Here is a 111,802-nt window from a genome sequence, read left to right as displayed (position 1 = left end):
GGCCTCGACGTTCTCGTACGGCGAGTAGGACTTCATGTACTCGTAGACATCCTTGTCCGCCAACGGATTACCCCACTCGTCCCACTCGATGACGGTGAGCGGGAGCGAGGGGTCGAGGATCGAGGTGAGCGGGTCGACGAACGGCACGTTCGCGAGGATGCCGCGGAACAGCTCCGGCGCCAGGTTCGCCACCGCGCCGACCAGCAGCCCGCCCGCGCTGCCGCCGTCGGCGATCATCCGATCGGCGGCGGTCACGCCGGTGTCGATCAAGTGCCGCGCGGAGGCAACGAAGTCGGTGAAGGTGTTCTTCTTGGTGAGCGTCTTGCCGTTCTCGTACCAGAGCCTGCCCATTTCGCCGCCGCCGCGCACGTGCGCGACCGCGAACACCATGCCGCGATCGAGCAGCGACAGCCGCGCCACCGAGAAGGACGGATCCATGCTGGCCTCGTAGGAGCCGTAGCCGTAGAGCAGCAGCGGCTTCGGCTCGCCCTCGGCCACCGCGCCCTTCTTCCACACCAGCGAGATCGGGATTCGGGTGCCGTCCGCGGCGACCGCCCAATCCCGGTGCTGCTCATAGTCGTTCGCGTCGTAGCCGCCGAGCACCGGCTGCTCCTTGCGCAGCAGCAACGCGCCGGTGGCCGGCACGTAGTCGAACACCTGCATCGGGGTGATGAACGAGGTCAGGCCGATGCGCAGGGTCGGCTGCGCCCACTCCGGGTTGGCGCCGGCGCCGACCGCGAAGAGCTCCAGATCGAATTCGAGTTCGCGCCGCTCGCCGTAGCCGGACGCGGTGAGCGGCCAGACCGCCACTCTGGTCAGTGCCTCGCGCCGGTAGCTCAGCACCAGGTGGTCCGCGAAGGCGTCGACATCCTCGAGCCGCACGTCGTCGCGGTGGCCGATGAGCAGCGTCAGGTTCGACGGGTCGTCGACCGGCGCCTCGGCGAGCACGAAGTTCTCCGCCTTGACGCCGTCCACCACGTCGTTGTGCAGGATGAGGAAGCGGTCGTCGCCGCCGATCACGGCGTGCTCGGCCGAGTACTCGACGCCCTCGCGCCGCGGCATGAGAATCCGGAATTCGCCCTCGGGGTTGTCGGATTCGAGCACCCAGCCCTCGGTGGTGATCTTGGAGCCGACCCAGATCATCAGGTACTTCTCCGAGCGGGTCGAGCCGATGCTGACCCAGTACCGCTCGTCGGGCTCGTGGAAGACCTGCACATCGGACTCGGTCGCGCCGAGCCGGTGCCGCCACACGGTGTCGGGCCGCCACGACTCGTCCACCGTCTGATAGAAGACGTGGCTTCCGTCCAGCGACCAGGTCGCGCCCGGCGCGGTGCCCGCGATCTCGTCGGCGAGCGGCTCACCGCTGCGCAGGTCCTTGAAACGCAGGGTGTAGCGCTCGTCGCCGACAGTGTCGACCGAGTAGGCGAGCAGATTGCCGTCGTGGCTCACCGAGAACGCGCCCAGCGCGAAGTAGGCGTGACCCGCGGCCAGCTCGTTGCTGTCCAGCAGCACCTGTTCGCCCGGGATCTCGCTGTCGGCCTCGAGCCGCGGTGGCGTCCACGCGTCGATGCCGTCGGCTTGCGCGTCGATCGGGCAGCGGCAGTGCACGCCGTACTGTTTGCCCTCGTAGCTGCGCGAGTAATACCAGAAATCGCCCATCCTGGTCGGCACGGAGAGGTCGGTCTCCTGGGTGCGCGACTTGATCTCCTCGAAGATCTTCTCGCGCAGGCCCTGCAGGTGAGCGGTCTGCGCCTCGGTGTAGGCGTTCTCCGCCTGGAGGTGGGAGATGACCTCGGGATCCTCCTTGTCCCGCAGCCACTCGTACTCGTCGACGAAGACGTCGCCGTGATGCACCCGCTCGGTCGGCACCGTCTTGGCGATCGGCGCCGCCACCACACTTTCGACAGACATGCGAACCACCCTACTTGCGGGTCGCCGAATCCTCGGCTCGATGGAACTCCGGCGGCGGCGCCTCGCCGCCCGCGGCGCGGATGACGCCGTCGAGCACCTCGCAGGTGCTGTGCAGATCACGCAGCGCCCGGTCGATCCTGGCCCGCTCCTCGGTGAGCTTCCGCACCAGGAACGGGGTGGCCGCGGCGCTCGGCGTGCCGTCCGTGTCGTGGATGCACGGGAGCAGTTCGGCGATGGTGTCGCTGGTCAGCCCGGCCGCGAACATCTCCTGGATCCGGTTGACCCGGTCGACGGCCGCCTCCGGGTATTCGCGCTGCCCGCCGGAGCTCCGTGTCGCGGCGAGCATGCCCTTGTCCTCGTAGTACCGCAGCGACCGGACGCTGACGCCGGTCCGATCGGCCAGTTCCCCGATGCGCATGTTCGACTCCTCGCGCCAACCGCTCTTGACCTGACATTGATGTCAGGTCCTAGCGTACGCGTCATGCAGCTTTTGACGCCCTACCGCAACCACGAACTGGCCCTGCCGAACCGGATCGTCATGTCACCGATGACCCGGTTGCGCTCGCTGCCGGACGGCTCCCCCACCGCCGACGTAGTCGACTACTACGCCCAGCGCGCCGCCGCCGGACTGATCATCACCGAAGGAATCTGGCCGCATTCGACCGGCCAGAGTGAGGCGTGGACGCCCGGCTTGCAGACCGAAGCCCACGTCGGCGCCTGGCGCCGGGTCACCGCCGCGGTGCACGCCAACGGCGGACGGATCTTCGCGCAGCTGATGCACGGCGGCCGCAAGAACCATCCGCTCGGCCGCATCGACGGGTCATGGCCCGCGGGCCCTTCCGCGGTGATCGATCCGGATCGCGTGCACCTGATCGAGGGTGGCAAGGCCGATCCGATCACGCCAGGGGAGCTGAGCCGGGACGACATCACCGCGATCATCGGCCAGTACGCCGCGGCCGCCCGCAATGCCGTGGCCGCGGGCTTCGACGGCGTCGAAATCCACGGCGCAAACAGCTATTTGGTGCACCAGTTCCTCGCCGACAACACCAATTTGCGCACGGACGAATACGGCGGTTCGATCGACAACCGGATGCGGGCGCCGCTGGCCATCGTGGACGCGGTGGCCGAGGCGATCGGCTCGCGCCGCACCGCCGTCCGGCTCTCGCCCGGCAACCCGCAATTCAATATGCGCGAGGACGATCCGGCGCCGCTGTACCGAAAGCTGGTGGCCGAACTGGATCGTCGCGAGCTCGCTTATCTGCACCTCACCGACAACGACGACTATCCCGCGCTGAAGGACCTGCGACCGCGCTGGCGCGGCACGCTGATCGCGAACATCGGCGAGAACCGCGAGCCGACCGCTGCCGAGGGCGCGGAAGCGGTGCTGCGGGACGGCGTCGCCGATCTCGTCTCGTTCGGGCGGGCCTTCATCGCCAATCCTGATCTGGTGGAACGGATCTCGCGCAACCTGCCGCTTGCCCCTGCCCGCGAGGAAGGGTTGTACGGGCGAGACGCCGAGGGCTACACCGACTATCCGGCGTGGTCCGACAGCGAACTGTCCCGGCTGTGAACGCGCGACGCCCGGCGCGATCGGATTCGCGCCGGGCGGTTCATGCGCCGATGGCCGCGGCCAGGGTGGGCCACGATGCGTGCAGCGTGTCCTGCCAGTAGGACCAGGAGTGGGTGCCGACCGGGCTGTAATCGATGCGCGCCGGAATGGCCATGCCGCGCAGCCGCCGCTCGAAGGCGATCACGCAGGCGTTGATACCGACCTCCACCGGACCGCCGAGAAAGATGTTCTCGGCCAGCTGCGGCTTGAGCTCGGCCTCGTGCGGGCCAGGCACGCCGGTGCCGGTGGAGAGGTAGATCGTCTTGCCGCGCAGGCGATCCGCCATCAGCGCGGGATCATGCTCGGCCCAGGCCGGGCCGCCGGGGGCGCCCCACATGTTGACCGGATCGCCGCCGCGGTTGGCGATGGAGAACATCACGCCTCCGGTCGCGAGGCCGGTGTCGGGGCAGGCGCTGTAGCCCGCGATCGCGCGGTACAGCTGCGGATGGCGGGCGGCCAGGACGAAGGCCGCTGTGCCGCCCATGGAGAGGCCGCCGATGGCGTTCACGCCGTTGCCGTCGAAATTCTCGTCGATCAGCGGCGGCAGTTCCTGGGTGAGGAAGGTCTCCCATTTGTAGCGGCCGAAGTGCGGGTCGTCCCGCTGCCAGTCCGTGTAGTAGCTGGCCTGGCCGCCGACAGGCAACACCACGTTGACTTGCTTGCCGCGGAAGAAGGACTCGGCGTCGGTCGCGTTGGTCCAGGTGCTCTGGCCGACGCCCGGGTCGAGGCCGTCCAGCAGGTAGTAGGCGGGCCTGGCGTCGCCGTCCGCCGGGTGCAGCACGTCGACTTGGACCGTTCGGCCCATCGCGGGGGAATCGATGAACACCGAGGACCGGGTCGGGCTGCGGTCGGCGATTCGGACGATCTGGGCGGCCGAGGCGGACGCCGGTTCGACCGCCACCGGCCCGAGCATCGCCATCGCGCAGGAGAGCACTGCAACAGCAACTTTGGTACGCCGCATGTCCCACCGTCCAACACCGCATGACAACGGCATCCAACGTAACTCACTCGATGGAATTGCGGGAGAGATTCGCGATCTCGGCGCTTCCGCAGCAAACTGCCCAGTACGTAACGGCTTTCATGCCTTTCACCGACCCTCGGCGGCCTCCGTCCGCGCCAGCGCCCCACGGATGGATCCGGCCAGATAATCCAGGTCTGCGCGGTGCGGGCTGGTCGGCCGCCCGCGCAATCCGAACCCGTCGCCGGGGGTACGCGGAATGACGTGCAGGTGCACGTGGAACACCTCCTGCCCCGCCGTCACGCCGTCGGCGAGAAAAAAGTTGACCCCGTCACACCCCACTTCGCTCTCCCGCAACGCCCCCGCCAGCCGCTGCCCCACCTGAAACAGCTTCCCCCCGACCACCGGATCCAACTCGGCGAGACATCTGGCCGCCACCCGCGGCACCACCAGCAAATGCCCCGGCGTCATCGGCCGGATATCCATGAACGCGACCACGTCGTCGTCCTCGTACACCTTGGAAGCAGGCGCCCGCCCGGCAATGATGTCAGCGAAAATCGTGTACGGATCCACACCGCACCCTAACCGGCGCGGCCGGAGCGAAGACACGACAACCGCGCGAAACCTGCCGCGCCCTAGAGGATTGGGGAGGGGGTGTAGCGGGCGGCTTCGGGGTAGGCGTCGACGAGTTTTTGGACCTGGGCGACGACGTCGGCGGCCTGGGCGCCGGCGGCGCCGATGAAGGCGGACTTGTCGGCGAGGGCGGCGTCGAGGGCGGCGCGGTCGAGGGGGAGGCGGTGGTCGGCGGCGAGACGGTCGAGCAAGTCGGGCTCGCGGCCCTGTTCGCGCATGGCGAGGGCGACGGCGACGGCGTGCTCCTTGATGACCTCGTGCGCGGTCTCCCGGCCGACGCCGGCGCGGACCGCGGCCATCAGGATGCGGGTGGTGGCGAGGAACGGCAGGTAGCGGTCGAGTTCGCGGGAGATCACGGCCGGGTAGGCGCCGAACTCGGCGAGCACGGTGAGGAAGGTCTCCATCATGCCGTCGATGGCGAAGAACGCGTCCGGCAGCGCGACGCGGCGCACCACGGAACAGAACACGTCGCCCTCGTTCCACTGCGCTCCCGCGAGCTCGGCGGCCATCGAGGCGTAACCGCGCAGCACCACCTGCAGGCCGTTGACCCGCTCGCACGAGCGCGTGTTCATCTTGTGCGGCATGGCCGAACTGCCGACCTGCCCGGGCTGGAAGCCCTCGGTGACCAGCTCGTGGCCGGCCATCAGCCGGATGGTGTGCGCGAAGGAAGACGGGCCGGCACCCACCTGCACCAGCGCGGAAAGCACGTCGTGGTCGAGCGAGCGCGGGTAGACCTGGCCCACGCTGGTGAACACGGTCGCGAACCCGAGGTGCCCGGCCACCTGCTGTTCCAGCGTGGCCAGCTTGGCCGGGTCGCCGTCGAGCAGGTCGAGCATGTCCTGCGCGGTGCCCATCGGGCCCTTGATGCCGCGCAGCGGATAACGGTCGATGAGCTCACGCAGGCGGGTCAGCGCGATCAGCAGCTCGTCGGCGGCCGAGGCGAAGCGCTTGCCGAGGGTGGTGGCCTGCGCCGCCACGTTGTGCGAGCGGCCCGCCATGACCACGGTCTGGTACTCGGCCGCGCGCTCGGCGAGCCGCGCCGCGATGGCGACGCCGTGCGCGTGCACGTGCACGAGCGAAAGCCGGATCTGCAGCTGCTCGACGTTCTCGGTGAGGTCGCGGCTGGTCATGCCCTTGTGCACGTGCTCGTGCCCGGCCAGCGCGTTGAATTCCTCGATGCGCGCCTTCACGTCGTGCCGGGTGACCCGCTCGCGCTCGGCGATGGACGCGAGGTCGACGCGGTCGATGACCCGCTCGTAGTCGGCGATCACCCCGGCCGGGATGTCGATGCCGAGCTCCGACTGTGCCCGCAGCACCTCCAGCCACAGCCGCCGCTCCAGCACGATCTTGTGCTCGGGCGACCACAGGTGCACCAGTTCGGGGCTGGCGTAACGGGTGGCGAGGACATTCGGGACGAGACTCACGTCTGGTCAGTCTAGTGCTCGGAACCTGTCGGCTTGCTGCGGCGTCGCCGGGGCGACGATATCGATGACTTCGAGCAGTGCGCCGCGCGCCATTCGCCGGGGTTCCGGGTTGCTCTCGCTGAGTGCCGCGACCACCGCGCCGTCCACCACCGCGACCACCCTGCGTAGCTGCTCGGGCCGCACCATCCGGTCCGAGCGCCGCAGCACGTCGGCGAGCAGCTCGTCGAGCTGGGCCCGTAGCCGTAGCTGGACCTCGCGTAGCTCCGGGTGTCGCGCCGAGGCCACCGAGCGCTCGTAGCGGGCGATCAGCTGACCGCGCGTCCCCTCGTCCTGCCCGTCGGCGCCGACCAATAGGTCGAGCACGAGCTCGACGGTCGCCTCGGCGCCGCGGCGGCGGTGACTCACCTCGCCGACCCTGCGGCGCATCGCGTCCAGCTCCGCGTTCCCGCTGAACTCGACCGCGCGGGCGATCAGGTCTTCCAGGGATTCGAAGTAGTACGTGGTCGACGCGAGAGGTAGGTCCGCGCGCGTGGCAACCGAGCGATGCCGCACCGCATCGAATCCGCCTTCGAGTAACAACTCGGCGGCGGCCGCTACCAGGGCCTGGCGACGCCGTTCGCCTTTCGGGGTCGTCGCGGTTATCACTGTGCCATCGTGCCAGTCGTCATCAGTTCATCCGTGCGAAATCGATTGTCGAAACCCAGCCAACGTTGTTTTACCTCATCTGGGCGTTCCCGGTGCCGAACTGTGGAAACTTGTTGTCGGACATGGAGATCAGGCGCGCAGATAGTACCCGAGGCGGAGCAGCGCCGCTTCGATGTCCGCGGTGGCTCCAGCGAACGAGAAGCGTACGGTGCGGTGCCCGGCCACGGTGTCGAAGTCGATGCCGGGCGCCAAGGCGACCCCGGTGTGCTCGAGCACCTCTGCGCACCACACGCGCGAATCGTCGGTGAGATGGCCGATGTCGGCGTAGGCGTAGAACGCGCCGTCCGCGGGCGCGAGATCGGTGATCCCGAGTTTCGGCAGCCCGTCGAGCAGCAGCCGCCGGTTCACCGCGTAACGCCGGACGTGGCCGTCGAGCTCGGTCTTGGCCTCCGCTCCGAACGCGTGCAGCGCCGCGTACTGGGAGACGGCGGGCGGGCACACCGTCATGTTGGAGGCCAGCCGTTGCAGCGCGGGCCGCAGCCTGCTCGGCGCGAGCATCCAGCCGAGCCGCCAGCCGGTCATCGAGAAGTACTTGGAGACCGAGCCGATGACCACCGATTCGCGGGAGGTCTCCCACGCGGAAGAGGTCTGCGCGTCCGAGCCCGCGGTCTCGTAGGTGATCCCGTGATAGATCTCGTCGGAGATCAACAGCGTCCCGTGCGCGTCGCACCACTCGGCCAGCGCGGCGAGCTCGGCCGGGGCGATCATGGTTCCGGTCGGATTGGCCGGGCTGGCGACCACCAGTCCCGCGGGCGGCTCGGGCAACGCGTCGAGCATCGCCACGGTCGGCTGGAACCGGGTCTCGGGGCCGCAGTCCAGTTCGACCACACGACAGCCGAGCGCGGTGAGGGTGTTGCGGTAGGCCGGATAACCGGGCCGGGCGACGACCACGGTGTCACCCGCGTCGAAGGCGGCGAGGAATATGAGCGTGAACGCGCCCGACGAGCCGGTCGTCACCACCACCTCGTCGGGGTCGACGTGGTAACCGTAACTGTCCCTGTGGTGTTCGGCGATCGCCTCGCGCAGCTGAAGAATGCCGAAAGTCTCTGTGTAGCCGAGCAATTCGGAGTCGATGGCGGATTTGGTCGCGCGCAGCACCGGGACAGGGGCAGGCGTCGATGGCTGACCGGCCGCGAGCACGAGCACATCGCCGTGGGTTCGGGCGCGCTCCGCGGCGGCTTTCCAGACATCCATCACGTAGAAAGGTGGAATGGTCGACCGGCGAGATTCTCCAGACACCCGACAGACGGTAGACCTTCCCGAACCACGGCATGTCGGCAACGCTCGGCTTTCGCCGAAGAGCTTTTCGGGCCGACATCTGCCCGCATCCGCGCTTGCGGCCCGCGCGCACCGCTAAGGTCGGCGTAATGCTTGACAAGGCTCGCCGCGCGGGGCTCGATCGGGTACGCGGAGTGGGTGGCATCGGCGTCATTCCGCCGGATTGGCGTGCCGAAAAGCGGAAGCGGTCCGGCCGCCGCCCGCGTGAGCTGCTGCGGCGCACTCGCAAGAAGTTCGATGAACTACGCCGCCGTCCCCGCCCGGATCTGCGTGCGCTTTCGTCGGATTTGCGGGAGCGGTGGTCCGATTTGCGGGAGCAGTGGTCCGATCTGCGCGAGCTACGGCCCGATCCGCGAGAGCTATGGACCGAGCAGAAGCGGCGGGACTATCGCGCTTTGCTGCGCAAGCACCGGGTGCTCATCGCCGGGCTGATCGCGACGCTGCTCCTGGCAGGCGCCGACACACCGTTCGACTGGGGCGTCAGCGAACGCACCCCCGGCTCGAACGAGGCGCTGCGCGTCTTCTTCGCCCACCCGCAGCAAATGCAGTCCACCCCACCCTCGGCGCGCCGCTACCTCAACGCCATCGCCGACGGTGAGCGCCGCCGCGAGCAGGCCGTGGTCGCGGCCGCCGCGCGGGCGACATTGGAACGCGCGAAGGCCGAGGCCGCCGCGGCGGCAGCGGGCGAATGGCAGCCGTGGATGGGTGGCACCGCTCCGCTGCCGCCCGGCTCGATCCTGCCCGGAATCGAGGGCTTCGTGCTGCCGGCCCGGGGCACGTTCACCTCCGGATTCGGTTCCCGCTGGGGCACTTTCCACAACGGCATCGACATCGCGGGCCCCATCGGCACCCCGATCTACGCGGTCGCCAACGGCACCGTGATCGACGCGGGCCCCGCCCAGGGTTTCGGCCTGTGGGTCCGCATCCGCCACGACGACGGTTCCATCACCGTCTACGGGCACATGTACGACTTCTTCGTCTCCGTCGGCGAGCGGGTGCCCGCGGGAATGCAGATCGCCCGCATGGGCAACCGCGGCGACTCCACCGGCCCGCACCTGCACTTCGAAGTGATCGTCGGCGGACAGCACGTCGACCCACGCGCCTGGCTCGCCCTGCACGGCCTAACCTTCTGACCCGCGGGGCGCGAACCTCGCAGACCGTTCGCACGCTTCGCACTGGTTACAGCCTCTGCGAAGCGTGTGGTCGCCCTGCGAAGCGTCCGAGGGTTACTGGGTGGGGACGGCGATGCGGTGCTCGACGGCGGCGAGGCCGATGTCGGTGCGGTAGTGGCTGCCGGGGAGTTTGATCGAGGCGATGCGGTCGTAGGCCTTGGCGCGGGCCTCGGACAGGTCGGCGCCGACGCCGACGACGCTCAGCACTCGGCCGCCCGAGGAGACCAGCGCGCCGTCGTCGCGCAGCGACGTACCGGCGTGCAGCACGGCGGCGTCGTCCTGCGCGGCCTCGCTCGCGCCGGTGATCACGTCACCGAGCCGCGGGCGGCCCGGGTAGTTCTCGGCCGCGATCACCACGGTGATGGCCGAACCGTCCCGCCAGCGCGGCGGGGCGACTTCGGCGAGAGTGCCGGTGGCGGTGGCTTTCAGCAGTTCGCCGAGCGGGCTGTCCAGCAGGGCCAGCACCGCCTGTGTCTCGGGATCGCCGAAGCGGCAATTGAATTCGACCACCGCGGGGCCCGCGGCGCCGACCGCGAGACCGGCGTAGAGAAGCCCGGAGAACGGGCAACCGCGGCGCACCATCTCGGCCGCGACCGGCTTCACCACGTCCTCGACGATCGCGGTGACGGTCTCCTCCGGCAGCCAAGGCAGCGGCGTGTACGCGCCCATGCCACCGGTGTTGGGACCGGTGTCGCCGTCGCCGACGCGCTTGTGGTCCTGCGCGGGCAGCAGCGGCACCACAGTCTCACCGTCGACCAGGCAGAACAGCGAGACCTCCGGACCGTCGAGGAACGACTCCAGCAGCACCGGGTGGCCCTGCTCGAGCAGTTCGGCCCCGTGATCGCGGGCCGCGTGGCGGTCGGCGGTGACAACGACGCCCTTGCCCGCGGCGAGGCCGTCGTCCTTCACGACCCAGGTGGGACCGAAGCGATCCAGCGCGGCGTCCAGCTCGGCGGGGTTGTCGACGATCTCGCTGTGCGCGGTGCGCACACCGGCCGCCGCCATCACATCCTTGGCGAATGCCTTCGAGCCCTCGATCCTGGCGGCCGCGGCCGACGGGCCGAAACAGGCGATGCCCGCGGAGCGCACCGCGTCGGCGACGCCGAGCACCAGCGGCACCTCGGGACCGATGACGACCAGGTCAGCCGACAATTCGGTGGCCAGAGCGACGACGGCCTCTGCCGAGGACGGGTCGACAGGACGCACGTGCGCGTGCTGCGCGATGCCCGCGTTGCCCGGCGCCGCGTAAAGGGCGCTCACCGCGGGGTCGCGGCGCAGGCTGAGGACGAGGGCATGTTCACGGGCTCCGGAACCGATGACGAGTACGCGCACGGGCAACAGCTTAGGTGAAGCGACTACCGGCCTTTCCTGGCATCGGTCTTCTGGACGCCCGGCGTTCGGCGACCGTTCGCCCATCGTTCGACCAGCGATCGCCGGCCGATCGCGAATTCGATTGGCGCCTTTCATCCCTCGCGGCCGCGGCCCGTGGATCATGGGTGGAGAGGGTTCGGACGATCCGCCGAACCGTCTCCAGCCACCGCGAAGGACGTACAGATCATGGGTCTGATCGACGGACTGATGGGCAATGCCGGGCGCATCGATCCCGGCCAGGCGCAGCAGGAGTACGCGAAGCTGCTCGGCAACGGCGAGCAGATCTATTCCGCCTACCTCCTGGTGCGCGACGCCATCCTCTTCACCAACCGCCGCCTGATCCTGGTGGACAAGCAGGGCCTGTCCGGCAGGAAGGTGAGTTATCACAGCATCCCCTACCGCTCGATCACGCATTTCGCGGTGGAGACGGCGGGTACCTTCGATCTGGACGCCGAACTCGTGATCTGGATCGCGGGCACACACGAGCCGCTGCAGAAGCGGTTCAACCGGCAGGTCGACATCTACGAGGTGCAGGGCCTGCTGTCGCACTTCGTGGCGGTGTAGCGCGCGATCGTCCGCGGACTACGCTGCGGATATGGCTTCCGTCTTCAGTGCGATCATCGCCGGTCAGATCCCTGGTCGATTCGTCTGGCAGGACGACGAATTCGTCGCCTTCCTGACCATCGCGCCGGTCACGCAGGGGCACACGCTCGTGGTGCCGCGCAAGGAAATCGACCAGTGGCAGGACATCGATGCCGACACCTTCGCGCGCCTCAACGGCGTCGCGCAGCAGATCGGCAAGGCCGTGCGGGCCGCGTTCGACGCGCCCCGCGCCGGTCTGCTCATCGCCGGGCTCGAGGTGCCGCACCTGCACGTGCACGTCTTCCCCGCCTACAGCCTCGGGAACTTCGACATCTCCGGCGCCGACCCCAACCCGTCGCCCGAGTCGCTCGACGAAGCGCAGGCCAAGATCAAGCAGGCGCTGCGGGATCTCGGCCACGGCGCCAACGTGCCGGACTGAACGAGTCGCGCGACGCCGGCTCGTCCGTTCCCCAAAGCCGAAGGGCGCTCGGTTGCGAACCGAGCGCCCTTTTTCGTTCAGTGGACCCGACACGGATCGCACCGGCTTTCACGACTGTTCGATGAAGGCCCTTGTCCAGCGCTCGCGCTGCTCTACACTTTTATCAGTTAGCGGTGCCGTTGCGCGAAGACGGCTTTCAGACGTTGAAGCTCCGCACGAAACGAGTGGTGTCATGGTTGATAGCCACGTTCATTTCCCTTCTCTGGCAACAGCATCGAAGGATCGAGCGCCGTTGTCGAAGAACCAAGCACCGCTGCTGAGACCGCTGCTCCCCGATCATCAGGGTTGCCTCGCCGCCGACCGGCTACTCACTGTCGGCGAAGCGCGCACTGCCTGATCGTGCTCGACCGGACGGATCACGTCGGGTGAATCGACGTGAACTCCGGTGGCACTTGGGTATACCGCGCTGTTGGAAGTTCTCGACGGCGACGCCGTCACCACCCTGCGGATCTCGGCCGCGATGTGGCCGCCCCCAGGCTATTCGGCGTCGCCGGTCCGGGCTCGGCCGTGGTGAACGGCTGAGGGAATCGGCACCAACGAAACGAAGGGGCAACGATGGTCACAGCAGTGGATTACTCGGCACGGCAGATCGATCCGCAAGCCATCAGGGACGCCGGGCACATCGCGGTGCTCGCCTACGTCTCGACATCGCGGCCTGGCTCGAACTTCGGGGCCAAACCGCTCACGCGCGAGTACGCCGACCGCATTCGCGCGGCGGGCCTGGACATCGTCTCGATCTGGCAGTACGGCAAAACCGGCAATGCGAGCGCTCCTTCGGATTACACCCTCGGCTACGACGGCGGCGCACGAATGGGGCAGGAGGCGAAGCAGCGCCACTTCGCCGCGGGCGGGCCCGGCTACTGCCCGATCTACTTCGCCGTCGACGAGGACATCGACGAGGAAACCTGGAACACCAAGGCCGTGCACTTCTTCCGCGGCGTGAACAACGCGATCGGCCAGGAGTGGACCGGCGTCTACGGCCACGACGAAGTGTGCCTGTGGGCCATCAGGGACGGCGTCGTAGGCCGGTCGACCACGCCGGGCAGGCACTGGGCCTGGCAGACCAAGGCGTGGTCGGAAGGCGATATCGCCGAAGGCATTTCGCTGTATCAGCGGATCGTCGACACAGCGGCCAACCCAGGCCCGGTCATCGACGGCACGTCCGTCGACGTGAACGACGTCTACGCCGCGGACTACGGGCAGTGGTCGCTCGACCGCGCGCCGCGGCCCGTGACCCAACCCGAGTACGTCGAGCTCGACCGGATGGGCAATTCACGCAGCAGCCGCCACGGCGCGCGCGTCACCAACTTCCTGCTGCACACCCAGGAGGGCAATGGCACCGCCGAGTCGCTGGCGAACTATCTGAACAACCCCGACAACGGCGTCTCCTATCACTACACGCTGCGCGACGGGATCGTCTGCGACGTGGTCGATACCGACTACGCCAGCTGGAGCGTCCTCGACGCGAACCCCTTCACCATCAACCTGTGCTTCGCGGGCTCCCGCGCCGGGTGGAGCCGGGCGCAGTGGCTCGAGCGTGAGGACGATGTCCGGATCGCGGCCTGGCTGGCGGTCCAGGACGCGCACAAATACGGCTTCGAGCCGGTCGTCATCCCGCCGCCCTACTGGCGCGGGGAAGGCATCTCGGACCACAAGTACGTCACCGAGGAGCTGGGGATCGGCACGCACACCGACGTCGGCTACAACTTCATCTGGGATCGGCTGGAGACGTTCGTCAACGAGTACGCGGGTGGCGAACCGCCTCCCGGGCAAGGCAATGCCATCGATGACGCCGCCGCTGCCGCGCCGTGGCTCGGCCGCAGGCTCACCGAGGGCGAGATCCCGACTCCGGACGGCGTCGGCCGCCGTGCGGAGTTCGAGAACGGCCAGGTGTACTGGCATCCGGATACCGGCGCGCACGCCATTTCCAACGAGTTGTTCGGCAAGTTCGCCGAACTCGGCTGGGAGGCGGGCCCGCTCGGCTGGCCGATCACCGACCGAACCGTGTTGACCGACGCGAACGGCGTGCGGCTCGGCGAGGTGCAGGGATTCCAGGGCGGCGCGCTGTACCTGCGCTACGGGGCGGGCCGTCCGCCGGTGTGGGTGCACGGCGCGATCCGCGATCGCTGGAATCGCTCCGGTTTCGAGAGCGGCGATCTCGGCTGGCCCATCGCCGACGAACAAGAGTTCGACGGCGGCGCGTATCAGCGCTTCGAGCACGGGACCATCTACTGGCCCGGGCGTCGCGACACAGTCGCCCTGCTCGGCAACGATGGACCGGACACGCCTCTTCCGGATCGCGACTGAACACCTTTCGCTCAGCGCCTCTACCACTGAGCTCATCCGCGAAGCGTATGCAAAAGGGCGCCCAGCTCCAGGAACCGAGCGCCCTCTGTCGAACGAGCCCCCTGTCAGGATTGAACCGACGACCTTTCGCTTACAAAAACGACAGAGCCTCCACCCCTGAGCTCATCCGCGAAGCGGATGCAAAAGGGCGCCCGGCTCCAGGAACCGAGCGCCCTCTGTCGAACGAGCCCCCTGTCAGGATTGAACCGACGACCTTTCGCTTACAAAAACGACAGAGCCTCCACCCCTGAGCTCATCCGCGAAGCGGATGCAAAAGGGCACCCGGCTCCAGGAACCGAGCGCCCTCTGTCGAACGAGCCCCCTGTCAGGATTGAACTGACGACCTTTCGCTTACAAGGCGAGTGCTCTACCACTGAGCTAAGGAGGCGAGAAGCGTTGCAATCATAGCCGGGCTCGCCCGCCGCGTGACACCGGCTTTACGGTGCCACGCGGTGGCGGCTCATCGAGAGTTCCCGGCGCAGTATCGAATACCGCGGTTCAGGACTGGGCGCCCTGTCGGGCCGCGTCGTCGGCGGCCATCGCGTCACGCAGACTCTTCGGACGCATGTCGGTCCAGTTCTTCTCGACGTACTCGACGCAGGCAGCGCGGCTGTCCTCACCGAACACGACACGCCAACCGGCCGGGACCTCGGCGAAGGCGGGCCACAGGGAATGCTGTTCCTCGTCGTTGACCAGGACGAAGAAGCGGCCGTCTTCGTCGTCGAAGGGGTTGGTGCTCAATTTCACCTCACTGGATACTGGCGCTATGTACGGGATCGGCTCCAGGGTCTGTCCGACGCGGCGCCCGTGCGAATCACGGGCCGTCCGCCGGAAGACTCCCCGAGCGTTGTGTCGACCCTAGCAAGGGAGACGTTACGCGTAGGCGGTTACCTCAGGCGGCGAAGAAATCCAGGAGGATCTTGTTGACCGCCTCGGGGCGCTCCAGGTAACCGAAATGTCCGGCGTCGGGGATCTCCTGGTAGCGGGCACCGGGGATCGCCTCGGCCACCTCCCTGGTGAGGTACGGGGGGATCATCCGGTCGTCGGCGAATCCGACGGCGAGGCAGGGCACCGAGATCGCGCGGTAGGCCTGCACACGGTCGAAATCGTGGTCCATCTTGCGCTGGGCGCGGATGCCGGGGGTGACCGGACCGCCGGTGAATTCGAACAGGTCCAGCCAGTCGCGTGCGGCGTTGGTCTGGGCCATGGTGGCGGGCGACAGGTTCATCACCGCGGTCACCGCGGCCTCGTACTTCGGCGGCAGCTTGACGCCGCTCGCGTCCAGGTCGTGCTCGCCGAGCGAGAGGGTCTTCTGGAACTGGTCCAGCCGCCCGTGCCCGGCCATGAACACGGCCTTGCGCACCAGGTCGGGCCGGGCCAGCGCGAGTTCCTGGGCGACCCGCGCGCCCATCGAGGTGCCGACCACCAGCGCGGGACCCTCGCCGAGCAGTTCGATGAGCCCGGCGGTGTCGGCGACCAAGTCGTCGATGGTCATGCCGGAGGCCGCCTCGAAGGAGGGCGCGATGCCGCGGTTGTCGAAGGTGCAGACCCGGTATCCGGCGGCGAGCAGCGCGGGCACTTGGTGCAGCTCCCAGACTCGGCCGGGGCTTCCAGTGCCCATGATCATCACGACGAGCGGCCCGCCGCCCTTGACGTCGGTGCCCTTCGCCCGGTCGCCCTTGACCTGGTAGTTGAGGGAGATTCCGTTCACCGTCGCCAGCGGCATTGTCGACCCTTTCGTGGAGTTGATGCTGCGCCACCACGGTATAGGCCCGTGGGTGCGGGTGCACCAGGCACTCTGGATTCGCGGGATACTGGTGCTGCGACACCGATTCGATACCGTGAACAAGCTACGAAGCCTTGGGGGCGGCGGCGAGCGCCTGGAGACAAGCAGGCGAGGACGTCGCTTACCATTGACTATTCGCACGTAAGAGCGTATTCAGCCGGGAGGACGAGAAGATGGCCGCGAAGGGCAGCGCGAACGATATCGCGGACGACGAACTGGAACCACTCGCCGACGAGACCGCACGTCAGGCGCAGCGGGTCGTTGCGGCCTACGCCGAGGACGCCGACGAATGCCGGATGCTGCTCTCGATGCTCGGCATCGGACCGAACAGCCGCGGCGAGTAGACGCCCGCCCCCCTCGCTCGACGACAACGGCGCCGTCGACTCGACAGACCAACTCCAACGCCGAATCAGCGACGCGTGACCGACGCGTGAGCGACGGGCCAGGCGACAGCAGCCCCACGTGACCGCGAAGGACACCGCGAGCGCCGCCAACCAAATAAGGATGCGTGAGTGGACCAGATGACCGAACAGCTGTCCGACGACTCCGAGCACGCCCAGTCCGAACTACCCGAACCCGACCCGTCGGAGCCCGGCGCCCTGCGCGCCGGATCGATCGCTCCGGAAGGCGCGGGTTCGGGTTTCGTCGTCGTGGCCAACCGACTGCCTGTCGATCTGGAGAAACTGCCCGACGGCAGCACCCGCTGGAAGCGCAGTCCCGGTGGCCTGGTGACCGCTTTGGAGCCGGTACTGCGCAACAACAAGGGCGCGTGGGTCGGCTGGGCGGGGGTGCCCGACGTCGAGGTCGAACCGATCATCGAGGACGGCCTCGAGCTGCATCCGGTGCCGCTGTCGGCGAAGGAGGTCACCGACTACTACGAGGGCTTTTCCAACGGCACGCTGTGGCCGCTGTACCACGACGTGATCGTCCGGCCGATCTACGACCGGAGGTGGTGGGCCGCCTACGTCAACGTGAATCGCAGGTTCGCCGAGGAGACCGCGAAGGTGGCCGCCGAGGGCGCGACGGTGTGGGTGCAGGACTACCAGCTCCAGTTGGTGCCCAAGATGCTGCGCATGCTGCGGCCGGACCTGACCATCGGCTTCTTCCTGCACATCCCGTTCCCGCCGGTCGAGCTGTTCATGCAGATGCCGTGGCGGACCGAGATCATCGAGGGTCTGCTCGGCGCCGACCTGATCGGTTTCCACCTGCCGGGCGGCGCGCAGAACTTCCTGTACCTGGCGCGGCGACTGGCCGGACAGCCGACCTCACGCGGCACCGTGGGTGTGCGTTCCAAGCTCGGCGTGGTGCAGGTGGGTTTCCGCACCGTGCGAGTCGGCGCGTTCCCGATTTCGATCGCCTCGGCCGAGCTCGACGAGCATTCGCGGCGTCGCTCGATCCGAGAGCGGGCCGCCAAGATCCGCGCCGAGCTGGGCAATCCGAAGAACATCCTGCTCGGCGTCGACCGGCTCGACTACACCAAAGGCATCGACATCCGGCTCAACGCGCTGGAGGAACTGCTGATCGACGGCCGCGTCGACCCCGCCGAGACCGTCATGGTGCAGCTGGCCACCCCGAGCCGCGAGCGCGTCGAGAGCTACATCCAGATGCGCGGCGACATCGAACGCCAGGTCGGCCGGATCAACGGCGAGTTCGCCAGGGTCGGCTACCCGGTGGTGCATTACCTGCATCGCCCCATTCCGCGCGACGAGCTGCTCGCCTTCTTCGTCGCCGCCGACGTCATGCTGGTGACCCCGCTGCGCGACGGCATGAATCTGGTGGCCAAGGAGTACGTCGCCTGTCACAGCGGTCTCAACGGAGCCCTGGTGCTCAGCGAGTTCACCGGCGCCGCCGCCGAGCTTCGCCAGGCCTACCTGTGCAACCCGCACGACCTGGACAGCGTGAAGGACGCCATCGTCTCCGCCCTGGAAGACAACCGCGATACCAAACGCCGCCGCATGCGCGCCCTGCGCCGCCAGGTCCTCGCCCACGACGTGGACCGCTGGGCCCGCGCCTTCCTCGACGCACTCGCCCAGGACCAGGTAGCAGGCAGCGCCCTACTGACCGATGAAGACGTCTACCCGGAGTCCGAAAACCCCACCCGCTGACACAAGCGTTTACCCCAACCAAGGTCAAAGGCAGCTTCCGCGCTCTCCCAACCACCCCCAGGGCGAGTCTTACGAGCCCGTTCGCGCGCGCCAGCGCGCCAACCAACACAGCAAGCTCCCAGAAAAGGTCCAGCAGCTTCGCAGGTATCGGGCGCACCATGGAGTCATGACTGGTGCGCCCGCGGAGCAGTCCCCCGAAGCCAGAGTGCTGGTGGTGGACGACGAGCCGATGATCCTCGAGCTGCTCTCGGTGAGCCTGCGCTACCAGGGCTTCGAGGTGGAGACCGCGAGCGACGGCGCGCGGGCGCTCGACCGGGCCCGCAGCTTCCGGCCGCAGGCCTTGATCGTCGACGTGATGATGCCCGGCATCGATGGCTTCGGCCTGCTGCCGAGGCTGCGCGCCGACGGCATCGACGCGCCCGTGCTGTTCCTGACCGCACGCGACGACGTGCAGGACAAGGTGGCGGGCCTGACCTTGGGCGCCGACGACTACATCACCAAGCCGTTCAGCTTGGAGGAGGTGGTGGCCCGGCTGCGGGTGGTGCTGCGCCGCGCGGGGCCGGGCGAATCGGCGAAGGAGAGTTCGCGGATTCGCTTCGAAGACATCGAACTCGACGACGACACCCACGAGGTGTGGAAGGCGGGCGAGCCGGTCACCCTCTCCCCCACAGAGTTCACCCTGCTGCGGTATTTCATGGTCAACGCGGGCACCGTGCTGAGCAAGCCGCGCATCTTGGACCACGTGTGGCGCTACGACTTCGGCGGTGAGGTCGGCGTGGTGGAGACCTATGTGTCGTATCTGCGCAAGAAAGTGGACACCGGCGAGCAACGACTCATCCACACCTTGCGCGGCGTCGGCTACGTGATGCGGACGCCGCAGCGCGGCCGCCCGGCGAGCCCGTGAGCCTGGATTCGGTGCGCGCCGAGGCCGATCGGAAAACCCCCGCCCCCAAGCGAATCCGCCCCTCGGAACAGCGCCGCTCCGCCCGCGAGGCAGGCCGGGCCCGCCGGGCAAGGGAGGCGCTCGCCCGGCGGCTCGGCGCGATCCCGCTGCGGGTGACGCTGGTATTGGCCCTGGTGGCGTTGGCCGGGCTCGGTCTGCTGGCTTCCGGCATGGCGGTCACCTCGTCGCTGGAGATGTCCCTGCTCAACCGCACCGATCAGCAGCTCCACGATGCCGCGATGACCCGTGCGAGGACGACACGCCCGCCGTTGCCGCCGCCGACTCCGCCGCTGGATCAGCGCACCGCGCCGAGCCCGTTCTACATCGTCACCGAGAACAAGAACGGCACCGGTTCTTTCGTACTGCAGCCGTACAACGTCGACGCCACGCCCGACTTGCCGAATCCGCCGTCTCTCGAACCGGTGACGGTGGGTTCGGTCGGTGATTCCGACGTCCAATGGCGCGTGGTGACCGTGCATCACCAGGACACGATCACCACCGTCGCGTTGCCGCTGACGCACAATCAGCAGACCGTCCAGCGGCTGGTGATGCTCCAGCTGGTGATCGGCCTCGCCGTGCTGGCCGCGCTGGCGCTGGCCGCCTATTTCGTGATCCGGACCAGCCTGCGCCCGCTGCGCCGGGTGGAGAACATCGCGGCGGCCATCGCCAAGGGTGATCTGCACCGCCGGGTGCCGGTGCGCGGCACCGATACCGAGGTGGACCGGCTGTCCCGATCGCTGAACGGCATGCTGGCGCAGATCCAATCCGCGTTCGCCGCGACCGAGGCCTCGGAAGCGGCGGCGAAGCGCTCCGAGGCGAAGATGCGCCGCTTCGTCGCCGACGCGAGCCACGAATTGCGCACCCCGATCACCACCATTCGCGGTTTCGCCGAGCTGTACCGGCAGGGCGCGGCCACCGATCCCGGCATGTTCATGGACCGGATCGAACGCGAGGCGCAGCGGATGGGTCTGCTGGTGGAGGATCTGCTGATGCTGGCCAGGCTGGACGCGCAGCGTCCGTTGGAGAGCGGCACGGTGGATCTGCTAGCGGTGGCCAGCGACGCGGTGCACAACGCCCGCGCGGTCGCGGCGGCCGCCGATCCGGACGGTCCGCGCCGCCCGATCGCCCTCGAAGTGTGTTCCGGTTCGGGGACTTTGGAGATCACCGGCGACGAGGCCAGATTGCGCCAGGTGCTGGCGAATCTGCTGAACAACGCGCTCACGCACACGCCGCCGGACGCCTCGGTGACGGTTCGCCTCACGCCCGACGACGACCACGTGCTGCTCGAGGTGGCCGACACCGGTCCCGGTCTGCCGCCCGAGGAAGCCGAGCGGATCTTCGAACGCTTCTACCGCACCGACACCTCACGCGCCCGCGCCAGCGGCGGCACCGGCCTCGGTCTTTCCATCGTGCAGGCGCTGGTCACCGCGCACGGTGGCAGCGTGCGGGTCGCCAGCACTCCCGGCACAGGCGCCACCTTCACGGTGCGACTGCCCCGCGATTCCTAGATCGGCGTCACCGAATCGACGAGCCAGCGGTCGTCGGTCTTGTCCAGCGTGACCCGCACCCTGCTGCCGGTGGTTGTGCCCTGCGGCGACTCCTTGCTTGTCGTCACCTGGTTCAGGTACAGCAGCACCACCGCGTGGTCGCGATCGGCGGAGACCACGCCGCTCGCCTGGGTGGTGGCCTTCACGGTGAGTTGCTTCTCCTTGGCGCCCGGCGCGATGGCCTGGCTGATCAGCTTCAGGTAGTCCTCGCGGAAATCGGCGGACAGGTTGTCCGCCGCCTTCGGCAGCTCGGTGTCGACGCTGCCGTAGTCGTAGCTGAACATGGCCGAGACCGCCCGGTCGGCCGCGGTGACCGCGTCCTGCCTTGCCCGCTCTTCCTGCCGGTCCGACCAGTACCCGAATCCGTTGATGGCCAAGACGATCACCGCTGCCAGCGCCACCGCGCCCGCGGCGCCCGCCGCGATCAGGCCCCGTGTTCCGTTCATGCCACGAACTCCACATTCGAGGCGGACAGGCCGGAGTCGGTGCGGGTCACGGTGACCCGGAACCGGTAGAACCGCGTCTGCGGCTCGGCCTGGCCCGCGTTGGTCAGGGTCTGTTTGGCGGCGACGAGCACCTTCGCGGAATCGTCGGCGTCGCTTTCCAGTGCCGCCTCGACGATCTCGCCGTTGGAGACGACCTTGGCCTGCTGCACGATGCTCAGGAACGGGTCGACCCGGCCGTCGAACTCGGTCTTGAACTGTCCGGAGGCCATGGAGAGGATCCGGTCGATGTCTTCTTTGGCGGAGTCGGCCCTGATGGTGGTCAGATTCAGGATCGCCTGCCGCGCGGTCTGCACGTAGGCGGTGCGGCGCTCATCGCGCTCGGCGGCAGACCGCGCGACGAAGACCGAGGCGATCGCGCCACCGACGAGGGCGAGGACGAGGACCGCCGCGACGGCCAGCACCACGATGCGTTCGACGCCGAGACGGTCGCTGCGCGAGCCTGCGCCGGTGTCGTCGGAGTCGGTGGAACCGGAGGTCTCGTCCGAGGTCGTCTCGGCCCCGGCTTTGCCTAGGTCTACGGACGGCGCATCGCCGGATTCCACGCCTGCCGAGGCATTCACCAGGTCGGCAGCGTCGCCGTCCTTCGGCTCATCCTTGGTCAGAGCGAGGGTGTCGGCTTTTTCCACAGCCTCGGCGCTGCCAGCATCTTTCGCCTCCCCGGAGCTGTCGGCAGGTTTCGCCTTCCTCGCGCTGTCGGTGCCTTTCGCTTGCACGGAGCTTGCGGCATCCTTCGCCCGCCCGGCGGTCTCCTCGCCGCCGAGCCGGGCGGCATCCACCGCCATCTCCGTTACCGCGTCGGCACCCTCCACCGGCGGGCCCGCCGAGCGAACGGCCCGCCTGCGCGCGCGATGTGCATCTCCGCGGATTTCACTCATCGTTGCTGCTCCTCGAGCATCGCCTGCCAGCTCGACGGTACCGTGCCGGAACCGCCGGGGCCGACATCACCTTGTCGGTAAGTGCGACCGTCGGTGCCGATGTACACGCCGGTGGCCGGATCGTAGGACTTGGCGGCCGCGGGCGTACTGAACGACGCGGGCGCGGTCTGGGTGTCCTCGGGCGCGGGACCGCTCGCGGGCGCCACCGGCCGCGGCGGACCGAACGGCGGGTTGTCGCCGACTGGGACGTAACCGGTGCGGCACAGCTCCGGCGTCGGCGCGCGCACGCCCGGGTACTCCATGCACGGCGTGTTCCGGATGCCGCGCACCTCGATGGGCGAGTCCTGCGGGATCTTGCAGTAGAGACCCGGCGGGGTCGGCACGGAGTTCAATTCGCTCGGCGAGCGGCGCTCGTCTTCGGGGAGGAAGCCGGTGGTGCAGGCGGGCGGATCGTTGACGGTCAGCATGAAGTCGACGAGCACGCCGTACTCGACCGGTCCGCGCACCGCTGTCATCAGCGCGGCGACCAGCGGCGGGTACACGACCAGGATCTGCTCGAGACCCGCGTGGTAGATCGTGGTCACCTGACCCACGCTGACCAGATTCGAAAGCAACAGCGGCAGAGTCGGTTTCAGGTCCTGGAACTGCGTGGAAACGCGCTCGAGCGCGGCCGGGCCCTCGCGCAGGATGTTCGTCAGCGCCGGATCGTGCGCCCGCAGCTGATCGGTCACCGTGGCCAGGTCGGCGGTCCACGACCGGATCGCCGCGTCCGAGCGGATCTGGGTGTCCAGCAGCGGGCCGATCTGCTCGATCAGTTTCTTGGTCGGCTCGCTGCTGTTCTGCGCTTCCTGCACCAGCAGCGAGGCGGAGTCGATGAAGCGCTGCAGGTCGGGGCCGGCGCCGTTGAACGCGCGGAAGGCCTCGTCGATCACCTGCCGCAGCCGGGTGTCGGCGACGCTCGACAGCAGCCGGTCGGTCTGGTCGAGCAGCGTGCCCACGTCCTGCGGCAGCTTGGTGCGCTCCTGCGGGATCACCGCGCCATCCGCGAGATTGCCGCCCTTGGGGTTCTCGGCCGGAATCAGGTCGACGTACTGCTCGCCGATCGCCGAGACGCTGCGCACCCAGGCGTCGACGTCGGAGGGGATCTTGTAGTCGCTGTCGATGGTCAGCTTCGCCTCGACGCCCTCCGGCGTGAGCAGGACCTCCTGCACCTTGCCGACATTGGTGCCGCGATAGGCCACGTTGGCGTGCGGGTAGAGGCCGCCGGTCGCGGTCAGCTGCACGGTGACGTCGTAGCGCCCGATGCCGAACATGGCGGGTAACTGCACGTAGGTGCCCGCCATGATGGTCAGGCCGATGACGGTCAGCACGGCGAAGATGCCGAGCTGAACGCGGACGAATCGGGTGAGCTTCATCGGCCCGGACTCCCTTGCGGCGCAGTGTCTCCCGCTCCCGGCAGCGGCACGGTCAGGCCGGGAATGGCGGGCAGACCGGGGATCGGCGGCAGACCGGGAATGGTCGGCGCGGGCTGCTGGCCCTGGGCGGGCGGCTGCAACGGACCGGTCGCCGGATTGCCGCTGTCGCTGGCGGTGGGCGGTGCGAAGCTGCCGACCACGCCCTCGACGCCGCCGAAGCGTCCGCCGAGCGGCGTGCCGGTGAGCCAGTTCGAGTCGAGGCGCTTGCCCGTCATGTCCACCGTCATGAACAGATTCAGGTAGTCGCCCTTGATCGCCTTGTCGATGTTCTCCATCGGGAACGGGAAGGTGAGCAGGATCTTCAGCGACTCGATGAGGTTGTTGCCGGTGTCGGACAGCTGCCGCAGCACCGGCTCCAGGCTGGCCAGGTTCGCCTTCAGGTTCTCGCCGCTGGCGCTGATCACCCGTTGCGTCACGTCGCTGAGTTCACCGAGCGCGGTGAGGGCGTTGGTGACGTTCGCCCGCCGGTCGGCGAGCACGGTCAGCGCCGGGTGAATGCGCTCGATCGCCGAGCCGAGCACGGCGCGCTGCTGGGACAGCTGGCCGCCGAGCCGGTCGAGCCCGTTCAGCGCGGCGATGATGTCGCCGGTCTGCGCCTCCAGGTTGGTGGTGAGTTCGTTCAGCTGCGGCAGCAGGTCGCGGATCGCGTCCTCGCGCCCGCTCAGCGCGGCATTCAGTTCGCGGGTAATGGTTTCCAGCTGCGCGACGCCGCCGCCGTTGAGCACCACCGACAGCGAGGAGAGCACCTGCTCGGTGGTGGGGTACGCCCCGGCGCGATCCAGCGGGATGACGTCGCCCGCCTTCAGCTCGCCTTCCGGCGGCACGTCCGTCGGCGGGGCGAGCTCGATGTGGTTGCTGCCCAGCAGACTGGTCTGACCGATCTTGGCGGTCGCGTTGGCGGGCAGCTTCACCTTGCCGTCCAGCGATACGGTCACCACCGCGTGCCAGTCCTGCACCTCGATGCCGGTCACCGTGCCCACCGGCACGTCATCGACCCGCACTGGCGAATTCTGGGTCAGCGTGGTGACGTTCGGCATCTGAATGCTGATCTTGTACGAGCCTTCGCCGGTGCCCTCGGCGCCCGGCATCGGCAACGAGTTCAGTCCGTCCCACTGGCAACCGGTGGCGCCGAGGGTCAGCGCGACGCCCATCGCGAGGACGGCCGTCTTACGCATCGGTCGCATCATCGACCTCCTCCCGGAATGGCCAGGCCGGCGAGCCCGTTCGGCACGGTGATCGGCGCGGGCTGCGGCGTCTGCGCCGGCGCGCGCTCCTCCAGGCTGGGCGGGCTGTAGACGATCTGGTTGGGGAAGGCGTGCACGCCGGTGGCCGGATTCAGCATGATCGGCGCGTAGTTCATGGCCAGCGAGTCGATCACCGGCGCGAGGTAGGTGGCGCACAGGTCGGCGGAGCGATCCGAATCGTTCTCCTCCAGCGCGCGCACCGAACCGCACAGGAAGCTCAGCGGGTCGGCCGTGTTGTTCAGCGCGACCGCGCCGGTGATGGTGCCCTGGGCCGGCTTGTAGAGCTGGTAGAAGTTCACCAGCGCCGTCGGGCCCGAGTGCAGCACCCGTTCCAGCTCGGGGCGCTTGTCCACCAGTATCTGGGTGACCTCGGCCAGTCGCTGCACGCCCTCGGTGAGCTCAGCACCGCTGCCATCCAGGAAACGCTTGACGTCGGCCATCGCGAGGTCCAGATTGTCCAGTCCCGCGCCGAGATCCGCCGAGACGCCGGCCAGCACCGAGGACACCGAGGCGAGCCTGCCGCCGAACTGCACGATCTGCTCGTTGCTCGCCGAGAGCACCTCGACGAACTGCTGCAGGTTGCGGATGGTGCCGAACAGATCGGTGCGGCCGTCGGAGAGGGTGTTCAGTGTGGCGGAGAGCTCGCGCAGGGTCTCACGCATCCGGTCGCCGTTGCCCTCCAGGTTGCTCGCGGCGGTGTCGACGAAGCGCCCGAACGAGCCCTGTTCGTCGTCGCCCACCGGGCCCAGAGTCGTTGCCAGCTTGGACAACTCGGCCTTGATGTCGTCCCACTCGACCGGGACGGCGGTGCGCTCGATCGGAATGGTCGCGCCGTCGGCCAGCTTGGGGCCGCCGGTGTAAGCCGGGGCCAGCTGGATGAAGCGGGCCGAGACCAGCGAGGGCGAGATGATCACCGCGCGCGCGTCGGCGGGGATGTCGACGCCGCGGCGAATGGTGAACTCGACCCGCACCTGGTCGCGACCCGGCTCGACCTTGTCGATCTCGCCGACGTCGACGCCGAGCACCCGCACGTCGTCGCCGACGTAGAGGCCAGTCGTCGACGGGAAGAACGCGGTGACCGTGGTGGTCCCGATCTTGGTGATGCCGCGATACGCGCCGACCGCCACCAGTGCGGCGACCAGCACGCCCGCGACCACCCACGCCCAGCGCGGGCCTTTCTGAACAACCTTCGGCATTTTCATCGCGGCGGCTCCTGGACCGCAGGCCCGATCGACGGTGGCGGGTTCAAGAAGAAGTTGCGCAGGTCGTCGGGCAGGTGCTGCGGCCACACCAGCGCGTCGACCAGCGGCTGCAGACCGACGGACGTCGCGTTCACCACGTAGGCGTTGAACCACGGGCCGTTGCCGACCTGCTCGCCGAGCGCGGCGGCGAACGGGCCGAGCCCGTCGAGGGCCTCGGTGAGGTTGTCGCGGTTGCGCTGAAGCAGCGCGAGCACCGAATTGAGCCTGTCCAGCGCGGGTTTCAGCTGCGCCTCGTTGTCGGCGACAAGTCCGGACAGCTGCTGGGCGAGCCCGTTCACGTACACGATCAGCTGCCCGATCGCGGTGCGGCGGCGGTCGAGTTCGCCGAGCAGTTGGTTGCCGTCGAGCAGCAGCGCGTTGATCTGGGCGCTGCGGTCGGACAGGATCTTGGTGACGTTCTGCGCCCGCCGCAGCAATTCGGAGAGCGCCTCGTCGCGCGCGTTGATGCTGCGCGAGAGCTGGGTGACGCCGTCGAGCGCCGCGCGCAGCGGGGCCGGGGTGTCTGCGAAGGTCTCCGAGAGCGCGTCCAGCGTCTCGTCGACCTTCACCATGTCCAGGCCATGCACCGTGCCCGCCAGATCGCCGAGCGCTTCGTTGAGCGAGTACGGCGAGGTGGTGCGCTCCAGTGGAATGGTGTCGTCGCGGCGCAGGGCCCCCTGGCCCTGCGGCAGCAGCTCCAACGACTTGCGGCCGAGCACCGTGTTGGTCTTGATGGCCGCGGAAGTCTTGTCGCCCAGGACGATCGACTCGTCGAGGGTGAACTTCACCAGCACCTTGGCTCCTGCCAGTTCGACGGCGTCGACCCGGCCCGAGCGCACGCCGGCGACCTGCACGGCGTCGCCGGGCACCAGCCCGCCCGCGTCGGCGAAGTAGGCGGTGAAGTTCGCGCCGCTGCGGATGAACGGCAGCCGGTCGAACTGCAAGGCCGAGAGCGCCACCGCGATCGCGACGACGATACCGACGACGCCGATCGTCACGGCCGGTGATCGCTGGTCTTTCATTCCGGAGCGCACCTTCCCGTCTCCTGCCCGCCGGGCATATTGATGTGCAGCGGTTGTCCGTTCGGTCCGTCGACGATGAAGTTCGTGCTGCATATGTAGAGCGCGAGGAAGGAGCCGTAGGAACCGATGCGGATCAGCTTCCGGTAGGTCTCCGGCAGCCGCTCGAGCACCCACTGGACGGTGTCCGAGCCGTCGTCCAGGTTGGTGGCCAGCCGTCCGGTCTGCTCGATCGTGCCGCGCAGATCGGGACGGGCCTGGGCGAGCAGGTCGGTGAGATCGCCGGTGGCGCCTGCGATCCTCGGCAAGGCGTCGCCGATCGGATCACGGTCGGCGGCGAGGCCGCTGACCAGCCGCTGCAATTCGGTGAGGGTGGTGTCGAACTGTTCGCCACGTTCGTCGATGGTCGCGAGCACGGCGTTGAGATTGTCGATGACGCTGCCGATCAGCGCGTCGCGCTCGCCGAGCGTCTTGGCGAACGAGCCGCTGCTGTTGAGCAGCGAGACCAGCGTGCCGCCCTGGCCCTGGAAGATCTGCAGCAACGCGTTGGTCAGGTCGTTCACCTGACCCGGATCCAGTCCGCGCAGCAGCGGTTTGAAGCCGCCGAGCAGCATGTCCAGGTCGAGCGCGGGCGCGGTCTTGTCGGTCCCGATGGTGCCGCCCTGACGCAGCTTCTCGGCCGAGCCCGCCCCCTCGAGCAGCTCCATGTACCGGTCGCCGACCAGGTTCTCGTATCTGATGGTCGCGCGGGTGCTGGTGAGCAGCTGGTACTTGCGGTCGACGTCGAACTCGACGTGCGCGAGGTTGTCCTTGCCCACCTTCACCGAGGTGACCGAGCCGACCGGCACGCCCGCGATGCGCACCTTGGCTCCTGGCAGCATGCCCGAGGAGCTGGTGAACACGGCGTGGTACCCGTATTCCTTGGCGAAGCGCATCTGGCTGAACACGATGGCCAGTCCGGCGAAGATCAGTGTCATCACCAGGGTGAAGATGGCCAGCTTCACCGTCGTCGCGGTGTTCTTCACGGCGCGGTCACCCCCGGAAGCCCGGCGAACAGCAGCTGGAACACCTTGGGGCCGTTGAATTCGAGCTTCATCGACGGCACGTAAGGCGCGCCCTCGTTGGTGTCGGTGACGATGTAGTTCGCGTGGCTGCCCGGCACCCGATTGTCCAGCCCCTCACAGCGCGGGCCGCCGGTCGCGTTCACCTTCGGCAGATCCTCCGGATACTTGTACGGCTCGGCGCCGAACATGAAGTTGGTGTTCATCGTGACGCCCGGCTGCAGACCGCCGAACATCATGTTGGCGATCGGCATCAACCGCCCGATCGCGTTGATCATGCAGTTGAGGCCGGGCGCGTACTCCTCGAGCAGGCCCGTGGTCGGGCGCAGCAGATCGAGCGCGGTGCCCAGGTTGTTCTCGTTCTCGCGCAGCACCGAACCCGTGGTGTCGGCCAGGCCGACCAGGTTCGCGAGCACATCGTCGAGGCCCTGCTGTTCATCGACAAGGGTCTGGCTGGTGGTGACCGCGTTGTCCACGGTCCGCAGCAAATCACCAACGGTGTCCGCGTACAGGTTCGACACGTCGGCGGTGGCCGCGAAATCCTGTCGCAGGGTCGGCAGCGTCGGGTTCATCTCGCGCAGGTAGACGTCCAGGTTCACCAGCAGCTGGCCGAGCGTCTCGCCGCGGCCCTGCAGCGCGGTGCCGAGCGCGGAGAGCGTCGCGTTGAGCTTCTCCGGCTCCAGCTTGGCCAGCACGTCGGACAGGTGCTGGAACAGCGTGTTGAACTCGACGGTCACCTGCTCGGCGACCACGGTCGCGCCCGGTTGCAGCGACTTCGGCGAAGCATCCTCCGGCACAGTGAAGTTGACGTACTTGGCACCGAAAACGGTGGTCGACCTGATGTCGACGCCCGCATTGGCGGGCACCATCTTCAACAGCTCCGGGTCGATCGCCAGCTTCAGCTCGGCGCCGTCGTCCTGCTGGTTCACCTCGGCGACCCGGCCGATTTCGACACCGCGGACCTTCACCTTGGCGTCGGGGTCGAGCACGAGGCCGCTGCGCGGCGCCTCGACCAGCACCGTCGCGGTCTTGGTGAACCCGCCGACGAACATGGTCAGCGCGACCGCGACCACCGCGACGAGCACGAGCACCATTCCCAGGCCGGCGAGTTTGTATTTGATCTTCTCCATACCCGCCCTACCCGGAAAGATGGAAGTTGCCGGAGGTGCCGTAGATGGCCAGCGAGATCAGCAGGGTCACCGTGACCACCGCGACCAGCGAGGCACGCACCGCGTTGCCGACAGCCACACCGACGCCGACCGGTCCGCCCGCGGCGAAATAGCCGTAATAGGTGTGGATCATCATCACCGCGAGTGCCATGAAGATCGCCTGGGCGAAGGACCAGAGAATGTCGCTGGGAATCAGGAACGTCGAAAAGTAGTGGTCGTAGACGCCCGCCGACTGCCCGTAGATCACCACGGTGGCGAACCGCGCCGCCACGAACGAGGCGATCACGGCCAGCGCGTAGAGCGGCACGATCGCGATCATCCCGGCCAGCACCCTGGTGCCGACAAGGAACGGCACCGGGCGGATCGCCATGGTCTCGAGCGCGTCGATCTCTTCCGAGACCCGCATGGCGCCGAGCTGCGCGGTGGAGCCCGCGCCGATGGTGGCCGCGAGTCCGATGCCCGAGATCACCGGCGCCGCGATGCGCACGTTGATGAACGCGGAGAAGAAGCCGGTCAGCGCCTCGACGCCGATATTGCCGAGCGAGCTGTAGCCCTGCACCGCGATGGTGCCGCCCGCGAACAGCGTCAGGAAGCCGACGATCACCACCGTGCCGCCGATGACCGCGAGCGCGCCGGTGCCCATGCTGATCTCGGCGATCAGCCGGATGGTCTCGGTTCGGTAGTGGACGAGGGCGCGCGGCATCGAGGCCAGCGCCTGCGCGTAGAACACGGCGTGCTTGCCCACCGAGTCCAGGGAGTCCGACATCCGGCGCGCCCGCCGCACCGTGCGGGGGAACCGGGACTGGATCACGAAGGCCATCGCGTCACCGCACCGTGAACTTGATGCCGACGGCGGTGACCACCACGTTCACCACGAACAGGGCCATGAAGGCGAAGACGACGGTCTGATTCACCGCATCACCGACACTCTTTGGACCGCCTTTGACGTTCAGGCCGAGGTAACAGGCCACCAGTCCGGCGATCAGCCCGAACAAACCGGCCTTCACTTCGGAGATGATCAGCTCGGGCAGTTTGGTGAGCAGCGTGATGCCGTTGACGAACGCGCCGGGGTTCACGTCCTGCAGATAGACGGAGAACAAGAAGCCGCCGACGATGCCGATCGTCGACACCAGCGCGTTGAGCAAGAGCGCGACGAACATCGAGGCCAGCACCCTGGGCACCACCAGCCGCTGGACCGGGTCGATGCCGAGAACGCGCATCGCGTCGATCTCTTCCCTGATGGTTCGAGCGCCGAGATCCGCGCAGATCGCGGTGGCGCCTGCGCCCGCCACGATGAGCACGGTGACGATCGGCCCCACCTGGGTGACCGTGCCGAACGCGGCGCCCGCCCCGCTGAGGTCGGCCGCGCCGATCTCGCGCAAAAGAATATTCAGCGTGAAGCTCACCAGAACGGTGAACGGGATCGCGACCAGCAGGGTCGGCACGATGGACACGCGCGCGATGAACCAGGCTTGATCGATGAACTCACGCGCTTGAAAGGGCCTGCGGACACTCGCGCGGGCCACCTCCGCGGCGAGTTCGAAGAACCCTCCGACGGCCCGTAACGGGACAGCAAGGACCTCGTTCATTCGCGATCCTCCTTGCTCAACTGCACGTACTGCTCATGGCGCGACTCGGCACCATGGCCGCGTCGCCGGATTGATTAGAACATGTTCACATGGTCGCCGTGCTGTTTTCTTCACATTTGAACTGCACGTTTTCTAGATAGCCGACCTCGAACTTGGAACGTGTGTCATACGGAAGCGGTGACGCCTTTGTGAGGCGTCACACACTTACCGGTCACCCATGTCTACCAAGTGCCGGACTCATGATCAACAGCTGGACAGTTGATCAGTTGATACTCGACGACGACCAGGGCGGTCGCCCGGCGATCAGCCGAGTTCGGTCAGCGAGGAAGCCGAGAAGGTCTGGCCCGCCGGTCGCTCGGCGAAGTAGCCGGAGAGTGTGGTCGCCAGGTCGGCGGAGTCCCATGCCGCACCCGCGGCGTCGAAGCGCCGCTCGACGACGGGCGCTGCCATCAGCGCCACCATCGGTCCGTAGACCACGAACAATTGCCCATTGACCGAATCGGCCGCCGGGGAGGCGAGGTAGGCGACCAGGCGCGCCACGTGCTCGGGAGAGAGCGGATCGACTCCGGTGTCGGGAGCCGCGCTGAACACCGCCTCGGTCATCGCCGTTCGCGCGCGGGGCGCGATCGCGTTGGCCCGCACGCCGTAGCGCGACAACGCGCGCGCGGCGGACAGGGTGAGGGCGGTGATGCCCGCCTTGGCCGCGCCGTAGTTGGCCTGACCCTCGGGACCGAGCAGGCCCGCCTCGGAGGAGGTGTTGATGAGGCGGCCGTAGACCGGCGTGCCCGCTTCCTTCGACTTCGCGCGCCAGTAGGCGGCGGCATTGCGGGACACAAGGAAATGCCCGCGCAGATGGACCGCGAGCACCGCGTCGAAGTCCTCGTCGGACATGTTGAACAGCATCCGGTCGCGGGTGATGCCCGCGTTGTTGACCACGATGTCCACGCTGCCGAACGCCTCGTTCGCGGTGCGAATCAGCGCGTCGGCCGTGGCGCGCTCCGCGATGCTGCCCGCGACGAACTCCGCCTTGGCGCCCAGCGCCCGGATCTCGGCCAGCGTCTCGGCGACCGCGTCGGATTCCGCGAGGTCGTTGACCACCACGGAGGCGCCCGCGCCCGCCAGGGCGAGCGCCTCGGCCTTCCCGAGTCCCGCGCCCGCGCCGGTCACGATCGCCACACGGCCCGCCAAGCTCAGATCAGTTTCGTTCACCGGCCCGACTTTAGAACGTGTTCCAACCTACTGGCAAGAAACTTTCAGAGAAGCTTCAGCGCGGCTTTCGGGCACTGCGCCACCGCATCCTCGACGTCGCCGAGACGGTCGTCGGGCACCTCGGCGGTAAGGATGTGCAGCTGGTCCTCGTCATCGAGTTCGAACACGTCGGGGGCGATTCCGACACAGATTCCGTTCGCCTCGCACAGATCCCGATCGACACTGACCTTCATGGAAACTCCTTAACTGAGACTCATACCGAAGCCTACAAGCCCGCACGGACACGCGCGCCGCCATCGGCCGGATTCCCGAGCAATACTGGAACATGTTTCAGTCGATATGCAATCATCGGGACAAGCGAATCGAACGACATGAGGTTTTGCCATGCGCATTGCGTACACGCCGCAGCAAGAAGAGCTCCGCGCCGAGTTGCGCGACTACTTCGCGCGGCTGATCACACCGGAGCGCCGGGCCGCGCTGAGCGCGACGACAGGTGAGTACGGGCACGGCAATGTCTACCGCGAGGTCGTCCAAGAGATGGGCCGTGACGGCTGGCTGACGCTGGCCTGGCCCAAGGAGTACGGCGGCCAGGACCGGCCGACCATGGACCAGCTGATCTTCACCGACGAGGCCGCCATCGCCGGCGCGCCCGTACCGTTCCTGACCATCAACTCGGTGGCGCCGACCATCATGCACTACGGCAGCGAGGAACAGAAGAAGTTCTTCCTGCCCAAGATCGCCGCGGGCGAGTTGCACTTCTCCATCGGCTACTCCGAGCCGGGCGCGGGCACCGACCTGGCCAGCCTGCGCACCTCCGCGGTGCGCGACGGCGACGAATACGTCATCAACGGTCAGAAGATGTGGACCAGCCTGATCGCCTACGCCGACTACGTCTGGCTCGCGGTGCGCACCGATCCGAGCGCCAAGAAGCACAAGGGCATCAGCATGCTCATCGTGCCGACCACCGCCGAGGGCTTCTCCTGGACGCCGGTGCACACCATGGCCGGGCCGGACACCAGCGCCACCTATTACCAGGACGTGCGCGTGCCGGTGAGCTCGCTGGTCGGTCAGGAGAACGGCGGCTGGGCGCTGATCACCAACCAGCTCAACCACGAACGCGTCGCGCTCACCTCGGCGGGCCCGCTGACGGTCGCGCTGAACCAGACCGTCGAGTGGGCGCGCACCACCAAGGCGGGCGACGGCTCGCGCGTCATCGACAAGGAATGGGTGCAGCTGAACCTGGCCAAGGTGCACGCCAAGGTCGAATACCTGAAGCTGCTGAACTGGGAGATCGCCAGCCGCGCCGACGCGGGCGGCGACGCGGCGCCGCGCCCGTGGGACGCCTCGACCTGCAAGGTCTACGGCACCGAGCTGGCCACCGAGGCGTACCGGCTGCTGATGGAAGTGCTCGGCCCGCAGGCCTATCTGCGCCAGGACTCCCCCGGCGCGGAACTGCGCGGACGCCTGGAGCGCTTCCACCGGGCCGCGCTGATCCTGACCTTCGGCGGCGGCACCAACGAGGTGCAGCGCGACATCATCGCCATGACCGCCCTCCGCCAGCCTGCCGCGGCGCGCTGAGCAGAAAGCAGAGACACCACCATGGATTTCACCCCCACCGAAGCCCAGCTCGACCTGGCCCGCCTGACCGGCGAGGTGTGCGGCAAGCTCGTCACCGCCGACCGGTTGCGCGCACTCGATGTGGCGGGCCGGTTCGACGAGCCGCTGTGGAAGTCGTTGGCCGAGACCGGCATTCTGGCCGCGGCGCTGCCGGAGAACGTCGGCGGCAGCGGGCTCGGCGCGCTCGAGCAGACCGCGGTGCTGCGCGAACTCGGCAAGTCGGTCGCCGCGGTGCCGTACCTGTGGTCGATCGTGGTCGGCGCGGGCGCGCTGGCGCGGTTCGGTTCCGAGGACCAGCGCGCACTGGCGACTCAGGCGGGCGAGGGCGGCGCGATTCTCACCGCGGCGCTGGCCGAGGAGCACAACTACGAACCCGCCAAGCCGACCACCGCCGCCCGCGAGGTCGACGGCGCGTGGCGGCTGACCGGGGCCAAGACCACGGTGCCCTACGCCGACCGCGCCACCCGAATCCTGGTGCCCGCCACGGTCTCCGGCGTGCCCGCGGTCTTCCTCGTCGACCCCGCCGACGCGTCGGTGCGGGTCACGGCGCAGCAGGTGGTGGACTTCAGCGCGGAGTTCGGCGTCGAATTCACCGACGCCCCGGCCGAATTGGTCGGCACGGTGGCGGACGGCGCGGAACTGCTGGACTGGATCCTCACCCGCGCCTGGCTCGGGCTCAGCGCCCAGCAGCTCGGCACCGTCGAGAAGGCGCTCGACCTGGTGGCCGACTACGCGCGCGAGCGCGAGCAGTTCGGCAAGGCCGTCGGCAGCTTCCAGGCCGTCGCCCAGCGCCTCGCCGACGCCTACATCGACGTGCAGGGCCTGCGCCTCGCGGTCACCCAGGCCGCCTGGCGACTGGCCGAAAACCTGCCCGCCGCCGAGGCCGTGCACACCGCCAAGTTCTGGGCCGCCGACGCGGGCCATCGCGTCGCTCACACCGTCGTGCACGTGCACGGCGGCGTCGGCATCGACCGCGACCACATCGTGCACAACTACTTCACCGCCGCCAAACACAACGAGTTCGCGCTCGGCGCGGGCACCGACCACCTCCGCGCCCTCGGCGCCCTGCTCGCCAACCCCGCCTGAACCCCAGCGGCACAACCGCTCCCAGACATCGGCCCGTCGGCACAACCGACGGGCCGATCGTCGTTCGGGGACCTGCGGCCGCGAGCCGTCCGTGCTCAGCGCGCGAACTTCGTCAGCATCTCGGCGATCGCGGGCACATCGAGCAATCCCTGGCAGACATCGAGCACGAATCGTTCAGCGGCGTCCACGTCGAATTCGCCGTCCAGCGGGTGGCCGTTCATGTGCAGGAAGACCCACGTCGCATACCAGGCCAGGCGCTTGTTGCCATCGATCAAGCCGTGATTACGTGCGATCGACTCCATCAATGCGGCGGCTTTCTGCCACACATCCGGATAGGCGTCCTGCCCGAACACGCTGGACTGCGGCCGCGCCAGCGCGGAGTCGAGCAAACCGAAGTCGCGCACCTCCGGAGTACCCAGACGCTCAGCGAGCCTCAGCAACTCGGGCAGCGTCAGATACTCCATCAGGCGAGCCTCCGGTTCAGCTCCTCACTCACCCGTAGAACATGATCAGCTGCCTCGTTGAACAACCGCGAGTGCTCGTTGATCGCCCTCGCGACCGCATTGCGCACGAACTGCTGCATGCTCGTCCCCTCCGCCTCCGCGCGCTCACGCAGGGCGTTGAGTTCATCCTCCGTAAACCGAACATTGAGGCCCGCCATATCTTCGACGGTACCACGCGGTACCACGCTTGCACCCGCAGGTCGGGCAGGCCTCGGCCTACGCCGCGGGTGGGGCGGAGGTCAGGTAGCGCTGGAGGGTGGGGGCGATGTCGGCGATGAGTTGGGGTGGGGTCATGGCGACGACCGGGGGGAGCCGGAGGACGTAGCGGCACAGGGCCAAGCCGAGGAGCTGGGTGACGATGAGGCCGCCGCGGCGGGGGGCGTCGGAGGGGTCGCCGAAGCGCAGGACCGCGGGCAGCACCTGTTCGGCGAAGATCTCGCGGATGCGGTCGGAGACTGCGTCGTCGGTGATGGACGAGCGCAGCAGGATCAGCAGGACGGTGCTCTGCCGGTCCTCCCAGATCGCGAGAAAGCGGCGGATCAGCAACTCGCCCATGGTGTCCGGCTCGGCGGCGGCCAGGTCGGGCAGCGCCAGGTCGATGTCGACGGCCGCCGCGAATAGGCCGTTCTTGCTGCCGAAATAGCGCATCACCATGGACGGATCGATCGCGGCGTCAGCGGCGATGGCACGGATGGTGGCCTTGCGGAAGCCTTCGGCGGCGAACCTCGCCCGCGCCGCTTCCAGGATTGCGGCGCGGGTCGCGTCGGAGCGGCGCGCGGGGGTGTGATCAGACGACTCTGTCATGCCAACAATTGTAGGCCAACAACTGTTGACTTCCATTCGCGGACAAGCTTATGGTTATGCCAACAAGCGTTGGCCTACAGATGTTGACCTAGGAGCCACCATGAACGCCCCGCTCCCCCGCACCACCTCGGTACTCGTCGTCGGCGCCGGACCCGCCGGCCTCACCGCCGCCATCACCCTCGCCGACGCGGGCGTCGACGTCGTCGTGCTCGACCGGCTCGCCGAGGGCGCCAACACTTCCCGCGCCGCCGTCGTGCACGCGCGCACGCTGGAGGTGCTCGCCGAACTCGGCATCGCCGAGGAACTGATCCTGCGCGGCATCCAGGTTCCGCGTTTCACCTTGCACGACGGCGCACGAACCCTCGCGACCGTAGAGTTCGGCAACCTCCCGACCCCGTACCCGTACACCCTGATGACCCCCCAGGACACGACCGAGGCGGTCCTGCTCGAGCGCCTGCACAAGGCGGGTGGAAAGGTGCACCGGCCGTACGTCGTAACCCGGATCGCACCGGAAAGCGACGGCGTCACCGTCGAATACACCGACGCCGCCGGCGCCACGGGCACCATCCGCGCCGACTACGTGATCGGCGCCGACGGCATGCACAGCACCGTGCGCGAGCAGGCGGGCATCGGGTTCACCGGCGACACCTACCCGGCCTCGTTCGTCCTCGCCGACGTGCGGATGGCCTGGCCGATCGCCAGAGACGAGGTGGCGCTGCACCTTTCGCCGGAGGGCGTCACGGTGGTCGCGCCGCTGCCCGACGACGCCGAACCCGATCGCTACCGGGTGGTCGCCACCGTGGCCGAAGCGCCCGAACACCCCACCGCCGAGGACATTCAGGCGATCCTCGATGCCCGCGGCCCCGGCGGCGACGTGCGAGTGCGGGAAGTGCTCTGGAGCTCGCGATTCCGTGTGCACCACCGGGTGGCCGACCGCTACCGCGCGGGTCGCGTCCTGCTGGCGGGCGACGCCGCACACGTGCACAGCCCGGCGGGCGGACAGGGCATGAACACCGGCATCCAGGACGCGGCCTTCCTCGGCCCGTTGCTCGCACGGGTGCTGGCAGGCGAGCCGCAGACGCTCCTGGACGAGTACGAAGCCACCCGCCGCCCCGTCGCCGTCGGGGTGGTGGCGTTCACCGACCGCATGACGAAGATGGCTACTCTCCGCCCGCGCATCGCGCGGATCGCCCGCAACACCGCGCTCTCGACCCTGAGCCGAATCCCCGCGATCCGCACCCGCCTCGCCTTCCGCTTGGCGGAACTGACGACCCGCTGATCGAAAGACACGGCTGAGCACCGACATTCGGCTGTGCCGTCGCACCGTGGCGACGTATCCGACTCGGCAACAATAGAATCCGCAGTTGGAGCGCTCACCGCCTAGAGCCCGGCACGGTTCCGCTGACAACGAAGGGCTGCCGAGCTCGACGCGGCGAGCATCGGCGCAATCGGAAACTACGCTTGGCCCGTGCTCGGCACACGACGAAGGGCCGCCGCAATTCCGCGGCGGCCCTTCACGTTTCCAGGTACTACTTGACGCTCGCCTCGGCGTGCTCGTCCGCAGGACGCTCCTCGGTCTGAGCCTTCGCCCAGCGGTAGTCCGGCTTGCCCGCGGGCGAACGCTTGATCTCCTCGACGAACCACAGGCTGCGCGGCAGCTTGTACGGCGCGATCTCCTTGGTCAGCACCGGACGCAGGTCCTCCAGGGTGGGACGATTCTCGCCGCGACACTGCACCACCGCGACGACGCGCTGACCCCAGCGCTCGTCGTCGACACCGACCACCAGCGCGTCGAAGATCTCCGGGTGCGATTTGAGCGCGCCCTCGACCTCCTCGGGGAAGATCTTCTCGCCGCCACTGTTGATGCTGACCGAACCGCGGCCGAGCATGGTGACGGTGCCGTCCTCCTCGACCCGCGCGTAATCGCCGGGGATCGAGTAGCGAGTTCCGTTGAACTCCTTGAAGGTCGCGGCCGTCTTGGCCTCGTCCTTGTAGTAGCCCAGCGGAATGTGACCCTTGCGCGCGAGAATGCCGATCTGACCGGATCCTGGCACCACCGGATTGCCCGCCTCGTCGAGCACCTCGGTGGAGGCGTCGATCTTGACCCGCGGACCGCCGGTGTGCGCCTCGCCCTTGGCGACCATGCTGAGTCCGCCGAAACCGGTCTCGGAGGACCCAATCGAGTCGGTGATCATCCGGTTCGGCAGCAGATCCAGCAGCTTTTCCTTGATGGCGGGTGAGAACAGCGCCGCACTGCTGGCGATCGCGAACAGCGTCGAGAGATCATAGGGCGCACCGGTTTCCGGGTTGCCCTCGATCAGCGCGTCCAGCATCGGCCTCGCCATGGCGTCGCCGGTGATGAAGATGAGGTTGATGCCGTGGCGGTCGATGTGCTGCCACACGCCGTGCCCGCTGAACTCGGGGATCATTACGGTCTTGCCGCCGCCGAACAGGCTCTGGAAGGTGGCCCACTGGGAGCCGCCGTGGATCATCGGCGGGATCGGGAACCGGGTCATCGGCGGGTTGGCCGCGCCGAGCTTGGCCAGATCCCATTCGTCGGCGACGTATTCGCCGGTGAGGAAGTTGATGCCGCCGCCGAGCACGCGCCACACGTCCTCCTGCCGCCACATCACGCCCTTGGGCATGCCGGTGGTGCCGCCGGTGTAGAGCATGTACAGGTCGTCCGGGGAGCGTTCGCCGAAGTCGCGCGCGCCGGAGGACTGCGCGAGGACCGCTTCGTATTCCACCGAATCCGCTGCGGTGGGAATGGCGCCGGTCGTATCGTCGTCCACAACGATGACGGTGCGCAGCTTCGAGTTCGCGGGCCGGACCTCGGCCACCTTGTCGCTGTAGCGGCGCTCGTGAATCAGCGCGACCATGTCCGAATTGTCGAAGATGTATTGCAACTCGTTCTCGACGTATCGGTAGTTCACGTTGATCATCACGGCGCGCGCCTTGAACACCGCGACCATGGCCTCGACGGCCTCGATGGTGTTGCGCGAGTAGATGCCGACCTTGTCGCCCGGCTGGACGCCTTGTTCCAGCAGGTAGTGAGCCAATTTGTTGGCTCGCTCCTCCAGCTGCGCGTAGGTCACCTCACGGCTGTCGTCGGCCAGCGCGACGCGATCGGGCATGAGGTCGATGGCATGTTCGACGAGGTCGGCTATGTTGTGGCTCACACGCTAAAAATAGAACGTGTTACTGTTCTTGACAAGGCTCGGAAGTCAGGAGATCAGCAATGCCGCACTGCCTCGTCGAGAAGCGCGATCACGTTCTCATCGTCACCATGAACCGGCCGGAGGCCCGCAACGCGCTGTCGGCCGAAATGATGGCGATCATGCGCGACGCCTGGGACCAGGTGGACAGCGATCCGGACATCCGGGTGGCGATTCTGACCGGCGCTGGCGGCGCTTTCTGCGCGGGCGCCGACCTCAAGGCGATGACCACCCAGCACCCGGGTGACTCGTTCAAGGGCGGCGGCTGGGACCTGTCCAAGATCGAGGCGCTGCTCAAGGGCCGCAGGCTCACCAAGCCGCTGATCGCGGCGGTCGAGGGCCCGGCCATCGCGGGCGGCACCGAGATTCTGCAAGGCACCGACATCCGCGTGGCAGGCGAGAGCGCGAAGTTCGGTGTGTCCGAGGCGCGCTGGGGCCTGTTCCCGCTCGGCGGTTCCGCCGTGCGCCTGGTGCGCCAGATTCCCTACACCGTCGCCGCCGACATCCTGCTCACCGGCAGGCACATCACCGCGCCCGAGGCCAAGGAGATCGGCCTGATCGGGCATGTCGTCCCGGACGGCACCGCGCTGGACAAGGCGCTCGAACTGGCCGGCCTGATCGCGGCCAACGGACCGCTGGCGGTGCAGGCGATTCTGCGCACCATCCGCGACACCGAGGCCATGCACGAGGAAGAGGCCTTCAAGATCGACGCGCAGCTCGGCGCCGAGGTCTTCAAGTCGGCCGACGCCAAGGAAGGGCCCAAGGCTTTCGCGGAGAAGCGCAAGCCCACTTTCACCGGTCAGTGACCGAATACCGCTCGGCCCCCTGCGCGTTCGCGCACGGGGGCCGCGTCGCGCTCGGGCCTCAGTTGGCGCCGGGGTAGTCCATCCAGAACGGCTCCCACTGGTGGCCGTCGGGGTCGATGAAGGTGCGGCCGTGCATACCGACCTGAGCCTCCTGGGCGCGCTTTTCCTCGTTGACCTCCTCGGTCGCGCCCGCGGCCACCGCGGCCTCGGTCAGCTGATCGACCTCCTGCGCACTGGACAGCGAGAGGGCGTAGCCGGCGGCCGTGGCCGACCTGGTGTCGGCGATCGGGCGCGTGCTGAAGGTCTTGAAGTATTCCCTGGTCAGCAGCATCAGGCAGATGTTGTCGTCGATGACGATGCAGGACGCGTTCTCGTCGGTGAAGTCCTGGTTCACCTTCCACCCCAATGCCTCGTAGAAGGCCTTCGACCGGTCCAGATCGGTGACCGGAAGGTTGATGAAGATCATCTTGCTGCTCATGTTCTCGTCCTCTCGGGGCGCATCGGCGTGTTCACCCATAGAGACGGACCCGGCGGCGGGAACTAATCGCAGCCGCACCCTGTGATCGTCGTCACGAGGATTTCACCGATCTTGGTCCGCCCGCGACCTGGTTTTCGGACCTGTTTTGTGTCAGTGGGCTGTGGCATGGTGGCACCCATGAGCGACTCGTCCAGCCCGTCGACCACTCTCTCCCCCGACGTCCTCGCGTCGTTCGAGAGCCACCGGCGGGAACTGTGCGCCTACGCGTACCGCATGCTCGGCTCCTCCTTCGAGGCCGAGGACGCGGTGCAGGAGACCTTCACCAGGGCGTGGAAGTCCTACGGCTCCTTCGAGGGCAGAGCCAGCCTGCGTTCCTGGCTCTACCGCATCGCCACCAACGTCTGCCTGGACATGCTCGACGGTCCGCAGCGCAGGGCAAGGCCGATGGATCTGTCCGGCCCCGGCACGCCGGATTCGCCGCTGCCCGCGCCGCAGCCCGACTACGTCTGGATCGAGCCGATCCCGAATGCCCTTGCCTTCGGCGCGGATCCGGCCGAACACGCGGCCACCAAGGACACCCTGCGCCTCGCCTTCGTCGCGGCATGTCAGCATCTGCCCGCGACCCAGCGCGCCATCCTGATCATGCGCGAGGTGCTGCGCTTCTCGGCGAACGAGACGGCCGAGGCGCTGACCATGTCGCCCGCGTCGGTGAACAGCGCGTTGCAGCGTGCGAGGGCCACCATGTCCAAGGTGCAGCCAACCAGTACCGACGGCTACGACGAATCCGACGAGAGCCAGCGCAAACTGGTCGACGACTTCGTCGCCGCCTTCGAGGCATACGACATGGATACGCTGACCACCCTGCTCAAAGCCGATGTCGCACTGTCCATGCCGCCCTTCGAGCTGTGGATCTCCGGCCCGGAGAACGTGGCCGCGTTCATGCTCGGCACCGGCAGCGCCTGCGCGGGGTCCAGGATGGTCCGGCTGGAAGGCGCGAACGGGTTGCCCGCCTTCGGCCACTACAAGCCGACCGAGGAGCCGGGTGTGTTCACGCCGTGGTCGATCACCGTGCTGGAGCTCGATGGCGACACCATCGCGGGGCTCAACTTCTTCCTGGACACCGAGCGGTTGTTCCCGATGTTCGGGTTGCCGATGGAGTTGCGCGAAGCTGTTGCGTGAAGGGTTGCGCGCGCGAGATCGGGCCCGGGCGACCTGACGACGCGCGCCGAGAACCCTACGACGCAGGCACGTACCGGTCGCGCAACTTCCGCTTGTACAGCTTCCCGTTCGGGTCACGCGGCAGTTCGGGCAGGTAGTCGATCGAGCGCGGCATCTTGTACTTCGCCAATTGCGTTGCGGCGAAAGCGAGTATGTCGGCGGTGAGCGCTTCGCTCGGCTCGACGCCTGCCGTGGTCTGGACCACCGCCTTCACCTCCTGCCCCCAATCCGGGTGCGGGATACCGAAGACCGCTACGTCGGCGACCTTCGGGTGAGTGACGAGGACGCCCTCGATCTCGGCGGGGTAGATGTTCACCCCGCCGGAGAGGATGAGGTCCGAGCGGCGGTCGCACAGATAGAGGTAGCCGTCCTCGTCGAGATAGCCGATGTCACCGACGGTGAACAGGTCGCCGACCCTGGCGTCCTCGGTTTTGGCCTTGTCGTGGTGGTATTCGAAGCTGGACGCGCCCATCTTCATGTACACCAGGCCGGTCTCGCCCGCGGGGACCTCGCTGCCGTCCTCCTCGCTGAGCACCTTGATCACCGACCACGGCCAGGATTTGCCGACCGAGCCGGGCTTGCGCAGCCAGTCCGCACCGTTGATCACCGTGCCGCCGCCCTCGGTCGCCGCGTAGTACTCGGTGACCGTCGGACCCCACCACTCCAGCATCTGGCGCTTGGTCTCCTGCGGGCACGGCGCCGCACCGTGCACCATGCTGCGCAGCGAGGACACGTCGTACTTCGCGCGCACCGCCTCCGGCAGCGCGAGCAGCCGGTGGAACTGGGTGGGCACCATGTGACTGTGGGTGACCCGGTGCTTGTCGATCAGGCGCAGCATCTCCTCGGCTTCCCACTTGTCCATGAGAACGAGCTTGTGCCCCAACTGGATCGAGATGGTCGCGAAGTTCAGGACCGCGGTGTGATACAGCGGCGACCCGCAGATGTGCACATGATCGTCGTAGGGCGCCAGCTCGAACAAGCCGAAGAACGCGGTGGTGTGCGGCGGCACCACGTCGGGGTCGGCGCCGGTCAGCGGACGCCGAACTCCCTTGGGGCGCCCCGTGGTACCCGAGGTGTAGAGCATCGGCGCGCCCGTGCTCCGCTCGGCCGGACGACCGGTGTCGGCCGCCCCGAGCCAGGCCACCGACTTGAAGCCCTCGATCTCCCCGACCGAAAAGCAGGCCGTGACAGGCAGACCCGCTTCGTCGGCGGCGGCCTTCGCCACGGCGGCGAACCGGTCGCTCGCGAAGAACGCCTTCGCCTCGCTGTCCCGCAGAATGTAGGCCACCTCGGGGCCGGTGAGATGCCAGTTCACCGCCACGATGTAGAGCCCCGACTGGTAGGCCGCGAAGTAGGCGGCGACCGCCTCGAGGCAGTTGTGCACCATGCTCACCAGCACGTCGCCCGTCCGGAGGCCGAGGGCGCGCAGCCCGGTGGCGTAGCGGTCGGCGAGCGTGGCCAGTTCTCGATAGGTCACCTCCCGGCCCGCGGGATCGACCATGGCGATCCGATCCGGTTCGGCGTTCGCGATGTTCCACAGGCCGAGAATTGGCAGGACCGACGGGGCGGGTGAGGCAGTCACCCCATTGAATTTAGAACGCGTTCTACCGATCGACAAGGGGTGCGAGCCGGTGCAATTGCTCGATGTCGGGAACCGACACGAGCATCATGCTGACGCCCGCGGCCTCCCAGACCTTCAATTGCTCACGCACGTGTTCCTCGTCGCCGATGATGGCGGTGTCCAGGATCAGCTCGTCCGGGACAACCGCAGCCGCCTCTGCCTTCTTGCCCGCCTGGAACAGTCTGCCGATCTCGTCCACCTCGCGCTCGTAACCCATCCGCCGGTAGACCTGGGCATGGAAGTTCAGCTCCGGCGCGCCCATGCCGCCGATGTAGAGCGCCATGATCCAGCGCATCCGCTCCAGCTCGGTGGCAGGGTCGTCGGTGATGATCACCTGGCAGCTGGCCGCGATCTCGAAGTCGTCGCGCGATCGGCGCGCGCCCGCCCTGGCGAACCCTTCGTCGAGCCAATCGTTGTACATGTTCGCCAGCCGAGGCGCGTAGTAGATCGCCAGCCAGCCGTCCGCGATCTCGGCGGTGAGCGCCACGTTCTTCGGCCCTTCCGCGCCGAGCCAGATCGGCAAATCCGCACGTAGCGGGTGCACGATCGACTTCAGCGGCTTACCGAGCCCGATCGAGCCCGGCCCCGTGTACGGCAGCGGGTAGTGCGGCCCGTCGCTGGTCACCGGCGCCTCGCGCGCGAGGATGCGGCGGATGATGCCGACGTACTCGCGGGTGCGCTGCAAGGGTTTGGCGAACGGCTGCCCGTACCAGCCCTCCACCACCTGCGGGCCGGACACCCCGAGCCCGAGGATCGCGCGACCGCCGCTGAGGTGATCGAGGGTCAGCGCGTGCATCGCGGTCGCGGCCGGCGTGCGCGCCGACATCTGCACCACCGATGTCCCCAGCCGGACCCGCTCGGTCGACGAACCCCACCAGGTGAGCGGACCGAAGGCGTCCGAGCCCCACGATTCGGCGGCGAAGACGGCGTCGAAGCCCGCTTTCTCGGCCGCGACGACCAACTCTCCCGCGTTCTGCGGCGGCTGCGCCATCCAATACCCGAGTTGCAATCCGAACTTCATGGTCGTCCCTTTCCCGAGCTGCTTCTTGCCACCAGAATAAGAACCTGTTCTACTCGATAGCGTGACTAAGGGGAATACCGCGTCCGGCGTGTTCCCGGGTGGGGGCCCGACGAGATGAGCGCCGCCGCGAGCTGGGCGGGACGAACCCGACCGGTCATGCGGCGCGAGGACGGCCGCCGGAACAGCGGCGGGTGAGAAGAGCTGAGAGAGGGTCGGAATTGGACACCAGCACGGCACCCGATGTGCTGAGCGCCCCGCTGCGGGCGCGATTCGACTACACACGGTCGGTGGGACCGACCATCGGCAGATTCCTGACCGGTCTGCGGAGCCGCAAGGTGGTCGGCGTGCGCGGGTCGGACGGCCGGGTTCTGGTGCCGCCGCCCGAATACGATCCGGTGACCAGCCTGCCGCTGACCGAGTTCGTCGACGTCGCGGACACCGGCGTCGTCGCCTCCTGGACTTGGGTGCACGAGCCGCTGCCCGGCCAACCCTTCGACCGCCCCTTCGCCTGGGCGCTGATCCAGCTGGACGGCTCGGACACCAGCATGCTGCACGCCGTCGACGTCGCCGCGCCGGATCAGATGCGGACGGGACTGCGGGTGCGGGCGCGCTGGGCCGAACAGACCGAGGGCAGCATCAAGGACATCGTCTGCTTCGAGCCGGGCGAGCAGTCCACCGCCGAGCCCGCGGCCGAAAACGGCGAGCCGGTCACGATGATCGTCACGCCGGTCGATCTGTCCTACAAACACACCGCGTCCCCGCAGGAGACCGTCTACCTGCGCGGACTCGCCGAGGGCAAACTGATCGGCGCGCGCACCGACGCCGCGGGCAAGGTGTATTTCCCACCGCGAGGGGCCAATCCGACCGACGGCAGGCCGACCGACGACTACATCGAGCTTTCCGATCACGGCACGATCACCACCTTCTGCATTGTGAACGTCCCGTTCCTCGGGCAGCGCATCAAACCGCCGTACGTCGCGGCCTATGTGCTGCTGGACGGCGCGGACATCCCGGTCCTGCACCTCGTGCTCGGTTGCGAGGCAAGCGAAGTGCGGATGGGTATGCGCGTGAAGGCGGTGTGGAAGCCGCGCGAGGAGTGGGGTCACGGCCTGGAGAACGTCGACCACTTCGAGCCGAGCGGCGAGCCGGACGCCGACTACGAGACCTACAAGCACCACCTGTGAGAGGCGCTTACGTTGACTGACAACGCCACCGACATCGCGGTCGTGGGCTTCGCCCACGCACCGCACGTGCCGGAGACTTTCGGCACCACCAACGGTGTCGAGATGCTGGTGCCCTGCTTCCAGCAGCTCTACTCCGATCTGGGCATCACCAAATCCGATATCGACTTCTGGTGCTCCGGCTCCTCCGATTACCTTGCCGGACGCGCCTTCTCGTTCATCTCCGCGGTCGACGCCATCGGCGCGGTGCCGCCCATCAACGAGTCGCACGTCGAGATGGACGCCGCATGGGCGCTGTACGAGGCGTTCGTGAAGCTGAAGTCCGGGCAGGCCCGCACCGCGCTGGTCTACGGCTTCGGCAAGTCGTCGGCGGGCACGCTGCGCCAGGTGCTCACCCTGCAGCTCGATCCGTACCTGGTGGCTCCGCTGTGGCCGGACGCGCTGTCCATCGCGGGCCTTCAGGCTCGGGCCGGTCTCGATGCGGGCCGCTGGACCGAGCGTGACATGGCCGCGGTCGCCGCGGGCGACTCGGGTGACGTCGAAAGCCTGCTCGCCACACCGTATGTGGCGGATCCGCTGCGTGCGCACGACTGCGCGCCGATCACCGATGGCGCGGCCGCCATCGTGCTCGCGGTCGGCGATCGCGCCCGCGAACTGTGCGAGCGCCCCGCTTGGATCACCGGCATGGCTCACCGCATCGACACCCCCGTGCTCGGCGCTCGCGACCTCACCGTCTCCCCGTCGACTTCGGCTGCGGCGCAGGCGCTTACCGGCGGCGATCTGAGCGGCTTCGATCTCGCCGAACTGCACGCGCCGTTCAGTCACCAGCAGCTGATCCTCACCGAGGCCATCGGGCTGAAGCCGGAGACGAAAGTCAACCTCTCAGGTGGCGCACTGGCCGCCAACCCGATGTTCGCGGCGGGTTTGGAACGCATCGGTTTCGCGGCCGAAGCCATCATGGCGGGCACCGCGAACCGCGCGCTCGCCCACGCCACCAGCGGCCCCGCGCTGCAACAGAATCTTGTGACCGTTTTGGAGGCGCTGGCATGAGTATCCCGGCCGCGGTGCTCGGCACCGGACAAACCCATCACGTGACGAAACGAACCGACGTCTCGATGTCGGGCATGTGCCGCGAAGCAATCGATCGCGCGCTCGCCGACGCCGGGCTCACCATCGCCGATATCGACGCGGTGGTGGTCGGTAAGGCGCCGGACCTGTTCGAGGGCGTCATGATGCCCGAACTGCATATGGCCGACGCCCTCGGCGCGACAGGAAAGCCGCTGCTGCGCGTGCACACCGCCGGTTCGGTCGGCGGTTCCACCGGCGTGGTGGCGGCCAACCTGGTGCAGGCGGGCGTGCACAAGCGGGTGCTCGCGGTGGCCTGGGAGAAGCAGTCGGAGTCGAATGCCATGTGGGCGTTGTCGATTCCGGTGCCGTTCACCATGCCGGTCGGCGCGGGCGCGGGCGGCTACTTCGCCCCGCACGTGCGTTCCTACATCCGCAGGTCGAACGCGCCGACGCACATCGGGGCGATGGTCGCGGTGAAGGATCGGCGCAACGGCGCCAAGAACCCGCTCGCCCACCTCAGGCAGCCCGACATCACGCTGGAATCGGTGCTCGCCTCGCAGATGCTGTGGGATCCGATCCGCTTCGACGAGACCTGCCCCTCCTCGGACGGCGCATGCGCGATCGTCATCGGCGACGCCGAGGCGGCCGCGGCGGTGGAGGCCGAGGGCAAGAAGGTGGCGTGGGTGCACGGCACCGCGATGCGCACCGAGCCGACCACCTTCGCCGGGCGCGATCAGGTCAACCCGCAGGCAGGCCGGGACGCGGCGGCCGCGCTCTGGAAGGCGGCGGGCATCACCGATCCGCTCGAGGAGATCGATGCCGCCGAGATCTACGTGCCGTTCTCCTGGTTCGAGCCGATGTGGCTGGAGAACCTCGGTTTCGCGGCGCCCGGCGACGGCTGGAAGCTCACCGAGAAGGGCGAGACCGAGATCGGCGGACGCATCCCGGTCAACCCGTCGGGCGGCGTTTTGTCCTCCAACCCGATCGGGGCGTCCGGCCTCATTCGGTTCGCGGAGGCGGCCAAGCAGGTGATGGGACGGGCGGGCGACTACCAGGTCGACGGCGCGCGCAAGGCCATGGGCCACGCCTACGGCGGTGGGTCCCAGTACTTCTCCATGTGGGTTGTAGGTGTGGAAAAGCCTCGCTGACGCTCGGCTTTTGCCACGCCTACCGACGTTGGAGGTCGATCGGGGGCGCTTCGCTTCCCCGATCGACGAGTACCCGCCATCAGATACGGAGCTCCTATGACCACCGCCGCTACCTCGACCGAGCACCCCGCCCGCCTCGCCGGGCTCGCCTCGCAAGCCGCCGTGCGGGCACGGGACAAAGACGCGTGGCTGGATTTGTTCGCCGCCGACGGGATCGTCGAAGATCCCATCGGCCCTTCGGGTTTCGATCCCGAGGGCAAGGGTCACCGCGGCCGGGACGCCATCGCGGCGTTCTGGGACAAGGCGATCGCGCAGACCGAATCCATCGAGTTCCTCTTCGGCGATTCCTTCGCCTGCGGCAAGGAGGTGGCCTTCACCGGCACCATCCGCACGCGTATCGGCGGACATCGGATCGATGCCGAGGGTGTGTTCACCTACAAGGTCGACGACGCGGGCAAGATCGCCGCTCTGCGCGCGTTCTGGGAGGTCGACCGGGCTATCGCGACCACCCGGTCCGTCGACTGATACCGGCTGCCCCCTTCCCCTTCGGGCAGCAAGCGAAAGGGCCCTCGAACCGGCTGGATACTCCGGTTCGAGGGCCCTTTTCGTACGGTCAGTGCGCGACCGGGCAGCCGCCCTTGTAGTCGACCGGGAATTCCTTGATTCCGTTCAGCCAGCCGGACCGCAGGCGCTTCGGGTCGCCGATCTTGGTGATGTCGGGCAGGTGGTCGGCGATGGCGTTGAAGATCAGGTCGATTTCCAGGCGGGCCAAGTTCGCGCCGATGCAGAAGTGCGCGCCGGTACCGCCGAAGGACAGATGCTGGTTGTCCTTGCGGGTGATGTCGAACTTCTCCGGGTTCTCGAAGACGTCCTCGTCGAAGTTGGCCGACCGGTACAGCATCACCAGCCGCTGGCCCTTCTTGATCTGCACGCCGCCGAGTTCGGTGTCCTCCAGCGCGGTGCGCTGGAAGGAGGTGACCGGGGTGGCCCAGCGGATGATCTCGTCGGCGGCGGTGGCCGGGCGCTCCTTCTTGAACAGCTCCCACTGGTCGGGGTTGTCCAGGAAGGCCATCATGCCGTGGGTGATGGCGTTGCGGGTGGTCTCGTTGCCCGCGACCGCCAGCATGATGACGAAGAAGCCGAACTCTTCCTCGCTGAGCTTGTCGCCGTCGATATCGGCCTCGATCAGCGTGGTCACGATGTCGTCGGCGGGGCATGCCTTGCGGGCGGCGGCCATCTGGTAGGCGTAGCCGAGGATCTCCGCGGAGGCGGCCACCGGGTCGGCGTCGTTGTCCGGGTCGTCGTAGCCGGTCATCTGGTTGGACCAGGTGAAGACCTTCATCCGGTCTTCCTGCGGAACGCCGATCAGCTCGGCGATCGCCTGTAGCGGCAGCTCGCACGCCACCTGGGTGACGAAATCACCCGCCCCCGACTCGGCCGCGCTCTTCACGATCTCCTCGGCCCGCGCCGAGAGCTCGGCGCGCAGGCCGTTGATGGCACGGGGGGTGAAGCCGCGCGAGATGATCTTGCGGAGCTTGGTGTGCTCTGGCGCGTCCATGTTGAGCAACACGATGCGCTGCAGCTCGATCTGCTCGCGGGTGATGTCGTCGTTGAAACGCGGGATCGCGGTGTTCTCGAAGCTGGAGAACACGTCGCTGCGCCGCGACACCTCCTTGACGTCGGCGTGCTTGCTCACCACCCAGAAACCCTCGTCATGGAAGCCACCGGTCTCGGGCGACTGCGGGTTCCACCAGATCGGCGCGGTGCGCCGCAGTTCGGCGAATTCTTCGACCGGAACTCGCTCGGCGTAGATGTCCGGGTCCGTGACGTCGAACCCTTCCGGCAGATTCGGGCGGGCGTTCCGAGTCTCAACCACCAGATGTCTCCTTCGACAAACTGAAACACGTTCTACAATCAATTGCAGCACAGCCGGAAGGACTAGTAAAGAAGCGCGGGCCATCCGGCTGGCACACGTTTCAGTTTTGCTCCCAAGAGGAAGGTTCAAGATGGGCACACCCGTCATCGTCGAGGCCGCTCGCACACCGATCGGCAAGCGCGGCGGCTGGCTTTCCGGCCTGCACGCCGCCGAACTCCTCGGCCTCGCCCAGCGCGGACTGCTCGAGCGCGCCCACCTGGACCCAGCCCAGGTCGAGCAGGTCATCGGCGGCTGCGTCACCCAGGCGGGCGAGCAGTCCAACAACGTCACCCGGGTCGCGTGGCTGCACGCCGGACTGCCGTGGCAGGTCGGCGCGACCACGATCGACGCACAGTGCGGTTCCGCGCAGCAAGCCAACCATCTGGTGGCCGGCCTCATCGCCGCCGGCGCGATCGATGTCGGCATGGCCTGCGGCGTCGAGGCGATGAGCCGAGTTCCGTTGGGCGCCAACGTCGGCGAGCACGCCGGTTCGCGCAGGCCCGCGTCGTGGAACATCGACCTGCCCAACCAGTTCGAGGCCGCGGAGCGGATTGCCAAGCGGCGCGGCATCTCTCGCGCCGACGTCGACGAGTTCGGCGCGCGCTCGCAGCGGCTCGCCGGGCAGGCTTGGGCCGAGGGACGTTTCGATCGCGAGGTGCTGACCGTCACCGCGCCCGCGGTGGACAAGGAAGGCAATCCCACCGGCGAGAAGCTAGACGTCAGCCGGGATCAGGGTCTGCGCGAGACCACGGCGGAGGGCCTGGCCAAGCTGAAGCCGGTCCTGGAGGGCGGCGTGCACACCGCGGGCAGCTCGTCGCAGATCTCCGACGGCGCGGCCGCGGTGCTGCTGATGGACGAAAAGGCCGCGCAGCGAGCGGGTTTGCGTCCGCGCGCGCGGATCGTGACCCAGGCGCTGGTCGGCGCCGAGCCGGAATTCCACCTCGACGGGCCGGTGCAGGCGTGCACCCGGCTGCTCGAGCGCTCGGGCATGAATATCGGCGACATCGACCTTTTCGAGATCAATGAGGCATTCGCTTCGGTCGCACTTTCATGGGCTTCTGTACATCAGCCGGACATGGACCGGGTGAATGTAAACGGCGGCGCCATCGCCCTCGGCCATCCAGTCGGGTCCACCGGATCCCGGCTCATCACAACGGCTTTGCACGAACTGGAGCGCACGGGCGGCAGTACCGCAATGGTGCTCATGTGTGCCGGTGGCGCACTGGCGACAGGTACGATCATCGAGAGGTTGTAGCAACTTCAACCAATTCTCCGCCTTATTGTTGAACGTTCATCCCAGAGCGGGCAAAACGTGTCGTACGCCACACAATGGCCGGTACGCTCGACTAGATGAGATGTCAGCTATCTTCTCGCTAACATCACCCCGATCGGGAAGACCCCCGCGACGGGCCAGAACCGGGTCGTACAGCGTCTCCACTAGAGACGTTGGCGCGACCCGCAAACGCAACCGTCCCAGTGACTTCGCCAGCCGCCCACCTAGAAGCTTCAAGGAAATCCTGAATCAGGCGTAGGTTTTCAGTTACTGAGCCGCTAATATCAATGATACGTATCCGAGATAACGACTGTTAGTACAGCGAAGGGAATTGGGCGGCTCACAATGGCTGATTTCGCGGCGCGGCTGAACAAGCTGTTCGAAACCGTGCATCCCCCGGGGCGCAAGCCGCACACCAACGCGGAGGTTGCGGCTGCGCTGACGGCCTCCGGGCATCCGATCTCGAAACCGTATCTCTCGCAGTTGCGGTCGGGCCAACGGACCAACCCGTCGGACGAAACGGTGGCTGCACTGGCCAAGTTCTTCAAGGTCAAGCCGGACTACTTCTTCAACGACATCTATGCCGCCAAGATCGATCACGATCTAGAGCTGCTGTCCCAGCTGCAGGGCTACGGACTGCGTCGGCTGTCGAGTAGGGCGTTCGATCTTTCCGAAGAATCACAGAACCTTCTCACCTCCATGGCGGAGAAGTTGCGGGCGAGCGAGGGCTTGCCCGAAATTCCTCCGGACGGAACCGAATAGGGTTCTCCCACAGCGCAGCACAGTGCGGCCATCGGTCGCACTGTGCTGCGTTGTGCGCGAACCAGCTTCCCGAGGAGGGACGGGACCACCGCAACAGAAAGCTACCTGCCGAAACCAATTCGGCGTTGTGCGCGCATTCTGTCGTGCCCGCGGATTGCGCACCGATTCGGATTCCGCTCTGTGCAAGAACGTTTGAAAGTTCACCTATCGAGCGATCCCATGCGGGTTGCGATCGCCATTGTGCAAACGCATGCCACACGGCGGAAGACCGCGCGAGCAAGTTCCGCCTTCGGTTGGGAGCCCCGATTTCCAGGGGTCATTACATTACGCTGATGGACGCGGGTCCAACTTCTAACCCGCGCCGCTGCCGTCACGGTGACGATGCCCTCACCGGCATGCGGTGTGCGCTGTGAGCTGTGAGCTGACATAAGCACCCTCGAGTCGACGTCATCGATGCAGACCGGCAACACTCGGCGCCGAGAAACGTGGTGCGTCACGGGGAACGGCGGATGTCATCGCTTGCCCAAGCGATACCGATTCGGCGCGGCGTGTGGTCGCCGCACGGCAGGTCATCGCGAAACCGTCTGCTCCGAATGCGCGCCCGCAGTGGACTCGTAGGCGCGCGCGATCGCTTGCACCCAGCCGCGCGGGCTGACGCCCTCCGGTGGTGCGATCCAACGGGCGTCTATCACTATGTCGCCCAACGGATTTCGTGCCCAACGCGCCACTCGGTCCGCGTGCTCGGGGATGGCGGCGGGCGGTGTTCCCGTGGCCGCCAGCTCGACGCCGCCGCCGGATTGCAGATAGAGGGCGTCCATGATCTGGGCGACCTGGTCCGATGCTCGCAGCTGCGTCGAGGTTGCGGTCTGGTCGTGCGCCACCACTTCGGGGAACCGGCCGACCATCAGGCGATGCAGCGACCGAATCCGGCTCAGCAGCACCCTTGCTCGCACCCACAGCTCCACCACGATCCACACCGCGCCGAAAGCGACCAGCAGCGCGGCGATTTCCCACGCCTGCCAGCCCCACGTCGGCTCTCCGGCAGGCGTGCGTGGCTCGCCGGCAAGCGAGCGCCGCAGCTGAAGCATCGCGAGCACGCCGACCAGCGCGGTTCCCAAGGTGTAGATGGCGATCCCGCGGCCGAGCGTCGTCCAGTCGAGATTGCGCAGTCCGGTCACCACGATGAAGATCGCGCCGAGCGCGACGAGCAGCCAGCCGAACGAGTACGACCAAGACAGTGCGATGGCCACCGCGGTCGTACCTCCCGCATAGATCACCGTGGCGATCTGGCGCAGATTGCGCCGCGAGACCACCGGCCATGCCGCGGCGGCCACCACCGAGGTGGCCGTGACGAACGCGAGCCATGCCGACGCCACGATGCCGTCGGAGAGCAGCCCCGAGCGCAGGCCGTGCGGGCGCAGATTGTCTATGGCGAGGGCGATTTCGGGCACCGCGACCGTCGCGCCGAGCGCCACCGCTGCCACCGCGACGACGATCGCCACGCGCGCAGTCGTCGCGGGTTTCACCAGCACGCGCCCCACGCGCGCGCCCGCGGCCACCCAGACCAGCATGGCCGTCGACCAGAACGTCATCCGAGTGCCTCATCGAATCGAAGGACCGAGACGCCGGCGCCTCGGCTGTTGAAGACGCGCAGCCGGGTCATCAGCATGGCGGCGAAGGTCTCGGCCTCCCATTCGGCGAGTTCGTCGGCGCCGTCGTCGACGATCTGCTGATGGGCACGCTGGCTGAGCATGTAGGCGATCAGATCGTCGCTCGCCTCCAGCGTCACCTCCGGCGCGGGCGCGCCTTCGTGGTCGAAGACGATGTGGCCGAGCTCGTGGGCCAGCGTGTGGTCGCGGCTCGGCAATGCGGTGGCCAGCACGATGACGTCCCGGTCGGGATAGAACCTGCGCTGCCCGCAGACGCCGGGACCCAGCTGGGCGCTGGCGATCTCGATATCCCGCTCTCGCTCGTAGGCGACCGCGGCGACCACCTCGTCCAGCGTGGTCGCGTCGTAGTCGGCGGCCACGGCGCACACCGCGTCGACCGCGGCCGCCACCCGCCGGTAGGACCGGGAGCTGCTCTGCGCTCTGCTCTCACTCATCGCCGACCCCTCACGACCTCGGGCCGAAGAACTGGGCGCGGGCGGCGTCCACCCTGGCCTGCGCGGCGGAGGCGCTCTGGAAACTGACCGCGCCGGAACCGGTTCCGGCGAGCGCTAGCGCGATGAGGCCACCGACGACCGAGAGCACGTTCGGTGCGGGCAGTCCGTCGTCGGCGCTCGTCGGGCGCACGTTGGGGTTCGGATTCACCGGCGCTTGCGGTAAGACGGGAGCGGGCGGCGACTGCTCCGGAACCGCGTCCGAGGCGGGCGGCGCGGCGACCGGGACGGGTGCGAGCCGTGGAGCGGAGTCGTCGGGGGCGGGCGGAATGACCAGGGGCGCAGTGGGAATCGCCGGGGCCGACGGTGGCAACGGGATCAGCAGGAGCAACAGCGGCGACGCGGAGCCGACCGCGGCCGAACCGAGGGCGGCCGTACCGACGGCGGCGGAACCCACGCCAGCGGAACCAACGGCCGCCGAACCGACACCAGCGGAACCAACAGCCGCCGAACCGACACCAGCGGAACCAACAGCCGCCGAACCAACTCCGGCAGAGCCGACCGCTGCCGAACCGACACCGGCAGAGCCGACCGCTGCCGAACCGACACCGGCACCGGCACCGGCACCGGCGGAGCCGACCGCTGCCGAACCAACTCCGGCAGAGCCGACAGCCGCCGAACCGACACCGGCAGAGCCGACCGCTGCCGAACCGACTCCGGCACCGGCGGAGCCGACCGCTGCCGAACCGACACCGGCAGAGCCGACAGCCGCTGAACCGACCACCGCTGCCGAACCGGTACCGAGTAGCGCCCCGACTCCGGCAGACCCGGTACCGAGTACAGCGCCCAACCCGACAGACCCGGTACCGAGTAGCACCCCAAGTCCCGCCGATCCGGTGCCCAGCGCAGCGCCCAACCCGGCGGAACCGAGTCCGGCCGCACCCAATCCGGCGGAACCTGCGACGCCTGCTGAACCGAGTCCGGCCGACCCCGCGCCACCGGCGGAACCAAGTCCCGTCGATCCCGCGCCACCCGCGGAACCAAGTCCGGCCGCATCCAATCCGGCGGAACCTGCGACGCCTGCTGAACCGAGTCCGGCGGAACCCCCGGCACCAGTGGAACCAAGTCCGGCGGAACCCCCGGCGCCTGCCGAGCCCGCGCCCGACAGACCGATGTCCTCGGCGGCGGGCTCGGAAGTCATTGGCACCAGCGGCAATCCGCGGCCTGTGGTGGAGGCGCGAGACTCGGGGACGCGCGGCTGTCCCGGCTCTTCGAGCGGTATGCCACCGGGTTGCGCGAGGGCGGCAGCGGAACCGACTAGCGTGAAACCGGTCACAGCTCCGGCTAGTGCCACCGCACGGAACGTGCGACCAACGGCCATGCGCCAGCCTTCCCCTCTTCGTACAGCGCAGATCTAATGCCCGGTCGCAACACCTTCATCCGGGACTTTTCGACGGACGGGTGCTCATAGTAAACCCCCGCCCTGAACCGCGCAGGAGAAGGATGGCAGCACGAAGCGACGCCCGGAGGGGTCGGGCGTCGCCTCACATGCCGTTAGCTCGGATTTCACTGGTCGGGCTCATGGCCCGCCCAGCAAACGAATCGATCAGGCTCCGTACACCGGCTCCGGTGGCGCGGACTTCGCGATGAGGTCCGCGACGACCGGACCGAGTTCGGCGGGCTCCCAACGGGCACCGCGATCCACCGCGACACCGTGCCGCCAGCCGTCGGCCAGCGCGACCTTGCCGCCCTCCACCTCGAACATGCGGCCGGTGACACCGGCGGACTGCGGGCTGCCGAGCCAGACGACCAGCGGCGAGATGTTCTCCGGCGCCATCGCGTCGAACCCGTTCTCCGGCTTGGCCATCGTCTCGGCGAAGACGGTCTCGGTCATTCTGGTGCGCGCGGCGGGCGCGATGGCGTTGACGGTCACGCCGTACCGGGCGAACTCGGCGGCGGCGGTCAGGGTCAGACCGGCGATGCCCGCCTTCGCGGCGCCGTAGTTGCCTTGGCCGACGCTGCCCTGCAAGCCCGCGCCCGAGCTGGTGTTGATGATGCGCGCGTCGACACGGCGGCCCGCCTTGCTCTCACCGCGCCAGTATTCGATGGCGTGGCGCATGGTGGCGAAATGGCCCTTGAGGTGCACCCGCACCACCGCGTCCCACTCGTCCTCGCCCAGGTTGACCAGCATCCGGTCACGCACGAAGCCCGCGTTGTTGACCAGCACGTCGAGGCCGCCGAACGCGTCGACGGCCTGGTGAATCAGGTTGCGCGCGCCCGCCCAGTCCGCGACGTCGTCACCGTTGGCCACGGCCTGGCCGCCCATCGCCTCGATTTCGGCGACCACCTGCTGAGCAGGCGTTTCGGCGGTGGACGCACCGTCGAGGGCGGAGCCGAGGTCGTTGACCACCACGCGCGCGCCCGCGGCCGCGAAGGCCAGCGCGTGCGCCCGGCCGATGCCGCGGCCCGCGCCGGTGACGATGACGGTGCGCCCGGCGCAGATCTGCTCGCTGCTCATTACCTGTTGTCCTCTTTCGTTCCGTTCGGGATCAGGCCCGCTGCTGGTCGTGCTCCGCGGTGGACGCGGCAAGGAAGGCGGGGCGCTCGCCGCCGCCGTGCACCGGCAGCGAAGCGCCGCTGACGTAGGCGGCGAGGGGCGAGGCAAGGAAGGCGGCGGCGCGGCCGATGTCCTCGGGGCGGGCCATCCTGCCGAGCGGAACCGTCGCGGCGACGGCATCGATGCCGTCGCGGTCGCCGTAGTGCATTTCGCTGAGCTCGGTCTCGACCAGGCCGACCACCAGCGAGTTCACCCGGACCTTCGGGGCCCACTCGACGGCGAGCGATTGGGTCAGGTTGTCGATGCCCGCCTTGGCCGCGCCGTAGGCCGCTGTGCCCGGCGAGGCCCGGTGGCCGCTGACGCTGGAGATCATCACGATCGATCCGCCGTCGGGCTGTTGCTGCATCACGGCGTTGGCGGCTTGCGAAACCAGCAGCGGGGCGAGGAGATTCAGCTCCACGATCTTGGCGTGGAAATTCTTGCTCGCGGTGGCGGCGAGCGCGAAGGGGGCGCCGCCCGCGTTGTTCACCAGGTGGTCGAGCCGCCCGTGGCGCGCGATCACGGTGTCGATCATGCCCTGGACCGCGTCGCCGTCACGGACGTCGCAGGGCAGGTACTCGATCTCCTTGCCGTCGTGGACCACCGGCTCGTCGGCCGGGCGCCGGGCGCACGCGACCACCGTCGCGCCCGCGGCCAGAAATGTCCTGCTGATCCCCGCGCCGACACCACGAACGCCGCCGGTGACCAGAACGACGCGATCGGTCAGATCGATTTCGAGTCCCACCGTGCTAACCTACCAAGCAACTGCTTGCTTTGCCAATGCCGACGACATCCGGCCCGCACCACGAGCTCAGAAACGAAGGACATGCGATGGGGATCAACCGTCACTCCGAATCAACCGGCATCACCGTGGTCACGGTCGACTACCCGCCGGTCAACGCCATCCCGACCGACGGCTGGTTCGCCATCGCCGACGCCGTCCGCGCGGCCGGGCGCGACCCCGAGACCAAGGTCGTGGTGCTGCGCGCCGAGAACCGCGGCTTCAACGCGGGCGTCGACATCAAGGAGATCCAGAGCAAGCCGGGCCACCAGGCGCTGATCGACGCCAACCACGGCTGCTTCGAGGCGTTCGCCGCGGTGTACGACTGCCCGGTGCCGGTCATCGCGGTGGTGCAGGGCTTCTGCCTCGGCGGCGGCATCGGCCTCGTCGGCAACGCCGACGTCGTCATCGCCTCCGACGACGCCACCTTCGGCCTGCCCGAGGTGGACCGCGGCGCGCTCGGCGCGGCCACCCACCTCTCCCGGCTGGTCCCCCAGCATCTGATGCGCGCGCTGTTCTACACCGCGAGCACCATCACCGCCCAGCAGTTGCACCACTACGGCTCGGTGTACCAGGTGGTGCCGCGCGCCGAACTCGACGCCGCCGCGATGGAAGTCGCCAAGAACATCGCGGCCAAGGACGGCCGGGTGATCCGTGCGGCCAAGCGTGCGCTCAACGGCATCGACGTGCAGGACGTGCACCGCAGCTACCGCTACGAGCAGGGCTTCACCTTCGAGCTGAACCTGGCGGGCGTCGCCGACGAGATCCGCGCCAGGTTCGAAGACGACCTCGCGGCGCGCAAGGCCGGCGAGTAGCCCGCCCACCGGATACAGGAGAACACATGCGGGACAAGCGAATGTCGCTCGACGACGTGGTCGGCGAGCTGCGCAGCGGAATGACCATCGGCATCGGCGGCTGGGGTTCCCGGCGCAAGCCGATGGCGCTGGTGCGGGCCATCCTGCGCTCGGATCTCACCGATCTGACCGTGGTCAGCTACGGCGGCCCCGACCTGGGGCTGCTCTGCTCGGCAGGCAAGGTGCGCAAGGCGTACTACGGTTTCGTGTCGCTGGATTCGGCGCCCTTCTACGATCCGTGGTTCGCCAAGGCGCGCACCGAGGGCGCAATCACGGTCCGCGAAATGGACGAGGGCATGATCAAGTGCGGTCTGCAGGCCGCGGCGGCCCGGCTGCCTTTCCTGCCGATCCGCGCCGGGCTCGGCTCCGCGGTCATGGATTTCTGGGAGGGCGAGCTGAAGACCGTCGCCTCCCCCTACCCGGCCGCCGACGGACGGACCGAAACGCTCGTCGCGATGCCCGCGCTGAATCTCGATGCGGCGCTGGTTCATCTCGATCTCGGCGACAAGCACGGCAATGCCGCCTACACCGGCGTCGACCCCTACTTCGACGATCTGTACTGCCTGTCCGCCGAGCGCCGCTACCTGTCGGTCGATCGGCTGGTCGAGACCGAGGAGCTGGTGAAAGCCGTTCCCCAGCAAGCGATCATCCTCAACCGCATGATGGTCGACGGCGTGGTCGAGGCACCGGGCGGCGCGCACTTCACCTTCTCCGGCAGCTACGGCCGGGACGAGAAATTCCAGCGTCACTACGTGGACGCCGCCAAGACGCCCGAGTCGTGGGCCGAGTTCAAGGCCACCTACCTCGACGTCTCCGAGGCCGAATACCAGGCGGCCGTCCGCGCTTTCGCCACGCAGGAGGGCTGACCCGATGACCGATACCACCACTAGCACCCGCGCCGAAGTGTGCGTCGTCGCCTGCGCGGAGATCTTCCGCGGCGCGGGCGAGATCATGGCGAGCCCGATGTCACCGGTCACCACGATCGGCGCCCGGCTGGCCCGCCTCACCTTCGAGCCGGATCTGCTGCTCTCCGACGGCGAGGCGCTGTACCTGGCCGAAACCCCGGCGCTCGGCGCGAAAGCCCCCATCGAGGGCTGGATTCCGTTCTCCAAGGTCTTCGATGTGGTCGCCTCCGGGCGGCGGCACGTGGTCATGGGCGCCAACCAGATCGACCGGTACGGCAACCAGAACCTGTCCGCCTTCGGCCCGCTTCAGCGGCCGACCAGGCAGATGTTCGGCGTCCGTGGCGCTCCTGGCAACACCATCAACCACGCCACCAGCTACTGGGTGCCCAAGCACAACAAGCGGGTCTTCTGCGAGCAGGTCGACATCGTATCCGGCATCGGCTACGACAAGATCGACCAGGAGAACCCGGCTTTCCGCTTCCACCACCTGCACCGGGTCGTGAGCAATCTGGGCGTCTTCGACTTCGGCGGGCCCGGCAACACGATGCGCGCCCTCTCGCTGCACCCCGGGGTGAGCGCGGACGAGGTCGCCGAGAACACCTCGTTCGAGATCGCCGAGCTCGGCGACGCGGGCCAGACGCGGCTGCCGAGCGAGGAAGAGCTCCGGATCATCAGGACGGTGCTGGATCCCAAGGGAATTCGCGACAAGGAGGTGGCCTGATGACCGGACGCTTGCACACCCCGCTGACCGAACTGGTCGGCGTCGAGCATCCCGTCGTGCAAACCGGCATGGGTTGGGTGGCAGGACCGAGCCTGGTCTCGGCCACCGCCAACGCGGGCGGGCTCGGCATTCTCGCCTCGGCGACCATGACGTTCGCGGAGCTGGAAGCGGCGATCGCGAAGACCAAGGCGCACACCGACAAACCGTTCGGCGTGAACATCCGCGCCGACGCCACCGACGCCGGCGAACGCATCGACCTGCTGATCAGGGAGAAAGTCGCGGTCGCGTCGTTCGCGCTCGCGCCGAAGAAGGATCTCATCGCGAAGCTGAAAGACAACGGCGTCGTGGTGATTCCGTCGATCGGCGCGGCCAAGCACGCGGTGAAGGTGGCCTCGTGGGGCGCCGACGCGGTGATCGTGCAGGGCGGCGAGGGCGGCGGGCACACCGGTCCGGTGGCGACCACGCTGCTGCTGCCCTCGGTGCTCGACGCGGTCGACATCCCGGTCGTCGCGGCGGGCGGCTTCTTCGACGGGCGCGGCCTGGCGGCGGCGCTGGCCTACGGCGCGGCGGGCGTCGCGATGGGCACCCGCTTCCTGCTGACCCAAGAGAGCTCCGTGCCCGACGCGGTGAAGCAGGAATACCTGCGCAGGCAGTTGCAGGACACCGTGGTCTCGCTCAAGGTCGACGGCATGCCGCATCGCGTGCTGAACACCGAACTGGTTCAGCGGCTGGAGCATTCGGGCCGCTGGCGGGGGCTGGCCGCGGCGGTGTCGAACGCGGCGCGGTTCAAGAGCATGACCGGCATGAAGTGGTCGACCATGGTCAAGGACGGCCTGGCCATGCGGAAGACCAAGGACCTGAGCTGGTCCCAGGTGGTCATGGCCGCCAATACCCCGATGCTGTTGCGCGCCGGGCTCGTCGAGGGCAATACCCAGGCGGGCGTGCTCGCGGCGGGTCAGGTCACCGGCATCATCGATGACCTGCCGACCTGTAGGGAGCTCATCGATCACGTGGTGACCGACGCGCTGGCGCGCATCGAGGCGGTGTCGGCGCTCGCCGGTCAGACGGCTGCTCACTGATTCCGATCAGCGTCGACCTACAAGGCCGCTCGATCCCCGGATCGAGCGGCCTTTGTCATGCTCTAGCCGGTAATCAGGCCGGACCTCGCAGGCGTTTCGCACGGTTCGCAGCGCATACAGACCCTGCGAGGCGTGCGAAGCATCTGCGAGGTGCGCCCATGGGGCCACGCCCGGTTCGATCCGCGGACATGGCGGGGCGTGGACATTGATCCTCGCGCCGAGCGGGATGAGGGCGGCGGGCGGGCACTTGCGAAGGGCGAAAACCGCGCCGGGTGAAGGACATTCACCCGGCGCGGATCGCGATCGGTAGTTACAGGCGCTCGATGATGGTCACATTGGCGGTGCCGCCGCCCTCGCAGATGGTCAGCAGGCCGTAGCGGCCGTTGCGGCGTTCCAGCTCGTTGAGCAGGGTGGCGAAGAGCTTGGCTCCGGTGGCGCCGAGCGGGTGGCCGAGCGCGATGGCGCCGCCGTTGACGTTGACCTTCTCCGGGTCGGCGCCGGTCTCCTTCAGCCAGGCCAGCACGACGGATGCGAACGCTTCGTTGATCTCGACCACGTCGATGTCGTCCATGGTGAGGCCGGTCTTGGCCAGCGCCCACTTGGTGGCCGGGATCGGCGCGGTGAGCATGAAGATCGGGTCAGCGCCGCGCGCGCTGACATGGTGGATGCGGGCGCGCGGCTTCAGGCCGTACTCCTGCACCGCCCACTCGGAGGCGAGCAGGGTGGCGCTGGCGCCGTCGGAGATCTGGCTGGCCACCGCGGCGGTGAGCGGGCTGCCCTCGGCGAGCGCGGGCAGCGAGGCCATCTTCTCCAGCGAGGTCTCGCGCGGGCCCTGGTCGATCCAGAAATCGCCGACCGGGACGATCTCGTTGTCGAACTTGCCTTCCTTGATGGCCTGGCGGGCACGCTCGTGGCTGCGCAGCGCCCACTGCTCCATGTCCTGGCGGCTGATGCCCCACTTCTCGGCGATCTGCTGCGCGCCGCGGAACTGGGAGACCTCGTCGGTGCCGTACCGGTGGTCCCAGCCCTGCGCGCCGACGAACGGCGACTCGAAGCCGTACTCCTTGCCCGCGAGCATGGCCGCCGAGATCGGGATGGCGCTCATGTTCTGCACGCCGCCGGCGACGATCACCTCGGCGGTGCCGCTCATGATGGCCTGCGCGCCGAAATTGATGGCCTGCTGGGAAGATCCGCACTGCCGGTCGACGGTGACGCCGGGGACTTCCTCCGGGTAGCCCGCGGCCAGCCACATGGTGCGGCCGATGTTGCCCGCCTGCGGACCGATGTTGTCGACGCAGCCGACGATCACGTCGTCGACGTTGATCGGGTCGATCGAGCTGCGGTCGATCAGTCCGCGCAGCGCGGCCGCACCCAGATCGGCCGGGTGCACACCGGCCAGCGCGCCACCGCGCTTGCCGACCGGGGTGCGCACCGCGTCGATCACGTAAGCGTCCCGTAGGGGGGTGTACGGGCGGCGGGCGGAAGGTGCAGACATTGGGTCTCCTAGTCGGTGTGCCGCGAGACGGTCAGCCCGTCGAGCACGATGGTGAGGTACTGCTTGGCGAGGTTTTCGACGGTGATGGCGCCGCCCGGCTGGTACCAGCGCACGGCGACCCAGACGGTGTCGCGCAGGAAGCGATAGGCCAGTTCGACGTCGAGCTCGGGACGGAAGCTGCCGTCCTCGACACCGTTGATCAGCACCCGGTGCCAGAGCTCGCGGAACTCCCGGTTGTACTCCTCGATGTAGGCGAAACGCTCCGCGTCGCGCAGGCGTTTGGCCTCGGCCTGGTAGATCGCGACCGCGGCATGGAAGCGGTCGAACGACTCGTAGGACGCGATCACCAAGGCTTCCAAGGTGTCTCGCGAGCTGAGGCCGGAGCCGACGATCTCGCGGTAGCGGCCGAACAGATCATCGAGGAAGCCGCGCAGGATCTCGTCCACCATCGACTCCTTGGAATCGAAGTGGTGGTAGAGACTCCCGGATAGAATCCCGGCCGCGTCGGCTATATCGCGCACCGTGGTCGCGCGCAATCCACGCTGGGCGAACAGATCGGCCGCCAGCGCGAGCAGTTCGTTGCGTCGTGCGGATTTCGAGGCGTCAGGTGCGGTCACGAAGGCCATAATACAACCAAGCATTTGCTTGGTGCTAGGGCGTCGACCATCGCGGAAGGCAGCCGTCACGACGGGATCGGTCACACCAGACGCCGGCCAAGTAGGAAGAGCCGCGTAGAGGGGCCGACATGCGTTAGGTGGCCCGCGCCCTGCTGGACCTACGCCGGGACAACAGCAAGCTGGGACAAGACTCGCTCGGGGTCGCCGAGATATGCATAGCCTTCACTGTTGATGAACATCGCCATCAACTCGGCCAGACTGTCGCGCTCGGCTGTGGTGACAGCGATCTGCCGCTTCACGAGGCTCGCGCACAGGCCGTCGACTAGTTCACCCCACTCACCGACATCGCTGAAAGTCCGATACTGGGCAAGCGTTTCAGCCGGAAGCCGGTCCGCCAGCCGTTCCAGCAGATCGCGCGATTCCTTGTTGAGCTTATTGATGCGGTCGATCTGTTCCTGTGTCCTACGGGGCCTTTCGCGCGTCCTGCGGGGCCGTTCACTGGACTCCATGTCCTCCCTAGCCTTACTTGATCGGGTTACCATTCGCATCGTTCCGGTATACCCCGGGCCCGCTGACCGGATAGCCGGTCCGGACGCTGCCATAGTCGGCCCGTTGGCTGTTGAGGCAGGTGCGTCTCAGGTGGGCGGGTAGCCGCATCACTAGCGCTGCGATACCAGGCTTGCGCTGGCAGCTGCGTGGCCAGGTCGACCACGCCCGGCCCGAATTGGCACGGAGAAAGCTGGCCGCTGTGGCGGCGGCCGAGATGCTGGACCGGCAACCGCGTCTCTCCCCCGTGTCACCGATAGCGGTAACGAGCGAACACGACTCGCAGGTGCGGAGATGGCGGCGCTAGCGCAGCGAGTAGCGGATCGGGGAGGACACCGAGAGGTCGGCGAGGAGGCGGTCGCAGATGACGACGGGGGAGATGCCTGCGCGGGCCATGCGGGCGACGAGCGCCAATCTTCGCTCCGGCGTGTCCCATTCGACGGTCAACGGTCCGCGGCCCGGGCCCGCGTCGACGGTCGCCATTACGCGGGGTGGGCCGTACGGGACCGGTTCTTCGATGAGCTTCAGCACCATGCCGCGCTGCCAGGCATGGTAGGCGTCCATATCGGCGCCGACCACCAGTTTGTCGGTGGCGGCGCACAGACCCTGCGCGATCTCGTCGGCGACGGCGCCGCGGTCGAAGTGATGCTTGCGGCAGCGGCGCAGCACCTCGATGAGGTCGGCGCGCACCTCGCGCAGCAGGGCGGTCTGGCGCTGGCGCCGCCGGTCCTGCTCCGAGGGAACTCCGGCGGGAGACCGCAGCCCGATCCGGCGGGCGCGGGCGTTGTCGCGCATCATGTCGGCGCGCAACGCGGCTCTCGGGTCTCGTTCGACTTCGGTCTCGTCGATCGCGAACAGCTCGAGAATTTGCGCGGCCCGGTATGCCGTCGCCCGCGCGGACTGGTGGTTCATGAGCTCGGCGCCGAGTGTCAAGGCGGCGAGAACCATGCTGTCCAGCCTGCGCCTGGCCAACACGACCTCGCGTACGACGTCGAGTTCTAGTTGTTCGCGGGCAGGTGGGCGATACGGGCCCATAGCCAACGCCCCTTACGAAATTGCGGGATCCGTCCTCCCCCAGCATGGCACACCCCGGCCCCGCGCGCCCCACCCTTTTTCACCTGATCGGGCGCCCATTTCCGGGTAAGGAAGCGGACGCCCGAAGGCGATCTCAATCGGGCGCCTCAGGCCCGCTGACTGCTCACGGAAACGACCTCGCCGGTGAGGTAGCTGGTGTAGTCGCTGGCCAGCATGGCGATGGTCGCGGCCACCTCCCACGGCTCGGCCGCGCGCCCGAACGCCTCCCGCTCGGAGAGCTGATCGAGCAGTTCCGTCGAGCTGACCTTGTCGAGGAACGCGTGCCTGGCGATGCTGGGCGCGACGGCGTTGATCCGCACGCCGAGTTCGGCGGCCTCGATCGCGCTGCACCGGGTCAGCGCCATCACGCCCGCCTTGGCCGCGGCGTAGTGGGCTTGGCCGTACTGCGCGCGCCAGCCGAGGACGCTGGCGTTGTTCACGATGACGCCGCCGTGCCCCGCCGAACGGAAGTAGGCCAGCGCCGCGCGGGTGCAGCGGAAGGTGCCGTTGAGCGTGATGTCCAGGACGCGGTCCCACTGCTCGTCGGTCATGTCGACCACGGGCGTCTCCCCACCGAGACCCGCGTTGTTGACCATGATGTCGATGCGGCCGAGCGCTTCCGCCGCGCCGCGCACCAGCGCGTCCACTTGCTCGGTGCTCTGCACGTCGCAGGCGATCGCGGCGACCCGGCGATCCGGGAACTCACCCTTCAGCTCGACCTCGGTCTCGGCGAGCCTGCGCTCGTGCCAATCCGAGACGACCACGTCGGCGCCCTCGGCGAGCAGCCTGCGCGCCGTGGCCGAGCCGATGCCGGTCCCGGCGGCCGCGGTCACGACGGCGACGCGTCCGGTCAGCAGGCCGTGCCCGGCGACGGGCTCGGGGGCGACCGAAAGGGGCCGCGCCGTCACGGCCGGGCCTCGCGCGGCAGGCCGAGCACACGCTCGGAGATGATGTTGCGCTGCACTTCGTTCGAACCTCCGTAGATGGTGTCGGCGCGGGTGAACAGATACAGCCGCTGCCATTCGTTGAGATCGTCGTCCTCGTCGGCCACCAGGCCGCGCGCGCCGAGCACCGCCATGGCCAGTTCGCCGAGCCCACGGTGCCAGTTGGCCCAGAGCAGCTTGGCGACCGAGGCCTGCCCGCCGTCGTCGACGCCGGTGCCTTCCATGGTGCGCAGCGCGTGCGCGCGCAGCACCCGCAGACCCACCCAGGCCCGGTCGATCCGGTCCGCGATGAGCGGTTCGTCGGCCACGCCGATGCGGCGGGCCAGCGCCTCGATGTCGGCCAGTTCCCGCGCGAAGCGGATCTGCTGGCCGAGGGTGGAGATGCCGCGTTCGAAGGTCAGCGTGCCCATCGCGATGCGCCAGCCGTCGCCGGGCGCGCCGACGACCAGGTCGGCCGCGGTGCGCGCGTCGTCGAAGAAGACTTCGTTGAACTCCGACGTCCCGGTGAGCTGGATGATCGGGCGCACCTCGATACCCGGCTGCTTCATGGGAACGAGCAGGTAGGACAGGCCCTTGTGGCGGGAAGAGCCCTTCTCGGTGCGGGCGACCACGAAGCACCAATCGGCCACGTGGGCCAGCGAGGTCCAGATCTTCTGGCCATTGATGGACCACTCGTCGCCGTCGAGGTGCGCGGCGGTGCTGATGGCGGCCAGGTCCGAACCCGCACCCGGTTCCGAGTAGCCCTGGCACCACAGCTCGGTGACATTGCGAATGCCGGGCAGGAAGCGGTCCTTCTGCGCCTGTGTGCCGAAGGCGAGCACGGTCGGGCCGAGCAGCTCCTCCCCCACGTGCGAGACCCGAGCGGGCGCGTTGGCCTTGGCGTACTCCTCGTGGAAGATCACCTGCTGGCGCACGGTGGCCTCGCGACCGCCGTACTCCTTGGGCCAGCCGAGGCAGGTCCATCCGGACGCGGCCAAGTGCCGGTCCCAGGCGAGGCGCTCGTCGAACGCCTCGTGCTCGCGGCCTGGACCGCCCAATCCGCGCAGTTCGCGGAATTCTCCGTTGAGATTCTCGGCCAGCCATTCCCGCACTTCGGCGGAAAACCGCGCGTCCCGCGCGGCAGTGTCGGAATCTGAGGTCTGGATCGCAACCACGCCGGTAGGATAACCTACCAAGCACTTGCTTTGTAGAGTGCATGCATAAGTACTCGCGTGAACGGTGAGGAACACCCGTGACAACCCCTGCACAAACGACACCGATGGCCCTGCACGATGCCGCTCGGACCTTCGGTGCCGCCCCCGCGCTGGCCGACGGCGACGTCCGTCTCGACTGGGCCCAGCTGCTGGCCGTGGTCCAGCAGACGGCGCGTGCGCTGATCGCGCGCGGCGTGCAGTCCGGCGACCGGGTGGCCATGTGGGCGCCGAACACCCACCACTGGGTGGTCGCCGCGCTGGCCGCGCACTACGCCGGCGCGGCGCTCGTGCCGCTGAACACCCGCTACATCGCCGACGAGGCCGCGGACGTGCTGTCGAGAGTCGACGCGAAGGCGCTGTTCGTCGCGGGCTCTTTCCTCGGCCGCGACCGGCTGGCCGAACTACGAGCCGCCGCACCGGAGTTGGCCATCCCGACGATCGTGGTGATAGCCGTCGAACCGGGCGGCGAGACGACCAGCACCGATCCGAGCGTGCTGAACTGGTCGGATCTGGCGGTGATCGCCGAGACCGTTCCGGTCGAGGACGCCGAGAAGCGCGCCGCCGCCGTCGACACCGAGGACATCTCCGACATCCTGTTCACCTCCGGCACCACCGGACGCAGCAAGGGCACGCTCGTCGCGCATCGGCAGGCGCTGTCGGTGGTGCGCGCGTGGGCCGAATGCACCACCCTGAACAGCGACGACCGCTACCTCGTTGTCAGCCCGTTCTTCCACAACTTCGGCTACAAGGCGGGCATCCTCGCCTGCCTGGTCACCGGCGCGACGATCGTCCCGCAGGCCACGTTCGACGTGCCGCAGACGATGCGGCTGGTCGGGCAGGAGAAGATCACCGTGCTGCCGGGACCGCCGACGATCTACCAGACGATCCTGGACTTCCCCGACCGCGGCTCCTACGACCTGGGCACGCTGCGAGTGGCCGTCACCGGCGCTGCCACGGTGCCGGTGGTGCTCGTCGAACGGATGCGTTCCGAGCTCGAATTCGCCGTCGTCATCACGGGTTACGGCCTGTCGGAGGCGGCCGGGTTCGGCACCATGTGCCGCGCCGACGACGACGCCGAGACCATCGCCAACACCTGCGGCAGGCCCATCGCGGGCTTCGAGCTGAAGCTCAGCGAGGCCGGCGAGGTCCTGCTGCGCGGTCCGAACGTCATGCTCGGCTACCTGGACGATCCGCAGAGCACCGCCGAGACCATCGACGCCGAGGGCTGGCTGCACACCGGCGACATCGGCACCCTCGACGAGCGCGGCTACCTCAGAATCACCGACCGGCTCAAGGACATGTACATCTCCGGCGGCTTCAACGTCTACCCGGCCGAGATCGAGCAGGCGCTCGCCCGGCTCGACGGCGTGGCCGAGTCGGCGGTCGTCGGCGTGCCCGACACCAGGATGGGCGAGGTGGGCAAGGCCTACGTGGTACGCAAGTCCGGTTCGTCGCTGACCGAGGACCAGGTGCTCGCCCACGCCACCACCGTGCTGGCAAATTTCAAGGTGCCGCGCTTCGTCGAATTCCGCGATCAGCTGCCCTACAGCGCCGCCGGGAAAGTGCTCAAGCGTCAACTACGTGAGGAGAAGTCGTAATGCCAGACCAAGCGGAGAACGGCTCGGTGCCGGACGAAGGCGAGGTCGTCACCTACGAGCGGCGCGGCCGGGTCGCAATCGTCACGATGAACCGGCCCGATTACCGCAACGCGCAGAACTCGGTGATGACCTACGCGCTCGACGCCGCCTTCCAACGCGCCGTCGAGGACGACGAGGTCGGCGTGATCGTCTTGGCGGGCAACGGCAAACACTTCAGCGCCGGACACGACATCGGGACGCCGGGCCGCGACCACCACGTGCGCTACGACAACAAGGCCGTCCTGTGGTGGGATCACGTCGACAAGCAGGGCGGCGACCAGCGTTTCGCCAGGGAGTCCGAGGTGTACCTCGGCATGTGCCGTCGCTGGCGGGAGATCCCCAAGCCGACCATCGCCATGGTGCAGGGCGCCTGCATCGCGGGCGGGCTGATGCTCGCGTGGGTGTGCGATCTGATCGTCGCCTCCGACGACGCGTTCTTCTCCGATCCCGTGGTGCGCATGGGCATTCCGGGTGTGGAGTACTTCGCGCACCCGTGGGTGATGGGCCCGCGCGCGGCCAAGGAGTTCCTCTTCACCGGCGACCGCTTCGGCGCGGCGCAGGCCAAGGAGTGGGGCATGGTCAACCGGGTGGTCCCGCGCGCCGAACTGGAGGCCGAGACCATGGCGCTTGCCGAGAAGATCGGCGCCATGCCGCGCTTCGGTCTCGCGCTCACCAAGAAGGCGGTCAACCAGGCCGAGGACCTGATGGGCATGCGCACCGGCATGGACTCGGTCTTCGGGCTGCACCACTTCGCGCACGCGCACAACGCCGAGGTCGGCGCGGACTCACTCGGGGGCATGAACGCCAAGACGATGAAGGCCAGTGCGAGCACGGCCGAACAGAACGGGACGACGTAGTGGATCTGGATCTGGACCAGGCGACCCAGGAATTCCAGCGGGAAGTCCGCGAATTCCTGGCCGCCGCGAAACCCTCGGCGCCGCTGCCATCCATGGACACGAAGGCCGGGTTCGAGGCGCACCGCGACTGGGAGCGCACCCTGGCCGACGCGCGGCTGTCGGTGGTCTCCTGGCCGCGGGAGTACGGCGGGCGCGACGCCTCGCTGCTGGAGTGGGTGCTGTTCGAGCAGGAGTACTACGCCGCCGGTGCGCCGGGGCGGGTCAGCCAGAACGGCATCTTCCTGCTGGCGCCGACGCTGTTCGAACACGGCACCGCCGAGCAGCTCGACCGCATCATGCCGCGGATGGCGCGCGGCGACGACATCTGGGCGCAGGCCTGGTCGGAGCCAGAGGCGGGCAGCGACCTGGCGGGCATCAGGTCGACGGCGCGCCGCACCGAGGGCGGCTGGCTGCTCAGCGGTCAGAAGACGTGGAGTTCGCGAGCCGCGTTCGCGGACTGGGCCTTCGGCCTCTTCCGCAGCGATCCGGAGGCGGAGCGGCACAAGGGACTCACGTACGTGATGTTCCCGCTCACCGCGGACGGTGTCTCGGTGCGGCCGATTCCGCAGCTGGACGGTGAACCCGGCTTCGCCGAGATCTTCCTCGACGACGTCTTCGTACCGGATCGCGACGTGATCGGCGCGCCAGGCGAGGGCTGGCGGGTGGCGATGAGCACCTCGAGCAACGAACGCGGTCTCTCGCTGCGCAGCCCAGGCCGGTTCAGCGCGACCGCGCGGCGGCTCGTCGACCTGTGGCTGGACAGCGGCGACCGCACCAACACCGCGCAGCGCGACGCCGTCGTCGACGCGTGGATTCGCAGCGAGGCCTACCGCCTGCACACCTTCGGGACCGTCACCCGGTTGAACGAGGGCGGCAAGCTCGGCGCGGAATCCTCGATCACCAAGGTGTTCTGGTCCGAACTCGACATCGACATGCACGAGACCGCGCTCGACGTGCTCGGCGCGGCGGCCGAGCGGTCAGGACCGTGGACCGACGGCTACTTGTTCTCGCTGTCCGGCCCGATCTACGCGGGCACCAACGAGATCCAGCGCAACATCATCGCCGAGCGGCTGCTCGGACTACCCCGAGGGAGCAGCCGATGAGATTCGCGCTCAGTACGGAACAGACCGATTTCGCCGCCAGCGTGCGCAAGCTGCTCGACGCCGGGCGAACGCCGACCGCGGTGCGCGCCTGGGCGAACGGCGATTCGCGGCCAGGCCGCGCGCTGATCGAGCAGCTGGCGGGCGCGGGCGTGCTCGGCCTCGCGGTCGACGAGGCGTACGGCGGTGTCGGCGCCGACCCGATCGACCTCGTCGTCGCGTTCGTCGAGATCGGCCGGTCCGCCGCGCCGGGACCGCTGGTCGAGACCGCGGCCGCGATTCCCGTTCTGCTCCAGTCGCTTCCGAAATCCGACGCGGCCGAACGCTGGCTGCCCGGGCTCGCCGAAGGCACCGCGCTCGGCACGGTCGCCTTCGCCACTCCCGGGCTCGATCCGGTCGCGCTCGACGCCGACGTCGCCGACGTGACGCTGCTCGTGGACAGCGCGCAGGTGTTCCTCGGCGAGCGCGGCGCGGCGATCCGTTCGGTCGACCCGGCACGCAAGCTGTTCGCGGTGACGGCCGCCGAGCTCGTCGCAGGCGACGACCGGGTGCTGGAGGCGGGCGCGGTCGCGTTCGACACCGGTGTGCTCGCCGCCGCCGCGCAACTGCTCGGTGCTGGTCGCGCGCTGCTGCACGCGGCCACCGAATACGCCAAGCAGCGCAAGCAGTTCGGCAAGCCGATCGGCGAATTCCAGGCCGTGAAGCAGAAGCTCGCCGATGTGCTGATCGCGCTCGACCTGGCCGAGCCACTGCTCTACCGGGCCGGGCTCACCATGGGCGAGCCGACCCGCAGCCGCGACGTGTCGGCCGCGATTCTGGCCTGTGGCGACGCCGCGCACACCGCCGCGCGGGCGGCATTGCAGGTGCACGGCGCGATCGGCTACACCGCCGAATACGACCTGTCGCTGTGGCTGACCAAGGTCACCGCGCTGCGCGCCGCCTGGGGCACGCCGGATCTGCACCGCGCAAGGATCGCCCGCGCCCTGCGCGACGAGGCCGTCCGGGATCGAGCGCTGCGAGGCACCGCATGACCGCCGCCGAACACCAGGAATTCGTCGCCTCGGTACGCGCGCTGCTCACCAAGCACGCGGGACGCGACGCCGTGCGCGCGGCGATGGACACCGAACTCGGCTACGACCCGAAGCTCTGGCGGCTGCTCTGCGAGCAGATCGGCGTCGCGGCGCTGGCGGTGCCGGAGGAGTACGGCGGCTTCGGCGCGTCGCTCGTCGAATCGCTGCTCGTAGTCGGCGAATTGGGCCGGACGCTGGCGGGCGTGCCGATGCTCGGTTCGGCCGTGCTCGGCGCGCAGGCCGTGCTGCTCTCCGGTGACGAGGACGCCTGCGCCCGGCTGCTGCCTGGCGTCGCGGAAGGCACGACCACGCTGGCGGTCTGCTGGGCGAACGCGACCGGCTGGGATACGCCCGGCGTTCGCGCCGACGGCGAGTCGCTTTCCGGTACGGCGCATTACGTGCTGGACGGCGCGCACGCGGACACGCTGATCGTGCTCACCCCGACCGGACTGTTCGAGGTGGAGGCCACTGCCGCGGGCATCACCCGGCGCACGGTCGCGACCATGGACCCGACCCGCAAGCTCACCGAGATCGGCTTCGACGGTGTCACCGCGCGCAAGCTCGGCACCAATGATCCGGATGCCGTCGCGGGGCGGCTGCGCGAGATCGCGTGGGCGGCGGTGGCCGCCGAGCAGGTCGGCGCGGCGGAGCAGTGCCTGGAGATGACGGTCGAATACACCAAGTCCCGGGTGCAGTTCGGGCGGGTGATCGGCAGTTTCCAGGCGCTCAAGCACCGGATGGCCGATATGTATGTGCTGCTGGAGTCGGCCAAGTCCGCGTCCTATGCCGCCACCGCCGCGGTCGCCGCCGACCTGCCGTCGGCCGCCGAGGACGTGTGGGTCGCGCGGACGCAGTGCTCGGAGGCGCTTACCGAGATCGTCTCCGAGACAGTGCAATTGCACGGCGGTATCGCCATCACCTGGGAGCACGACGCGCACCTGTTCTTCAAGCGCGCGCATGGCGACGCCCAGCTCTTCGGCACACCCCACCGCCCCCTGGCGCACACCTAGCGCACCTGACCGAAGGCCCCGGTGACCCCTCACCGGGGCCTTTCGTCGTGCGCGAGGTAGCGACGGCGCTCGCGGTGGGCTATTTCACTGCTAATAGATAGTTAGCTTATGTAATAATATTCCCTGTGCAGCATGCTCCAGTGACGACTTCAGACATCGTGGTCGATCTCCTCGTCACCGCGGGCAGGCTGACCCGGCTGGCCGGGGTGATCGGCGACGACGATCTGCCACGTGCCGTTCTGCGGGCACTTGCCGTCCTCGACGAGCACGGCGCGGTGCGGGTCAGCGAATTCGCCAGAATCGATCGATGCTCCCAGCCAGCGGCAACGGCGCTGCTCGGCAGGCTCGTCGAGGACGGATTCGCGACGAGGACCAAGGATCCCGCGGACTCCAGGGCGGTCGTCGTCGACCTCACCCCGGCCGGACGCGAGCGACTGGCCGTGGCACGCGCCGCCTACGGCACGGCCATGGCCTCCCGGCTCGCCGAATTCGACGTCGAACGACTCGCGCGAATGGAATCCGATCTGAACGAACTGCTGGAAGCGCTGAAAAAGAGCGCGCCCCAGCACTATCCGTCGAGGGAAAACCGATGAGAGTGGACACCCGCGCCGCCACCGGCGCGCCCGCGTCGACCGAACAGCCCAAAGCGGTCTGGGCGGTCGCCTTCGCCAGCGTCATCGCCTTCATGGGCATCGGCCTTGTCGACCCGATCCTCAAGCCGATCGGCGAACAGCTGCACGCATCGCCCTCGCAGGTTTCGCTGCTTTTCACCAGCTACATGCTGGTGACGGGCGTGGCGATGCTGATAACGGGCGTGGTCTCCAGCCGGTTCGGCGCGAAGAAGACGCTGCTGGCGGGCCTGGCCGTCATCGTGATGTTCGCGGCGCTGGCGGGCATGTCGAACACCGTCGAGCAGATCGTCGGGTTCCGCGCGGGCTGGGGGCTCGGCAACGCGCTGTTCATCGCCACCGCGCTGGCCACCATCGTCGGCGCGGCCAGCGGCGGCGTCGCGCGCGCCATCATCCTGTACGAGGCGGCGCTCGGCATCGGCATCGCGACCGGCCCGCTGGTCGGCGGCGTGCTCGGCGGAATCAGCTGGCGCGGACCGTTCTTCGGCGTCTCGGCGCTGATGGCCATCGCCTTCGTCTGCATCGTCGTGCTGCTGCCCGAGAGCCCGAAGCCCGCGCGCGGCACTTCGCTCGCCGCGCCGTTCCAGGCGCTGCGTCACCGCGGCCTGCTCACCGTCAGCATCACCGCGCTGCTCTACAACTTCGGCTTCTTCACCCTGCTCGCCTACACCCCGTTCCCGCTGGACATGGGCACCTACGCGATCGGGTTCATCTTCTGCGGCTGGGGCATTCTGCTCGCGCTGGCCTCGGTCTTCTTCGCCCCCGGTCTGCAACGACACTTCGGCACGCTGCCGATGATGGGTCTCGCGCTCGGGCTGTTCGCGACGGACCTGGCGGTGATGGCGCTGTTCGCGGAGAACAAGACGGTACTGATCGTCGGCACGGTGCTCGCCGGCCTGTTCCTCGGTGTGAACAACACCCTGATCACCGAGGCCGTGATGATCTCGGCGCCGGTGGAGCGGTCCACCGCCTCGGCGGCCTACAGCTTCGTCCGATTCGCGGGCGGCGCCGCCGCGCCGTGGCTGGCGGGCAAGCTCGGCGAGCACAGCATCGCGCTGCCGTTCTGGGTCGGCGCGGCGTGCACCGCGGCCGCCGTCCTCGTCCTGTTCGCCGGGCATGCCGCGCTGGCCCACATCGACGACCACGATCCCGCGCCGCACTCGGTGGAGGAGGCGCAGGCGATCACGGTCGGCGACTGAGTTCTCAGCTCACGGGCCCCGCTGTTCCGGCGGAGCCCGTGTGGGCGTTTTCGCGACCGGAACCTGTCGACCGCTCGGCGTACCGTCGAGAGGTATGACCGATGAGCAGCGAGGCCGCGTCAAGATCGCGACCAGCCAGAAGCGCGTCCGCGTCTACCTCGGCGGGCACCTGGTGGCCGACACGGACCGCCCGGTGCTGGTGTGGGAGATCCCCTACCACCCCACTTACTACATTCCCGTCGCCGATCTGTGCGCCAAACTGGAGCCGAACGGCGAGACCAGGCACTCGCCCAGCCGTGGCGAGGCCGCGGTGTACGACGTGATCATCGACGGCGTCACCGCGGCGGGCGGCGCCCTGCGCTACCACGATTCCCCGCTGCCGGAACTGAACCATTTGGTGCGGCTGGACTGGAACGCCATGGACGAATGGTTCGAAGAGGACGAGCCGGTGTACGTCCACCCGCGCGATCCGTACTCGCGCGTCGACATCCTCGGCAGTTCCCGGCACGTGCGGGTGGAGATCGGCGGCGTCGTCGTCGCGGACTCGCACAGCCCGCGCATCCTCTTCGAAACCGGCCTTCCCGCAAGGTATTACCTCCCCCTCACCGACGTCCGCCTCGACCTGCTGCAACCCTCCGACACGCACTCCCGCTGCCCCTACAAAGGCACCGCCGACTACTGGACCGTCCGCATCGGCGACAAGGAATACCCCGACATCGCCTGGGTCTACCGCACCCCGCTACCGGAGAGCCAGAAGATCGCCGGCCTGGCCTGCTTCTACAACGAAAAGGTGGACGTCTGGATCGACGGCGTCCTCGAAGAACGCCCCAGCTCCCCGTTCAGCTGACACCCTCGACGGCGTATATCTGATCTGATGTCTTAGATATCCGCGGAGATATCAAGAGGTGTGCCATGGCTCGAACAGTGATCGATCTGGACGACGTACTCGTCGCCGATGTCGCCAAGGAACTCGGCACCGGCACGAAGAAGGACACCGTCAACGCCGCGCTTCGGGAAGTTTTGGAAAACCGCCGCCGCGCCCTGGCGCTCACCCGCCTGCAAGACGCCGTCGCGGAGGGCGCTTTCGATCTGGACATTCTCGAGAACAAGCGGAATTACCGGCGGTGAACGCGGCGCGGTTCCTGATCGACACCAGCGCGCTGGTTCCGATCATGCGTCAAGACCCGAATGCCTTCGCCTGGCAACGCGCGGTCGTCGCGGGACTCGTCGCCATCTGCCCGATCGTGGAGCTCGAGTTCTTCTACACCGCGCGCTCCACCGCCGATCGCGAGCGCACGATCGATGACATGCGCATGCTCTTCGGCTGGGAACCGGTCGACGACCGCGCCTACGAACGGGCCTGGGAAGTCCAAGGCGAGCTGACCAAACGCGGAAAGCACCGCAACGCAGGCCTGGTCGACCTCGTCCTCGCCGCCACCGCCGAACTCCGCGGCCTCACCCTCCTGCACCGCGACCACGACTTCGACCAGATCGTCGCGATCACCGGCCAAGACCACCGCTGGCTCGGCACCGGCGACAACGATTTGTATTGACCGGCCGTGGGCCTGCGCCTACGAGCACCTTTCACTTTTCGTTACCAGGCTCCGATTCGGGCGCGAGGTCCCGCGCCGCCCTGCGTTCGCCTTCCAGGACGAGATTCCCCCGCCGAGCCATTCGGCGAAATTACGAGCGCCTAACGCAGGCTGTCGCGGTTCGTCGCAAAGTTGTGCATACGACTACTCGATTACCGCGCCTGCCGGACGCTCCGAGCGACTGGGCAGCCGACCCAGTCGGCGCAGCTTGGATCGAGGTTGCCGCGCCTCGGCGCGAGGCCGGGCGTCACACGGCGATCGGGGGTTGGGTTGGGGTGCGGCGGTATTGGCCTGGAGCTTGGCCGTATTCGCGTTTGAAGGCTTTGGCGAAGGCGAATTCGGAGGTGTAGCCGACTCTGCGGGCGATGGTGTTCAGGGAGGCGTCGGTGTCGCGGAGGAGGCGGGCTGCGGTGAGGAGGCGCCAGCGGGTTACGTAGGAGAGCGGGGGTTCGCCGATGGTGGCGGTGAAGCGGCGGGCCAGGGTGGCGCGGGAGACGCCCGCGATGCCGCTGAGGTCAGGCACGGTCCACGGTCGGGCGGGGTCCTCGTGCACGGCGCGCAGCGCCGCGGCGACGGCCGGATCGGCGAACGCGCCCGCCCATCCGGTGGGGTGCGCGTCGGCCTGATCGTCGAACCAGGCGCGCAGGATGAACAGCAGCATGGTCTCCAGCAGCGCGGGCACCGCGGCGTCGCTGCCCTGGCGAGGTTCGGCGATCTCGGCGGCGAGCAGATCCACCGCGCCGCGCAGCGCGGGGTGACGACCGGGGCGGGCGGGCAGGTGGATGAACTCGGGCAGCTCGTCGAGCATCGGGTGCGATCGCTGCCTGCCGAGCTCATATGCGCCGCAGAGTAGTTCGGTGCGCACGCCGGGCCCGGCGATCTCGCGCGGCTCTCCGGGCCGAGCGGTTTCGGTAACCGGACTTCCGAGGTTGTCGACCAGGTCGTGATCGGCACCGCGCGGCATGAACAGCACGTCGCCGACGCCGAGCGCAATCGGCTCGCCACCCGGCGGGACGACCCAGCAGGATCCCCGCAGCACGACGTGGAACCCTGCACCGGGCACCACCGGATAGCGACGTCCCCACGGCGCGTGCCTGATGAACAGACCGGAAGCCGGATAGCCGGTACGGATTGCCGCTATGGTCTCGCTGAGAATGTCCACGACTGCAACCATACGCTCAATCTATGAGCGTTTCGGACATGATTCAGAGCTTTCGCGCCATTCATTTGCTCGCGTCACGGCAATAAGCTCGAAACCATGACAACGCAGAACAGCTCCCCCGTTATCGCCGTCTACGGCGCCACCGGCCACACCGGCGGCTACGTGCTCGCCGAACTCCATCGCCGCGGCCTCTCCCCGATTCTGGTGGGCCGCAACGCCGATCGCATGCGCGCCGCCGCCGCGGCCGCGGGCCTGACGGGCGCCGAGATCCGCGTCGCCGATCTCGACGATCACGCCGCGCTGGTTGCCGCGTTCACCGGCGCGGACGCGGTCATCAGCAGCCTTTCCGCCTACGTCCGCAACGGCGAACCGGTCCTGGCGGCCGCCATCGCGGCGGGCGCGCACTACACCGACATCTCCGGCGAGCAACTCTTCTTGAAGAAGGTCTTCGACGACTACGCCAAAGCGGCTGAAACCGCCGGTGTGACAGTCATTTCCGGCGTCACAGACAACAATGTCGCCGCCGATCTGCTCGCCCATCTCGTCGCACGCCGGGTGCCGGGCCGCGCCGAGATCGTCATCAGTCATCTGAGCAAGAGCCGAGGCAACGGCTCGAAGGGCAGCGCCAAGACAGTGTTCGCCAGCCTCGACTGGTTCCGCGGCGGCGGTTGGCATTTCGCGGACGGCGAGCTGCGCACCGGCCCGGCGCGGCATCCGCAGATGACTTTCCCCGGCGACACCGCGCCCACCGCTGTCGGGAAGTTCCCGCAGCCACCGGTGCTCACCGTGCCGCGGCACACCGAGGTCGCCTCCGTCGAGGGTGTGCTCGCCGCCGACATCCTCGGCACGTTGGGCTCTTTCACCGAGGAGCTCATCGAGCAGATCCCGGACGAGCCGAGCTCGGACTTGCGCTACGAGGTGATCGTGGACGCGCACGCCGACGGCCGGGTGGTGCGCGGCGTGGTCGATGGCGTCGATTCCTACCGCGATTCCGCACTGCTCGCCGTCGAGATCGCGACCAGACTCGCCGCGGGCGCCGCCGAGCCGGGTGCGCTGGCGCCCGCCGAAGCGTTCGAGCCGACCGAATTTCTCGACTCCCTCGCCCGCTTCGGTATCACCTGGCGCATCCAGGAATCCTGAACCCGATCCGTTCCTCGTCGGGCAGGTCCGCTCCGGCGAGGCGCGGCGTACGGACCTCGCGGGACGTCAGCGAGTTATACGGTGAACCGTAGGCCGCGATCTGCGCATGGGCCGTAGACACGGCGACGGGGCATAGAGTCGGGGCATGACCGACGACCGGCCCGCACTGGCCATCGCACTCGATTTGGAGCCGCACCCAGAGGGCGGCTGGTATCGCCAAACATGGCGCAGCCCGGTGGAATTCACGCCGTCCGGGTATCCGGGAGCGCGGGCCGCGGCCACGATGATCCATTTCCTGCTGATGCCGGGCGAGCGCTCGGCCCCGCACACGGTGCGATCGGACGAGCTGTGGCTCTGGCACCGCGGCGGACCGCTCGCGCTCGACATCGGCGGCGAGGAGATCGTCCTCGGACCCGATGTCGAGCGCGGTCAGCTGTTGCAGGCCGTGGTCCCCGGCGGGGTCAGCCAGGCCGCGCGGCCGCTCGGCGACGAGTACGTCCTGGTGAGCTGCATCGTCGCCCCCGGTTTCGACTTCGAGGATTTCCAGCTCGACTGAGCCCTCATCAGCGCAGTCGTGCCAGCACGCAGTCCGCCCACGGCCGGAGCGACCCGGAGGTACCCCTACTTCGGGACGTCGATCACGCCCTCGTCGACCGCCCACTTGATGGTCTTCTCCAACTGCGGGCAGGTGTCGGGACGACCGGGACGGCCACCCGACGCGGCGAGCTCGGCGAAGACCGGGCAGTGCGTTTCCGGGGGCTCGGTCCACTGCACCGAGGTCTGGTGCGAGCTCGATTTGCGCACCAGGACCTCGCTCCGGCAGGCCTGACACCGCAGCGGCGTCAGGCCTTCCTCCAGATAGCGCTGCTTGTCGACCACGGTCTGGGCCTGCACCGCCGCCCGTCGCGCGGGCTGATCGGCGAAGTCCGGCGCCTTGGCCCAGGTGGCAGCCATCAGACGCCTGCCTCGGCTTCCTTCGTCGCCGCTGCTTCGGCTTCGTGCTTGCGACGCAAGTTCTCCGCGACCTCGGCCTCCCACGCCTCGTTCGCCTTGGTGGTGTCCACCTCGAACTCGAAGCGCTGGGTCATCTTCTCCGTCACGTCGGCGACGTCGACATAGAACTGGTCGTACCAGCGGCGCAGCTGGTAGACCGGCCCGTCCTCCTCGCACAGCAGCGGGTTCTCGACCTTGGACTTGTGCTTCCAGATCTCGACGTCCTGCAGGAAGCCGACGCTGATGCCCTCGGTCATCTTCTCGGCCAGCTTGTCGGCCATCGCGCCGTCGACGCCCTTCGGCTTCTCCAGCGAGATGCCCCACTGCAGGACGAACGAATCCTGCGTCACCGGGTAGTGGCAGTTGATCAGGACGCTCTTGACCTCGTAACCGCTGTAGATGTTGAGCAGCGGGTTGATCATGTACGAGGGCCCGAAGTACGAGGCCTCCGACTTCAACAGGGTGTCGCCGCCGTACTTGGAGGCCATGCCGATGTCGGGACGGCCCTTGGTCTCCAGGAACTGGGTGGCGATATGTCCTTCGAAGACGTTCTTGAAGTACGTCGGGAAGGCGAAGTGGATGTAGAAGAAGTGGGCCATGTCGACCACGTTGTCGATGATCTCGCGGCAGTTGGCGCCCTCGATCAGCATCGAGTTCCACGTCCAGTCGGTCCACCCGCTGTCGAGCTCGTCGGTCGGGTTGCCGTCGGCGTCGGTGTAGGGGCCCTCGATGTGCGGGATGGTGATGTCCGGCGGCGGCTCGTTGCCCTCGTGGTCGTGCCAGACGAACAGCTGACCGTTGCGCTCGAGCGTCGTCCACTTCCTGGTACGTGCGAGCGGGGGGACCCGGCGCGCGTAGGGGATCGAGCTGCACTTGCCGTTGACACCGGACCAGCGCCAGTCATGGAACGGGCAGGCGATGTCGTCGCCCTTGACCTCGCCCATGCTCAGGTCGCCGCCCATGTGCCTGCAGTAGGCGTCGAGCACCCGCAGTTCGCCCGCGCTGTCGGCCCAGATCACCAGCTTGGTGCCGAACACGTTCACCGCGTGCGGCTTACCGTCCCGGTAGGTCTTGGCCAGGCCGAGGCAATGCCATCCCCGTGCATAGCGGGTAGGCGCGGAGCCGACATCCAGCTCCCTGACCTTCGCACCGCTCCCTTTGGGGGTAACTGCCATCGCGATTCCTCCTCCTTCTGTACTAGAACACGTTACAAAAATGTCGCGTTCCATGCCAGCGATTCGGGTCACTTCCTGCGCATGTCCATTCGGGACCTGCGATGAACGCCGGTTCTCGACAGAAATAAGAACCTGTTCTAGTCTCAGAGGCAAATGAGTACCGGTTACCAATCCGACCAGGCAGGAGCAGGTCCCGAGATGACGCAAGAAGTGACCGAGCGGGTCGAAGCGCTGTTGCCGACGCTGCGTGAGCGCGCGCAAGAGGCCGAGGACCTGCGGCGCATCCCCGACGAATCGATCAAGGCGCTCCAAGAGACCGGCTTCTTCAGGCTGCTACAGCCCAAGCAGTGGGGCGGATACGCCGCCGACCCGGTCGTCTTCTACGACACCGTGCGCAAGCTCGCCAGCGCCTGCGGGTCCACCGGCTGGGTGGCGGGCATCGTCGGTGTGCACAACTGGCACCTCGCGCTGTTCGACCAGCAGGCGCAGGTGGACGTGTGGGGCGAGGACACCGAGGTGCGGATCTCCTCCTCCTACGCTCCGATGGGCGCGGGCACCGTCGTGGACGGTGGTTACATCGTCAAGGGCGCGTGGGCCTGGTCCTCGGGCTCCGACCACGCCACCTGGGCGGTGCTGGGCGGTCCGGTCATCAAGGACGGCAAGCCGGTGGACTTCGGCAGCTTCCTGATCCCCCGCACCGAATACCGCATCGACGACGTGTGGAACGTGGTCGGCCTGCGCGGCACCGGCTCCAATACCGTTGTGGTCGAAGACGTTTTCGTGCCCTCGCACCGGTTCCTCAGTTTCCGCGCCATGAGCGAGCTGAAATCGCCCGGCCTGGAGCAGAACCCGGATCCGGTCTACAAGATGCCGTGGCGCACCATCCATCCCACCACCATCTCCACGCCGATCGTCGGCATGGCATACGGCGCTTACGCCGCGCACGTCGAGCACCAGGGCAAGCGGGTGCGCGCGGCCTTCGCGGGCGAGAAGGCCAAGGACGACCCGTTCACCAAGGTCAGGGTCGCCGAGGCGTCCAGCGACATCGACGCGGCATGGCGCCAACTCTCCGGCAACGTCGCCGACGAGTACGCGCTGCTGAAGGCGGGCAAGGAGATTCCGTTCGACCTGCGGGTGCGTGCCCGCCGCGACCAGGTGCGCGCCACCGGACGGGCGATCGCCTCCATCGACAAGCTCTTCGAAGCCTCTGGCGCCACCGCGCTGGCCAACGGCACTCCGCTGCAGCGCTTCTGGCGCGACGCGCACGCCGGCCGGGTGCACGCGGCCAACGATCCCGAGCGCGCCTACGTCATGTACGGCACACACGAGTTCGGGCTCCCGGTCACCGACGGCATGGTGTAGGCGGCATCGTGACGACCACTGCTGAATTGACCTTCGAATCGACCTCGCGCTACGCGCAGGTGCGGCCGGACCTGAAGCTGCACTACCACGAGGCGGGCAGCGGCAACGGACCGACGATCGTGCTGCTGCACGGCGGCGGGCCCGGCGCGTCGTCCTGGTCGAATTTCGCGCGGAACATTCCCGTGCTGGCGCAGAATTTCCATGTGCTCGCGGTGGATCAGCCCGGTTTCGGCAAGTCGGACAAGCCGGTCGAGCATCCGCAGTACTTCGCGCACTCCGCGTCGGCGCTGAAGGATCTGCTCGACCACCTGCAGATCACCGACCGGGTGCACATCCTCGGCAATTCGCTCGGCGGCGGCGCCGCGGTCCGGTTCGCGCTCGACTACCCGGACCGGGCGGGCAAGCTGGTGCTGATGGGCCCCGGTGGGCTGAGCCTCAACGCCTTCGCGCCGGACCCGACCGAGGGCGTGAAGCTGCTCTCGCGCTTCAACTTCGAGCCGACAAGGGCGAATCTCGAAGCCTTCCTGCGGATCATGGTGTTCGACCAGAAGCTGATCACCGAAGAACTCGTCGACGAACGCTTCGAATCGGCCAAGACCCCCGAGGCGCTCGCCGCGACCCGCGCGATGGGCAAGTCGTTCTCCGGGCCCGATTTCGAGCTCGGGATGCTGTGGCGCGACGCCTACAAGCTGCGCCAGCCGGTGCTGCTCATCTGGGGCCGCGAGGACCGGGTCAACCCGCTCGACGGCGCCATCGTCGCCACCAAGCTGATCCCGCGGGTCCAGCTGCACGTGTTCGGCGGCTGCGGACATTGGGCCCAGCTGGAGAAGTTCCACGAATTCAACCGGCTGGCGACGGACTTCCTGTCCGGTTCCGGCAAGGAGAAATAGATCATGGGCATTCGATCGCTCGGCTATCTGCGCATCGAGGCCACCGATATGGCGGCCTGGCGCGAGTACGGCCTCAAGGTGCTCGGCATGGTGGAGGGCAAGGGCGGCGACCCGGACGCGCTCTACCTGCGAATGGACGAATTCCCGGCCCGGCTGGTGATCGTCCCCGGTGACAAGGACCGGCTCCAGGTGTCCGGCTGGGAAACCGCCAATGCCGAAGAGCTGCAAGACATCAGAAACCGTTTGGAAGCCGCGGGCGTGCCCTACAAGGAGGGCAGCGCGGCGGAGAAGGCCGACCGGCGCGTCTACGAGCTGATCAGCTTCGAGGACCCGTCCGGCAACGTACTCGAGGCGTTCCACGGCGTCGCGCTGGAACACCGGCGGGTGGTCAGCCCGTACGGGCACCGGTTCGTCACCGAGGAGCAGGGTCTGGGCCACGTGGTGCTCAGCACCTCCGACGACAAGGCCGCGCTGGAGTTCTACCGCGACGTGCTCGGCTTCCGGCTGCGCGACTCGATGCGCCTGCCACCGCAGATGGTCGGCCGTCCCGCCGACGGCGAACCGGCCTGGCTGCGGTTCTTCGGCTGCAATCCGCGGCACCACTCGCTGGCGTTCCTGCCGATGCCGACCCCCAGCGGCATCGTGCACCTCATGCTCGAGGTGGAGAACGCCGACGACGTGGGCCTGTGCCTGGATCGCGCGCTGCGCAAGAAGGTCAAGATGTCGGCCACCCTCGGCAGGCACGTCAACGACAAGATGCTGTCCTTCTACATGAAGACGCCGGGCGGCTTCGATGTCGAATTCGGCTGCGAGGGATTGGAAGTCGACGACCACGACTGGATCGCCAGGGAGTCGACCGCCGTGAGCCTGTGGGGCCACGACTTCACGGTGGGCCAGCGCCAGCAATGACCGACGGGGTGAGCGAACCTGTGATGGAGACGAAACCGACCGCCGACGGACATCCGGTGATCGATCCGCGCCAATTCCGAAATGTGCTCGGGCAGTTCTGCACCGGCATCACCGTCATCACCGCCTTCGGCGACGACGCGGCGCCGATCGGCTTCGCCTGTCAATCGTTCGCCGCCCTGTCCCTCGATCCCCCGCTGGTGCTCTTCTGCCCCACCAAGGCGTCGCGCTCCTGGGCGGCGATCGAGAAGTCCGGACGCTTCTGCGTCAACATACTCGCCGAGGAACAACAGCTGCTGTGCGCTCGCTTCGGCTCACGCGAACCCGACAAGTTCGCCGAAACCGCCTGGCACACATCGGAACTGAAGCTCCCGGTACTGGACGACGCGCTGGCCACGATCCAGTGCACGGTGGACAGCGTCGTCGACGGCGGCGATCACTACATCGTGATCGGCCGCGTGCAGGCCCTGTCGGAGTCGACCGACTCCGGCAGGCCCCTGCTGTTCTATCGCGGTCAGTACACCGCCATCGAGCCGGAGAAGACCGTGCCCGCCCCGTGGCGCGCCGATCTCGACCACTTCCTCACCACGACCACGCTGGACACCTGGCTGTGAGGCCGGTTCAGAAGTAGGCGTTCCCTTCCGCGGTCGCGGCGTACTGCGCCCACTTCTGCACACCATCGGTGTGGTCGGGGCAGGTGTTGTAACCGGCGCGGAAGGCACGGGCCACTCTTCCCGGCAACGGCAGCCGGACGATCCGGCGCGGGCGCGACCGGACGGCGCGCCACGCGTCGGCCAGCTCCGCCATGGTCAGGACCTCGGGACCGCCGAAATCGGGGGCGCGCCCCAGCGGCGGCCCTTGGATCAGCTCGGCGGCGCGCGCCGCGACGTCCACCGCGGCGACCGGCTGGAAGCGGAAGTCCAACGGCAGCGGTGCGATCGGCAGACGTTCCACGCTCTGCAGCATGGCGGCGATCAGCTCGTGGAACTGCGTCGCACGCAGAATCGTGTGCGGGACACCGCTTTCGGTGATCAGCTGCTCGCAGCTGAGCTTGTTGCGATAGTAGCGGAACGGGATGCGATCGATGCCGACGATCGAGACGTACAGCAGGTGCCCGACGCCCGTCGAGGCCGCGAGCAGATTGCGAGTCTGCTCGATATCGGGTCCGCCGAACTTGCGGAAATCCGAGGCCGCGTGCACCACGGCGTCCACGCCGGCGACAGCCTCCGCCACGCCTTCGCCCGTCCGCAGGTCGCCGATGTGTGTGCCCGCGCCCGGGCGGCGCGAGAGTACTCGAACGTCGTGCCCTCCCTCGCGCAGCAGCGACACGATGTGCCTGCCCAACGCCCCGGTTCCTCCGGTCACAAGAATGCTGCTCATGACTGACGTCTACTCCGCGGTCTTCGGGCGGCACAAGGGCCCCGCCGCGCGAGTTGGGTAACAAACTGCTCAATCGGTGAGCACTTATGTCCGGATGATCGAGGTCAGCCCCCCATTCGCACCCCCGGAGACCACGATGAACCAGCTCACCCAGATATATGATTTCGCCGACTCCACGCAGTGGGAGGCATGGCTCGCGGCCAACCACGATCGGTCGACCGAGGTCTGGCTGAAGATCGCGAAGAAGCACGCGTCCGGCGCCACGATCACCATCACCGAGGCGCTCGACGGGGCGCTCTGCTACGGCTGGATCGACAGCCACCGCCGAGGTCTCGATGCGGACCACTTCCTCCAGCGCTATTCCCCGCGCCGGCCGAAGAGCCCGTGGTCGTTGGTCAATGTCGGCAAAGTGGAGGCGTTGATCGCCACGGGGCGGCTGCGCGAACCGGGATGGGCCGCGGTTCGCGCGGCGCGCGCCGACGGGCGGTGGTTCGCCGCCTACGAACCCCAGCGCAGCGCGACCGTTCCCGCGGATCCAAAGAATTCCTCCGCCTCGCGGCGCATCACGGCGTAGTCCACCTGTGGCAGCACGCGGTGCCGGGCTACCAGCTCCTCGGCCGTGCGACGCCGCTTTGGGCCGACCGGTCGCAGTTCGGCGACCTCGATACCGTTTCGCGTCACTCGAAAGGTCTCACCAGCCTCGACCGCGTCCATCACCGCCGCGGAATCGGCGTGGAACTCGCGCTGCGAAATCAGCTTCATTGCCCGAATGTAGCTCCTATGGCTATAGGTGGCTGCGCTCTGTCGTCCCGCCTCCGTGGCCGTCAGCGCTTGGGTTCGAGCAAGAAGGCCGACGCCAGGGCGACCACCTCGCGACGACTGCGATCGCCGTGGTCGGCGGCCAACAGGTGTTTGCCCACGGCGAGACAGAAGGCGAGCATGCTGCGTGCTTCGATCTCGTCGGGGTCGGTGCAGTAGGTGCCGAACAGCCTCCGTAGATAGCCCATCCGCTCGTTGTCCACTCGTCGCAGGCGCTCGGCGACCGCCGGGTCGCGGCGGGCCCAGTCGCGCACGGCCAGGTCGATCGGCCGCAGGCGATCGTCGGAGAAGGTGAGCAGGCCCGCGCGCTGGATCTTCGTCCGCGCGTCGCCGCCTTCCTCTTCGACCTGCTCGATCACCGCCTCGACGCTCTCGCGCTCCCAGGTGTCGAGCATCTCCTCCAGCAGGGCGTTCCGGTCGGCGAAGTGCCCGTAGAACCCGCCCTTGGTGACGCCGAGTTCCGAGGCGATGACCTCGATTCGCACGGCGTCCGGGCCGCCCGCCGCGAGGGCGGTGAGCCCCTGCTCGATCCATCGGCTTCGGGGTGTCCGTGTGACGGCGACCATGACTTCAGTATCGCCGAGGGTGTCGACATCGCCCTCGCGGCGGTCTACGATCGGTTATATACGCTATCGTATATTTGAAAGCCGTTGCGGCATAAGTCAATTGACAATGCCGTCGGCTGTCACGAGAGGAGGCCGGCATGACGGTCGGCATGATCGCCGTGCACTATCCGGAGGCCGCACACTTCGAGGATTTCGTCGCCCGCGTGCGGCAGGTCGCCGCGGTGATGCGAGCGACGCCGGGCTGCCTGTCCGCGACCTACTGGGCCGACGAGGCGGGCGACGCCGTCATATCGACGGTCGAGTGGGCATCCGACGAAGCGGTCGCCGCGACCTACGCAGCCATCGAGACCGCGGATGTCGACGTCGCCTTCGATGCCCGCGAGCGACGCCCGCGCGAAATCATCCGACTCCGTTCCCTGTCCTGAGAGCGAGGCAGAGATGAAGATCTCCAACACCGCGCACACCGAGCGCCCGTGGCGCATCCACGAGATCGCCCCCGATTTCACGCTGGAGGACGTGTGGGCGCTGCCGACGCCCGGCGGCCCGGACGACCTGCCGCGTCTGGTGCGGCTCATCACGACCGGCGGCGACACCCCGCAACCGCTGGTCTTCCGCGTCCTGTTCGACATCCGCTGGAAACTGGGCGCGCTGCTCGGCTGGGACGACGCCGACTCGACGGTGGGCGCCCGAGTCGCCTCGCTGCGCGAACGGCTGCCCGACGACCTGCGCGACGGCCCGCGCGGCCCCGACACCGAGGGGTTCCCGTTCACCTCGGTGTATCTCACCGACGACGAGTGGGCGGCCGAGATGGCCAACCGCACCGTCCACGCGGTGATGCACATCGGCTGGGTCCCCGACGAATCCGGCGGTTACCGCGGGCAGATGGCGGTGCTGGTCAAGCCGAACGGACTCTTCGGAAAGCTGTACATGGCCGCGATCGCACCGTTCCGATACACGCTGGTATACCCCGCACTCATGCGCGTCTTCGTGCGCGGCTGGCAGCGGCAGGACGCGTAGCCCGCGAGGTCTCAACCGCGGCCTAGGACAGCCAGCCAAGATCTCTCGTCGACGGCAGCCCTGCGCCGCCCTCCCTTCGACGCCAAGGCGGCCCGTCCCGAATTGAACTGGGCCGTCGGCGATTCGGCGCCTCGGCGACCAACCGCCGTCGGCAACACACTCGGAGCGCCCTGGCGTCGACTTCCCACTGCGAACCACGGGCGTGTGGTCTAATATAAGTTCACACTTATCCAAGGAGGTAGTTGTGCCTTTGTTGACCGATCCGGCCGGGATCGCCGGGCTTGTGGTTCGTGAGGTTCGGAGTGGGGCCAGGGATGGGGAGGCGACGCGGATCGCGGTGGCTCGGCGGAGTTATCCGACCGATCAGGCCGATCTGTGGGACGCGTTGACGAACAGCGCGCGGATTCCGCGGTGGTTTCTGCCGGTGAGCGGGGAGCTGGAGATTGGTGGGCGGTATCAGCTCGAGGGGAACGCGAACGGGGTGATCGAGGAGTGCGAGGCGCCGCGGCGGTTCGCGGTGACCTGGGAGATGGGGCCGCGGGTGTCCTGGCTGACGGTCACGCTGAGCCCGAGCGGGGACGGGACGCTGCTGCAACTGGAGCACGAAGCGCCGGTGGATCCCGAGTTCTGGGCGCAGTACGGTCCGGGAGCCGTCGGCGTCGGCTGGGATCTCGCGCTGATGGGTCTCGGTCTGCACTTGGCGAGTTCGGCGGTGCTCGACCCAGCCGAGGTGCTGACCTTCCACACGACTCCCGAGGGCATCGCGTTCATCAGGACGGCGGCCGAAGGGTGGGCGGACGCGGCGGTGGCGGACGGCGACGACCCGACCGCGGCGATCACGGCCGCGAACCAGACGATCACCTTCTACACCACCGAGCCCGAGGACGGCGCCGAATCCTGATGGCCGCTTCTCCGGCGAAGATCTTCGAGGCGCTCGGCGATCCGATCCGCCGCTACATTCTCGAACTGGTCGCGGCGGGCGAGCAGCCCGCAGGCGCGGTGGTCGCCGCGGTGCAGCGGCACACCTCGATCTCCCAGCCCGGCGTCTCCCAGCATCTGAAGGTGCTGCGCGACGCCGAGCTGGTGATCGTGCGTGCCGAGGGCACCCGTCGCCTGTACGCCCTCGATCCCGCGGGCGCGGAAGCGGCCATCGCCTGGCTGACCGCGCTGACCGAACCTCTCCACCAGTTCACCCAGCCCCTCGACGCCCTCGCCACCGAAATCGCTCGTGGAAAACGGGCTCGCCGCACCGCCCCACCGCCTGCCGACGAGGGGGAGCGGAAGGCTCGCCACGCTTGAACGAACCCGCGGTGAGAATCCGGCGCTCACATCTCGGGCAGCCGGTACCAGCCGCCGGAACGACCCGGAGTCCCCGCCGCGTTGTTCTTGCGCAAGTACCGGTTCGCCCCGTCGATGTACGGCACCGCGAGGTCGATCTTCCCGCGCCGGTAGATGAACCGAATCAGTAGGCGATGAAGAGAATTTCGTCGCGCGAGTACTCGTGCCCCGGGTGGTTCGCCGCCAGATGCGCCTGCGTCTTCGCGACGAGATCGTCCTCGTCGGTCCCGACGATGGCTTCGCCGCAGGGGCAGTTCAGGTTTCGCTTCATCATCCGTCCTAGGTCTCGTTCGACAGGTAGCGCGGAGTCGACGCTACCCGCCGCGCGCCGCCGATTGAATGAGCAATGTTGTAAATGAGGGCAATTCGTCTACGGCTTCCGAGCCAAGCCCGCGACGATGAGCTGCTCCCATACCGTGAGTTCGCGAACAGAGGTCGGACCTTTGACGGGCTCGGGCCGCCACTGCGAGACCGGGACGACACCTGGCTCGAGGATCTCCAGATCGCCGAACAGCGCAGCGATCTCCTCGTCGGTGCGCCAGCGCCCGCGCCCGAAGGTGGCCTGCAACTTCGCCTCGACCGCCGCCGTCTCGGCGTTGTGCCCCGAGCGGAAATGCGAAATGAATACCGCACTGCCAGAAGGTATTTGATCGCTCCAAAAGCGAACGACGTCGGCGGGATCCTCGTCGTCGTTGAGGTGATGCAGGATGGCGCTGAAGATGACGGCGACGGGCTGATCGAAATCGATCAGCCCGGTGACATCGGGATGCTCGCGAATCGTCTTGGGCTCGCGAACATCGGCCTGGATGACGGCCGTCCGCTCGTCGGACGCCAGCAGCGCGCGCCCGTGCGCCAGCACGATGGGGTCGTTGTCGACGTAGGCCACCTTGGCATCGGGGGCGTGCCGTTGGGCGACCTGGTGCACGTTGTCGGCGGTGGGTAGACCGCTGCCGAGATCGATGAACTGCCGCAGGCCCGCCTGAGCGAGTTCGCTTACGGCGCGGACCAATACCTGCCGGTTGGACGTGGCGATCACCACCGAGCCGGGGAGGTTGTTCTTGAAGTGGTCGCCGATCTCCTGGTCGACCGGGTAGTAGTCCTTACCGCCGAGCAGATAGTCGTAGACCCGAGCGATGCTGGGCTTGGACTGATCGATCACATTGGAGCTGTCGGTCACTTTCGCACCCCGATTCACCGGACATTGTGTGCCCAATAGTAGGAGATCGTGCGTGCGATGGCAGGCGCTCGGCGTCCGACTGTCCAGAAACAGCAGCGGAATTCGACCGCCGAACGCTTCGGCGAACCGACGTCGGCGGTCCCGCGACCGGGCCCGCGAGCGGTGGCGAACCACCCGCGGGCCGGTCGCTTCGGTCAGGCGGAGACGGCCCGCTGTTCGCGCTGCAATTCCAGCGCGATGTCGATGAGCTGGTCCTCTTGACCGCCGACGAGCTTGCGCTTGCCCGCGCGAACGAGCATCTCGGCGGCGGAGACGCCGTAGCGTTCGGCCTGCCGCTCGGCGTGCTTGAGGAAGCTGGAGTAGACACCGGCGTAGCCCATCATCAGGGCCTGGCGATCCAGCAGGCATTCCTGCGGCATGGCAGGGCGGACCACGTCCTCGGCGGCGTCGGCGATGGCGAAGAAATCGATGCCGGTGCTGATGCCGAGCTTGTCGCAGACGCCGACCAGCGCCTCGACCGGCGTGTTGCCCGCGCCCGCGCCGAAACGTCGTGCGCTGCCGTCGATCTGGGTGGCGCCCGCGCGGATGGCGTAGATGGAGTTCGCCACGGCGAGATCGAGGTTCTCGTGACCGTGGAAACCGACCTGGGCATCGCTACCGAGTTCCGCGACGACGGCCGCGACGCGCTCGGAAACCTGTTCGAGGACAAGGGCTCCCGCGGAATCGACGATGTACACGCATTGGCACCCCGCGTCGGCCATGATGCGCGCCTGCTTGGCGAGCACCTCGGGCGGCTGGGTGTGCGACATCATCAGGAAGCCGACGGTTTCCAGCCCGAGTTCGCGGGCGAGCCCGAAGTGCTGGATGGAGACGTCGGCCTCGGTGCAGTGGGTGGCGATGCGGCAGATGGACGCGCCGTTGTCCTGGGAGACCTTGATGTCCTCCTTGACGCCGACGCCGGGCAGCATGAGCACCGCGATCTTGGCCTGGGTGGCCGTCTCGGCGGCGATCTTCACCAGTTCCTGTTCGGGGGTCTTGGAGAAGCCGTAGTTGAACGAGGACCCGCCGAGCCCGTCGCCGTGGGTCACCTCGATCACCGGAACGCCCGCGCCGTCGAGCGCGGCGACGATGTCGCGCACCTCGGTGGCGGTGAACTGGTGGCGCTTGTGATGCGAGCCGTCGCGCAGCGAAGTATCGGTGACGCGGATATCGAGTTCTGCTGAATAAGCCATGGGGAATGCTCCTTACACCCGGGCCGTCGTGATCTGCTTTGCGATGACTTCGCCGACCTGGGTGGCCGCGGCGGTCATGATGTCGAGGTTGCCCGCGTACGGGGGCAGGAAGTCGCCCGCGCCTTCGACCTCGACGAAGACCGAGACCTTCGCCAGACCGCCCGATACCACCGACGGCTCGTCGAACTGCGGTTCGTTCAGCAGGCGGTAGCCGGGCACGTACTGCTGGATGTCGGCGACCATCCGGTGAATGGAGTCGGCGATCGCGTCGGTGTCGGCGTCCTCCGGGATGGCGCAGAAGATGGTGTCGCGCATGATCATCGGCGGCTCGGCCGGGTTCAGGATGATGATCGCCTTGCCGCGCTCCGCGCCGCCGATGGTCTCGACGCCGCGGCTGGTGGTCTTGGTGAACTCGTCGATGTTGGCACGGGTGCCCGGTCCGGCGGACACCGACGACACCGAGGCGACGATCTCGGCGTAGGGCACCGGCACGACGCGCGAGACGGCCGCCACGATCGGGATGGTGGCCTGGCCGCCGCAGGTGATCATGTTGACGTTCGGCGCGTCCAGGTTGGCGCCGAGGTTGACCGGCGGCACCACGGCGGGACCGACCGCGGCCGGGGTGAGGTCGACCGCACGGATGCCCGCCTCGGCGTACCTCGGCGCGGCGGCGCGGTGCACGTAAGCGGAGGTGGCCTCGAAAACCAGGTCGGGCAGCTCGGATTGGCCGAGCAGCCAGTCCACACCCTCGTGCGAGGTCTCCAGCCCGAGCCCGCGAGCCCGCTTCAGGCCCTCGCTCTCCGGATCGATGCCGATCATCCAGCGCGGCTCGATGACGTCCGAGCGCAGCAGCTTGTAGAGCAGATCGGTGCTGATATTGCCGGACCCGACGATCGCGGCGGTTACGGTCCTGTCGGACACGGTTGGCCTCCTTGGAGATGGCGGCCGGCGAAGCCGGCGGGGTGGGCTCTGGGGTTGGCAGCCGGCGAAGCCGGCGGGGCGGGTGCGCTCTGTGTGGACTCAGGTGAAATGCAGTCGGACCGAGCCGAGTCCGGCGAACTCGGCGAGGAACTGGTCACCGGGACGGGCATCGATGGCGCGGGTGCACGAGCCGGGCAGCACGACGTCGCCCTTCTTCAGCCGCACCCCGAACGAGGCGACCTTGCGCGCCAGCCAGGCCACCGCGATGACCGGGTCGCCGAGCACCGCGTCGCTGCGCCCCTCGGCGACCACCTCGCCGTTGCGGGTGAGCACCGCGTCGATGGCCTTGATGTCGATGTCCTTCGGCGCGACCCGCTCGGGTCCGAGCACGTAGCCCGCCGAGGACGCGTTGTCCGAAATGGTGTCGCACAGGCCGATGTTCCAGTCCTTGATCCTGGAATCGATCAGCTCGATCGCGGGCGCGTAGGCGACCGTCGCGGCGAGCACGTCCTCCTCGGTGCAGTCCGCGCCAGGCAGGTCGGCGCCGAGCACGAACCCGACCTCGACCTCGACGCGCGGGAAAAGGTAGCGACCCGCCTCGACCGGAACATCTTCGAACACTTGCATTTCCGCGAGCAGGTGACCGTAGTCGGGCTCGTCGACTCCCATCATCTGCTGCATGGCCTTGGACGAGAGCCCGACCTTGTGGCCGACCACGCGCGCGCCGCTGTCGAGGCGGCGGCGGATGTTGATCAACTGGATCTCGTAGGCGTCGACCACGTCGATCTCGGGGTACCGCGCGACCAGCGGGTCGATGGCGACCCGATCGTTCTCGGCCCGGGCGAGTTCGTCGGCGAGTTCGGTTCGTACCGCGTCGGACAGCACGCTAGTTTCCTTCCACTGTTGCTTTTTCGAGGACGGCCTGTTCGCCCGCCGCGGACCGCCCCGCGCGGCGACCGGAGAAGACGCAGTCGGCCAGCGACAGACCGCTGACATAGGAGTCCGAGCAGATGCCGACGGCGGTCCGGCCCGCGGCGTACAGGCCGGGAATGTCTTCGCCATCAGCTGTTTTCACCGCGCCGGTCCGCTCGTCGACGACCACGCCGCCGAGGGTGAGCATCGGGCACGGATTGGTCAGGCTCGGTTTGATCCCCACATCCAACAGCCAGTACGGGCCGCTGCGCACCGGTTCGGTGAATTCGGCGGGCTTGCCGACCGGGTCGGGCGTGCCGTTCGCGATGGCGGCGTTGTGCGCGTCGACGGTCGCGCGCAGCCCGGCCGGATCGATACCCGCGGCTGCCGCGGCGGCTTCCAGCGTCGCGCCGCGCACGGCGCTGCGGCGCATCACCTCGAACTGAGCGCGCTGGAACCAGGTCGCCTGGGTGCGGATCTGCCGGATCGCGGTGCTCATCAGGTTCGCGTCGGCGAGCAGCCAGCCCTTGCCTTCGTGCTCGTTGATCAGCGCGTGGCCGACCGCCGCGCCGTAGCGGGTCTCGTCGATCACCCGCCGACCGTGCGCGTCGACCAGCACCGCGCCGGTGAAAGCGCTGGGCGGCAGGATGAATCGCCACGCCGAGACGTTGCCCATGCGGTCGGTGGCAGCGCCCGCCTGTCGTGCGAGCAGGATGCCGCTGCCGTCGTCGCCGGTGGTGCCGAGCGCGAGACCGGCGCGGTACTGCGGGCCGTATTCGCCGAGCATGGCGCGGTTGGCGATGAAGCCCCCCGCGCTGACGATCACGCCGCGCCGAGCCTGCACGCGAATCGTCCTGCCGTACTCGCGATCCAGCGCGTCGAGGCGCTTCTCCATCGACTTGCGCAGCGGCGGATAGTAGATGCCAGGCTTGGCCGCGAGCTTGGCCATGCGGCTGTAGCGTTCCCTGATCCGGCCGGGTGCGTCGCGCAGCGACCTGCACTCGACGCCGATCACCGCGCCGTTGTCGTCGGTGATCAATCGCTTTGCCGCGGTCAGGGTCTCGACGCGCACGCCACGACGCGAGGCGGAGGCGGCGAGCGGTCCGGTGAGCTGCTTGCCCGAGGTGCCCTTGCCCTTGACGCGGTGGCCGCGCTGCACCGGTTCGGCGACCTCGCGGCCGTAGCCGGAGACCTCGCTGCCGGAGTAGTACAGGTAGTAACTGTCGTTCGGATACGAGGTCTTGTACGGGCAGAGCGAGGCTTCGAAGGGCACGCCGTGCCCCTTCAGCCACTCGATCATGGCCGGGCTCTCGTCGACGAACCGCCGCAGGGTGGCCGGTGTGACGGCCGTGCCGACCTCGCGTTCCAGGTACGCGAGCATCCGCTCAGGGGTATCGTCCACCCCGGCCTCGCGCTGCACCGACGTACCGCCGCCCGCGTAGATGATGCCGCCGGACAGCGCGGACGCGCCGCCGCCGGTGAATCGCTCCAACACGAGCACCTGCGCGCCCGCCTCCGTCGCCTCCAGCGCGGCGGACGCGCCCGCGGCTCCGTAGCCGACGACGACCACGTCAGCGGTCAGGTCCCATTCCAGGCCCATGTACTTCACTCCGGTCCGAAACTGAAACAAGTTTCCTCGACAAATGGAACGCCGAGCAAGTCTTCTGCCACACAACATAGACCAATGGCGCGTCCATTCTATAACGTGTTCTACATGACAGATCCGGTTCTTGAACCACACAGCTACGACGTGGTGGTCGTCGGCAGTGGCGCCGCGGGCATGACCGCCGCCCTCACCGCCGCCCACCACGGCCTCAGCGCGGTGATCATCGAAAAGGCCGCGCACTACGGCGGGTCGACCGCGCGCTCCGGTGGCGGCGTGTGGATCCCCGGCAACAAGGCGCTGCGCGCGTCGGGCCGTCCCGACGACCGGGAGGACGCACGCACCTACCTGCACAGCATCGTCGGCGACGTGGTGCCGAAGGACCGGATCGACACCTACATCGACCGCGGCGCCGAGGCCTTCGACTTCGTGCTCGACCACACCCCGCTGAAGATGAAGTGGGTGCCCGGGTATTCGGACTACTACCCGGAGGCGCCAGGCGGTCTCGGCGAAGGACGCTCCTGCGAGCCCAAGCCGTTCAACCTGAAGGTCCTCGGCGCGGAGCGGGACAACCTGGAACCGCCGTATGCCAAGGCGCCGCTGAACGTGGTCGTCATGCAGGCGGATTTCGTCCGCCTCAACCTCATTCGCCGCCACCCGAAGGGCATGATGCGCGCCATGCGCGTCGGCGCGCGCACGTACTGGGCGAAGTTCACCGGCAAGCACATCGTCGGCATGGGACAGGCCATCATCGCCGCCATGCGCAAAGGGCTGATGGACGCGAACGTGCCGGTGCTGCTGAACACTCCGATGACCGACCTGATCGTGGAGAACGGCGTGGTCACGGGCGTCGAGGCGACGGTGGACGGCAAGCCCGTCGTGTTCACCGCGCGCCACGGCGTCGTGCTCGGCAGCGGCGGCTTCGAGCACAACGCGGAGATGCGCGCGAAGTATCAGCGCCAGCCCATCACCACCGAGTGGACGACCGGCGCGACGGCGAACACCGGCGACGGCATCCGCGCGGGCATGGCAGCAGGCGGCGCGGTGGGCTTCATGGAGGACGCGTGGTGGGGGCCGACCGTTTTCAAGGGTGGCAGGCCGTGGTTCGCCCTCGCCGAGCGCAACCTGCCCGGCTGCATCATCGTCAACCACGACGGCAAGCGATTCGGTAATGAGTCCGCTCCTTACGTCGAGGCTGTGCACACCATGTACGGCGGCGAATACGGGCAGGGTGAAGGTCCCGGGGAGAACATCCCCTCGTGGCTGGTGTTCGACCAGCGCTACCGGAACCGCTACATCTTTGCCGGATTGCAGCCTGGTCTGCGCTTTCCGTCCCGCTGGATGGAAAACGACAACATCGTCAAGGCCGACAGCCTCGAGGAGCTGGCCGCCGCGATCGGCGTGCCCGCGGAGAATCTGGCCGCGACCGTCGCGCGGTTCAACACCTTCGCCGAGACCGGCACCGACGAGGACTTCGGCCGCGGCAACAGCCACTACGACCGGTACTACGGCGACCCGACGGTGAAGCCGAACCCGTGCCTCGCCGGCTTGGTCCAGGGCCCGTTCTACGCGGCCAAGATGGTGCCCGGCGATCTCGGCACCAAGGGCGGTCTGGTCGCCGACTCCACGGGCCGGGTGCTGCGGGAAGACGGCACCGTCATCGAGGGTCTCTACGCCTCGGGCAACTGCTCGACCCCGGTCATGGGCCACACCTACGCGGGCCCCGGCGCCACCATCGGCCCCGCCATCACCTTCGGCTACCTCGCCGTCCTCGACATCGCCAAGCGCAAGCAAGAGCAGCCAACCACCGCCGCCTCCGGCGCATAGGGCATGCCCCCTATCCACACCGCTACCACCCCACACCGCGGCTGGCGTACCTCCCGCCGAATGGGCGCGTGCCGACCTCGCAGAACTTCCGCACGGTTCGCAGGGGCTGCAACCTCTGCGAACCGTGTGGGCGGTCTGCGGGGGACCCCTCCGAGCCCCGGAGGCCATGGGCGCGAACCAGTCCGGCGCGGAGGGCGGGAACGAAGCGGACGCCGTCCGGTGGACCGCTGTCCCGGCGAGTGGGTACGGCATTGCCAGCGGGGTGCGCCTGCCCGCAGGATCGATTCGTGGGCGACGCGCACCGGGGCGATCGAATCCGTCCACAACCATGCACAAGGAGAACTGATGCCCATCGACCCGAAGATCGCGCTCGGCGCGGAGCTGCCGAGCCGGGAGTTCGCGTGGACGCCATCGGATGTGCAGCTCTATCAGCTCGGGCTCGGCGCGGGTGCGCGGTGGACCGACGCCGCCGAGCTGCGCTACCTGGACGATCGGGAGCCGCAGGTGCTGCCGACGTTCGCGACCGTGGCGCAGACCTTGCACGAGACCGAGCCGCCCAAGGTGAGTTTCCCCGGCATCGACATCGACCTGGCGAAGGTGGTGCACGGACACCAGGAGGTGGAGGTGCACCGGCCGATCCCCGCCGCGGGCAAGGCGACGAGCACCGGGCGGATCAGCGAGATCTGGGACAAGGGCTCGGCCGCGGTGGTCGTGCAGGAGCACACCATCACCGGTTCCGACGGCGCACCGCTGTGGACCACCCGCTCGTCCATCTTCGCCAAGGGTGAGGGCGGTTTCGGCGGCGAACGCGGCCCGAGCAACAAGTCGGAACTGCCCGATCGCGCACCGGATTTCGACGTCACCACGCGCACCCTGCCGCAGCAGGCGCTGCTGTACCGGATGCTCGGCGACCGCAATCCGCTGCACTCCGATCCCGAGTTCGCCCGCGCCGCAGGGTTCCCCGATCCGATTCTGCACGGCCTGTGCACGTACGGGATCGTCTGCAAGACCGCCACGGACACCGCCTTGGATTCCGACGCGAGCCGCGTCACCGGATTCCGCGCGCGCTTCGCCGGTGTGCTCTACCCGGGTGAGACCATCCGGACCCGGATCTGGCGGGGCGAGGGAGAACTCGTCATCGCCGCGACGGTGGTCGAGCGCGAGGACGCCCCGGTGCTCGCGGACGTCAGCCTGAAGTTCAGGTAGACGACCGCGCGGCTCGTTCGCCCGAGCGAGTCACTTCGGCCGCCGTCGCGGGGGTGCGCACGAGCTATCGCGACGGCGGCCGGGCAATCCGTTGGCGGATACCGGCGACTCAACCAGCCTGCGGTCCGGCTACTTCTTCGGTTCTCTCGCGACGCGGGCCCAGTCCTTGGATCACCAAGGCGTACAACACGATCACCACGACCGGCGCGAGGGCGGGGGCCCACGCCAGGCGTAAGGGAAACAGGGCCGCGCCCACCGCGCACGCGGCGAAGACGACGGCGCCGACGACCGAGGGCAAGGTGGTCGGGACGACGCCGATCGGTGCGGTCACGGTAGCCGCGTTCAGCAGGTAGGCGGTGGCGACCAGACCCGTCGCGGCGGCGGCGAGCACGCCGGTGTCGGCCCAGGCGAGGGCGGCGATCGCGACCAGGACGGCGGCGACCGCGGCGGGTCGGAACCACCAGCCCGCGATCACGAGGACGAGCGCGGGAATGCCCGCGAGCGGCGCCATCAGGATCACCGAGGCGACGAGCAGGACGCCCGCGAGGACGGCGAGGAATCTGGTCATCGGCGCACCCGCACGGTTCGACGGTGTTCGGGCAGCAGGCGCATGATCTCGTCGAGCCTGGCGTCCTGCGCCCACGGCACGATGTCGACGCCGACCGTGCCCATGTCGCGGTACATCGAGGCGCGTTCCAGCTGCCACATGCGGGCCAGCGTCTGATCGAGTCCCGCGTGAAACGGCGTGCCGCGCAACACGTCCACCACCACGACGACGTGCCCGCGCTTACGCAGATCGATCAGCGCCAGCGCGAACTGGGTGTCGAGCAGCGTGGAGAACGCCACCACGATCGCGCCGATCGGAACCGCGGCGTGCGGGGCCAGGGTGCCGGTGGTGGGGATGTGCTCGTCGCCCACGTCGAGGACGGTGTCGACGATGCGGTAGAACTGGCGCCGCCCGATGTCGGGACGCAGCCAGCGCGGATGCCGGCCGAGGCAGACCACGGCGGTACGGTCGCCCGCTTGCAGCGTCGACTGCACGACCTGGGCCGCGCCGCGCACCGACAGCTCGAGCGAATCGGTCGCCGGACCCGGCGCCTGTTGCGAGGTGTCGACCAGCACGACGACGTCGGCGGACCGGTTGGTCAGCCGCTCGGTGACGTAGAGCCGCCCGCGCCGCGCGCTCACCGGCCAGTTCACGATCCGCAGCTGATCGCCCGGCGCGTAGGCGCGAATGTCGGCGTATTCCACGCCTGGCCCGTGGCGGCGAGTCAGGTGGGTACCGAGCCGTTCGGGAAGTTCGGTGCGCGGCAAGCGCATTCGCTGCGGATCGGTCACCGGGTAGACGAACAATTGTCCCGCGGGCAGCGTCGCGGTGGCGATCGCGAGTCCCGCCGGGCTCAGCGCGGACACCCGCACCGACACCGGGTAACGACCCCAGCGCCCGGCCGACAAGGCGAGCCGCAGCCCGGCGGGCGCCGCCCCCGAGTCGCTCGCCTCCTCGATCTCGATCCCGAGTTCCGCTACCGACCGCGGTTTCAGGCGCAGCAGCGCGTGCCCCGCCTCGACGAAGGCGGCGACGGTGAGCACCACCTCCTCGGTCTCGAAGCAACGCAGCGTGCCGCCGCCGTCGACTTGAATCCTGGTCCGCGACTGCTGCCACGGCGCGGTCGCAAGCACGCCGAGCAACGGCGCGGCGAAGACCACCAACTGCCAGCGCGCGGCGACCACCGCGACCAGCAGCGCCACCGCCGCGCAGCCCGCCAGCATGTACACCAGAGGCGCCGGGCGCCACCGCAATTCGACCTCGACGGTGGCGCTCGCGTCGCGGTGCCTGGAGCGGGTCATGTCTGGGCGGCGCGCGGGACCGGCAGGCGGCGCAGCAGTTCGGCGATCACGTCCTCGCCGCGGATCCGGCGCACCCACATCTCGGGGCGCAGCGTGATCCGGTGCGCCATGGCCGGAATCGCCAGCGCCTTCACGTCTTCCGGGATGACGTAGTCCCGGCCGAGCAGCAGCGCGCGGGCCCGCGACATCTGCACCAGATCCAGTTCGGCGCGCGGACTCGCGCCGACCTCGACCTGCGGATGGCCGCGGGTCGCGCCGGCCAGGGCGACGACGTAGCTGACCACGTCGGGATGCACCGTGACGTATTCGACCGACTGCCGCATCTCCAGCAGCCCGTTGGCGTCCACCACCTGCCCCACCTGCGGCGGCGTCGCGCCGCGTTCCAGGCGCCTGCGGATCATCTGGGTCTCGTCGTGCTCGGAGAGATAACCGAGCCGCAGCTGAATGGCGAAGCGGTCCAGCTGCGCCTCCGGCAGCGGGTAGGTGCCCTCGTATTCGATGGGGTTGTCGGTGGCGAGCACGATGAACGGCTGCGGCAGCGGGAAGGTCTCGCCGTCGATGCTGACCTGTCCCTCCGCCATCGCCTCCAGCAGCGCGGCCTGGGTCTTCGGCGGGGTGCGGTTCACCTCGTCGGCCAGCAGCACGTTGGTGAACACCGGACCGCGGCGGAAGTTGAACCGTCCCGAGTTCATGTCGTAGATGGTGGAGCCGAGCAGGTCGGCGGGCAGCAAATCGGGGGTGAACTGCACCCGGGTGAAGTCGAGGCCGAGCGCGGCGGCGAACGACCTCGCGATCAGCGTCTTGCCGAGTCCGGGCAGGTCCTCGATGAGGACATGCCCACCGGAGAGCACGGCGATCATGATCAGCTGTAATTCATCGCGCTTGCCCACGATGACGCGGGACAGCTCCCGCAGCACCGCGTCGGTGCGCTGGACGGTCGCGTCCAGTGGCATCGTCATTTGTCTACTCGCACTTGCTCAACCCATTTCACATTTTCTGCAGGCGGCGCAGGATCTCGTCCAGCGCCGCTCTGCCCGGTGCGCGCGTCGTCTGATCGCGCAGTGCCGAGTTCGCCGGATCGACCCAGCGCCACAGTTCCGGTCCGAACTGCAGAATCCCGGCCGCTTCGGTCGCCCTGCGGTTCTTGGCTACCCGCATGCCCGTGGACAACTCGAATTCTTTGGCAAGTAGTGGACGCAGGTGCCGATCCCAGTCGGCCCTGCTGCCGTCGGCCCGGTCGGCCAGCATCTGCGCCCGCGCCTGCCAGCGATTCAGCATCTCCAGCGGACCGTTCTCGATGTCGTCGGCGTGCTCGTCGCGTTCCGCGTTCTCGCGCTCGCGCAGCGTCCAGATCAGCAGGAACAGCGCGAGGGCGACGGGGACGGCGGCGAGCAGCAGCATCCCCTCGCGCGCCTTGCCGAACGCGATCAGTTCGAGCACCACCACCGCGCATATCGCGGCGGCCGCGATCCCCGCCCTGTTCATTCGGCCATCACCTCCCCTTGCAGATCGGCGAGCACGATGCGCAGCAGTTGTTCGGCGCGCATGCGCTGCCACTCCAGCATCGAGTGCGGGCTGAACCTGGCCTCCTCGAACAGCGCGACCAGCTCGCGGGCGGAGGCGTCGTGCAGCGCGCCGCGCTCGAACGCGCGGGCCAGCACTTCCATCGGGGTGTCGGAGGCCAGCGGGGCGGCCGCGCGGTCGACGGCGAGACCGCGCTCCATCGCGACGTAGCAGGCGATGATGGCGGTGCGCGGTTCCTGGCCCGGCGCGTTCATCGCGGCCAGACCCATTTCGGCGGCCCTGGCCAGCGAGTCCACGACGGTCGCCGTGGCGGGGGCTTCCGGCGGCGGCGCGGGGACGGGCTTGCGCCGGGCCGTCGCCGCGACCACCACGAGGCCGGCCAGCGCGACACCGACCAGCACGCCGGCGGCGACCATCGTCAGCACCAGGCTGGTGCCGGTCAGGCTTTCGGCTCCGCCGGGCTGCGGCGGCGGTGTGGTCGGAAGATATTCGGGCGGCGTGCCCTCGCCGGTGGCGGGCGAAGGCTCAGCGGGTTGCACTTGCCTGCCCGCGCCGATGAAGAACACGGCGGAAGCGGCGGCGAACACCAGCGAGAGACCGGCCAGGGCGGCGAGCATCAGCAGGCCGACGCGACCGAGCTTCCACTGCCTCGGCTCGGGCCCGCGATCCGGCTCGGGCATGGCGAGCGGCAGCCGATGCTGGCTGGCGATCACGCCCGCCAGCAGGATCACCACGGAGACCGTGAGCAGCACCGGCATCAGGGCCACGGCGAGCGCGTTGGGCCCCGACTGACGATCGGTGGTCTCGACCCCGCCGGGAATGTGCCCGCGCAGCGTGATCGCGGCAACCGCCAGCAGCGCGATCAGCACGATCACGCGCGATATCGGCGCTCGCGCCCGGACCACCAGCGTTACCACCAAACCATGAGTACTGCTCGAATCAGCCACATAGTTACATGCCGAGCGGTCCGCTCGGGAGGGAATCGAATACTTCGGATCGCCTCCGGTTCAATCCCGGTTACCGGCGAGTCGCCGCAGGTCGGCGCGTTACCAAGCCGTAGCGGTCACCGGCTGTGAGATCTCACAGAGGCGGCTCTCGGTGCGCGAAATATCCGGCACACCGGTCAGGCCGTCGACCAGCTCCGGCAGCGGCGCGGCGGCGCACACCGTCAGTTCCAGATCGGCGTCGTAGAGCACGTCGACGAGGTTCACCAGGCGCATCGCCCAGTCCGGCGGCACCTCGCGCAACCGGGGCACGTCCTCGATCGTCCAGCGCCGGAAGCGCTGCGCCAGCCGCACGTAGTCGGCGGCCGAAGTGGCGGCGCCGCAGAGGGCAGTGAAATCGACAGTGATGGCGTCGTCGTCCACCGCGCGCGCCCGTAGCGTGCGGTCGCCGATCGGGACCTCGACAGCGCCCTCGGTGGGCGCGCATCCGATCAGGTAGCGGCCCGCCGTGAAGCCGGTCGAAGCGTCGCGCATGTGCAGCGTGCGGTAGTCGATGGGTCCGTCGATCGAGATCACGTCCAAGCGCTCGACGATCCGCGCGATGGTCGGCAAGAACCGGTCGTGGAACAGCGGATTCGGCAAAAGCCGCTCGGGCGGGTAGTTCGAGGTGAGCACTAGCGCGATGCGGCGGGCGAACAACGCGTCCAGCATGCGTGCGATCAGCATCGCGTCACCGATGTCGTGCACGTGGAATTCGTCGAAGCACACCAGGCGGGCGGAGCCCAGCAGGCGTTCGATCGCGGTGTCGATGGAGCCGGATTCGTGAGCGGCGCTGTGCAATTCGGCGAAGAAACGGTGGAAGTGGTAGCGCTTCGCGCGGTCGGCGGCGACGGTGGCGATGCAGCGGTCCATCAGCATGGTCTTGCCGCGACCGGGCCGTCCGTGCAGGTAGACGCCACGCGCGCCCTTGACCGGACGCCCGCGCCCGTCCACCAGGAGAGCCAGCCGGTCGGCGGCCGCGCGCTGATCCGCGTCGAGTTCGATCGTCATCCGAGCCTCCTAGCTCTACAGGTGTAGAGTCCCTACAGTTGTAGAGCACGGAGGGCGGCTCGACCAGGGAAGGTGACGATGTCCACAACCGACCGGCGCACTCTGATCGTCGACGCGGCCATCGAACTGATCGCCCGCAGCGGGATTCGCGCGCTGACGCACCGCGCGCTGGACACGGCGCTGGCGCTGCCGCCCGGATCGTCCTCCTATTACTTCCGCACCAAACGCGCGCTGATCGAGGCGATCGCCGACCGGATCTCGGCGCGGTCCCGAAGCGATTTCGTAGCGGCGGGATTCGCCGCACCCGACGCCGCCGACCTTCCGTCGATCGCGCACGGCGTCGCGGTGTGGCTGGACCGGCTCCTCCTCGAACGCCGCGACCATCTGATCGCCAGGCACGCCCTGATCATCGACCTGATCGGCGATCCGGAACTGCACACCCGACTGAGCAAAAGCCTCTTCTCCCTCGAAAGCGCACAGGAACTGTTCCGCGCCAACGACTTCCCTGACCCGGACACCGCCGCCGCCGACTTCCTCGCCGTCCTGGAGGGCGCGGTCTTCGACCGCCTCGCGGGCAACCGCAGCGATCTCCCACCCGGCACCCCCGCCGGCATCAGCCAGCTGACCACCCTCCTATCCACCTACCTCAGCCGCTGACCCGGCGACCTCGCAGATCCTCCGCACGCCTCGCAGACCGCACAACCGGTGCGAGGCGTGCAGAAGGTATGCGAGGTCGCCGGTTAGGGACGGCTAGGTGGACCAGCCGCGCTGGGAGTAGTTGGCGCCGGTGAAGTAGGCGCGGATGCCCGCGGCGGGGTACTCGATGAGGTTCTGGGGCAACGCGGTCAAGGGGAACCATGCCAGCTCGTAGCACTTGTCGGGCTCACGGTTGACCGGTTCGCCGGACCAGGTCACGGCCTCGAAGAACAGGCCGATGCGAGCCTCGCGGTGCGGGGAGACGACGTGCGCGGTGTGGATGTGGCGCAGATCGGCGGGCTCGACGACCACGCCGATCTCCTCCATCGCCTCGCGGGCCGTGGCCGCGGTGGCCGACTCCCCCGCCTCCAGCTTGCCCGCGGGCAGGTGCCAGCGGCCGTCGAACTCGTCCGCGCTGCGCCGCTTGCTCAACAGCACTTCGCCCGCGCGGACGAGCAGGATGTGGACGTCGACGATGTGCCGGTCGGTCATGAGACTCCTCCCGTGGCGGCGGACGTGCCGCTCCAACCTACGGGTTGTCGCCCCCGTCGTTCCGGCGAACGCCGGGCACCGGTGGGACAGCCGACGCCGTGGCGGGGCCGGGCCCCGGCGTTCGGCGGAACGACGGAGGCGATCGGAATCAGTTGGCGCTGAGCACCAGACCGGAGGTCGGCACGCCGGTGCCCGCGGTGACCACGATGTTGCGCAGCGCCTCGACCTGGTTTACCGACGTGCCGCGAATCTGGCGCACCGCCTCGGCGATGCCGTTCATGCCGTGGATGTACGCCTCGCCCAGCTGGCCGCCGTGCGTGTTGAGCGGCAGCCTGCCACCGAGCTCGATCGCGCCGTCCTTGACGAAATCCTTGGCCTCGCCGCGACCACAGAAGCCGAGTTCCTCGAGCTGCATGAGCACGAACGGGGTGAAGTGGTCGTAGAGGATAGCGGCCTGCATGTCCTGTGGGCCCAATCCGCTTTGCGCCCAGAGCTGTTCGCCGACGAGACCCATCTCCGGCAGGCCGGACATGGCGTCGCGGTAGTAGCTGGTCATCACGTACTGGTCCGCGCCGGAGCCCTGCGCGGCGCCTGCGATCACCGCGGGACGCTGCGGCAGGTCGCGGGCCCGCTCCACGCTCGTCACCACGATGGCCACGCCGCCGTCGGACTCCTGGCAGCAGTCGAGCAGATGCAGCGGTTCGGCGATCCAGCGCGAATTCTGGTGGTCTTCCAGGGTGATCGGCTTGCCGTAGAAGAAGGCGTCCGGGTTGACCGCGGCGTGCTTGCGGTCGGCGACGGCGACCCGGCCGAAATCCTCGCTGGTCGCGCCGTAGACGTGCATGTAGCGGCGCGCGACCATGGCGACCTGGGCCGCGGGCGTGCCGAGACCCTGCGGGTAGGACCAGCCCGCGTCGATGCCCGACGAGGTCGGCGCGGTGGCCAGCGCCGTGGAGAACTGGCCGAACCGCGACACCGAGCGCTCGTTGAAGGCGCGGTAGGCGACCACCACATCGGCCACACCGGTGGCCACCGCCATGGCGGCCTGCTGCACGGTCGCGCAGGCCGCGCCGCCGCCGTAACCGATGTGGCTGAAGAACTTCAGCTGCGGAATACCCGTCGCCCTCGCGACCGCCGCCTGGGTATTGGTGTCCATCGTGAAGGTGGTGAGCCCGTCCACGTCGGCGGGCGTCAGGCCTGCGTCGGCGAGCGCGGCCGTGACCGCCTCGGCCGCCAGCCGCAACTCGCTGCGGCCGGAGTCCTTGGAGAAATCGGTGGCGCCGATGCCGACGATGGCGGCGCGTCCCGACAGAGCCTCAGTCATTCGTACCCCGCAGCGCGATGACGACTTTCGCCGTGATGTGGTCGCCGAGGCTGTCGCGCCCGACGACGTCGATGTGGATGTCCTCGCCCTCGACCGCGCTCACCGTGCCGGTGAGGGTCAGCGTGTCGCCCGCGTACAGCGGCACCCCGAGGCGAAGCGCGATCGACTTCACGATGGCGCGCGGGCCCGCCCAGTCGGTGACGAAGCGCTGCACCAGGCCGGTGTCGGTGAGGATGTTGACGAAAATGTCCTTGGATCCGCGCGCGACGGCCTTGTCCCTGTCGTGGTGCACGTCCTGGAAATCGCGGGTGGCGATGGCCGTGCTGATCACGAAGGTCGGGTCGGCGTGCACGACCAGTTCCGGCAGCGTCGTGCCGACCTGTGCGGTGGCCGTCGTCACGCGATCACCGCCCAGTACGGCAGGGTGGCCTCGTCATCGAGCTTCTCGAACTCGACCCGCACCGGCAGGCCGACCTCGACCTCGGCCGGGTCGATGCCGCGCAGTTCACCGAGCATGCGCACGCCCTCCTCCAATTCGACCAGCGCGACCACGAACGGCAGTTGCCGCCCCGGCACTTTCGGCGCGTGGTGCACGACGTAGCTGAACACCGTTCCGCGCCCCGAGGCGACCACGTACTCGGTCGGCTCGGACTTGTCCTGCCACAGCGCGGGGATCGGCGGATGCCGCAGCGTGCCGTCCGGCAGCTTCTGGATCCGCAGTTCGCCGAGCTTCGTTCCTTCCCAGAAGAATTCGGTGTCGTGCGAGACCAGCGGCTTGACCCGCTCGCCCGCCGGCTTCGCCGGGGCCGCGGCAGTTCCCGGCGCGAATTTCAGGATGCGGAACAGCATTTCGGTGACGAGCTCGTCACCGACCCGCCACGAGGTACGGAAGGTGACGAACCAGCCGTCGCCGAGCCCGGTGCGCTTCGGTCCCGTGATGCTCTCCAGGCGACTGGTGACGCTCACCTGTTCGCCCGGCACCAGGTAGCGGTGGTAGATCTGCTCACAGTTGGTGCCGACCACCGACGTGAAACCCGCCTCGTCGAGCAGTTCGGCGGTGGCGCCCATCGGATCGTCCTCCGGGCGAACGCCGTTGAGCCCGAACATGGTCCAGACTTGCGCCATGGCGGGCGGGGCGACGATGCCGGGATGGCCCGCGGCGCGGGCAGCGGCCTCGTCGACGTAGATGGGGTTGGTGTCGCCGATGGCCTCGACCCAGTTGTTGATCATCGGCTGATTCACCGGGTCGCGCGCGAGGCGCGGCGCGCACTCGCCCGCCGCGATGATCTTCTCGGCGGCGGCGACGATCGCTTCCGGCGTTGACGTGTCCGGCACGACGCGGCTCCTTCTTCCTATCGGGGTACTCGCGGCAGGTTCAGTCCGGCGGTGGCGACGAGCTCGCGCATGATCTCGTTGACGCCGCCGCCGAAGGTCACCACGAGGTTCTGCTTGGTGCGCCGGTCCAGCCAGCTGAGCAGTTCGGCGGTGGCGGGCTCGGCCGGATCGCCGTGGCGGCCGACGATCTCCTCGGCCAGGCGGCCCGCTTCCTGAAGCGACTCGGTGGAGAACACCTTGGTGGCCGACGCGTCGGCGATGACCTGCGACTGGTCACCGTCGACTTGCGCAGCGGGCGCGTCAGGCCCGGAGGCGGTAGCGGAGCGTGACCACGCAGGGCCCCGCGCGCGCTGCCCTTCGGACGCCGCGGCGACCTGCCAGTTCAGCAGTTCGTTCAGCCGGACCATGGCGTGCATGCGGCCGAGCGAACGCTGCACATCGGATTCGACGAGCAGCCCGCGCGGTCGCGCCCAGTCGCGCACCCGGTCGTAGAGCTGTTCGATCTTGCCGGACGGGCCGAGGCTGACCCGCTCGTGATTGAGCTGCGTCGTGATCAGCCGCCAGCCCCGGTTCTCCTCGCCGACCAGCATGTCGGCCGGGACGCGGACGTTGTCGAAATAGGTGGCGTTGGTGTGGTGGGCGCCGTCGCAGGTGATGATCGGCGTCCAGGAGTAGCCAGGGTCCTTGGTGTCCACGATCAGGATCGTGATGCCACGGTGGCGCGAATCCGCCGTGCCGGTGCGACAGGCCAGCCACACGTAGTCGGCCTCGTGCGCGCCGGTGGTGAAGATCTTCTGTCCGTTGACGATCCAGTCGCCGGAGGCGTCGCGGACGGCGCTGGTGCGCAACGAGGCCAGGTCGGTGCCCGCTTCCGGCTCGGAGTAGCCGATCGCGAAATGGATATCGCCGGAAAGGATTCCGGGCAGGAACTTTTGCTTCTGCGCATCGGTCCCGTAGGTCTGCAAAGTGGGGCCGACGGTCAGCAGTGTCACCAGCGGCAGCGGGACATCGGCCCGCACCGCCTCGTTGAAGAAGATCTGCTGTTCGACGGGCCCGAAACCCTGCCCGCCGTATTCCTTCGGCCAGCCGACCCCGAGCCAACCGTCGCGGCCCATGCGCCGCACGACGGCGCGGTAGGCGTCGCCGTGCCGGTTCACCGCCATCTCGGCCTCCTCCTCGGGAGTGACGAGATCGGCGAAGTAGGTGCGGAGTTCGTCGCGCAGCGCGAGCTGCTCGGCGGTCAGATCGATGAACATCTTGCTCCTAAGCGATCCAGACGGAACGACGCGCCGCCGAGCCAGCGGGCGATGTCCTTGGCCTGGGAGTAGTAGCGGTGCATCGGATGGGTCACGTCGACGCCGAGACCTCCGTGCAGGTGATGGCACTTCTGCATGGCGGCGGGCAGCTCGGAGGCCACGGTATAGGCGAGCACGTCGAGGTCGTCGTCGACGCGCTCCAGGTGCGCGGGACCGGTAACGGGCTGCGAAAGCGCCCAGTTCGCCGAGACGGCCACGGCGTGCAGGGTGCGGGAAACCACGTACAGGTCCGCGATCTGCTGGGCCACCGCCTGGAATTCGGCCAGCGGCCGGTCGAACTGGCGGCGCACCCGCAGGTGTTCCGCGGTGAGCACCAACGCGCCCTTCAACAGGCCGTCGGCGACCGAGCCGATGCTCGCGACGGCCAGCCGGTGCAGTTGCGCGAGGTCGCCGGGCAGCAGCTGCTCGGCCGGGATCTCCACGTTGTCCAGCAGGACGCTGCCCTCGGGCAGGCCGCCCGAGGACGGCGACGGATCGCGGGTCAGCCCGGCGGCGTCGCCCTCGACGAGCGCGATGCCGGAATCGGTCGGGATGAGCAGCCAGCGCGCCTGCTCGGCGTAGGGCACCGCCACCTTGTGCCCGCTGACGCGTACGACGGACCCTTCGGCGACCGCGGTGGTCTTCGGCGTCGCGGCGAACGGTGCACCCGGCTCGCTGAGCGCCGCGGTGAGCACCGCGCCCTTGGCGACCTCGGGATAGATCCGTTCGGCCACCGCGTCGGGCAGTACGGGCAGCAGCGCGAGCAGCCCGAAACCCAGCGTCGGCAAGGCGGGCACCGCCACCGCGTCGGTGGCCAGCTCGGTGAGCAGCACGGAGATCTCCGGCAGGCCCATACCGTCGCCGCCGAAGCGCTCCGGCAGCGCGACCCCGAGCAGGCCCGAGTCGACCAGGCTCGGCCACAGCTCGATATCGCGAGCGGATTCGCGCTCGAGCAAGCTAACTACTACTTCGGCGACGGCGTCCTGGCCCTCGTCCCTGGTGAAGTCCACGCTGTTCTCCCGGTTCTTCGATCAGCTGTCCGCGTCGCGGGGGAGTCCGAGAATCCGCTCACCGGCCACGGTGAGCAGGATCTGCTCGGTGCCTCCCGCGATGGAAAGGCAGCGTGTGAGCAGAAATTCGGTCACTTCGTCCGAATCCTGCGCACCGTTCGGTCCCGCCGTCTCCACGGCGAACTCGGCCACCGCCTGGCGGTGCCGCACACCGACCAGCTTGCGCACGCTGCTCTGCGCGCCGGGGTCGGCGCCCGCCAGCATCGCGACGGCGGCCCGCTGCTCGAGCAGCAGCCCGGCGATGGCCTCGGCGACGAAGCCCCCGAGCCGGTCGTTTCGCAGCTCCGCGCCCGGCCCGGTGGCGGGCAGCTTGGCGATGAGCTCCTCCAGCACCGGCCCGATCCCATTGCCGCCCATGGCGACTCGTTCAGTGGACAGCGTGGAGCGAGCGATCTTCCAACCGTTGTTCAGCGCGCCGACGAGACAGTCGTCGGGGACGAACACGTCGTCGAGGAACACCTCGCTGAACCGCGCCTCGCCGGTGATCTGCACCAGCGGACGGACCTCCAGCCCCTTGCTGCGCATGTCGACGAGGAAGTAGGAGATGCCGCGGTGCTTGGGCGCGTCGGCGTCGGTACGCGCCAGGCAGATGCCCCAGTTCGCCTTGTCGCCCAACGAAGTCCAGACTTTCTGGCCGTTCAGCACCCAGCCGCCGTCGACCCGCTTGGCGGTGGTGCGCAGGGCGGCGAGGTCGGAGCCAGCGCCTGGTTCGCTGAACAGCTGGCACCACACCACCTCGCCGCGCAACGTCGGCCAGGCGAAGCGATCGATCTGCTCCGGGGTGCCGTGCTGCAACAACGTCGGGACGGCCCAGCCGCCGATGGCCAGGTCGGGCGCGGTCAGACCGGCGCGGCGCAGCTCCTCGGAGATCACCAGTCCGGTCATCGGATCGGCGCCGCGGCCGTAGGGCGCTGGCCAGTGCGGCATCGCCAGTCCCGCGTCGACCAGTGCGTCGCGCTGCCGCTCCACCGGAAGCGCCGCGATCGCCGCGACTTCGGCGGCCAGGTCGGTGGCGGCCGCGCCGTCGACGCCCTCGGCGGCGAAGACCCGGTCGGCGCCGGTGGTGCGGCGCATACCCGACCGCGTCAGCTCGGTGACCCTCGCCCGCCAGCGCGCCGAGCCGCCGAGCAGCTGACGCAGCGCCGTGGCCCTGCGCAGGTAGAAGTGGGCGTCGTGTTCCCAGGTGAAGCCGATGCCGCCGAGCACCTGGATGCAGTCCTTGGCGGTCTCCACCGCGGCGTCCAGCGCGATGGCCGCGGCGATGGCGGACGCGATCGGCAGTTCGGCGCCGCCCTCGTCGACGGCAGCAGCGGCGTCCAGCGCGACCGAGCGAATGAGCTCGGTGCGGCACAGCATCCACGCGCAGATGTGCTTGACCGCCTGGAAGGAACCGATCTTGCGGCCGAATTGCTCACGCACCTTGGCGTATTCGACCGCTGTGTCGAGGCACCAGCCCGCCAAGCCGGCGAGTTCGGCGGCGACCAGCGCGACGAGCAGGTCCTCGACGCGGTTCGCGGAGGCGAACATCCGCTCGGCGGGCACAGCGACCTCGGTGCACTGCACCCGGGCCAGCGGGGTGCTCGGGTCGGCGGAAGCGAGTTCCTCGATTCGCAGTCCCGCGGCGTCGGGCGGCACCAGGCACCATCGCGGCCCGTCCGGGCTGTCGACGGGAAGCAGCACGGCGGTTCCAGCGGCGGCGCCGAGCACGAAGTCCCAGACACCGGTGAGCAAAACGTCACCCTCGCCTACGGGTACGCTGACACCCGTCCGGGACGAAACATCCGGACCGACAACGACGTCGAGCGCGATGCCGCACGGCAGGTCCTCGGCGAGGGCGCCCGCGGTGACCAGGTTGGCCAGGGCGGTGCCGAGCACCGGACCGCCCACCAGATCGTGCGCCGCCTGCTCCAGCAGGACGGCCAGATCGGCGACCGACCCACCAGCGCCACCCGCGTCCTCGGCGACCGCGACACGGAAGATCCCGAGTTCGGCCAGCGCGGGCCAGTACGCGCGCCAGAACCCGGCCTGCCCGGCTCGCATTGTTGCAATCGGACGGACCGATCCGGCCCAGCCCCGCATCGACTCCTGAACGGCTTTATGCTCGTCAGTGGTGGCGATGGTCACACTCCAACCCGCCTTTCCGGCGTGACTCCCACACCTAGAACATGTTCTAATATCCTTGCCGTGCGGAAGTCAAGAGACGGCCATCCGCATCGGTGAGCACCGCGCGCCAGGCCGACGTACGACGTTCGAGGAAAGGACCCTTTCGATGGCCAGCCCCTCCAGATCGCAGCCCGCCGATGCGAGCGCTGCCCGCCCAGCGACCGTCACCACGCTCAGCGAGGACGATCTGAGCTCGGCCGCGCAGCGCGAGCGACGCAAGCGCATCCTGGACGCGACACTGGCGCTCGCCTCCAAGGGCGGATACGACGCGGTGCAGATGCGCGCCGTCGCCGAGCGCGCGGACGTGGCCGTCGGCACCCTCTACCGGTACTTCCCGTCCAAGGTTCACCTGCTGGTCTCGGCGCTGGCCAGGGAGTTCGAGCAGATCGAGGGCAAACGCAAGCCGCTTGCCGGAACGACGCC

The 111,802-nt window shown here is 68.4% G+C and carries 114 protein-coding genes and 1 tRNA gene (2 of these 115 cut by a window edge); 49 read left to right on the top strand and 66 right to left on the bottom strand.

The genetic code is table 11. The features are described from left to right. Window positions 1-1,911 carry the 5' portion of a S9 family peptidase gene (locus NX1_RS07475; RefSeq protein ID WP_068055995.1) on the bottom strand. The gene continues 237 nt to the left of window position 1, outside the view, so 1,911 of the gene's 2,148 nt are visible here — the first part of the coding sequence; it begins with the start codon at window positions 1,909-1,911; its stop codon lies off the left edge, out of view. Between the two features lie 10 nt (window positions 1,912-1,921). Next, complete coding sequence (locus NX1_RS07470; protein WP_068055831.1) at window positions 1,922-2,329, bottom strand: MerR family transcriptional regulator; 408 nt, start codon at window positions 2,327-2,329, stop codon at window positions 1,922-1,924. Between the two features lie 63 nt (window positions 2,330-2,392). Here NX1_RS07470 and NX1_RS07465 point away from each other — a divergent pair, with 63 nt between their 5' ends. Further along, window positions 2,393-3,481: an alkene reductase gene (locus tag NX1_RS07465; protein WP_068055828.1), complete on the top strand. Its 1,089-nt coding sequence runs from the start codon at window positions 2,393-2,395 to the stop codon at window positions 3,479-3,481. 40 nt (window positions 3,482-3,521) lie between these two features. Here the strand turns inward: NX1_RS07465 and NX1_RS07460 are convergent, their stop codons facing one another. The 5 genes from NX1_RS07460 to NX1_RS07440 all read right to left on the bottom strand — a co-directional run bounded on the left by NX1_RS07460 (window position 3,522) and on the right by NX1_RS07440 (window position 8,479). After that, complete coding sequence (locus NX1_RS07460; RefSeq protein WP_068055825.1) at window positions 3,522-4,481, bottom strand: alpha/beta hydrolase; 960 nt, start codon at window positions 4,479-4,481, stop codon at window positions 3,522-3,524. A gap of 126 nt (window positions 4,482-4,607) precedes the next feature. After that, the gene (locus tag NX1_RS07455) at window positions 4,608-5,051 is read right to left on the bottom strand and encodes an HIT family protein (RefSeq protein WP_068055821.1); all 444 of its coding nucleotides are present in this window, start codon (window positions 5,049-5,051) and stop codon (window positions 4,608-4,610) included. A 62-nt stretch (window positions 5,052-5,113) separates the two neighbouring features. Then, window positions 5,114-6,535, bottom strand: a complete 1,422-nt coding sequence (gene purB / locus NX1_RS07450; protein WP_068055820.1) for an adenylosuccinate lyase — start codon at window positions 6,533-6,535, stop codon at window positions 5,114-5,116. Between the two features lie 6 nt (window positions 6,536-6,541). Then, window positions 6,542-7,180, bottom strand: a complete 639-nt coding sequence (locus NX1_RS07445; RefSeq protein ID WP_068055816.1) for a TetR/AcrR family transcriptional regulator — start codon at window positions 7,178-7,180, stop codon at window positions 6,542-6,544. 129 nt (window positions 7,181-7,309) lie between these two features. Beyond that, window positions 7,310-8,479, bottom strand: a complete 1,170-nt coding sequence (locus NX1_RS07440) for a pyridoxal phosphate-dependent aminotransferase (RefSeq protein ID WP_218024074.1) — start codon at window positions 8,477-8,479, stop codon at window positions 7,310-7,312. 128 nt (window positions 8,480-8,607) lie between these two features. Here NX1_RS07440 and NX1_RS07435 point away from each other — a divergent pair, with 128 nt between their 5' ends. Next, entirely contained in the window at window positions 8,608-9,651 is a 1,044-nt protein-coding gene (locus tag NX1_RS07435; RefSeq protein ID WP_068055810.1) for a M23 family metallopeptidase, read from the top strand. Between the two features lie 93 nt (window positions 9,652-9,744). Here the strand turns inward: NX1_RS07435 and purD are convergent, their stop codons facing one another. Continuing rightward, a complete protein-coding gene (gene purD / locus NX1_RS07430) occupies window positions 9,745-11,022 on the bottom strand; it encodes a phosphoribosylamine--glycine ligase (protein ID WP_068055808.1) in 1,278 nt (425 codons plus the stop codon). A gap of 225 nt (window positions 11,023-11,247) precedes the next feature. On the opposite strand from purD, the gene NX1_RS07425 reads away from it, so the two are divergent. From NX1_RS07425 to NX1_RS35145, 3 genes are all read left to right on the top strand, one after another. Then, window positions 11,248-11,625: a PH domain-containing protein gene (locus NX1_RS07425; protein ID WP_068055805.1), complete on the top strand. Its 378-nt coding sequence runs from the start codon at window positions 11,248-11,250 to the stop codon at window positions 11,623-11,625. A gap of 31 nt (window positions 11,626-11,656) precedes the next feature. Then, window positions 11,657-12,082 (top strand): HIT family protein, encoded by a 426-nt coding sequence (locus NX1_RS07420; protein WP_068055802.1) that lies wholly within the window; start codon window positions 11,657-11,659, stop codon window positions 12,080-12,082. Window positions 12,083-12,697: 615 nt separating this feature from the next. Beyond that, window positions 12,698-14,449, top strand: a complete 1,752-nt coding sequence (locus tag NX1_RS35145; RefSeq protein WP_084501163.1) for a glycoside hydrolase domain-containing protein — start codon at window positions 12,698-12,700, stop codon at window positions 14,447-14,449. A gap of 355 nt (window positions 14,450-14,804) precedes the next feature. Here the strand turns inward: NX1_RS35145 and NX1_RS07410 are convergent. The 3 genes from NX1_RS07410 to NX1_RS07400 form a co-directional block, all read right to left on the bottom strand. Further along, window positions 14,805-14,876: transfer RNA gene (locus tag NX1_RS07410), tRNA-Thr, on the bottom strand. A gap of 110 nt (window positions 14,877-14,986) precedes the next feature. Continuing rightward, window positions 14,987-15,229: an MbtH family protein gene (locus tag NX1_RS07405; RefSeq protein WP_011207082.1), complete on the bottom strand. Its 243-nt coding sequence runs from the start codon at window positions 15,227-15,229 to the stop codon at window positions 14,987-14,989. Between the two features lie 151 nt (window positions 15,230-15,380). After that, the gene (locus NX1_RS07400; RefSeq protein WP_068055800.1) at window positions 15,381-16,214 is read right to left on the bottom strand and encodes an alpha/beta fold hydrolase; all 834 of its coding nucleotides are present in this window, start codon (window positions 16,212-16,214) and stop codon (window positions 15,381-15,383) included. A 233-nt stretch (window positions 16,215-16,447) separates the two neighbouring features. Between NX1_RS07400 and NX1_RS36825 the strand changes: the two genes are divergently transcribed. The 4 genes from NX1_RS36825 (at window position 16,448) to NX1_RS07385 (ending at window position 20,830) form a co-directional block, all read left to right on the top strand. Beyond that, on the top strand, window positions 16,448-16,618 hold the full coding sequence (locus NX1_RS36825) for a hypothetical protein (RefSeq protein WP_169812191.1): 171 nt from the start codon (window positions 16,448-16,450) through the stop codon (window positions 16,616-16,618). A gap of 255 nt (window positions 16,619-16,873) precedes the next feature. Next, window positions 16,874-18,379, top strand: coding sequence for an alpha,alpha-trehalose-phosphate synthase (UDP-forming) (locus NX1_RS07395; RefSeq protein WP_068055990.1), 1,506 nt, complete (start codon window positions 16,874-16,876; stop codon window positions 18,377-18,379). A gap of 166 nt (window positions 18,380-18,545) precedes the next feature. After that, entirely contained in the window at window positions 18,546-19,283 is a 738-nt protein-coding gene (locus NX1_RS07390) for a response regulator transcription factor (RefSeq protein ID WP_068055797.1), read from the top strand. A 140-nt stretch (window positions 19,284-19,423) separates the two neighbouring features. Further along, entirely contained in the window at window positions 19,424-20,830 is a 1,407-nt protein-coding gene (locus NX1_RS07385) for a sensor histidine kinase (RefSeq protein WP_068055987.1), read from the top strand. On the opposite strand, the gene NX1_RS07380 is transcribed toward NX1_RS07385, so the two are convergent. The 12 genes from NX1_RS07380 to NX1_RS07325 form a co-directional block, all read right to left on the bottom strand. After that, entirely contained in the window at window positions 20,827-21,315 is a 489-nt protein-coding gene (locus tag NX1_RS07380; RefSeq protein ID WP_068055795.1) for an Rv1363c family protein, read from the bottom strand. The two genes, NX1_RS07385 and NX1_RS07380, sit on opposite strands and share 4 nt — an antisense overlap. Continuing rightward, window positions 21,312-22,250: an Rv1363c family protein gene (locus tag NX1_RS07375; protein WP_157119574.1), complete on the bottom strand. Its 939-nt coding sequence runs from the start codon at window positions 22,248-22,250 to the stop codon at window positions 21,312-21,314. The genes NX1_RS07380 and NX1_RS07375 overlap by 4 nt, the downstream gene beginning before the upstream one ends. Then, window positions 22,247-23,665 carry an MCE family protein gene (locus tag NX1_RS07370; protein ID WP_068055792.1) on the bottom strand — a complete coding sequence of 473 codons (1,419 nt, stop codon included), beginning with the start codon at window positions 23,663-23,665 and terminating at the stop codon, window positions 22,247-22,249. Before NX1_RS07370 ends, NX1_RS07375 begins: the two co-directional genes overlap by 4 nt. Then, window positions 23,662-24,909 carry an MCE family protein gene (locus NX1_RS07365; RefSeq protein WP_068055789.1) on the bottom strand — a complete coding sequence of 416 codons (1,248 nt, stop codon included), beginning with the start codon at window positions 24,907-24,909 and terminating at the stop codon, window positions 23,662-23,664. The genes NX1_RS07370 and NX1_RS07365 overlap by 4 nt, the downstream gene beginning before the upstream one ends. Then, the gene (locus NX1_RS07360) at window positions 24,909-26,171 is read right to left on the bottom strand and encodes an MCE family protein (protein ID WP_068055786.1); all 1,263 of its coding nucleotides are present in this window, start codon (window positions 26,169-26,171) and stop codon (window positions 24,909-24,911) included. Before NX1_RS07360 ends, NX1_RS07365 begins: the two co-directional genes overlap by 1 nt. Then, window positions 26,168-27,232 (bottom strand): MCE family protein, encoded by a 1,065-nt coding sequence (locus NX1_RS07355; protein ID WP_068055784.1) that lies wholly within the window; start codon window positions 27,230-27,232, stop codon window positions 26,168-26,170. The genes NX1_RS07360 and NX1_RS07355 overlap by 4 nt, the downstream gene beginning before the upstream one ends. Next, entirely contained in the window at window positions 27,229-28,254 is a 1,026-nt protein-coding gene (locus NX1_RS07350; protein WP_084501159.1) for an MCE family protein, read from the bottom strand. Before NX1_RS07350 ends, NX1_RS07355 begins: the two co-directional genes overlap by 4 nt. After that, window positions 28,251-29,420, bottom strand: a complete 1,170-nt coding sequence (locus NX1_RS07345; protein ID WP_068055781.1) for an MCE family protein — start codon at window positions 29,418-29,420, stop codon at window positions 28,251-28,253. The genes NX1_RS07350 and NX1_RS07345 overlap by 4 nt, the downstream gene beginning before the upstream one ends. A gap of 7 nt (window positions 29,421-29,427) precedes the next feature. Further along, entirely contained in the window at window positions 29,428-30,279 is an 852-nt protein-coding gene (locus NX1_RS07340) for an MlaE family ABC transporter permease (RefSeq protein WP_068055777.1), read from the bottom strand. 4 nt (window positions 30,280-30,283) lie between these two features. Further along, window positions 30,284-31,048: an MlaE family ABC transporter permease gene (locus NX1_RS07335; RefSeq protein WP_068055774.1), complete on the bottom strand. Its 765-nt coding sequence runs from the start codon at window positions 31,046-31,048 to the stop codon at window positions 30,284-30,286. A 303-nt stretch (window positions 31,049-31,351) separates the two neighbouring features. Further along, window positions 31,352-32,257 carry a 3-oxoacyl-ACP reductase gene (locus NX1_RS07330; protein WP_068055770.1) on the bottom strand — a complete coding sequence of 302 codons (906 nt, stop codon included), beginning with the start codon at window positions 32,255-32,257 and terminating at the stop codon, window positions 31,352-31,354. A 44-nt stretch (window positions 32,258-32,301) separates the two neighbouring features. Further along, window positions 32,302-32,490: a ferredoxin gene (locus NX1_RS07325; RefSeq protein ID WP_068055768.1), complete on the bottom strand. Its 189-nt coding sequence runs from the start codon at window positions 32,488-32,490 to the stop codon at window positions 32,302-32,304. Between the two features lie 151 nt (window positions 32,491-32,641). Between NX1_RS07325 and NX1_RS07320 the strand changes: the two genes are divergently transcribed. Then, window positions 32,642-33,835 carry an acyl-CoA dehydrogenase family protein gene (locus tag NX1_RS07320; protein ID WP_068055765.1) on the top strand — a complete coding sequence of 398 codons (1,194 nt, stop codon included), beginning with the start codon at window positions 32,642-32,644 and terminating at the stop codon, window positions 33,833-33,835. A gap of 21 nt (window positions 33,836-33,856) precedes the next feature. Then, window positions 33,857-34,960, top strand: coding sequence for an acyl-CoA dehydrogenase family protein (locus NX1_RS07315; protein ID WP_068055762.1), 1,104 nt, complete (start codon window positions 33,857-33,859; stop codon window positions 34,958-34,960). 95 nt (window positions 34,961-35,055) lie between these two features. Here the strand turns inward: NX1_RS07315 and NX1_RS07310 are convergent, their stop codons facing one another. The 3 genes from NX1_RS07310 to NX1_RS07300 are packed head-to-tail and all read right to left on the bottom strand — an operon-like array spanning window position 35,056 to window position 36,267. After that, window positions 35,056-35,427, bottom strand: coding sequence for a type II toxin-antitoxin system death-on-curing family toxin (locus NX1_RS07310; RefSeq protein ID WP_373864868.1), 372 nt, complete (start codon window positions 35,425-35,427; stop codon window positions 35,056-35,058). Next, window positions 35,424-35,621, bottom strand: coding sequence for a plasmid mobilization protein (locus NX1_RS07305; RefSeq protein WP_084501157.1), 198 nt, complete (start codon window positions 35,619-35,621; stop codon window positions 35,424-35,426). Before NX1_RS07305 ends, NX1_RS07310 begins: the two co-directional genes overlap by 4 nt. Window positions 35,622-35,679: 58 nt before the next feature. After that, on the bottom strand, window positions 35,680-36,267 hold the full coding sequence (locus NX1_RS07300) for a TetR/AcrR family transcriptional regulator (protein WP_068055754.1): 588 nt from the start codon (window positions 36,265-36,267) through the stop codon (window positions 35,680-35,682). A gap of 100 nt (window positions 36,268-36,367) precedes the next feature. On the opposite strand from NX1_RS07300, the gene NX1_RS07295 reads away from it, so the two are divergent. Next, entirely contained in the window at window positions 36,368-37,546 is a 1,179-nt protein-coding gene (locus NX1_RS07295) for an FAD-dependent monooxygenase (protein ID WP_068055751.1), read from the top strand. 250 nt (window positions 37,547-37,796) lie between these two features. Here the strand turns inward: NX1_RS07295 and NX1_RS07290 are convergent, their stop codons facing one another. Beyond that, entirely contained in the window at window positions 37,797-39,446 is a 1,650-nt protein-coding gene (locus NX1_RS07290; RefSeq protein WP_068055748.1) for an acyl-CoA synthetase, read from the bottom strand. 59 nt (window positions 39,447-39,505) lie between these two features. Between NX1_RS07290 and NX1_RS07285 the strand changes: the two genes are divergently transcribed. Further along, on the top strand, window positions 39,506-40,288 hold the full coding sequence (locus tag NX1_RS07285) for a crotonase/enoyl-CoA hydratase family protein (RefSeq protein WP_068055745.1): 783 nt from the start codon (window positions 39,506-39,508) through the stop codon (window positions 40,286-40,288). Between the two features lie 58 nt (window positions 40,289-40,346). Here the strand turns inward: NX1_RS07285 and NX1_RS07280 are convergent, their stop codons facing one another. After that, a complete protein-coding gene (locus NX1_RS07280) occupies window positions 40,347-40,766 on the bottom strand; it encodes a VOC family protein (RefSeq protein WP_068055979.1) in 420 nt (139 codons plus the stop codon). Between the two features lie 177 nt (window positions 40,767-40,943). On the opposite strand from NX1_RS07280, the gene NX1_RS07275 reads away from it, so the two are divergent. After that, window positions 40,944-41,945 carry a sigma-70 family RNA polymerase sigma factor gene (locus tag NX1_RS07275; protein ID WP_068055976.1) on the top strand — a complete coding sequence of 334 codons (1,002 nt, stop codon included), beginning with the start codon at window positions 40,944-40,946 and terminating at the stop codon, window positions 41,943-41,945. Window positions 41,946-42,000: 55 nt separating this feature from the next. Here NX1_RS07275 and NX1_RS07270 read toward each other — a convergent pair whose 3' ends face one another. Both NX1_RS07270 and NX1_RS07265 read right to left on the bottom strand, forming a co-directional pair. After that, window positions 42,001-43,566, bottom strand: coding sequence for an acyl-CoA synthetase (locus tag NX1_RS07270; RefSeq protein ID WP_068055742.1), 1,566 nt, complete (start codon window positions 43,564-43,566; stop codon window positions 42,001-42,003). Between the two features lie 22 nt (window positions 43,567-43,588). Next, window positions 43,589-44,626 carry an LLM class F420-dependent oxidoreductase gene (locus tag NX1_RS07265; RefSeq protein WP_068055739.1) on the bottom strand — a complete coding sequence of 346 codons (1,038 nt, stop codon included), beginning with the start codon at window positions 44,624-44,626 and terminating at the stop codon, window positions 43,589-43,591. A 218-nt stretch (window positions 44,627-44,844) separates the two neighbouring features. Here NX1_RS07265 and NX1_RS07260 point away from each other — a divergent pair, with 218 nt between their 5' ends. From NX1_RS07260 to NX1_RS07245, 4 genes are all read left to right on the top strand, one after another. Continuing rightward, the gene (locus tag NX1_RS07260; RefSeq protein WP_068055736.1) at window positions 44,845-45,810 is read left to right on the top strand and encodes a Zn-ribbon domain-containing OB-fold protein; all 966 of its coding nucleotides are present in this window, start codon (window positions 44,845-44,847) and stop codon (window positions 45,808-45,810) included. A 12-nt stretch (window positions 45,811-45,822) separates the two neighbouring features. Beyond that, entirely contained in the window at window positions 45,823-46,857 is a 1,035-nt protein-coding gene (locus NX1_RS07255) for a thiolase family protein (protein WP_068055733.1), read from the top strand. Further along, window positions 46,854-48,023: a thiolase family protein gene (locus tag NX1_RS07250; RefSeq protein WP_068055730.1), complete on the top strand. Its 1,170-nt coding sequence runs from the start codon at window positions 46,854-46,856 to the stop codon at window positions 48,021-48,023. Before NX1_RS07255 ends, NX1_RS07250 begins: the two co-directional genes overlap by 4 nt. Before the next feature lie 96 nt (window positions 48,024-48,119). Then, a complete protein-coding gene (locus tag NX1_RS07245) occupies window positions 48,120-48,548 on the top strand; it encodes a nuclear transport factor 2 family protein (RefSeq protein WP_068055727.1) in 429 nt (142 codons plus the stop codon). An 88-nt stretch (window positions 48,549-48,636) separates the two neighbouring features. Here the strand turns inward: NX1_RS07245 and NX1_RS07240 are convergent, their stop codons facing one another. Further along, window positions 48,637-49,899 carry a cytochrome P450 gene (locus NX1_RS07240; RefSeq protein ID WP_068055724.1) on the bottom strand — a complete coding sequence of 421 codons (1,263 nt, stop codon included), beginning with the start codon at window positions 49,897-49,899 and terminating at the stop codon, window positions 48,637-48,639. Window positions 49,900-50,029: 130 nt separating this feature from the next. Here NX1_RS07240 and NX1_RS07235 point away from each other — a divergent pair, with 130 nt between their 5' ends. Both NX1_RS07235 and NX1_RS07230 read left to right on the top strand, forming a co-directional pair. Then, the gene (locus NX1_RS07235) at window positions 50,030-51,193 is read left to right on the top strand and encodes a steroid 3-ketoacyl-CoA thiolase (RefSeq protein WP_068055721.1); all 1,164 of its coding nucleotides are present in this window, start codon (window positions 50,030-50,032) and stop codon (window positions 51,191-51,193) included. 363 nt (window positions 51,194-51,556) lie between these two features. Then, a complete protein-coding gene (locus NX1_RS07230; RefSeq protein WP_011207048.1) occupies window positions 51,557-51,973 on the top strand; it encodes a helix-turn-helix domain-containing protein in 417 nt (138 codons plus the stop codon). A gap of 569 nt (window positions 51,974-52,542) precedes the next feature. On the opposite strand, the gene NX1_RS07225 is transcribed toward NX1_RS07230, so the two are convergent. From NX1_RS07225 to NX1_RS07200, 5 genes are all read right to left on the bottom strand, one after another. After that, window positions 52,543-53,565, bottom strand: coding sequence for a hypothetical protein (locus NX1_RS07225; protein WP_068055718.1), 1,023 nt, complete (start codon window positions 53,563-53,565; stop codon window positions 52,543-52,545). After that, window positions 53,562-54,077 (bottom strand): ImmA/IrrE family metallo-endopeptidase, encoded by a 516-nt coding sequence (locus NX1_RS07220; protein ID WP_068055715.1) that lies wholly within the window; start codon window positions 54,075-54,077, stop codon window positions 53,562-53,564. The genes NX1_RS07225 and NX1_RS07220 overlap by 4 nt, the downstream gene beginning before the upstream one ends. 10 nt (window positions 54,078-54,087) lie before the next feature. Then, the gene (locus NX1_RS07215; protein ID WP_068055710.1) at window positions 54,088-54,531 is read right to left on the bottom strand and encodes a hypothetical protein; all 444 of its coding nucleotides are present in this window, start codon (window positions 54,529-54,531) and stop codon (window positions 54,088-54,090) included. Window positions 54,532-55,680: 1,149 nt separating this feature from the next. Next, window positions 55,681-56,592 (bottom strand): SDR family oxidoreductase, encoded by a 912-nt coding sequence (locus tag NX1_RS07205; RefSeq protein WP_068055705.1) that lies wholly within the window; start codon window positions 56,590-56,592, stop codon window positions 55,681-55,683. A gap of 31 nt (window positions 56,593-56,623) precedes the next feature. Further along, window positions 56,624-57,415, bottom strand: coding sequence for an SDR family oxidoreductase (locus NX1_RS07200; protein WP_068055700.1), 792 nt, complete (start codon window positions 57,413-57,415; stop codon window positions 56,624-56,626). An 86-nt stretch (window positions 57,416-57,501) separates the two neighbouring features. On the opposite strand from NX1_RS07200, the gene NX1_RS07195 reads away from it, so the two are divergent. Genes NX1_RS07195 through NX1_RS07180 form a run of 4 tightly spaced genes read left to right on the top strand, consistent with a single transcriptional unit; the run spans window position 57,502 to window position 61,010 of the window. Beyond that, window positions 57,502-58,266 carry an enoyl-CoA hydratase family protein gene (locus tag NX1_RS07195; protein WP_068055697.1) on the top strand — a complete coding sequence of 255 codons (765 nt, stop codon included), beginning with the start codon at window positions 57,502-57,504 and terminating at the stop codon, window positions 58,264-58,266. A gap of 26 nt (window positions 58,267-58,292) precedes the next feature. Beyond that, window positions 58,293-59,171: a CoA transferase subunit A gene (locus NX1_RS07190; protein ID WP_068055694.1), complete on the top strand. Its 879-nt coding sequence runs from the start codon at window positions 58,293-58,295 to the stop codon at window positions 59,169-59,171. A 4-nt stretch (window positions 59,172-59,175) separates the two neighbouring features. Further along, window positions 59,176-59,931 carry a CoA-transferase subunit beta gene (locus NX1_RS07185; protein ID WP_068055692.1) on the top strand — a complete coding sequence of 252 codons (756 nt, stop codon included), beginning with the start codon at window positions 59,176-59,178 and terminating at the stop codon, window positions 59,929-59,931. Then, window positions 59,931-61,010, top strand: a complete 1,080-nt coding sequence (locus tag NX1_RS07180; RefSeq protein ID WP_068055689.1) for an NAD(P)H-dependent flavin oxidoreductase — start codon at window positions 59,931-59,933, stop codon at window positions 61,008-61,010. The genes NX1_RS07185 and NX1_RS07180 overlap by 1 nt, the downstream gene beginning before the upstream one ends. Before the next feature lie 310 nt (window positions 61,011-61,320). On the opposite strand, the gene NX1_RS07175 is transcribed toward NX1_RS07180, so the two are convergent. The 6 genes from NX1_RS07175 to NX1_RS07150 form a co-directional block, all read right to left on the bottom strand. Next, the gene (locus tag NX1_RS07175) at window positions 61,321-62,505 is read right to left on the bottom strand and encodes an acetyl-CoA C-acetyltransferase (RefSeq protein WP_068055686.1); all 1,185 of its coding nucleotides are present in this window, start codon (window positions 62,503-62,505) and stop codon (window positions 61,321-61,323) included. 8 nt (window positions 62,506-62,513) lie between these two features. After that, window positions 62,514-63,131, bottom strand: coding sequence for a TetR/AcrR family transcriptional regulator (locus tag NX1_RS07170; RefSeq protein ID WP_174555458.1), 618 nt, complete (start codon window positions 63,129-63,131; stop codon window positions 62,514-62,516). 149 nt (window positions 63,132-63,280) lie between these two features. Next, the gene (locus NX1_RS07165) at window positions 63,281-63,631 is read right to left on the bottom strand and encodes a hypothetical protein (protein ID WP_068055685.1); all 351 of its coding nucleotides are present in this window, start codon (window positions 63,629-63,631) and stop codon (window positions 63,281-63,283) included. A 340-nt stretch (window positions 63,632-63,971) separates the two neighbouring features. Beyond that, window positions 63,972-64,703, bottom strand: coding sequence for a hypothetical protein (locus tag NX1_RS07160; protein WP_068055669.1), 732 nt, complete (start codon window positions 64,701-64,703; stop codon window positions 63,972-63,974). A gap of 146 nt (window positions 64,704-64,849) precedes the next feature. Next, complete coding sequence (locus NX1_RS07155; protein WP_068055666.1) at window positions 64,850-65,650, bottom strand: SDR family oxidoreductase; 801 nt, start codon at window positions 65,648-65,650, stop codon at window positions 64,850-64,852. Beyond that, window positions 65,647-66,840, bottom strand: a complete 1,194-nt coding sequence (locus NX1_RS07150) for an acyl-CoA dehydrogenase family protein (protein WP_068055663.1) — start codon at window positions 66,838-66,840, stop codon at window positions 65,647-65,649. Before NX1_RS07150 ends, NX1_RS07155 begins: the two co-directional genes overlap by 4 nt. A 77-nt stretch (window positions 66,841-66,917) precedes the next feature. Here NX1_RS07150 and NX1_RS07145 point away from each other — a divergent pair, with 77 nt between their 5' ends. The 10 genes from NX1_RS07145 (at window position 66,918) to NX1_RS07100 (ending at window position 75,973) form a co-directional block, all read left to right on the top strand. Further along, window positions 66,918-68,477 carry a FadD3 family acyl-CoA ligase gene (locus tag NX1_RS07145; RefSeq protein ID WP_281216023.1) on the top strand — a complete coding sequence of 520 codons (1,560 nt, stop codon included), beginning with the start codon at window positions 66,918-66,920 and terminating at the stop codon, window positions 68,475-68,477. Further along, complete coding sequence (locus NX1_RS07140; RefSeq protein ID WP_068055657.1) at window positions 68,477-69,373, top strand: enoyl-CoA hydratase; 897 nt, start codon at window positions 68,477-68,479, stop codon at window positions 69,371-69,373. The genes NX1_RS07145 and NX1_RS07140 overlap by 1 nt, the downstream gene beginning before the upstream one ends. Further along, complete coding sequence (locus NX1_RS07135; RefSeq protein ID WP_068055655.1) at window positions 69,373-70,515, top strand: acyl-CoA dehydrogenase family protein; 1,143 nt, start codon at window positions 69,373-69,375, stop codon at window positions 70,513-70,515. The genes NX1_RS07140 and NX1_RS07135 overlap by 1 nt, the downstream gene beginning before the upstream one ends. Further along, entirely contained in the window at window positions 70,512-71,543 is a 1,032-nt protein-coding gene (locus NX1_RS07130) for an acyl-CoA dehydrogenase family protein (RefSeq protein ID WP_068055652.1), read from the top strand. Before NX1_RS07135 ends, NX1_RS07130 begins: the two co-directional genes overlap by 4 nt. Further along, window positions 71,540-72,592: an acyl-CoA dehydrogenase family protein gene (locus tag NX1_RS07125; protein ID WP_068055649.1), complete on the top strand. Its 1,053-nt coding sequence runs from the start codon at window positions 71,540-71,542 to the stop codon at window positions 72,590-72,592. The genes NX1_RS07130 and NX1_RS07125 overlap by 4 nt, the downstream gene beginning before the upstream one ends. Window positions 72,593-72,732: 140 nt before the next feature. Continuing rightward, window positions 72,733-73,185 carry a MarR family winged helix-turn-helix transcriptional regulator gene (locus NX1_RS07120; protein WP_068055646.1) on the top strand — a complete coding sequence of 151 codons (453 nt, stop codon included), beginning with the start codon at window positions 72,733-72,735 and terminating at the stop codon, window positions 73,183-73,185. After that, window positions 73,182-74,420, top strand: coding sequence for an MFS transporter (locus tag NX1_RS07115; RefSeq protein WP_068055644.1), 1,239 nt, complete (start codon window positions 73,182-73,184; stop codon window positions 74,418-74,420). Before NX1_RS07120 ends, NX1_RS07115 begins: the two co-directional genes overlap by 4 nt. A gap of 94 nt (window positions 74,421-74,514) precedes the next feature. Then, complete coding sequence (locus tag NX1_RS07110; protein ID WP_068055641.1) at window positions 74,515-75,267, top strand: DUF427 domain-containing protein; 753 nt, start codon at window positions 74,515-74,517, stop codon at window positions 75,265-75,267. A gap of 65 nt (window positions 75,268-75,332) precedes the next feature. Then, a complete protein-coding gene (locus tag NX1_RS07105) occupies window positions 75,333-75,548 on the top strand; it encodes a type II toxin-antitoxin system VapB family antitoxin (RefSeq protein ID WP_068055638.1) in 216 nt (71 codons plus the stop codon). Then, entirely contained in the window at window positions 75,545-75,973 is a 429-nt protein-coding gene (locus tag NX1_RS07100; RefSeq protein ID WP_068055635.1) for a PIN domain nuclease, read from the top strand. The genes NX1_RS07105 and NX1_RS07100 overlap by 4 nt, the downstream gene beginning before the upstream one ends. Window positions 75,974-76,259: 286 nt before the next feature. Here the strand turns inward: NX1_RS07100 and NX1_RS07095 are convergent, their stop codons facing one another. Further along, window positions 76,260-77,174 carry an AraC family transcriptional regulator gene (locus tag NX1_RS07095; protein ID WP_068055632.1) on the bottom strand — a complete coding sequence of 305 codons (915 nt, stop codon included), beginning with the start codon at window positions 77,172-77,174 and terminating at the stop codon, window positions 76,260-76,262. 96 nt (window positions 77,175-77,270) lie between these two features. On the opposite strand from NX1_RS07095, the gene NX1_RS07090 reads away from it, so the two are divergent. Both NX1_RS07090 and NX1_RS07085 read left to right on the top strand, forming a co-directional pair. Continuing rightward, complete coding sequence (locus NX1_RS07090; RefSeq protein WP_068055628.1) at window positions 77,271-78,314, top strand: saccharopine dehydrogenase NADP-binding domain-containing protein; 1,044 nt, start codon at window positions 77,271-77,273, stop codon at window positions 78,312-78,314. 145 nt (window positions 78,315-78,459) lie between these two features. Then, window positions 78,460-78,870, top strand: a complete 411-nt coding sequence (locus NX1_RS07085) for a cupin domain-containing protein (RefSeq protein WP_068055625.1) — start codon at window positions 78,460-78,462, stop codon at window positions 78,868-78,870. 65 nt (window positions 78,871-78,935) lie between these two features. Here the strand turns inward: NX1_RS07085 and NX1_RS07080 are convergent, their stop codons facing one another. Both NX1_RS07080 and NX1_RS07075 read right to left on the bottom strand, forming a co-directional pair. Continuing rightward, complete coding sequence (locus NX1_RS07080) at window positions 78,936-79,268, bottom strand: hypothetical protein (RefSeq protein ID WP_084501153.1); 333 nt, start codon at window positions 79,266-79,268, stop codon at window positions 78,936-78,938. Further along, window positions 79,268-80,482 (bottom strand): 3-ketosteroid-9-alpha-monooxygenase, oxygenase component, encoded by a 1,215-nt coding sequence (locus NX1_RS07075; RefSeq protein ID WP_068055622.1) that lies wholly within the window; start codon window positions 80,480-80,482, stop codon window positions 79,268-79,270. The genes NX1_RS07080 and NX1_RS07075 overlap by 1 nt, the downstream gene beginning before the upstream one ends. A gap of 198 nt (window positions 80,483-80,680) precedes the next feature. Here NX1_RS07075 and hsaA point away from each other — a divergent pair, with 198 nt between their 5' ends. The 4 genes from hsaA to hsaB are packed head-to-tail and all read left to right on the top strand — an operon-like array spanning window position 80,681 to window position 84,254. Beyond that, window positions 80,681-81,844, top strand: coding sequence for a 3-hydroxy-9,10-secoandrosta-1,3,5(10)-triene-9,17-dione monooxygenase oxygenase subunit (hsaA, locus tag NX1_RS07070; RefSeq protein ID WP_068055619.1), 1,164 nt, complete (start codon window positions 80,681-80,683; stop codon window positions 81,842-81,844). A gap of 8 nt (window positions 81,845-81,852) precedes the next feature. Further along, window positions 81,853-82,734, top strand: a complete 882-nt coding sequence (gene hsaD, locus NX1_RS07065; protein WP_068055616.1) for a 4,5:9,10-diseco-3-hydroxy-5,9,17-trioxoandrosta-1(10),2-diene-4-oate hydrolase — start codon at window positions 81,853-81,855, stop codon at window positions 82,732-82,734. A gap of 3 nt (window positions 82,735-82,737) precedes the next feature. Further along, complete coding sequence (gene hsaC / locus NX1_RS07060) at window positions 82,738-83,643, top strand: iron-dependent extradiol dioxygenase HsaC (RefSeq protein WP_068055614.1); 906 nt, start codon at window positions 82,738-82,740, stop codon at window positions 83,641-83,643. Between the two features lie 23 nt (window positions 83,644-83,666). Next, the gene (gene hsaB / locus NX1_RS07055) at window positions 83,667-84,254 is read left to right on the top strand and encodes a 3-hydroxy-9,10-secoandrosta-1,3,5(10)-triene-9,17-dione monooxygenase reductase subunit (RefSeq protein ID WP_068055611.1); all 588 of its coding nucleotides are present in this window, start codon (window positions 83,667-83,669) and stop codon (window positions 84,252-84,254) included. A 7-nt stretch (window positions 84,255-84,261) separates the two neighbouring features. On the opposite strand, the gene NX1_RS07050 is transcribed toward hsaB, so the two are convergent. Continuing rightward, window positions 84,262-85,020 (bottom strand): SDR family oxidoreductase, encoded by a 759-nt coding sequence (locus tag NX1_RS07050; protein WP_068055608.1) that lies wholly within the window; start codon window positions 85,018-85,020, stop codon window positions 84,262-84,264. Between the two features lie 76 nt (window positions 85,021-85,096). Between NX1_RS07050 and NX1_RS07045 the strand changes: the two genes are divergently transcribed. Beyond that, window positions 85,097-85,594, top strand: coding sequence for a YdeI/OmpD-associated family protein (locus NX1_RS07045; RefSeq protein WP_245668368.1), 498 nt, complete (start codon window positions 85,097-85,099; stop codon window positions 85,592-85,594). Between the two features lie 250 nt (window positions 85,595-85,844). Here NX1_RS07045 and NX1_RS07040 read toward each other — a convergent pair whose 3' ends face one another. Continuing rightward, complete coding sequence (locus NX1_RS07040; protein ID WP_068055602.1) at window positions 85,845-86,405, bottom strand: TetR/AcrR family transcriptional regulator; 561 nt, start codon at window positions 86,403-86,405, stop codon at window positions 85,845-85,847. 137 nt (window positions 86,406-86,542) lie between these two features. Between NX1_RS07040 and NX1_RS07035 the strand changes: the two genes are divergently transcribed. The 4 genes from NX1_RS07035 (at window position 86,543) to NX1_RS07020 (ending at window position 88,721) form a co-directional block, all read left to right on the top strand. Beyond that, window positions 86,543-86,830 carry an antibiotic biosynthesis monooxygenase gene (locus NX1_RS07035; RefSeq protein WP_068055600.1) on the top strand — a complete coding sequence of 96 codons (288 nt, stop codon included), beginning with the start codon at window positions 86,543-86,545 and terminating at the stop codon, window positions 86,828-86,830. A gap of 13 nt (window positions 86,831-86,843) precedes the next feature. After that, window positions 86,844-87,422, top strand: a complete 579-nt coding sequence (locus NX1_RS07030) for a DUF2867 domain-containing protein (RefSeq protein ID WP_068055597.1) — start codon at window positions 86,844-86,846, stop codon at window positions 87,420-87,422. 244 nt (window positions 87,423-87,666) lie between these two features. After that, window positions 87,667-88,323, top strand: coding sequence for an SRPBCC family protein (locus NX1_RS07025; RefSeq protein WP_068055595.1), 657 nt, complete (start codon window positions 87,667-87,669; stop codon window positions 88,321-88,323). Beyond that, window positions 88,323-88,721 (top strand): ArsR/SmtB family transcription factor, encoded by a 399-nt coding sequence (locus tag NX1_RS07020; RefSeq protein WP_068055592.1) that lies wholly within the window; start codon window positions 88,323-88,325, stop codon window positions 88,719-88,721. The genes NX1_RS07025 and NX1_RS07020 overlap by 1 nt, the downstream gene beginning before the upstream one ends. 163 nt (window positions 88,722-88,884) lie before the next feature. On the opposite strand, the gene NX1_RS07015 is transcribed toward NX1_RS07020, so the two are convergent. The 6 genes from NX1_RS07015 to NX1_RS06990 form a co-directional block, all read right to left on the bottom strand. Next, on the bottom strand, window positions 88,885-89,031 hold the full coding sequence (locus NX1_RS07015; RefSeq protein WP_157119573.1) for a DUF1059 domain-containing protein: 147 nt from the start codon (window positions 89,029-89,031) through the stop codon (window positions 88,885-88,887). 99 nt (window positions 89,032-89,130) lie between these two features. Then, a complete protein-coding gene (locus NX1_RS07010) occupies window positions 89,131-89,937 on the bottom strand; it encodes an SAM-dependent methyltransferase (protein WP_068055586.1) in 807 nt (268 codons plus the stop codon). 194 nt (window positions 89,938-90,131) lie between these two features. Then, window positions 90,132-91,169 (bottom strand): 4-hydroxy-2-oxovalerate aldolase, encoded by a 1,038-nt coding sequence (dmpG, locus tag NX1_RS07005; protein WP_068055583.1) that lies wholly within the window; start codon window positions 91,167-91,169, stop codon window positions 90,132-90,134. Between the two features lie 12 nt (window positions 91,170-91,181). Then, complete coding sequence (locus tag NX1_RS07000; protein WP_068055580.1) at window positions 91,182-92,090, bottom strand: acetaldehyde dehydrogenase (acetylating); 909 nt, start codon at window positions 92,088-92,090, stop codon at window positions 91,182-91,184. Window positions 92,091-92,189: 99 nt separating this feature from the next. Continuing rightward, on the bottom strand, window positions 92,190-92,975 hold the full coding sequence (locus tag NX1_RS06995; RefSeq protein ID WP_068055577.1) for a 2-keto-4-pentenoate hydratase: 786 nt from the start codon (window positions 92,973-92,975) through the stop codon (window positions 92,190-92,192). 1 nt (window position 92,976) lies between these two features. Beyond that, complete coding sequence (locus NX1_RS06990) at window positions 92,977-94,602, bottom strand: FAD-binding protein (RefSeq protein WP_084501149.1); 1,626 nt, start codon at window positions 94,600-94,602, stop codon at window positions 92,977-92,979. A gap of 105 nt (window positions 94,603-94,707) precedes the next feature. On the opposite strand from NX1_RS06990, the gene kstD reads away from it, so the two are divergent. Together kstD and chsH3 are read left to right on the top strand one after the other, a co-directional pair. Then, window positions 94,708-96,432, top strand: coding sequence for a 3-oxosteroid 1-dehydrogenase (gene kstD / locus NX1_RS06985; protein ID WP_084501180.1), 1,725 nt, complete (start codon window positions 94,708-94,710; stop codon window positions 96,430-96,432). A gap of 345 nt (window positions 96,433-96,777) precedes the next feature. Next, window positions 96,778-97,638, top strand: a complete 861-nt coding sequence (gene chsH3, locus NX1_RS06980; RefSeq protein ID WP_068055574.1) for an enoyl-CoA hydratase ChsH3 — start codon at window positions 96,778-96,780, stop codon at window positions 97,636-97,638. Window positions 97,639-97,747: 109 nt separating this feature from the next. Here the strand turns inward: chsH3 and NX1_RS06975 are convergent, their stop codons facing one another. The 6 genes from NX1_RS06975 to zapE all read right to left on the bottom strand — a co-directional run bounded on the left by NX1_RS06975 (window position 97,748) and on the right by zapE (window position 103,004). Further along, entirely contained in the window at window positions 97,748-98,206 is a 459-nt protein-coding gene (locus tag NX1_RS06975) for a hypothetical protein (protein WP_068055571.1), read from the bottom strand. Continuing rightward, on the bottom strand, window positions 98,203-99,486 hold the full coding sequence (locus NX1_RS06970; protein WP_068055568.1) for a DUF58 domain-containing protein: 1,284 nt from the start codon (window positions 99,484-99,486) through the stop codon (window positions 98,203-98,205). The genes NX1_RS06975 and NX1_RS06970 overlap by 4 nt, the downstream gene beginning before the upstream one ends. Then, window positions 99,483-100,445, bottom strand: a complete 963-nt coding sequence (locus NX1_RS06965; protein ID WP_068055565.1) for an AAA family ATPase — start codon at window positions 100,443-100,445, stop codon at window positions 99,483-99,485. The genes NX1_RS06970 and NX1_RS06965 overlap by 4 nt, the downstream gene beginning before the upstream one ends. Window positions 100,446-100,473: 28 nt before the next feature. Beyond that, window positions 100,474-100,971, bottom strand: coding sequence for a hypothetical protein (locus NX1_RS06960; RefSeq protein WP_068055562.1), 498 nt, complete (start codon window positions 100,969-100,971; stop codon window positions 100,474-100,476). Next, window positions 100,968-101,927 carry a DUF4129 domain-containing protein gene (locus NX1_RS06955; protein WP_245668367.1) on the bottom strand — a complete coding sequence of 320 codons (960 nt, stop codon included), beginning with the start codon at window positions 101,925-101,927 and terminating at the stop codon, window positions 100,968-100,970. The genes NX1_RS06960 and NX1_RS06955 overlap by 4 nt, the downstream gene beginning before the upstream one ends. A 129-nt stretch (window positions 101,928-102,056) precedes the next feature. After that, window positions 102,057-103,004, bottom strand: coding sequence for a cell division protein ZapE (zapE, locus tag NX1_RS06950; protein WP_068055559.1), 948 nt, complete (start codon window positions 103,002-103,004; stop codon window positions 102,057-102,059). A gap of 78 nt (window positions 103,005-103,082) precedes the next feature. Here zapE and NX1_RS06945 point away from each other — a divergent pair, with 78 nt between their 5' ends. Then, complete coding sequence (locus NX1_RS06945) at window positions 103,083-103,661, top strand: TetR/AcrR family transcriptional regulator (protein WP_068055556.1); 579 nt, start codon at window positions 103,083-103,085, stop codon at window positions 103,659-103,661. Between the two features lie 93 nt (window positions 103,662-103,754). Here NX1_RS06945 and NX1_RS06940 read toward each other — a convergent pair whose 3' ends face one another. The 7 genes from NX1_RS06940 to NX1_RS06910 form a co-directional block, all read right to left on the bottom strand. Further along, window positions 103,755-104,192, bottom strand: a complete 438-nt coding sequence (locus NX1_RS06940) for an NUDIX hydrolase (RefSeq protein ID WP_068055553.1) — start codon at window positions 104,190-104,192, stop codon at window positions 103,755-103,757. A 148-nt stretch (window positions 104,193-104,340) separates the two neighbouring features. Further along, window positions 104,341-105,516 carry a lipid-transfer protein gene (locus NX1_RS06935; RefSeq protein ID WP_068055550.1) on the bottom strand — a complete coding sequence of 392 codons (1,176 nt, stop codon included), beginning with the start codon at window positions 105,514-105,516 and terminating at the stop codon, window positions 104,341-104,343. Then, window positions 105,509-105,916 (bottom strand): MaoC family dehydratase, encoded by a 408-nt coding sequence (locus tag NX1_RS06930; RefSeq protein WP_068055547.1) that lies wholly within the window; start codon window positions 105,914-105,916, stop codon window positions 105,509-105,511. Before NX1_RS06930 ends, NX1_RS06935 begins: the two co-directional genes overlap by 8 nt. Then, a complete protein-coding gene (locus NX1_RS06925; protein WP_068055544.1) occupies window positions 105,913-106,851 on the bottom strand; it encodes a bifunctional MaoC family dehydratase N-terminal/OB-fold nucleic acid binding domain-containing protein in 939 nt (312 codons plus the stop codon). Before NX1_RS06925 ends, NX1_RS06930 begins: the two co-directional genes overlap by 4 nt. Window positions 106,852-106,868: 17 nt before the next feature. Then, window positions 106,869-108,107: an acyl-CoA dehydrogenase family protein gene (locus NX1_RS06920; RefSeq protein ID WP_068055541.1), complete on the bottom strand. Its 1,239-nt coding sequence runs from the start codon at window positions 108,105-108,107 to the stop codon at window positions 106,869-106,871. Further along, window positions 108,092-109,156, bottom strand: coding sequence for an acyl-CoA dehydrogenase family protein (locus tag NX1_RS06915; RefSeq protein WP_068055539.1), 1,065 nt, complete (start codon window positions 109,154-109,156; stop codon window positions 108,092-108,094). Before NX1_RS06915 ends, NX1_RS06920 begins: the two co-directional genes overlap by 16 nt. A gap of 21 nt (window positions 109,157-109,177) precedes the next feature. Further along, complete coding sequence (locus tag NX1_RS06910; RefSeq protein WP_245668377.1) at window positions 109,178-111,295, bottom strand: acyl-CoA dehydrogenase family protein; 2,118 nt, start codon at window positions 111,293-111,295, stop codon at window positions 109,178-109,180. 190 nt (window positions 111,296-111,485) lie between these two features. Between NX1_RS06910 and kstR the strand changes: the two genes are divergently transcribed. Beyond that, window positions 111,486-111,802: the beginning of a cholesterol catabolism transcriptional regulator KstR gene (gene kstR / locus NX1_RS06905; protein WP_067842427.1), read on the top strand. It continues 334 nt past the right edge of the window; 317 of the gene's 651 nt are visible here — the first part of the coding sequence; it begins with the start codon at window positions 111,486-111,488; its stop codon lies off the right edge, out of view.

The organism is Nocardia xishanensis NBRC 101358 (genome assembly GCF_001613365.1).
Lineage (GTDB): Bacteria > Actinomycetota > Actinomycetes > Mycobacteriales > Mycobacteriaceae > Nocardia > Nocardia xishanensis.
Note: the sequence above shows the minus strand (reverse complement) of the source record. Positions and strands in the feature narration are given on the sequence as shown.

What these genes read in the sequence shown, in the direction of transcription:
- NX1_RS07235 (WP_068055721.1), top strand. Translation starts at nt 50,030, where the DNA reads ATGGGCACACCCGTCATCGTCGAGGCCGCTCGCACACCGATCGGCAAG.
- NX1_RS07015 (WP_157119573.1), bottom strand. Translation starts at nt 89,031, where the DNA reads ATGAAGCGAAACCTGAACTGCCCCTGCGGCGAAGCCATCGTCGGGACC.
- NX1_RS07250 (WP_068055730.1), top strand. Translation starts at nt 46,854, where the DNA reads ATGAGTATCCCGGCCGCGGTGCTCGGCACCGGACAAACCCATCACGTG.
- NX1_RS07040 (WP_068055602.1), bottom strand. Translation starts at nt 86,405, where the DNA reads ATGGTCGCCGTCACACGGACACCCCGAAGCCGATGGATCGAGCAGGGG.
- NX1_RS06910 (WP_245668377.1), bottom strand. Translation starts at nt 111,295, where the DNA reads ATGCGGGGCTGGGCCGGATCGGTCCGTCCGATTGCAACAATGCGAGCC.
- NX1_RS07320 (WP_068055765.1), top strand. Translation starts at nt 32,642, where the DNA reads ATGCGCATTGCGTACACGCCGCAGCAAGAAGAGCTCCGCGCCGAGTTG.
- NX1_RS06935 (WP_068055550.1), bottom strand. Translation starts at nt 105,516, where the DNA reads ATGACTGAGGCTCTGTCGGGACGCGCCGCCATCGTCGGCATCGGCGCC.
- NX1_RS07460 (WP_068055825.1), bottom strand. Translation starts at nt 4,481, where the DNA reads ATGCGGCGTACCAAAGTTGCTGTTGCAGTGCTCTCCTGCGCGATGGCG.
- NX1_RS07420 (WP_068055802.1), top strand. Translation starts at nt 11,657, where the DNA reads ATGGCTTCCGTCTTCAGTGCGATCATCGCCGGTCAGATCCCTGGTCGA.
- NX1_RS07375 (WP_157119574.1), bottom strand. Translation starts at nt 22,250, where the DNA reads ATGAGTGAAATCCGCGGAGATGCACATCGCGCGCGCAGGCGGGCCGTT.
- NX1_RS07075 (WP_068055622.1), bottom strand. Translation starts at nt 80,482, where the DNA reads ATGGCAGTTACCCCCAAAGGGAGCGGTGCGAAGGTCAGGGAGCTGGAT.
- NX1_RS07335 (WP_068055774.1), bottom strand. Translation starts at nt 31,048, where the DNA reads ATGAACGAGGTCCTTGCTGTCCCGTTACGGGCCGTCGGAGGGTTCTTC.
- NX1_RS07340 (WP_068055777.1), bottom strand. Translation starts at nt 30,279, where the DNA reads ATGGCCTTCGTGATCCAGTCCCGGTTCCCCCGCACGGTGCGGCGGGCG.
- NX1_RS06975 (WP_068055571.1), bottom strand. Translation starts at nt 98,206, where the DNA reads ATGACCAGATTCCTCGCCGTCCTCGCGGGCGTCCTGCTCGTCGCCTCG.
- NX1_RS07245 (WP_068055727.1), top strand. Translation starts at nt 48,120, where the DNA reads ATGACCACCGCCGCTACCTCGACCGAGCACCCCGCCCGCCTCGCCGGG.
- NX1_RS07030 (WP_068055597.1), top strand. Translation starts at nt 86,844, where the DNA reads ATGAAGATCTCCAACACCGCGCACACCGAGCGCCCGTGGCGCATCCAC.
- NX1_RS07315 (WP_068055762.1), top strand. Translation starts at nt 33,857, where the DNA reads ATGGATTTCACCCCCACCGAAGCCCAGCTCGACCTGGCCCGCCTGACC.
- NX1_RS07470 (WP_068055831.1), bottom strand. Translation starts at nt 2,329, where the DNA reads ATGCGCATCGGGGAACTGGCCGATCGGACCGGCGTCAGCGTCCGGTCG.
- NX1_RS07285 (WP_068055745.1), top strand. Translation starts at nt 39,506, where the DNA reads ATGCCGCACTGCCTCGTCGAGAAGCGCGATCACGTTCTCATCGTCACC.
- NX1_RS07345 (WP_068055781.1), bottom strand. Translation starts at nt 29,420, where the DNA reads ATGGAGAAGATCAAATACAAACTCGCCGGCCTGGGAATGGTGCTCGTG.
- NX1_RS07140 (WP_068055657.1), top strand. Translation starts at nt 68,477, where the DNA reads ATGCCAGACCAAGCGGAGAACGGCTCGGTGCCGGACGAAGGCGAGGTC.
- NX1_RS07185 (WP_068055692.1), top strand. Translation starts at nt 59,176, where the DNA reads ATGACCGATACCACCACTAGCACCCGCGCCGAAGTGTGCGTCGTCGCC.
- NX1_RS07225 (WP_068055718.1), bottom strand. Translation starts at nt 53,565, where the DNA reads ATGACGTTCTGGTCGACGGCCATGCTGGTCTGGGTGGCCGCGGGCGCG.
- NX1_RS07035 (WP_068055600.1), top strand. Translation starts at nt 86,543, where the DNA reads ATGACGGTCGGCATGATCGCCGTGCACTATCCGGAGGCCGCACACTTC.
- NX1_RS07435 (WP_068055810.1), top strand. Translation starts at nt 8,608, where the DNA reads ATGCTTGACAAGGCTCGCCGCGCGGGGCTCGATCGGGTACGCGGAGTG.
- NX1_RS07105 (WP_068055638.1), top strand. Translation starts at nt 75,333, where the DNA reads ATGGCTCGAACAGTGATCGATCTGGACGACGTACTCGTCGCCGATGTC.
- NX1_RS07125 (WP_068055649.1), top strand. Translation starts at nt 71,540, where the DNA reads ATGACCGCCGCCGAACACCAGGAATTCGTCGCCTCGGTACGCGCGCTG.
- NX1_RS07465 (WP_068055828.1), top strand. Translation starts at nt 2,393, where the DNA reads ATGCAGCTTTTGACGCCCTACCGCAACCACGAACTGGCCCTGCCGAAC.
- NX1_RS07295 (WP_068055751.1), top strand. Translation starts at nt 36,368, where the DNA reads ATGAACGCCCCGCTCCCCCGCACCACCTCGGTACTCGTCGTCGGCGCC.
- NX1_RS07050 (WP_068055608.1), bottom strand. Translation starts at nt 85,020, where the DNA reads ATGAGCAGCATTCTTGTGACCGGAGGAACCGGGGCGTTGGGCAGGCAC.
- NX1_RS07360 (WP_068055786.1), bottom strand. Translation starts at nt 26,171, where the DNA reads ATGAAAATGCCGAAGGTTGTTCAGAAAGGCCCGCGCTGGGCGTGGGTG.
- NX1_RS06945 (WP_068055556.1), top strand. Translation starts at nt 103,083, where the DNA reads ATGTCCACAACCGACCGGCGCACTCTGATCGTCGACGCGGCCATCGAA.
- NX1_RS07365 (WP_068055789.1), bottom strand. Translation starts at nt 24,909, where the DNA reads ATGCGACCGATGCGTAAGACGGCCGTCCTCGCGATGGGCGTCGCGCTG.
- NX1_RS06970 (WP_068055568.1), bottom strand. Translation starts at nt 99,486, where the DNA reads ATGACCCGCTCCAGGCACCGCGACGCGAGCGCCACCGTCGAGGTCGAA.
- NX1_RS07230 (WP_011207048.1), top strand. Translation starts at nt 51,557, where the DNA reads ATGGCTGATTTCGCGGCGCGGCTGAACAAGCTGTTCGAAACCGTGCAT.
- NX1_RS07380 (WP_068055795.1), bottom strand. Translation starts at nt 21,315, where the DNA reads ATGAACGGAACACGGGGCCTGATCGCGGCGGGCGCCGCGGGCGCGGTG.
- NX1_RS07220 (WP_068055715.1), bottom strand. Translation starts at nt 54,077, where the DNA reads ATGAGTGAGAGCAGAGCGCAGAGCAGCTCCCGGTCCTACCGGCGGGTG.
- hsaB (WP_068055611.1), top strand. Translation starts at nt 83,667, where the DNA reads ATGGAGACGAAACCGACCGCCGACGGACATCCGGTGATCGATCCGCGC.
- NX1_RS06960 (WP_068055562.1), bottom strand. Translation starts at nt 100,971, where the DNA reads ATGAACAGGGCGGGGATCGCGGCCGCCGCGATATGCGCGGTGGTGGTG.
- NX1_RS07170 (WP_174555458.1), bottom strand. Translation starts at nt 63,131, where the DNA reads ATGGCCTTCGTGACCGCACCTGACGCCTCGAAATCCGCACGACGCAAC.
- NX1_RS06940 (WP_068055553.1), bottom strand. Translation starts at nt 104,192, where the DNA reads ATGACCGACCGGCACATCGTCGACGTCCACATCCTGCTCGTCCGCGCG.
- NX1_RS07175 (WP_068055686.1), bottom strand. Translation starts at nt 62,505, where the DNA reads ATGTCTGCACCTTCCGCCCGCCGCCCGTACACCCCCCTACGGGACGCT.
- NX1_RS07165 (WP_068055685.1), bottom strand. Translation starts at nt 63,631, where the DNA reads ATGGAGTCCAGTGAACGGCCCCGCAGGACGCGCGAAAGGCCCCGTAGG.
- NX1_RS07275 (WP_068055976.1), top strand. Translation starts at nt 40,944, where the DNA reads ATGAGCGACTCGTCCAGCCCGTCGACCACTCTCTCCCCCGACGTCCTC.
- NX1_RS07190 (WP_068055694.1), top strand. Translation starts at nt 58,293, where the DNA reads ATGCGGGACAAGCGAATGTCGCTCGACGACGTGGTCGGCGAGCTGCGC.
- NX1_RS07180 (WP_068055689.1), top strand. Translation starts at nt 59,931, where the DNA reads ATGACCGGACGCTTGCACACCCCGCTGACCGAACTGGTCGGCGTCGAG.
- NX1_RS35145 (WP_084501163.1), top strand. Translation starts at nt 12,698, where the DNA reads ATGGTCACAGCAGTGGATTACTCGGCACGGCAGATCGATCCGCAAGCC.
- NX1_RS07370 (WP_068055792.1), bottom strand. Translation starts at nt 23,665, where the DNA reads ATGAAGCTCACCCGATTCGTCCGCGTTCAGCTCGGCATCTTCGCCGTG.
- NX1_RS07325 (WP_068055768.1), bottom strand. Translation starts at nt 32,490, where the DNA reads ATGAAGGTCAGTGTCGATCGGGATCTGTGCGAGGCGAACGGAATCTGT.
- NX1_RS07400 (WP_068055800.1), bottom strand. Translation starts at nt 16,214, where the DNA reads ATGCCGCTGGCGACGGTGAACGGAATCTCCCTCAACTACCAGGTCAAG.
- NX1_RS07425 (WP_068055805.1), top strand. Translation starts at nt 11,248, where the DNA reads ATGGGTCTGATCGACGGACTGATGGGCAATGCCGGGCGCATCGATCCC.
- NX1_RS06965 (WP_068055565.1), bottom strand. Translation starts at nt 100,445, where the DNA reads ATGACGATGCCACTGGACGCGACCGTCCAGCGCACCGACGCGGTGCTG.
- NX1_RS07205 (WP_068055705.1), bottom strand. Translation starts at nt 56,592, where the DNA reads ATGAGCAGCGAGCAGATCTGCGCCGGGCGCACCGTCATCGTCACCGGC.
- NX1_RS07130 (WP_068055652.1), top strand. Translation starts at nt 70,512, where the DNA reads ATGAGATTCGCGCTCAGTACGGAACAGACCGATTTCGCCGCCAGCGTG.
- NX1_RS06990 (WP_084501149.1), bottom strand. Translation starts at nt 94,602, where the DNA reads ATGGGCCTGGAATGGGACCTGACCGCTGACGTGGTCGTCGTCGGCTAC.
- NX1_RS06920 (WP_068055541.1), bottom strand. Translation starts at nt 108,107, where the DNA reads ATGTTCATCGATCTGACCGCCGAGCAGCTCGCGCTGCGCGACGAACTC.
- NX1_RS07355 (WP_068055784.1), bottom strand. Translation starts at nt 27,232, where the DNA reads ATGAAAGACCAGCGATCACCGGCCGTGACGATCGGCGTCGTCGGTATC.
- NX1_RS07280 (WP_068055979.1), bottom strand. Translation starts at nt 40,766, where the DNA reads ATGAGCAGCAAGATGATCTTCATCAACCTTCCGGTCACCGATCTGGAC.
- NX1_RS07115 (WP_068055644.1), top strand. Translation starts at nt 73,182, where the DNA reads ATGAGAGTGGACACCCGCGCCGCCACCGGCGCGCCCGCGTCGACCGAA.
- hsaA (WP_068055619.1), top strand. Translation starts at nt 80,681, where the DNA reads ATGACGCAAGAAGTGACCGAGCGGGTCGAAGCGCTGTTGCCGACGCTG.
- NX1_RS07390 (WP_068055797.1), top strand. Translation starts at nt 18,546, where the DNA reads ATGACTGGTGCGCCCGCGGAGCAGTCCCCCGAAGCCAGAGTGCTGGTG.
- NX1_RS36825 (WP_169812191.1), top strand. Translation starts at nt 16,448, where the DNA reads ATGGCCGCGAAGGGCAGCGCGAACGATATCGCGGACGACGAACTGGAA.
- chsH3 (WP_068055574.1), top strand. Translation starts at nt 96,778, where the DNA reads ATGCCCATCGACCCGAAGATCGCGCTCGGCGCGGAGCTGCCGAGCCGG.
- zapE (WP_068055559.1), bottom strand. Translation starts at nt 103,004, where the DNA reads ATGACGATCGAACTCGACGCGGATCAGCGCGCGGCCGCCGACCGGCTG.
- NX1_RS07080 (WP_084501153.1), bottom strand. Translation starts at nt 79,268, where the DNA reads ATGGCTGCCACCTGGGCCAAGGCGCCGGACTTCGCCGATCAGCCCGCG.
- NX1_RS07300 (WP_068055754.1), bottom strand. Translation starts at nt 36,267, where the DNA reads ATGACAGAGTCGTCTGATCACACCCCCGCGCGCCGCTCCGACGCGACC.
- NX1_RS07160 (WP_068055669.1), bottom strand. Translation starts at nt 64,703, where the DNA reads ATGGGCCCGTATCGCCCACCTGCCCGCGAACAACTAGAACTCGACGTC.
- NX1_RS07195 (WP_068055697.1), top strand. Translation starts at nt 57,502, where the DNA reads ATGGGGATCAACCGTCACTCCGAATCAACCGGCATCACCGTGGTCACG.
- NX1_RS07110 (WP_068055641.1), top strand. Translation starts at nt 74,515, where the DNA reads ATGACCGATGAGCAGCGAGGCCGCGTCAAGATCGCGACCAGCCAGAAG.
- dmpG (WP_068055583.1), bottom strand. Translation starts at nt 91,169, where the DNA reads ATGGCTTATTCAGCAGAACTCGATATCCGCGTCACCGATACTTCGCTG.
- NX1_RS07085 (WP_068055625.1), top strand. Translation starts at nt 78,460, where the DNA reads ATGACCGACGACCGGCCCGCACTGGCCATCGCACTCGATTTGGAGCCG.
- NX1_RS07020 (WP_068055592.1), top strand. Translation starts at nt 88,323, where the DNA reads ATGGCCGCTTCTCCGGCGAAGATCTTCGAGGCGCTCGGCGATCCGATC.
- NX1_RS07265 (WP_068055739.1), bottom strand. Translation starts at nt 44,626, where the DNA reads ATGAAGTTCGGATTGCAACTCGGGTATTGGATGGCGCAGCCGCCGCAG.
- NX1_RS07090 (WP_068055628.1), top strand. Translation starts at nt 77,271, where the DNA reads ATGACAACGCAGAACAGCTCCCCCGTTATCGCCGTCTACGGCGCCACC.
- NX1_RS07305 (WP_084501157.1), bottom strand. Translation starts at nt 35,621, where the DNA reads ATGGCGGGCCTCAATGTTCGGTTTACGGAGGATGAACTCAACGCCCTG.
- hsaC (WP_068055614.1), top strand. Translation starts at nt 82,738, where the DNA reads ATGGGCATTCGATCGCTCGGCTATCTGCGCATCGAGGCCACCGATATG.